The 115,343-nt window shown below is 58.4% G+C and carries 109 protein-coding genes and 4 pseudogenes (1 of these 113 running past the window's edge); 51 read left to right on the plus strand and 62 right to left on the minus strand.

Translation table 11 applies throughout. From position 1 onward, the window contains the following. On the minus strand, positions 1-383 hold a 383-nt coding region (locus M1L36_RS14015; protein WP_250874369.1), incomplete at its 3' end, for a DUF7979 domain-containing protein. A 428-nt stretch (positions 384-811) separates the two neighbouring features. Here M1L36_RS14015 and M1L36_RS14020 point away from each other — a divergent pair. Together M1L36_RS14020 and M1L36_RS14025 are read left to right on the plus strand one after the other, a co-directional pair. Beyond that, on the plus strand, positions 812-976 hold the full coding sequence (locus M1L36_RS14020) for a hypothetical protein (protein ID WP_158203466.1): 165 nt from the start codon (positions 812-814) through the stop codon (positions 974-976). A 6-nt stretch (positions 977-982) separates the two neighbouring features. Further along, complete coding sequence (locus M1L36_RS14025; protein WP_158203465.1) at positions 983-1,501, plus strand: hypothetical protein; 519 nt, start codon at positions 983-985, stop codon at positions 1,499-1,501. A gap of 118 nt (positions 1,502-1,619) precedes the next feature. Here M1L36_RS14025 and M1L36_RS14030 read toward each other — a convergent pair whose 3' ends face one another. Further along, positions 1,620-2,684 (minus strand): hypothetical protein, encoded by a 1,065-nt coding sequence (locus tag M1L36_RS14030; RefSeq protein WP_250874370.1) that lies wholly within the window; start codon positions 2,682-2,684, stop codon positions 1,620-1,622. 301 nt (positions 2,685-2,985) lie between these two features. On the opposite strand from M1L36_RS14030, the gene M1L36_RS14035 reads away from it, so the two are divergent. From M1L36_RS14035 to M1L36_RS14045, 3 genes are all read left to right on the plus strand, one after another. Further along, the gene (locus M1L36_RS14035; protein ID WP_250874371.1) at positions 2,986-3,801 is read left to right on the plus strand and encodes a hypothetical protein; all 816 of its coding nucleotides are present in this window, start codon (positions 2,986-2,988) and stop codon (positions 3,799-3,801) included. Continuing rightward, a complete protein-coding gene (locus M1L36_RS14040; protein WP_250874372.1) occupies positions 3,801-5,660 on the plus strand; it encodes an MBL fold metallo-hydrolase in 1,860 nt (619 codons plus the stop codon). Before M1L36_RS14035 ends, M1L36_RS14040 begins: the two co-directional genes overlap by 1 nt. Positions 5,661-5,881: 221 nt before the next feature. Next, positions 5,882-6,445 (plus strand): DUF3267 domain-containing protein, encoded by a 564-nt coding sequence (locus tag M1L36_RS14045; protein ID WP_250874373.1) that lies wholly within the window; start codon positions 5,882-5,884, stop codon positions 6,443-6,445. Positions 6,446-6,532: 87 nt separating this feature from the next. Here the strand turns inward: M1L36_RS14045 and M1L36_RS14050 are convergent, their stop codons facing one another. From M1L36_RS14050 to M1L36_RS21805, 4 genes and pseudogenes are all read right to left on the minus strand, one after another. After that, entirely contained in the window at positions 6,533-7,618 is a 1,086-nt protein-coding gene (locus M1L36_RS14050; RefSeq protein ID WP_250874374.1) for a hypothetical protein, read from the minus strand. Positions 7,619-7,909: 291 nt separating this feature from the next. Next, entirely contained in the window at positions 7,910-8,260 is a 351-nt protein-coding gene (locus M1L36_RS14055) for a type II toxin-antitoxin system PemK/MazF family toxin (protein WP_250874375.1), read from the minus strand. A 2-nt stretch (positions 8,261-8,262) separates the two neighbouring features. Continuing rightward, a complete protein-coding gene (locus tag M1L36_RS14060; RefSeq protein ID WP_250874376.1) occupies positions 8,263-8,535 on the minus strand; it encodes an AbrB/MazE/SpoVT family DNA-binding domain-containing protein in 273 nt (90 codons plus the stop codon). Positions 8,536-9,078: 543 nt separating this feature from the next. After that, positions 9,079-10,026, minus strand: a pseudogene (locus M1L36_RS21805) (DUF8172 family protein). Positions 10,027-10,229: 203 nt separating this feature from the next. Between M1L36_RS21805 and M1L36_RS14070 the strand changes: the two are divergent. Together M1L36_RS14070 and M1L36_RS14075 are read left to right on the plus strand one after the other, a co-directional pair. Then, positions 10,230-10,537 (plus strand): annotated as a pseudogene (locus M1L36_RS14070) (hypothetical protein); the annotation flags it as partial. A 147-nt stretch (positions 10,538-10,684) separates the two neighbouring features. Continuing rightward, the gene (locus tag M1L36_RS14075) at positions 10,685-12,538 is read left to right on the plus strand and encodes an AAA domain-containing protein (protein WP_250874379.1); all 1,854 of its coding nucleotides are present in this window, start codon (positions 10,685-10,687) and stop codon (positions 12,536-12,538) included. Between the two features lie 470 nt (positions 12,539-13,008). On the opposite strand, the pseudogene M1L36_RS21650 reads toward M1L36_RS14075, so the two are convergent. Next, positions 13,009-13,649: pseudogene (locus M1L36_RS21650) on the minus strand (putative glycolipid-binding domain-containing protein). A 317-nt stretch (positions 13,650-13,966) separates the two neighbouring features. Next, positions 13,967-16,267 (minus strand): heavy metal translocating P-type ATPase, encoded by a 2,301-nt coding sequence (locus M1L36_RS14090; RefSeq protein WP_250874381.1) that lies wholly within the window; start codon positions 16,265-16,267, stop codon positions 13,967-13,969. Positions 16,268-16,397: 130 nt separating this feature from the next. Between M1L36_RS14090 and M1L36_RS14095 the strand changes: the two genes are divergently transcribed. Continuing rightward, positions 16,398-16,952: an ArsR/SmtB family transcription factor gene (locus M1L36_RS14095; protein WP_305794548.1), complete on the plus strand. Its 555-nt coding sequence runs from the start codon at positions 16,398-16,400 to the stop codon at positions 16,950-16,952. A gap of 50 nt (positions 16,953-17,002) precedes the next feature. On the opposite strand, the gene M1L36_RS14100 is transcribed toward M1L36_RS14095, so the two are convergent. After that, entirely contained in the window at positions 17,003-17,380 is a 378-nt protein-coding gene (locus tag M1L36_RS14100) for an ArsR/SmtB family transcription factor (RefSeq protein ID WP_250874383.1), read from the minus strand. 87 nt (positions 17,381-17,467) lie between these two features. On the opposite strand from M1L36_RS14100, the gene merA reads away from it, so the two are divergent. Beyond that, positions 17,468-18,952: a mercury(II) reductase gene (gene merA, locus M1L36_RS14105; RefSeq protein ID WP_250874384.1), complete on the plus strand. Its 1,485-nt coding sequence runs from the start codon at positions 17,468-17,470 to the stop codon at positions 18,950-18,952. A gap of 322 nt (positions 18,953-19,274) precedes the next feature. Then, the gene (locus M1L36_RS14110; RefSeq protein ID WP_250874385.1) at positions 19,275-20,267 is read left to right on the plus strand and encodes an arsenic resistance protein; all 993 of its coding nucleotides are present in this window, start codon (positions 19,275-19,277) and stop codon (positions 20,265-20,267) included. Between the two features lie 370 nt (positions 20,268-20,637). Here M1L36_RS14110 and M1L36_RS14115 read toward each other — a convergent pair whose 3' ends face one another. After that, the gene (locus M1L36_RS14115; protein ID WP_250874386.1) at positions 20,638-21,753 is read right to left on the minus strand and encodes a hypothetical protein; all 1,116 of its coding nucleotides are present in this window, start codon (positions 21,751-21,753) and stop codon (positions 20,638-20,640) included. 677 nt (positions 21,754-22,430) lie between these two features. Here M1L36_RS14115 and M1L36_RS14120 point away from each other — a divergent pair. From M1L36_RS14120 to M1L36_RS14170, 10 genes are all read left to right on the plus strand, one after another. After that, positions 22,431-22,715: a DUF7967 family protein gene (locus M1L36_RS14120; RefSeq protein ID WP_250874387.1), complete on the plus strand. Its 285-nt coding sequence runs from the start codon at positions 22,431-22,433 to the stop codon at positions 22,713-22,715. 47 nt (positions 22,716-22,762) lie between these two features. Continuing rightward, positions 22,763-23,512: a helix-turn-helix domain-containing protein gene (locus M1L36_RS14125; RefSeq protein ID WP_250874388.1), complete on the plus strand. Its 750-nt coding sequence runs from the start codon at positions 22,763-22,765 to the stop codon at positions 23,510-23,512. Between the two features lie 68 nt (positions 23,513-23,580). Beyond that, entirely contained in the window at positions 23,581-25,920 is a 2,340-nt protein-coding gene (locus M1L36_RS14130; RefSeq protein ID WP_250874389.1) for a heavy metal translocating P-type ATPase, read from the plus strand. 128 nt (positions 25,921-26,048) lie between these two features. Next, a complete protein-coding gene (locus M1L36_RS14135; RefSeq protein ID WP_250874390.1) occupies positions 26,049-26,504 on the plus strand; it encodes a hypothetical protein in 456 nt (151 codons plus the stop codon). Positions 26,505-26,804: 300 nt separating this feature from the next. After that, positions 26,805-27,506: a metal-dependent transcriptional regulator gene (locus M1L36_RS14140; RefSeq protein WP_250874391.1), complete on the plus strand. Its 702-nt coding sequence runs from the start codon at positions 26,805-26,807 to the stop codon at positions 27,504-27,506. A 3-nt stretch (positions 27,507-27,509) separates the two neighbouring features. Then, positions 27,510-28,772 (plus strand): multicopper oxidase domain-containing protein, encoded by a 1,263-nt coding sequence (locus M1L36_RS14150; RefSeq protein ID WP_305794523.1) that lies wholly within the window; start codon positions 27,510-27,512, stop codon positions 28,770-28,772. Then, entirely contained in the window at positions 28,773-30,008 is a 1,236-nt protein-coding gene (locus tag M1L36_RS14155; protein ID WP_250874392.1) for a ZIP family metal transporter, read from the plus strand. It begins immediately after the preceding gene. Positions 30,009-30,141: 133 nt separating this feature from the next. After that, the gene (locus M1L36_RS14160) at positions 30,142-30,447 is read left to right on the plus strand and encodes a plastocyanin/azurin family copper-binding protein (RefSeq protein ID WP_250874393.1); all 306 of its coding nucleotides are present in this window, start codon (positions 30,142-30,144) and stop codon (positions 30,445-30,447) included. A 161-nt stretch (positions 30,448-30,608) separates the two neighbouring features. Continuing rightward, the gene (locus M1L36_RS14165) at positions 30,609-31,040 is read left to right on the plus strand and encodes a hypothetical protein (RefSeq protein WP_250874394.1); all 432 of its coding nucleotides are present in this window, start codon (positions 30,609-30,611) and stop codon (positions 31,038-31,040) included. 263 nt (positions 31,041-31,303) lie between these two features. Further along, the gene (locus M1L36_RS14170) at positions 31,304-31,696 is read left to right on the plus strand and encodes a hypothetical protein (RefSeq protein WP_158203463.1); all 393 of its coding nucleotides are present in this window, start codon (positions 31,304-31,306) and stop codon (positions 31,694-31,696) included. Positions 31,697-31,898: 202 nt separating this feature from the next. Here the strand turns inward: M1L36_RS14170 and M1L36_RS14175 are convergent, their stop codons facing one another. Then, a complete protein-coding gene (locus M1L36_RS14175; protein ID WP_158203462.1) occupies positions 31,899-32,438 on the minus strand; it encodes a transposase in 540 nt (179 codons plus the stop codon). A gap of 65 nt (positions 32,439-32,503) precedes the next feature. Here M1L36_RS14175 and M1L36_RS14180 point away from each other — a divergent pair, with 65 nt between their 5' ends. Together M1L36_RS14180 and M1L36_RS14185 are read left to right on the plus strand one after the other, a co-directional pair. Continuing rightward, positions 32,504-32,896: a hypothetical protein gene (locus M1L36_RS14180; protein WP_158203461.1), complete on the plus strand. Its 393-nt coding sequence runs from the start codon at positions 32,504-32,506 to the stop codon at positions 32,894-32,896. A gap of 905 nt (positions 32,897-33,801) precedes the next feature. Further along, the gene (locus M1L36_RS14185) at positions 33,802-34,551 is read left to right on the plus strand and encodes a DnaJ-like cysteine-rich domain-containing protein (RefSeq protein ID WP_158203460.1); all 750 of its coding nucleotides are present in this window, start codon (positions 33,802-33,804) and stop codon (positions 34,549-34,551) included. Between the two features lie 224 nt (positions 34,552-34,775). On the opposite strand, the gene M1L36_RS14190 is transcribed toward M1L36_RS14185, so the two are convergent. The 4 genes from M1L36_RS14190 to M1L36_RS14205 all read right to left on the minus strand — a co-directional run bounded on the left by M1L36_RS14190 (position 34,776) and on the right by M1L36_RS14205 (position 38,593). Next, positions 34,776-35,273 carry a hypothetical protein gene (locus M1L36_RS14190; protein ID WP_158203459.1) on the minus strand — a complete coding sequence of 166 codons (498 nt, stop codon included), beginning with the start codon at positions 35,271-35,273 and terminating at the stop codon, positions 34,776-34,778. A 6-nt stretch (positions 35,274-35,279) separates the two neighbouring features. After that, positions 35,280-35,951, minus strand: coding sequence for a hypothetical protein (locus M1L36_RS14195; RefSeq protein WP_158203458.1), 672 nt, complete (start codon positions 35,949-35,951; stop codon positions 35,280-35,282). Between the two features lie 233 nt (positions 35,952-36,184). Continuing rightward, positions 36,185-36,661, minus strand: a complete 477-nt coding sequence (locus M1L36_RS14200) for a hypothetical protein (RefSeq protein ID WP_158203457.1) — start codon at positions 36,659-36,661, stop codon at positions 36,185-36,187. Between the two features lie 1,422 nt (positions 36,662-38,083). Beyond that, the gene (locus M1L36_RS14205) at positions 38,084-38,593 is read right to left on the minus strand and encodes a hypothetical protein (RefSeq protein WP_158203456.1); all 510 of its coding nucleotides are present in this window, start codon (positions 38,591-38,593) and stop codon (positions 38,084-38,086) included. A 279-nt stretch (positions 38,594-38,872) separates the two neighbouring features. On the opposite strand from M1L36_RS14205, the gene M1L36_RS14210 reads away from it, so the two are divergent. After that, positions 38,873-39,298: a hypothetical protein gene (locus M1L36_RS14210; RefSeq protein ID WP_158203455.1), complete on the plus strand. Its 426-nt coding sequence runs from the start codon at positions 38,873-38,875 to the stop codon at positions 39,296-39,298. Between the two features lie 12 nt (positions 39,299-39,310). Here the strand turns inward: M1L36_RS14210 and M1L36_RS14215 are convergent, their stop codons facing one another. Further along, positions 39,311-39,814, minus strand: a complete 504-nt coding sequence (locus M1L36_RS14215) for a hypothetical protein (protein WP_158203454.1) — start codon at positions 39,812-39,814, stop codon at positions 39,311-39,313. Positions 39,815-39,916: 102 nt separating this feature from the next. On the opposite strand from M1L36_RS14215, the gene M1L36_RS14220 reads away from it, so the two are divergent. Next, positions 39,917-40,441 carry a hypothetical protein gene (locus M1L36_RS14220; RefSeq protein ID WP_158203453.1) on the plus strand — a complete coding sequence of 175 codons (525 nt, stop codon included), beginning with the start codon at positions 39,917-39,919 and terminating at the stop codon, positions 40,439-40,441. A gap of 33 nt (positions 40,442-40,474) precedes the next feature. On the opposite strand, the gene M1L36_RS14225 is transcribed toward M1L36_RS14220, so the two are convergent. The 3 genes from M1L36_RS14225 to M1L36_RS14235 form a co-directional block, all read right to left on the minus strand. Then, a complete protein-coding gene (locus tag M1L36_RS14225) occupies positions 40,475-40,921 on the minus strand; it encodes a hypothetical protein (RefSeq protein ID WP_158203452.1) in 447 nt (148 codons plus the stop codon). Positions 40,922-41,152: 231 nt separating this feature from the next. Continuing rightward, positions 41,153-41,632, minus strand: coding sequence for a hypothetical protein (locus M1L36_RS14230; protein ID WP_158203451.1), 480 nt, complete (start codon positions 41,630-41,632; stop codon positions 41,153-41,155). A 198-nt stretch (positions 41,633-41,830) separates the two neighbouring features. Continuing rightward, positions 41,831-42,262, minus strand: coding sequence for a hypothetical protein (locus M1L36_RS14235; RefSeq protein WP_158203450.1), 432 nt, complete (start codon positions 42,260-42,262; stop codon positions 41,831-41,833). A 908-nt stretch (positions 42,263-43,170) separates the two neighbouring features. Here M1L36_RS14235 and M1L36_RS14240 point away from each other — a divergent pair. Both M1L36_RS14240 and M1L36_RS14245 read left to right on the plus strand, forming a co-directional pair. Further along, positions 43,171-43,473 (plus strand): hypothetical protein, encoded by a 303-nt coding sequence (locus M1L36_RS14240; protein WP_250874395.1) that lies wholly within the window; start codon positions 43,171-43,173, stop codon positions 43,471-43,473. An 87-nt stretch (positions 43,474-43,560) separates the two neighbouring features. Then, positions 43,561-43,983, plus strand: coding sequence for a site-specific integrase (locus tag M1L36_RS14245; protein ID WP_250874396.1), 423 nt, complete (start codon positions 43,561-43,563; stop codon positions 43,981-43,983). Positions 43,984-44,055: 72 nt separating this feature from the next. Here M1L36_RS14245 and M1L36_RS14250 read toward each other — a convergent pair whose 3' ends face one another. From M1L36_RS14250 to M1L36_RS21425, 5 genes are all read right to left on the minus strand, one after another. Beyond that, the gene (locus M1L36_RS14250) at positions 44,056-44,205 is read right to left on the minus strand and encodes a hypothetical protein (RefSeq protein ID WP_158203497.1); all 150 of its coding nucleotides are present in this window, start codon (positions 44,203-44,205) and stop codon (positions 44,056-44,058) included. Positions 44,206-44,603: 398 nt separating this feature from the next. Next, positions 44,604-44,957: a DUF7970 domain-containing protein gene (locus M1L36_RS14255; protein WP_158205874.1), complete on the minus strand. Its 354-nt coding sequence runs from the start codon at positions 44,955-44,957 to the stop codon at positions 44,604-44,606. Next, on the minus strand, positions 44,954-45,964 hold the full coding sequence (locus tag M1L36_RS14260) for a ParA family protein (RefSeq protein ID WP_250874397.1): 1,011 nt from the start codon (positions 45,962-45,964) through the stop codon (positions 44,954-44,956). The genes M1L36_RS14255 and M1L36_RS14260 overlap by 4 nt, the downstream gene beginning before the upstream one ends. Before the next feature lie 432 nt (positions 45,965-46,396). Then, on the minus strand, positions 46,397-46,651 hold the full coding sequence (locus M1L36_RS14265; protein WP_158206254.1) for a HalOD1 output domain-containing protein: 255 nt from the start codon (positions 46,649-46,651) through the stop codon (positions 46,397-46,399). A gap of 66 nt (positions 46,652-46,717) precedes the next feature. Then, on the minus strand, positions 46,718-46,840 hold the full coding sequence (locus M1L36_RS21425; protein ID WP_267902945.1) for a hypothetical protein: 123 nt from the start codon (positions 46,838-46,840) through the stop codon (positions 46,718-46,720). Between the two features lie 93 nt (positions 46,841-46,933). On the opposite strand from M1L36_RS21425, the gene M1L36_RS14270 reads away from it, so the two are divergent. Beyond that, positions 46,934-47,311, plus strand: coding sequence for a hypothetical protein (locus tag M1L36_RS14270; protein WP_250874398.1), 378 nt, complete (start codon positions 46,934-46,936; stop codon positions 47,309-47,311). 119 nt (positions 47,312-47,430) lie between these two features. Here M1L36_RS14270 and M1L36_RS14275 read toward each other — a convergent pair whose 3' ends face one another. From M1L36_RS14275 to M1L36_RS21655, 4 genes are all read right to left on the minus strand, one after another. Continuing rightward, positions 47,431-48,663 (minus strand): orc1/cdc6 family replication initiation protein, encoded by a 1,233-nt coding sequence (locus M1L36_RS14275; RefSeq protein WP_158206275.1) that lies wholly within the window; start codon positions 48,661-48,663, stop codon positions 47,431-47,433. A 717-nt stretch (positions 48,664-49,380) separates the two neighbouring features. Further along, positions 49,381-50,085, minus strand: coding sequence for a DUF8081 domain-containing protein (locus M1L36_RS14280; RefSeq protein WP_250874399.1), 705 nt, complete (start codon positions 50,083-50,085; stop codon positions 49,381-49,383). 302 nt (positions 50,086-50,387) lie between these two features. Beyond that, the gene (locus M1L36_RS14285; RefSeq protein WP_250874400.1) at positions 50,388-50,774 is read right to left on the minus strand and encodes a hypothetical protein; all 387 of its coding nucleotides are present in this window, start codon (positions 50,772-50,774) and stop codon (positions 50,388-50,390) included. A gap of 118 nt (positions 50,775-50,892) precedes the next feature. Beyond that, the gene (locus M1L36_RS21655) at positions 50,893-51,996 is read right to left on the minus strand and encodes a helix-turn-helix transcriptional regulator (protein WP_250874401.1); all 1,104 of its coding nucleotides are present in this window, start codon (positions 51,994-51,996) and stop codon (positions 50,893-50,895) included. 164 nt (positions 51,997-52,160) lie between these two features. On the opposite strand from M1L36_RS21655, the gene M1L36_RS14295 reads away from it, so the two are divergent. Next, positions 52,161-53,501, plus strand: a complete 1,341-nt coding sequence (locus tag M1L36_RS14295; RefSeq protein WP_250874402.1) for a cytochrome P450 — start codon at positions 52,161-52,163, stop codon at positions 53,499-53,501. Positions 53,502-53,943: 442 nt separating this feature from the next. On the opposite strand, the gene M1L36_RS14300 is transcribed toward M1L36_RS14295, so the two are convergent. Beyond that, positions 53,944-54,306, minus strand: coding sequence for a hypothetical protein (locus M1L36_RS14300; RefSeq protein WP_250874403.1), 363 nt, complete (start codon positions 54,304-54,306; stop codon positions 53,944-53,946). 201 nt (positions 54,307-54,507) lie between these two features. On the opposite strand from M1L36_RS14300, the gene M1L36_RS14305 reads away from it, so the two are divergent. Next, complete coding sequence (locus M1L36_RS14305; RefSeq protein WP_250874404.1) at positions 54,508-54,783, plus strand: hypothetical protein; 276 nt, start codon at positions 54,508-54,510, stop codon at positions 54,781-54,783. Positions 54,784-54,884: 101 nt separating this feature from the next. Here the strand turns inward: M1L36_RS14305 and M1L36_RS14310 are convergent, their stop codons facing one another. From M1L36_RS14310 to M1L36_RS14320, 3 genes are all read right to left on the minus strand, one after another. After that, the gene (locus M1L36_RS14310) at positions 54,885-55,085 is read right to left on the minus strand and encodes a hypothetical protein (RefSeq protein WP_250874405.1); all 201 of its coding nucleotides are present in this window, start codon (positions 55,083-55,085) and stop codon (positions 54,885-54,887) included. Positions 55,086-56,092: 1,007 nt separating this feature from the next. Next, positions 56,093-56,764: a helix-turn-helix domain-containing protein gene (locus M1L36_RS14315; RefSeq protein ID WP_250874406.1), complete on the minus strand. Its 672-nt coding sequence runs from the start codon at positions 56,762-56,764 to the stop codon at positions 56,093-56,095. 1,018 nt (positions 56,765-57,782) lie between these two features. Next, complete coding sequence (locus M1L36_RS14320; protein WP_250874407.1) at positions 57,783-58,169, minus strand: hypothetical protein; 387 nt, start codon at positions 58,167-58,169, stop codon at positions 57,783-57,785. Positions 58,170-59,102: 933 nt separating this feature from the next. Here M1L36_RS14320 and M1L36_RS14325 point away from each other — a divergent pair. After that, entirely contained in the window at positions 59,103-59,288 is a 186-nt protein-coding gene (locus M1L36_RS14325; protein ID WP_250874408.1) for a hypothetical protein, read from the plus strand. Between the two features lie 173 nt (positions 59,289-59,461). Here M1L36_RS14325 and M1L36_RS14330 read toward each other — a convergent pair whose 3' ends face one another. The 5 genes from M1L36_RS14330 to M1L36_RS14350 all read right to left on the minus strand — a co-directional run bounded on the left by M1L36_RS14330 (position 59,462) and on the right by M1L36_RS14350 (position 64,907). Further along, entirely contained in the window at positions 59,462-59,977 is a 516-nt protein-coding gene (locus M1L36_RS14330) for a hypothetical protein (RefSeq protein ID WP_250874409.1), read from the minus strand. A 1,496-nt stretch (positions 59,978-61,473) separates the two neighbouring features. Then, on the minus strand, positions 61,474-62,193 hold the full coding sequence (locus tag M1L36_RS14335) for a DUF2270 domain-containing protein (RefSeq protein WP_250874410.1): 720 nt from the start codon (positions 62,191-62,193) through the stop codon (positions 61,474-61,476). A 194-nt stretch (positions 62,194-62,387) separates the two neighbouring features. After that, positions 62,388-62,852, minus strand: a complete 465-nt coding sequence (locus tag M1L36_RS14340) for a DUF7344 domain-containing protein (RefSeq protein ID WP_250874411.1) — start codon at positions 62,850-62,852, stop codon at positions 62,388-62,390. A gap of 440 nt (positions 62,853-63,292) precedes the next feature. Beyond that, positions 63,293-64,078, minus strand: coding sequence for a helix-turn-helix domain-containing protein (locus M1L36_RS14345; RefSeq protein ID WP_250874412.1), 786 nt, complete (start codon positions 64,076-64,078; stop codon positions 63,293-63,295). 472 nt (positions 64,079-64,550) lie between these two features. Next, complete coding sequence (locus M1L36_RS14350; RefSeq protein ID WP_250874413.1) at positions 64,551-64,907, minus strand: hypothetical protein; 357 nt, start codon at positions 64,905-64,907, stop codon at positions 64,551-64,553. Between the two features lie 384 nt (positions 64,908-65,291). Between M1L36_RS14350 and M1L36_RS14355 the strand changes: the two genes are divergently transcribed. Beyond that, positions 65,292-66,152: a YihY/virulence factor BrkB family protein gene (locus tag M1L36_RS14355; RefSeq protein ID WP_250874414.1), complete on the plus strand. Its 861-nt coding sequence runs from the start codon at positions 65,292-65,294 to the stop codon at positions 66,150-66,152. A 679-nt stretch (positions 66,153-66,831) separates the two neighbouring features. Here M1L36_RS14355 and M1L36_RS14360 read toward each other — a convergent pair. Next, positions 66,832-67,017: a hypothetical protein gene (locus M1L36_RS14360; protein ID WP_369694247.1), complete on the minus strand. Its 186-nt coding sequence runs from the start codon at positions 67,015-67,017 to the stop codon at positions 66,832-66,834. Positions 67,018-67,432: 415 nt separating this feature from the next. Then, positions 67,433-68,473, minus strand: a complete 1,041-nt coding sequence (locus M1L36_RS14365) for a mechanosensitive ion channel family protein (protein WP_250874416.1) — start codon at positions 68,471-68,473, stop codon at positions 67,433-67,435. 565 nt (positions 68,474-69,038) lie between these two features. Here M1L36_RS14365 and M1L36_RS14370 point away from each other — a divergent pair. Beyond that, on the plus strand, positions 69,039-70,706 hold the full coding sequence (locus tag M1L36_RS14370; RefSeq protein WP_250874417.1) for a right-handed parallel beta-helix repeat-containing protein: 1,668 nt from the start codon (positions 69,039-69,041) through the stop codon (positions 70,704-70,706). Positions 70,707-71,832: 1,126 nt separating this feature from the next. Here M1L36_RS14370 and M1L36_RS14375 read toward each other — a convergent pair. After that, entirely contained in the window at positions 71,833-72,918 is a 1,086-nt protein-coding gene (locus M1L36_RS14375) for a DUF7972 family membrane protein (RefSeq protein WP_250874418.1), read from the minus strand. Between the two features lie 1,019 nt (positions 72,919-73,937). Here M1L36_RS14375 and M1L36_RS14380 point away from each other — a divergent pair. After that, positions 73,938-74,771: a bile acid:sodium symporter family protein gene (locus M1L36_RS14380; protein WP_250874419.1), complete on the plus strand. Its 834-nt coding sequence runs from the start codon at positions 73,938-73,940 to the stop codon at positions 74,769-74,771. Positions 74,772-74,842: 71 nt separating this feature from the next. Here the strand turns inward: M1L36_RS14380 and M1L36_RS14385 are convergent, their stop codons facing one another. Next, positions 74,843-75,691 carry a VOC family protein gene (locus M1L36_RS14385; RefSeq protein ID WP_250874497.1) on the minus strand — a complete coding sequence of 283 codons (849 nt, stop codon included), beginning with the start codon at positions 75,689-75,691 and terminating at the stop codon, positions 74,843-74,845. Positions 75,692-75,701: 10 nt separating this feature from the next. Next, a complete protein-coding gene (locus tag M1L36_RS14390) occupies positions 75,702-75,854 on the minus strand; it encodes a hypothetical protein (protein ID WP_250874420.1) in 153 nt (50 codons plus the stop codon). A 122-nt stretch (positions 75,855-75,976) separates the two neighbouring features. Between M1L36_RS14390 and M1L36_RS14395 the strand changes: the two genes are divergently transcribed. Then, on the plus strand, positions 75,977-76,330 hold the full coding sequence (locus M1L36_RS14395; RefSeq protein WP_250874421.1) for a winged helix-turn-helix transcriptional regulator: 354 nt from the start codon (positions 75,977-75,979) through the stop codon (positions 76,328-76,330). 111 nt (positions 76,331-76,441) lie between these two features. On the opposite strand, the gene M1L36_RS14400 is transcribed toward M1L36_RS14395, so the two are convergent. The 7 genes and pseudogenes from M1L36_RS14400 to M1L36_RS14420 all read right to left on the minus strand — a co-directional run bounded on the left by M1L36_RS14400 (position 76,442) and on the right by M1L36_RS14420 (position 80,520). Continuing rightward, a complete protein-coding gene (locus tag M1L36_RS14400) occupies positions 76,442-77,098 on the minus strand; it encodes a trimeric intracellular cation channel family protein (RefSeq protein WP_369694248.1) in 657 nt (218 codons plus the stop codon). Positions 77,099-77,270: 172 nt separating this feature from the next. Then, a pseudogene (locus M1L36_RS21660) lies at positions 77,271-77,435 on the minus strand (transcription initiation factor IIB family protein); the annotation flags it as partial. Then, the gene (locus M1L36_RS14405) at positions 77,428-77,904 is read right to left on the minus strand and encodes a hypothetical protein (RefSeq protein ID WP_250874422.1); all 477 of its coding nucleotides are present in this window, start codon (positions 77,902-77,904) and stop codon (positions 77,428-77,430) included. The pseudogene M1L36_RS21660 and the gene M1L36_RS14405, both read right to left, overlap by 8 nt. 5 nt (positions 77,905-77,909) lie before the next feature. Then, entirely contained in the window at positions 77,910-78,677 is a 768-nt protein-coding gene (locus M1L36_RS14410) for a methyltransferase domain-containing protein (protein ID WP_250874423.1), read from the minus strand. Between the two features lie 14 nt (positions 78,678-78,691). Then, positions 78,692-79,117, minus strand: a complete 426-nt coding sequence (locus M1L36_RS21665; protein WP_369694260.1) for an OsmC family protein — start codon at positions 79,115-79,117, stop codon at positions 78,692-78,694. 182 nt (positions 79,118-79,299) lie between these two features. Then, positions 79,300-79,473: a DUF1059 domain-containing protein gene (locus M1L36_RS21670; RefSeq protein WP_369694249.1), complete on the minus strand. Its 174-nt coding sequence runs from the start codon at positions 79,471-79,473 to the stop codon at positions 79,300-79,302. 240 nt (positions 79,474-79,713) lie between these two features. Beyond that, a complete protein-coding gene (locus M1L36_RS14420) occupies positions 79,714-80,520 on the minus strand; it encodes a helix-turn-helix transcriptional regulator (RefSeq protein WP_250874425.1) in 807 nt (268 codons plus the stop codon). A gap of 319 nt (positions 80,521-80,839) precedes the next feature. On the opposite strand from M1L36_RS14420, the gene M1L36_RS14425 reads away from it, so the two are divergent. Both M1L36_RS14425 and M1L36_RS14430 read left to right on the plus strand, forming a co-directional pair. Next, complete coding sequence (locus M1L36_RS14425) at positions 80,840-81,268, plus strand: universal stress protein (RefSeq protein ID WP_250874426.1); 429 nt, start codon at positions 80,840-80,842, stop codon at positions 81,266-81,268. A gap of 104 nt (positions 81,269-81,372) precedes the next feature. Further along, on the plus strand, positions 81,373-81,888 hold the full coding sequence (locus M1L36_RS14430) for an HPP family protein (RefSeq protein ID WP_250874427.1): 516 nt from the start codon (positions 81,373-81,375) through the stop codon (positions 81,886-81,888). A 90-nt stretch (positions 81,889-81,978) separates the two neighbouring features. Here the strand turns inward: M1L36_RS14430 and M1L36_RS14435 are convergent, their stop codons facing one another. The 6 genes from M1L36_RS14435 to M1L36_RS14460 all read right to left on the minus strand — a co-directional run bounded on the left by M1L36_RS14435 (position 81,979) and on the right by M1L36_RS14460 (position 89,062). Further along, the gene (locus tag M1L36_RS14435; protein ID WP_250874428.1) at positions 81,979-83,274 is read right to left on the minus strand and encodes a TIGR00341 family protein; all 1,296 of its coding nucleotides are present in this window, start codon (positions 83,272-83,274) and stop codon (positions 81,979-81,981) included. 45 nt (positions 83,275-83,319) lie between these two features. After that, on the minus strand, positions 83,320-84,189 hold the full coding sequence (locus M1L36_RS14440) for a formate/nitrite transporter family protein (RefSeq protein WP_369694250.1): 870 nt from the start codon (positions 84,187-84,189) through the stop codon (positions 83,320-83,322). 113 nt (positions 84,190-84,302) lie between these two features. After that, positions 84,303-85,394, minus strand: a complete 1,092-nt coding sequence (locus M1L36_RS14445) for a DUF7972 family membrane protein (RefSeq protein WP_465262092.1) — start codon at positions 85,392-85,394, stop codon at positions 84,303-84,305. 1,205 nt (positions 85,395-86,599) lie between these two features. Then, entirely contained in the window at positions 86,600-88,150 is a 1,551-nt protein-coding gene (locus M1L36_RS14450; RefSeq protein ID WP_250874431.1) for a hypothetical protein, read from the minus strand. A gap of 53 nt (positions 88,151-88,203) precedes the next feature. Then, on the minus strand, positions 88,204-88,779 hold the full coding sequence (locus M1L36_RS14455; protein ID WP_250874432.1) for a DUF7282 domain-containing protein: 576 nt from the start codon (positions 88,777-88,779) through the stop codon (positions 88,204-88,206). A gap of 61 nt (positions 88,780-88,840) precedes the next feature. Beyond that, on the minus strand, positions 88,841-89,062 hold the full coding sequence (locus M1L36_RS14460; RefSeq protein WP_250874433.1) for a helix-turn-helix domain-containing protein: 222 nt from the start codon (positions 89,060-89,062) through the stop codon (positions 88,841-88,843). Positions 89,063-89,248: 186 nt separating this feature from the next. Here M1L36_RS14460 and M1L36_RS14465 point away from each other — a divergent pair, with 186 nt between their 5' ends. The 4 genes from M1L36_RS14465 (at position 89,249) to M1L36_RS14480 (ending at position 98,535) form a co-directional block, all read left to right on the plus strand. Beyond that, positions 89,249-89,767 (plus strand): hypothetical protein, encoded by a 519-nt coding sequence (locus M1L36_RS14465; RefSeq protein WP_250874434.1) that lies wholly within the window; start codon positions 89,249-89,251, stop codon positions 89,765-89,767. 115 nt (positions 89,768-89,882) lie between these two features. Continuing rightward, entirely contained in the window at positions 89,883-91,160 is a 1,278-nt protein-coding gene (locus M1L36_RS14470; RefSeq protein WP_250874435.1) for a TrbL/VirB6 family protein, read from the plus strand. Next, entirely contained in the window at positions 91,160-94,594 is a 3,435-nt protein-coding gene (locus M1L36_RS14475; RefSeq protein ID WP_250874436.1) for a VirB4 family type IV secretion system protein, read from the plus strand. Before M1L36_RS14470 ends, M1L36_RS14475 begins: the two co-directional genes overlap by 1 nt. Further along, entirely contained in the window at positions 94,591-98,535 is a 3,945-nt protein-coding gene (locus tag M1L36_RS14480; protein ID WP_250874437.1) for a DUF8128 domain-containing protein, read from the plus strand. Before M1L36_RS14475 ends, M1L36_RS14480 begins: the two co-directional genes overlap by 4 nt. Here the strand turns inward: M1L36_RS14480 and M1L36_RS14485 are convergent. After that, positions 98,532-98,993, minus strand: a complete 462-nt coding sequence (locus M1L36_RS14485) for a MarR family transcriptional regulator (RefSeq protein WP_250874438.1) — start codon at positions 98,991-98,993, stop codon at positions 98,532-98,534. The two genes, M1L36_RS14480 and M1L36_RS14485, sit on opposite strands and share 4 nt — an antisense overlap. A 323-nt stretch (positions 98,994-99,316) precedes the next feature. On the opposite strand from M1L36_RS14485, the gene M1L36_RS14490 reads away from it, so the two are divergent. From M1L36_RS14490 to M1L36_RS14515, 6 genes are all read left to right on the plus strand, one after another. After that, positions 99,317-100,672 (plus strand): phage NrS-1 polymerase family protein, encoded by a 1,356-nt coding sequence (locus tag M1L36_RS14490; RefSeq protein WP_250874439.1) that lies wholly within the window; start codon positions 99,317-99,319, stop codon positions 100,670-100,672. Positions 100,673-101,132: 460 nt separating this feature from the next. Beyond that, positions 101,133-101,831 (plus strand): DUF3800 domain-containing protein, encoded by a 699-nt coding sequence (locus tag M1L36_RS14495; RefSeq protein ID WP_250874440.1) that lies wholly within the window; start codon positions 101,133-101,135, stop codon positions 101,829-101,831. Positions 101,832-102,418: 587 nt separating this feature from the next. Continuing rightward, the gene (locus tag M1L36_RS14500; protein ID WP_250874441.1) at positions 102,419-102,670 is read left to right on the plus strand and encodes a hypothetical protein; all 252 of its coding nucleotides are present in this window, start codon (positions 102,419-102,421) and stop codon (positions 102,668-102,670) included. A 330-nt stretch (positions 102,671-103,000) separates the two neighbouring features. Further along, positions 103,001-103,891 carry an ArdC-like ssDNA-binding domain-containing protein gene (locus M1L36_RS14505; RefSeq protein WP_250874442.1) on the plus strand — a complete coding sequence of 297 codons (891 nt, stop codon included), beginning with the start codon at positions 103,001-103,003 and terminating at the stop codon, positions 103,889-103,891. A 414-nt stretch (positions 103,892-104,305) separates the two neighbouring features. Next, positions 104,306-105,160 (plus strand): DNA-binding protein, encoded by an 855-nt coding sequence (locus M1L36_RS14510; protein WP_250874443.1) that lies wholly within the window; start codon positions 104,306-104,308, stop codon positions 105,158-105,160. Between the two features lie 304 nt (positions 105,161-105,464). After that, complete coding sequence (locus M1L36_RS14515) at positions 105,465-105,638, plus strand: hypothetical protein (protein ID WP_250874444.1); 174 nt, start codon at positions 105,465-105,467, stop codon at positions 105,636-105,638. A gap of 103 nt (positions 105,639-105,741) precedes the next feature. Here M1L36_RS14515 and M1L36_RS21675 read toward each other — a convergent pair whose 3' ends face one another. Both M1L36_RS21675 and M1L36_RS21680 read right to left on the minus strand, forming a co-directional pair. Continuing rightward, the gene (locus M1L36_RS21675; RefSeq protein WP_369694251.1) at positions 105,742-106,335 is read right to left on the minus strand and encodes a DUF389 domain-containing protein; all 594 of its coding nucleotides are present in this window, start codon (positions 106,333-106,335) and stop codon (positions 105,742-105,744) included. 38 nt (positions 106,336-106,373) lie between these two features. Beyond that, on the minus strand, positions 106,374-107,087 hold the full coding sequence (locus tag M1L36_RS21680) for a DUF389 domain-containing protein (protein WP_369694252.1): 714 nt from the start codon (positions 107,085-107,087) through the stop codon (positions 106,374-106,376). A gap of 234 nt (positions 107,088-107,321) precedes the next feature. On the opposite strand from M1L36_RS21680, the gene M1L36_RS14525 reads away from it, so the two are divergent. After that, a complete protein-coding gene (locus M1L36_RS14525; protein ID WP_250874445.1) occupies positions 107,322-108,365 on the plus strand; it encodes a DUF7350 domain-containing protein in 1,044 nt (347 codons plus the stop codon). A 28-nt stretch (positions 108,366-108,393) separates the two neighbouring features. Here the strand turns inward: M1L36_RS14525 and M1L36_RS21750 are convergent, their stop codons facing one another. The 4 genes from M1L36_RS21750 to M1L36_RS14550 form a co-directional block, all read right to left on the minus strand. After that, positions 108,394-109,809: a hypothetical protein gene (locus tag M1L36_RS21750; protein ID WP_379820147.1), complete on the minus strand. Its 1,416-nt coding sequence runs from the start codon at positions 109,807-109,809 to the stop codon at positions 108,394-108,396. Positions 109,810-109,961: 152 nt separating this feature from the next. Then, complete coding sequence (locus tag M1L36_RS21435; RefSeq protein ID WP_305794551.1) at positions 109,962-110,951, minus strand: transcription initiation factor IIB; 990 nt, start codon at positions 110,949-110,951, stop codon at positions 109,962-109,964. Positions 110,952-111,238: 287 nt separating this feature from the next. Continuing rightward, positions 111,239-111,511 carry a DUF7410 domain-containing protein gene (locus M1L36_RS14545; protein WP_250874447.1) on the minus strand — a complete coding sequence of 91 codons (273 nt, stop codon included), beginning with the start codon at positions 111,509-111,511 and terminating at the stop codon, positions 111,239-111,241. A gap of 138 nt (positions 111,512-111,649) precedes the next feature. Further along, the gene (locus M1L36_RS14550; protein ID WP_250874448.1) at positions 111,650-112,744 is read right to left on the minus strand and encodes a DoxX family protein; all 1,095 of its coding nucleotides are present in this window, start codon (positions 112,742-112,744) and stop codon (positions 111,650-111,652) included. A 118-nt stretch (positions 112,745-112,862) separates the two neighbouring features. On the opposite strand from M1L36_RS14550, the gene M1L36_RS14555 reads away from it, so the two are divergent. The 4 genes from M1L36_RS14555 to M1L36_RS14570 all read left to right on the plus strand — a co-directional run. Beyond that, complete coding sequence (locus M1L36_RS14555) at positions 112,863-113,450, plus strand: cyclodeaminase/cyclohydrolase family protein (RefSeq protein WP_250874449.1); 588 nt, start codon at positions 112,863-112,865, stop codon at positions 113,448-113,450. Positions 113,451-113,568: 118 nt separating this feature from the next. Further along, on the plus strand, positions 113,569-114,090 hold the full coding sequence (locus tag M1L36_RS14560) for an HPP family protein (protein WP_250874450.1): 522 nt from the start codon (positions 113,569-113,571) through the stop codon (positions 114,088-114,090). Positions 114,091-114,310: 220 nt separating this feature from the next. Continuing rightward, positions 114,311-114,940 (plus strand): helix-turn-helix domain-containing protein, encoded by a 630-nt coding sequence (locus tag M1L36_RS14565; protein WP_250874451.1) that lies wholly within the window; start codon positions 114,311-114,313, stop codon positions 114,938-114,940. 102 nt (positions 114,941-115,042) lie between these two features. Further along, positions 115,043-115,343 carry the 5' portion of a group I truncated hemoglobin gene (locus M1L36_RS14570; RefSeq protein ID WP_250874452.1) on the plus strand. 59 nt of this gene lie beyond the right edge of the window, so 301 of the gene's 360 nt are visible here — the first part of the coding sequence; its start codon is at positions 115,043-115,045; its stop codon lies beyond the right edge, outside the window.

Raw genomic sequence — 115,343 nt, forward strand, 5'->3', positions numbered from 1 at the left:
GCCCCACCTCCAATGACGAGATACGATCGGTTGTCTGGTGAGCAGTCCGAGTGCTCGATGCGGCCAATGTAGTATCGCTCATCTTGGTACGTCACTACGGTATTGATGATGCCATCGTACGACCCAGTCTCTTCAACGCGGACAGAGTCGTTGACCGGAAGTTCGTCACGAAGGGCGGTTTGCTGGTCCGCTGAGAGGTTCTCAAAGTCCTGCTGATGCGTGTCTTCGACTGTTTCGTTCGGCTGGAGATGGGTGATGTGGAGGCTACTTCCAGGCGTGCACGTGTTGGTTGCCTGCTCGTACAGTCCGAACCCTGCGGTGAGAGCGCCAACCACGACGAGGACACCTGCAAGTGCGACAACCGTATTCAAGACGGAAGGCATACGTCAGCGAGCGTACATCGGGGTAAATACCTTGTGACGCGTTCATACGGTGCTTCTCGATATTAGCTGAATATAGGCGCAAAGCCTCCCACCTCAACGAGCGAGTACGGGGAGCGAGTAGGTAGTATGCATTTGAAAAACTGCGCTTGGTTCTGACGCTAAACCCCCTGGGCGAGCTAAAGTTCACTTCCTGCTCTGGAAGTGCAAGTCGGGAAAGTGGTTGTCGCGGCGAGAGTACCCCAGAGGTGGAAATAGAGCCCAGATACGGCACACCTACAGCGGAAACGTGGGGTGTTGACCGCCCCACAACCGGTGGGCAATACTCCGTTAGCCAGTCCCCCAACAGCTCGGGGCGAGTACGGAGCTGTCCTCCTGACCAGTACTCTTATACGGACAACTACCCTCCACTGTACTAACAGAGACCGACTATGAGCGACAAAGCAGCCACCCTCTGGGAACGTGCCCTCAGCGACGAAGACGCAGTCGCTGCTCAGGCTCGTCTCGAAGAACGCAATTCGGACCTCGACTGGGACCGGGCGGCGCTTCGAGAGGACGACACCTCTACAGAATCTCCCCTTCTTGCCGACGACTGACGGCGGATGTTTCTTGTCCTAGATAGCAACGTCTGGATATACATAGCAACAGCATCCGAGTACCCTGTCGAGATCTATTCTGAGGCGCTCGGTGAACGGCTTATATTCAATGAGGGGATTCTCACTGGTGATTACCAGACTGAGGTCACCCCATATGTTGTCGAAGAAATCACGCAGGGACTCCACCGGTCAAAACGAGTAGACAATCGTGATGTCGATGGCGTGCTTGAAGAACTCTATGCGGTGATGGCTCACTGCAAATCGATTCGAGCAGAGTTTTCGCCTAGCGATGTCCGTGAACTGTCGCTCCACGAGACTCGGACGGAGCCTTCGACAGTACTACTCGGAAAGCTGCTTGGGATCCAGCCGAAGGACGTCCCGATCTTCCTGCAGGCATACAACAACCGATTCGAAAAACCACACATTCTCACCGATGATTCCGATTTCGCACAGGTGAGTCCTGCAGAGTATGGGCTGTCAACGATTTCCATCGAAGACGTAAACCTCTCTTGGGGTTCACCATAGGCGCGATTGTTATACCAAATCTGAGCCGCTACACAACCACCTGAAGGACCTCTTCAGCGAATTCCAGCACACACGTTGCTCTGTATTGGCGTATCCCTCTTTCACCGAGTTGAGGCCCTCAGAGATACCGGGCACTGATACTGACGTTAGCAGAGCTCTGCCAGCCGAACACTCGTTCGAGTGCAGAAATCGATGCCGCCTGCATCTCATAGTCGTGGTCTTCGCTTGCGGGATGGTGCGATTTGAACTCGCAGTACAACTCGTCGTATGATTCCAACATCTCAAAATCAAACAGGTGGTGGTCACCGATGTCATCAAGCACTGCCTCGGGAGTGCCGTCCAAGAGTTCTTGCTTCACTGCATCGTCACGGAACGGGTTCTCGACAAACGCGCCAGCAACCCACGGTTCATCGCCTGAGCCGAGCTGATCCGATTTCATAACCCGCTCGGTGACGTTCAATGGGATTGACTCAGAGAAGCCTGCTCGCAGCGAAGGGAGCGCACGGTCAGTGCCTGGAGTCAGTTCGTCGAACCCGAACTGAGCGGCGATTTGTGTGTAGCGCCGAGACTGCACCGGATGCCCGTCTGTTACAAAGCCAATTTCAAGTTCAGAGACGCCTTCATCACGGTCGTCGGCTTCTGTCCGCACGAATACGAGTTCGCTGTCAGATAACTCTGCGACGTACAATCCGAATTCTGTTTTATAGATGCTGAAGTCTGCACCCTGCCAACGGTCGGGCAGAGATGTGAGAGTCCGAGCATAATTTTCGAGACCTCGTCCGACCCACGCTCCTCCCAACTGGTGAATCGTAAACCAGTCGTCGATACTCTGATCAATGTGTTTGGCGAACCGCGTCAGGATAGTTCGTATCTCCTCGTTCGTTGCTCGCCGTTTCCCGACTGAGCGGAAGACAACCGGTTGACTGGGGATGTGGAGGCGAGGAAGACACGTGAGGTACTCGTTGATATCGCCGTCAGTTGTCTGAATCGACCGTGGACCGTACGGAAGATGGCTCGAGGAATGCGTACCAAGGCCGTCAGTTGCTTCGAGTGGCATTGGAAGGGCGTCAATGCCGTGCTGAAGTGTTTCAATATACGATTCTTCGACGGTCAAATTGTTCGCTTGAGCGTACTCTTTGACTCGCCCGTGGATGCTCCAGGGGATGTCCGCATTTGGTCTCATATACTTACATTCTCCAATCAGATAATAAAACTTTGGCACTGACCATACCCAGTGTCTATTCAGACGCAATTCGATGCAGCCTCTACAGATACGTCTCGCTTGTGGTCGACTGTACCTTGTACGAGGTTCCACTTTCACCGAGCTATTCCTAGCTTTATGCCAGTCGCGTAGCATGAGTGTGCCAAGGCAGAGTGGGTCACGGGGATGAGACTCACTCGGTCTTGAATATCGACCCATGTCACACGCGACCCAGACTGCACGAACAGAGACCGTTCTGTTAGAGAGTCCAGACCCGTTCGACGTGCTCGAGCAACTGCCGAATGCCGTGTTTCCGGTCCGAGCAAAAATCCAGTTACATCGCTCGCGCGAACACGATACGACGCACGAAACGTTCGAGCGGCCGTCGTATCCGGTGGCGGTTCAGGTTCCGACGACCGCGTACATCCCGGAGACGACGATCTACTTCGACAATCCCGCAGAGCGTCCTCGTGGAGATACGAAGGCGTGGACCGTCGACGAGGCGCTCGACGGACTCTCCGACGCGGTGGATGCGATTGTCGCAGAGTACCCTGTCGAACGAGAGGCGCTCGCCCTGTTGAGCGTGGACATCGTAGAGGTGCCAACCCACTTCGTCACCACCAACGCTGACTCTGGTACGCCACACGTCAAGCCGAGTCTCTACGACCGCCAAGGGGAGATGAGAATCGCTCACTTCCAGCGCGATGGGGCACTCTCGGCGACAGCGGTGCGCGAGGAGTTGAGCGAAACACTTCCCGGCCAGTCACGGTCTCCGATTCAGCTCACGGCTGTCGAACACGTGACTGCGAAGCCCTTCAGACAGGGTCAGCAATCACAGGGGTCTGCGGGGATTGCTCGCTACTACACTGAGCGAGACGCCGAGAACGTCGACGACCTGTCGCTCACGCCGGCGATCTACCGACTCCAGCACCTCGCTCGCGACGGGGATCGGAGTCGCCCACTCCGCCCGTCGCTTTCCAATCTGGAGGATCTCCTGCCGGTCATGTCTCGACAGGCCGACGACCTGTTGCGGCCAGTCACCTTTGCTGGCGAGGAACTCGAACGCTCGGTGTTCCACGCCGAAGAGGTGCTCCGATAATGACGGATAACGACTCTGAAGACGGGACAGGAGACAGCCCTCCCGACAACCACGGTGGCGGCCCGTGGCTGCCACCCGAAGCGAACGAACAGTTCGACCCGCTCGCGCACGCTGGGCTCGAAGCGACTACCGAGACGCCATTCGTCGTCGTTCCCCGGGGCGGCGCACGAGAGGTGGGTCGGAGTTGCTACCACGTCGAGACGCCTTATTCGACGTTTCTCATCGACTGTGGGCTCAACCAGGGCAGTGGCGGGCAGTTTCCTGACTTTCGCGGCCTCGACCGAGAACAAATCGATGCGGTGTTCCTGACCCACGCACACATCGACCACGCTGGTGGGCTACCAGTGCTGGAGAACCAGGGCCTGCTCGACGATGAAGCTCCAATTCTCACGACCGCGCCGACCGCACAGATCGCACATACAATGCTGGAGGACTCGCTGAAGATTCACCGGCGAGAGGCCCGACGACCGGGTCGGTCCCAGCAGTTCTGGTCGCAGGATGTCACCGACGTCTGTGCACGCTTCGAACCAGTCGACTACGGAACGGACCGCGTCGAAGCGTATGCACCTGTTTCGGAGAACGACCCCACCACGTTCGAACTCGGTGCAGCGGGCCACCTGCTTGGAAGTGCGTGGGTAGCGCTCCAGACGGCAGGCCACAGCATCGTGTTCTCTGGCGATCTTGGGGGACGAGCGGGCTATCTTCCGGATATTGCCAAGCCCCCGAGCGCTGATGCGCTCATCACCGAGTCGACGTACGGGAACAAACACTCCCACACCTCAACGAGTACGGCCCAGTCCAATCTCTTTGAGGCGATTGCAGAGGCTGTCGAACGAGGGGCACCAGTGCTTATCCCCACGTTCGCGGTCGGCCGCGCACAGATGATTCTGCTGTTACTCCAACAGCGTCTTCACACGCTTCCTGGGTCGCTCACAGACGACGTCCACATCGTGTTGGACGGTCTCGCCCAGGAGGTCACTGACCTCTACCATCTCCATGCGAGCGATGACTCGCTGTTCGACGAGAGTCTGGTCAACATGATCCACGAGAGTGGGGTCTCTCAGCCGTTTTTCCCTGACAACATCACCGTCCCTGACGATGACGCAGACCGACAACGCGTCTTCGACGCATACGACCCTGTAGAGGGGACGAACATCCCAATCATCATCGCCCCGTCGGGGATGCTCACCGGCGGGAACTCTCCCCGATACCTCGCTGAGCTAGCGGCACGCTACGACGATGCTGCAGTTGTCCTCACGGGGTACCAAGCCGTCGGGACCGCGGGCCGTGCCCTCCAATCCGCGACACGGGCGGATGGTGAAGCCCCGACGGTGACACCCGATATCGACCCCATCACCCCACCGGGCGATTGGCCGTCCGCAACCGGCTCGGTCGGGTGGGTCCAAGAACAAGAGACAGGCGACGCACGCCTCACGATTACCGTCCCGACTGAATGGATTACGACGGTCGATGGGCTGAGTGCGCACGCGTCACAGGCGGGCCTCCTCGAGTTCGCACGCCACGTTAGTCCAGACACCATCGGGTTGGTGCACGGCCCTCACTACGCTCAGGAGGCGCTCCAGTCCCACTTGGTTGAGAACGTCGAGACAGTCGATCAGGTGACGCGTCTCGCACCCCTCTCTCCATTGGCGATCAACGCCGAGACAGCCAACGAGATGACGACGAAGGCCCTCGAACCACAACCTTCTGAGCAGGCGACTCTCGATGACCAACTCGACTCGCTGCGAGAGACGATGACCGCACTCTCCAGCGCCGTCGCTGAGGACCGCAACAGCGGACTCACCGAAGCCGAGGTTCGCGCAATCGTCCGCGAAGAGCTAGAACGCACACAGCAGTAGCCACCGCTCGAAGCCGTCCACTTCCGGATGGCGACGTTCCGTGGGGGTACACGCTCAACCAGTCACGTTCAGACACGGTGCTCTTAGTCCCCACCGACTCCGCGAGTGGACCGGACAGAAGTATCGGCATCGAGGGTTCGACACGATACAGGGGATATTCAACATTGTCGACCAGTATTTGACACCACGGTTAAGTCAGGTAGACACTCAGCGAAGCGTGTATGACATCGACACCGACCTCACCACGCGGCTACCAGCGCTATCGGAAGTATCCAATCGGCCCCATCCCGATTTCACTCCTGTCGATTGGGCTCGCACTCGTTCCATTCGTGATGCTGCCCGTCGTCTCCGTCTGGGAGGCAGCTGCTGAGGCATCACCACTACTGACACTTGGGACGCTCCTGTTGATCGTTCCACTCGTCATTGTCCACGAACTAATCCATGCAGTCGTTGAGCGAGCGCTTGGCTACGAACCGACGATTCGATGGCGCTTGTGGAATCCGTACGTGGTGGCGAATCAGCAGGCGGTGACTCGCTGGGACAATATCGCGATACTGCTCGCACCGTTGGTTGTGATCAACGTGGTCATGGTAGCACTGCTGAGCAGCACCACGTCACCCATCCTCATCGCAGCCTATGTGTTCGTCCTACTGTGCAACACCACAATAGCAGCAGGCGACGTGGCCGGTGCTGTGTGGTTGCTCATCCAGCCTACGGGCACAATCGTCTACGTCGACGACACAGGCTACGAGCGGTTGCAGTTGTTCGCTCACCCGACCGACTAAACCGTTCGTACAGCCATCTGGAGAGTTGAACGACGAAACGACGACAAAGGAGATTGTTCGAACCTGCTTGCTCGGCCCTTCATGACGTCAGGCTCTCGTTGCGATTGCCCGCTTCCACGTCTTCGCACTCTCGTTGATTTCGCGTGCTAGACTCTCTGCTCGTTCAATCCCGACTGCTTCGAGTCCCGTTACGAGATGTGGTATATTCTCATCATCCGCCAGAGCGCTGAGTCCAGAGCCCTCAACGAACTCCATGATGCCCTCCTGCAGCTCCGGGTCACTGAACGTCTCCAGCGTTTCTTGATCCACCTCCAGTGGGAGGAAGTAGACCAGCTCCCCGGATTTCACAACCTCAAGCAGATTCACATCCTGTGCTGCTATCGCGTTTAGATAATCCCGTTCCGTGAATTCCTCCGACCCCGCCATGATTTTGTCTGCTGCAGTCCCGAACTTCCCCTTCTCATCAACACGAGAGGTCGCCCGCCGAAAATCAACGAGGGCAATGAGGGGCATGAACGCTCGATACTCCTCGTCGTACCTGTCGTAGATGTTCTGTTTGACCCACTCGTCGAGGTCCGCCTTCGTGGCATCACTGAGTCCTTCCTCTTCGACGATCCACGGGGGGATTATCCACGTGAATGCCGACACAGCCTGCGCGTCAAAGTCGGTCTCGATTGCTCTTCGGATGAATCTCGAGTCCTCCTCCTCGGGTGTCGGTAGGTCCTCGTGATTGGCTACCGGTGTGCCGTTGCCGACAGGTGCCTCGACAGCTGGTACTGGGAGTGGGGGTCCGCTTTGATTGGTGAAATTCAGCAATAGGAAGTGTGACGAGTCAGTTTGGCTATTCAGCAACGAATACGGGTCTATCTCCCGTGCCTCCAAGATCCGCGTCACCCGGTCGTACCCGATGAGGTCCTCCTCAGCGTCCTCTAGCTCTTGTCGGAGTTCGTTATACTGCTCATTGTCTTCTTCGGCCTTGTCTGGCGATAGGAAGTCGAAGAGTGCGACGCCATGGCGTGCAAGCGTGAAAATGGCGCTCAGTGCTGTTGCTACTCCGAGGACTTCAGTTCCTGAATATCCAGTGTACCTCGGCACGAAGAGAAGCGCACCAACGAGAAAGGCAACGACGATGATGGCGGTCGCAACGATGCCGTTGCGTCGAGTCCACCACATACTCATCTACGAACAGGTCTGGATATGGCCACTTGAATTGCTCTATTTCCGCTGGTACAGTAGTCTGACTCCAACTGCGCTCTCGGTAGAATCAGCCAATCCATAGACGGTATGAATCGATACCTGCTCGTCGGTGGCTGGTGCCGTTCGCGATGCCCACGGACGTCGGCGTTCCCGCGGCACTCGTCCTCTGGATCGGCAACCGATTCCCGCATGCTGGACCGTCCCACCTAGGCCTCTGAGAAGTGGGACGGTTGGTTCTCGCGGAGACCGGGGTCCTCGGAGCTGACTTCAGAGACCCAGACTGACACGAATCGCCCGGTCGACCTCTTGCATCGTTTCCTCTGGGACGCTTCCGAAGTTGTTGAGAATCCGGTGCTCGATAGAGACCGTTCGGAGCTGGTTGAGCAGGGCGACAGAGTCCTCTTTGATGTCACTCGTGGACGCTTTCACCTCCGCCTCGTACGGGGCGATGTTTCCGGGTTCGTAGCTCGTCGTGAGCGGAGCGATGATGGTGGTGTTCGAATTCCGATTCCCGACGTCGTTCTGGACGACAAGTGCCGGCCGAGTACCGCGCTGCTCTGAGCCCTTCGTAGGGTCCAATCGAACGAGAACGATGTCGCCTCTTGTTAAACTGGCCACGGCTACTCCCACTCCGGCGCGTCCCCGAGGTAGGCGTCAGCCTCAGTACTCGTGTCCGCGAACGCGTCGGCCACTTCTTCGTCCCGCGCTGCAGTGCGTTGATACGCAGCGGCGAGATCATCTTCGGAGGGCCGGACTCGGAGTACGATGTCGTCGCCCCGGGTGACGAATTCGATTTCGTCACCCCCCTTGATATTGCGTTCTCGGCGGAGTCGCTTCGGGATGACGACTTGTCCACGGTCACCCACCTTTCGCGTCTCTGAGTCGGTGCTCATACCAGATTCATACTCGATTCATACCTAAATCGGTTTCGACGCCGAGGCGTCGGGTAAAAATCCCAGAGAACTCCGGCAGATGTGGGATTACCGGGCTACACGTTATCCAGCAGTACCGCCTGGTGCTGTAGCTATCTACGCCGTAAGATATGAAGCTCGACCGTTGAAATTCGCTGCCAGACCGGTTCGCCGTACTCGTCGGGGAAGAAGAAGTACGAAATGCATTGCCGAATTCGTCTACGACAGCGTGGAGAGCGTTCGTCGTCCATGGGATGCTTCAGCACCTCTGGGTACCCTCCTCGAACTAGGTACCGAGTCACGAGGCATGACAGGAATCATCTCGACGATGTAGCCAGTACACTACGTATATCAGTCGCCGGACTGTGTATACACACGAGACTCAATGGACTTCCATCAGACCGTCCGGAATCTCGAACGCCGGTATAACCTCCCTGAGGGAGAGTACTACCGATAGGTCGGTCGCTCGAACGCGCGCTTGCAGGATTAGTCACCTGCGGTTTTCGTACTGGTTGCTGATTTTGGTCACTCTCTGAGAAGAGACGCGAACTCCTGTTTGGTGAGCCCCGGCTGTTCACCCAACGCTGGAGCGCCCCCTCGACGAGTGACTTCCTCGGCAAACTCCATGCAGAGGTGCTCGTGTAACTGCGCGTACTCGGTCCACGCCTCTCGGTAGTGCGCATCGAGATCCCACTCCGCTAGGTGGATTCCAATGTCTCCCTTCCGGACGACGACCTCGCAGCCAGCGTCGCGAAGCGCATCGAACCGGACGTTGTTCCGGCGAATCGTGAGTATCCGTTTTGACTCTCAAATATACTCGTTCACCCACTCGTGGCACTCGAACGCTGGCGTGTGAGTGTGCGGCATCGAGAACTCCAGTGCGTCTTCACGCGAGCAGAACTCCAAGTACGTTTCTAGCAGCGAGATACTGCACCGATGGTTCGCATTTGGGAGTGCGTACTTCAAGATGAGATTCGACATCAGACGGCCTGCAATCTCGGCCGCCGTCCCGCTCCAGTCGACCTGAGCGAGGGCGCGGGGGAGATTGTCCATCTCAAGCTCTTTGTAAATCTCCAAGCCGTCTCCCGCTTCGTCTTCCTCGTCAAGCACCCCCTCGTAGATGTTGAGGAGGCGAATAGCAATTGTGCGGTCGGCAGGGTGCATCTCGTCGAGTGCAGCGGCGATTTCAGCCTCTGTGGTTTCGAGATCAGCTGTCGTTCCCGACGCCCCTGTGTGCGTGTACAGACAGTAGACAGTGGTCTCTGAGAGCGAGTACCCTATTGCCTTCACTGGCAAGTCACTAGTATCGTATCGGGCCGCAAGTTCACCGGCGTCCTGGGCAACGAACGCTAACGAGTAGCGCTTGTCCATCGGATGGTGGTAATAGACGATTCGATGACGCATGGGGGACGGGTTTGAGTGAACAGACGGTCGTCCCTCTCTTGAGGGACGTGGTTGGTGGCTCCCGAACATTGAGTGGATTCTCAATGGGGGCACAATCGTCTACGTCGACGACACAGGTGACGAGTGGTTGGGGTAGTACGCTCATCTCGAGTGCCATTTGAGTACTGGCGGATCCCTATCTTCGTACAAGAATATCCCCTCGTTACAACCCTTTCGTAATTGGTTCTGGGTTAATGGCTGAATTTATAATCAAGGCCCTCAGTGACATTTCAATGTCTGGCTATCTCAGCGATCTTGTTTCTGAGGTGGAGACCCGTGATGACACTACGTTAGTTCAAATGGATGATGCTGATGCTCAGGAGGATGTTGAATGGGCTGACGACGAACCTCCGATTGCAGTCGATGAAATCGTGTCGTTCTTCCGCCGAAAAGGGCTGGGGAACCGCGACTACGTCGTAATCCCGGCTCACGAACCCGACGAACCAACGTTCAATGGGGATATTATTACATACCGAACAACCGACTACGGCGCTGTTTTTATTACGACAATGGTATATCAGCCTCAGGGTACGTTGAATTCGATGATTTCAGTCGTTCCACCCTCGCGCGCAGGATTCGGTTCTGGGATCGAAGATACGAACTTCCCGCTGGAGAATTCGGAGATTCGACAGATGATCGGCCACCCTACAGAGACAAGCCAGTAGAGGCGGAACAGCCACTTTCGGATGTGGAATACGAGGAGTTTGTTGACGACACAATCGGGTTCATTCGTACAGAATTGAGGACTGAACACGACGAGGTCCTTGACGACGTCATTGATCAAGGGCCTGACTTGGCAGCAGGTACATCCGGCGCAGTCCGTTCTGATAGAATCATAGAACGGACCCGTGGATCTCTTCTCTTCACAGTAAGCAGACCATCTCCTGAACGAACGCACCGCCGACCAACCGTTGAAGAACTCTACAGCGTCTATGAAGGGAACACTGTGGCACTTCTGTGGGAAAAAGAAGATGGCACTCACGAGTGGATTGATGGACTGGTTGAGCGGATTTCAGATAGCAGCATCTCTGTCGACACTTCCTATGGAAAACGGTCTCAGGCTGATGTCTCGACGGACGGAATTGATGCTGTCACATTACGAGTCGTCGTCAAAGGAGTCGCTGAGCGTCGTGAACTGGAGGCTTTTGAGTCGTCTACCGAAGCGTATCGAAGCGTACTCCGTGGGGAGCGACCGCTAGAATTCGAATCCGCGCAGGACTTTGATTTGGATGTTGATATTGAACTCAACCCATATCAAGAAAGTGCCGCGGTAGATGCGCTACTCGCCAATGACGTGTTCTGCATTCATGGACCTCCAGGGACTGGTAAGACCCGAACGTTGGTCGCGATAATCGAACAGGCTGTAAAAAACGAAGAGCGAGTTCTAGTCACTGCTCACTCAAACCAAGCAGTAGATAACATAGTCATCGGAGATGGCGAGGCGGACAGAGCATCGCTCAACGGGGTTGTTCGTTCGATGGGCAACGATAACAGCGAGAGAGATATCTCGCTTATTCGTCCCAGCAGCTCTACAAGGGAACTTCACCCCACCGTCAGAGAGCGGTACTTTGTTGACACTCAAAACCTGCCAGATACTCCTGCTGTGGATATCGTGGCAACAACCACCAATACCGCGGCTGCAGTTGGTGGCCACTTTGACCTTGTCGTGGTCGATGAGGCTTCACAGGCATCATGCCCTGCCACTTCGATTCCGTTTGGACGAGGTGGCCGAACGATTGAGAACGAATACGGGTATGAGCGACACTTCGGTTTAAGAACTATCCTGGCAGGAGATCACAAACAGCTTCCGCCATACGTTGCAGACCGCGAGATGCAACGACAAGGGCTTCACAAGTCATTGTTTGAGCACTTAGTCTCTATGTACGGTTCTGGACTCTCCCAAACCCTCTATCGCCAATACCGGATGCATGAGGACATCGCTCAATTTCCAAACGAGGAGTTCTATGACGACGAGTTGGAACATGGTGATGCAAACAGACAAGCAACTCTGGAAAACCTCAGACCTATCAGAGCGATTCATCATACCAGCCCAGACCAGCAGGACGAAGGAGATTATTCGTACTACAATTCGACTGAAGCAGCGTTTGTCGCTGCCCAAGTTCAAAAAGCCCTGAACACAGGGGTCGAACCGGCAGAGGTTGGAGTCATAACGGCATATGGGAGGCAGCAGGAGAAAATCAACGACAAGTTGGGTTCAACGTTGGGCGGTGCAGTCGCCCAAGAAGTAAACGTTGCCACAATTGACCGGTTTCAAGGTGGACAGCGAGAGGTGATAATCGTCTCTTTCGTTCGCTCGAACACCGATGCTGACTCTGGATTCCTAGAGGACCCACCGGTAACCGCAAAGAAGCGATTGAATGTTGCCCTCACGCGTGCCAAAAAGAGGTTAGTACTGATTGGTGACTGGGATACTCTATCAACGACAGCATCCTTCCGCGACGAATCTGATAGCTGCGCGGACACGTACCATCGCCTTAGAGAGTATCTTCTCGAGAAGGATGCAATGGTCTCGCAGCAATAGATCGGCTTAGAAAGTCAGCCACCACAACGATTGGACGGGGGCAGTGCAACCGCTGAGTTCCTCCCGGATGGTGCTGGCAGTATTTGGTAATCACAGTTAGGCACGGTGAATCAGCCACTCTTCACCCGCCCCGTAACTCTCGAAGAGTTCGCTGTCAGCGTCCCAGAACTGTATCTCGTCATTGTACGCCCCCGAGGCGATTTCGGACTCACCAGCCCGCGGTCGATACGAAGCACTCCGTCGTAGCACCACTTCGAGCAGACATCGTCGAGAACGTTCCCAGAAAGTGTTTAGACACTATTGTATTCGAATCACTTGGTCGCCCCTTGATAGACATCATATCTCATACGCTGGTGTTGTATGGGTGCTCTGAAAAGTGTACTCTTAAGGACGTTTCAGTCGGTCACACGATAACTCGAGCGCACGTGTCCTACTCGAGATGTCTGCTCATTGCCTTCAGTTGTTGTGTCTCATTCGGAACGTGAGATCCGGTCAAACAGTGCTGGGTAATCGATGACGAGGCCATCTGAGTCGACCGGCAGTTCAGCCTCGAAGCCACTGGAGATGCTTTCGTAGCGGAACCGGCCGCCGTCCTCGTTGAGTGCGTCAAGACAGGTGTATCGCTGGGTGGCCGTTTCGAGCTGAAATTCGGGAACAGAGATGTAGACCGTCTCGATTTGAGCCGATTCGTCATGGTCGAGGCCCAGACGACGGATCGGAAGGGTGTTCGTGAACGGTGTCACCGAGATGTCGACATCGGTGCAGCCATCCAGCCTCGCTATTGGCGCTCCACGGCCATCGGTCCAAGACCCTCCTTGTCGGCCCGGAGTGAGATTGACATTGAGTTCCGGCCGAGAGTGGACACCTCCACTCGTCGAACACGATAGTGCTGGTCGCACTTAATGTCGTACCGAATACGGAACGACTCGTCGTCGACAGACCCGACTACCACGCTCTCCACATCGATACCCGCCGAATCTTCGACCAAGTGTAGCGATTCGATTCCAACTCTGGCAGCAGGTGTCCAGTAGACGTCTCGGTTCATGTCGCGACCATCAGCGCGGTACGCGATAATGGCCCTGTATCCTAACCACCGACTGGATGAGTGCATTAAACACGGCTCCGCAAACCATCACAGAGTTCTATTCCACACTACACTGTGTAACCCAATCGGTGAACTTGTGCCGTGAGTCTATCACATTGAGAGTGGGACCACTCTCCTCAAACATGGCCGCAATCAGAATCACTACCCCAATATGTCCGCTTGAGAAATTTACGGAATGGAAGCAGATTTAGGTCCGCTCGCACGGCAACTCTCGTTGCCGTACTACGATGATAGGCCGGGACGGTCGAAGTCGTCGTTGAGGACGATGTGAGCGACGACGACCTCGGAACCGCCATCCACGATGCTGGCTACGAGGTCGTCGCTTAGGCCGTCTTCATTTCAGCACCAGCAGACGCGTCCGTATCGACCGCAGAGGTGTCGGATTCGGCGGTGAAGTCCGTATTGAGACGCTCGCCCCGAAGCAACTGCCCCGCGAAGCTGTTTACGAGGACGACCGAGACGGAGAGGACCATCGCAATCATCGCGAACACCGGGTGGACAAGGCCCGTCGTCGCGGCGGCCACGCCGATACCGTTGAACGAGAACGCGGCCAGCAGGTTCTGCTTCGTCTTCCGATAACTGCTCTTACCAATCTCGTAGGAATCCATCACACCACCGAGCCGGTCGCCCATCAACACGATGTCCGCCGACTCGATGGCGATGTCAGTGCCCGCGCCGATGGCGATGCCGATGTCGGCTTGCGTTAGCCCGGGCGCGTCGTTGATGCCGTCCCCGACCATCGCGACGCGTTCACTGCCCTCCTGTAATCGTCGTATCTCGTCGCGCTTGTCGTCGGGAAGCACGTCGGCCATCACTCGGTCGATACCGACCGTCTCTGCGACGGCAGTAGCAGTTCGTTCGTTATCCCCGGTAATCATCACGGGTGTGATTCCGGCGTCCTTCATTCGTTCGACGGTCTCTGCGGCGTCGTTCTTCACGGGGTCACCGATTGCAACGAGGCCGACGACCGTCTCATCCACGGCGACGCAGACGACGGTATAGCCTCGTGCTTGGAGGCGGTCGATGTCGTCCCGGGCAGTAGCCATATCGATGCCCTCCTCGGTGAGCCATCCGGGTTTTCCAACGAGAATCCGCATTTCATCTACCTCTGCCCGAATCCCCTTCCCGGTCACACTGTCGAACTCGTCTGGGTCGGGGAACTCGACGCCACGTTCGTCTGCGCAATCGAGAATGGCATCCGCGAGGGGGTGTTCGCTAAATGCCTCCGCACTGGCCGCTCGTGTTAACACGTCGGATTCGTTGCCGCCGAAAGCGACGACCTCCTCGACGGCAGGCTCACCCTTGGTGATGGTTCCGGTCTTGTCGAGGACGATGGTATCCACGTCTTGGAATATCTGGAAGGCATCACCGCTCCGCATCAGAATCCCCCTGTTCGCGGCGAGCCCACCACCCCGAATGAGGGCAAGCGGCGTCGCCATTCCGAGCGCACACGGGTACCCGAGGACGAGGACGGCCAGCGCCGCGAACGCACCACGCTGGACGTTCGCTTCCGTCCCGAACGGGCCGCCTGACCAGACGACAGGGACGAGTATCCAGAACAGGAAAGACGCGACTGCGATGGTGAGGACACCCGGGACGAAGTACTTCAGCACGCGGTCTGCTAACTGGACGACGCCGGGTTTCATCGTCCTCGCTTCCTCGACTTGCCTCGCAACTTGATTCAAGAACGCGTCGTCGCCGGTCGCAGTTACTTCCACGAGTAGTGTCCCAGTTTCGTTGACGCTTCCACCAATCACCTCGTCGCCCGGTCCCTTGTCCACGGGGACAGACTCGCCCGTCGCGACGCTCTCATCTACGGCGCTTTCGCCTTCGAGTACTGTGCCATCAACGGGTATGCTCTCTCCGGGCTTGACACGCACGTGGTCGCCCGATTCCAGTTCGTCCACCTCGACTTCTTCGACCTCACCGTCGCGAACGCGACGGGCGGTGTCGGGCTGAAGGTCGAGCAGGCCCTGCACGGCTCGCGACGCCCGGGTGCGGACGATGAGGCTGGTGTACTCCGAGAGGATGTGGTAGGTAGTAATGAACACTGAGACGGCGAAGAAATGGACTGTCGGGAACGTCGGAAAGACGAATAGGCCGAGGAAGCCGCCGAGCAGTCCAGCGAACGCTCCGGCTTCGAGGAGGACGTGCTGGTTGAAGATGCGGCGTCGGATGCTGTTGTACGCCTTCTCGGTGATGTAGCGCCCGGGTCCGAACATCGTCCCGAGCGCGAGCCCCAGCGTCACGAGGTCCATCCAGAGGGCCTGCGATTCGAAGGTCCCCCGGACGAATATCATGAACAGCATCAGCCCGGCGGTCGCGATGGCCGCCGCGCCCGAGAGCGTCAATCGGCGGGTGGCCTGCTCGACTTCTCGCTGTTGCTCCTCGAATCGTTTCTGCTTGTCCGGGTCGCGGATGGTGTACCCGAGTTCGCGGAGCGTGTCCTTGAGTTCGACCTCGGCCAGCACGCCGCTATCGTACCGGATTCGGACCTCTTCGTGGGCGAGACTGACGTTCACCTCCTCGACGCCCTCCGTTCGCTCGTACGCCTTGCGGATGCTCTCGGCGCAGAACGAACACGACATCCCCCCGATGTCGTACTGGACGTGTGTGGTACTCATCGTGGGATAGACTTGGAGTGGAACAGTGAAAGGCGTTATGATGAGTATTGTAATAGTAGCATCCAAATTCTATAGGTTGAAGGAGGTTGCGACAGCCTTAGGGTACTCACTCCCGTACTCGGTGGCAAGGATGTCTCTCCTCGAAACTGACGTTCCAGTGCGGAACGTCATCACAACTGCCCCGGAGAAGGCCAAGGCGTTGGAGAACGACGTACGCGCGAAAATTCTCGATATGCTGGCCGACCAAGAGATGACCATCAGCGAGATTCACGAGGAACTGAAGCGACGCGGTGAGGAGAAGGTAGAGACTACAGTTCGCCACCACGTCAACGTCCTGAAAGACGCAGGACTCGTCGAAATCGCTCGGCTCGAAGACGCCAGCGGAGGGACGCTCAAATACTACAAATCGAACACGCGCGTGTTCGCGTACGACCTCCCCGAAGGTAGCGACGAGGAACTCACCGGGGCACAGGAGACTGCACGGGAGGGGGTCGTTTCGCTGGTCGAACAGTTGTACCGGGAACACGGCGAGGCCATCGAAGGCGTCGCCCGGGAGATGAAGCCGTGCGAGTACTGCGAGACTCAACACTACGAGGAATTCATCGTCCGCGAGCTACTCAACCGAGCGCTGACTGAAATCAGCGAAGACGAGACGTTCGACGAACTGGTCGCAAACGTGGAGTAACGCAATTTGGACGCCGAAGTCCACACCTGCTTATCGTACGGTTTCCAGCGTCAAACATCGTTGGGCGTATCCATATCACTCTCAGCACGGGCGATGTCACAGCCGAGCACACTGTCGATGTCCTGCCGGATACACTCGTCGGCTAATTCGACCATCCGAGGGCCAGCTTGCTGGGCGACGCGGTAGAATCGCTTTCGGCCCTCCTGCTTGGCTTCGACCAGCGTGCAATTGTTCAGACACTGGAGGTGGTGTGAGACGAGGTTGTAGGAGAGGTCCGTCCGTTCGCAGAGTTCGGTCACGTTCAGCGGCTTGTCTGTCTCGATGAGCGTCTGGTAGATACGGAGGCGCGTCGGGTCGCCCAGCGCGCGAAACAGAGTTGCCCGGGCTTCGTTCACCTCGTCGTCGTTCTGGAGCAGGTTCGAACTCATACTGCCGATAGCTAGGGTGTCACGGCTACGTAGTTCCTCTCCTCGACCCAACCTTTCTTGCCTCCGAACGTCCAAACGTTCGTTAGAATGTCCGAACTGAAGTACGACCTCGTGGTCCTCGGCGGCGGTGCTGGTGCCTTCGCCGCCATCACTGAGGCAAGCGAACGCGGCCTCTCGACGGCGATAGTGAACACCGGCCTACCACTCGGCGGGACCTGTGTCAACGTCGGCTGTGTCCCGAGCAAGCACCTGCTCGCAGTTGCAGAGTCCGCAGACGTACCACGGTCGAATCCGTTTGAGGCAGTCGAGTACGACGCTGACCAACCTCACGTGGATTGGGAAACCGCCATCGAGGAAAAAGACCGTCTCGTCGCGTCACTCCGCGAGCAAAATTACGTAAGCGTGGCAGACCACTACGAAGCGGACGTGTACGAGGGATTCGGACAGTTCGTGGACGAGACGACAATTGAAGTCGTTCAGGGGAGGGACGAAGGGGCGCAGTTGCACGGTCAGAAGGTTCTTGTCGCCACCGGCAGTTCGCCTGACATCGCACCAATCGATGGTATCGAGGAGATAGATTACGAGACGAGCGAAACCATCTTAGAGCGGCACGAACTCCCCGAGAGTATCGTCGTCATCGGTGGCGGCTATGTCGGCTGTGAGTGGAGCCAGATTCTCTCCCGGATGGGCGTAGAGGTGACACTTCTTCAGCGGTCGAGCTACGTTCTCTCGGGGATGTGGGAAGGCCTCGGACGTGACCTCCAATCGCATCTCCGTGACGAGGGAATCAACGTCATCACGGAAGCCACTCCTGACGAAGTGACGACGAACGAGGATGGCGAAGTCGTCGTCCGGGCGTCGGTCGCCAGTGCGAATCGACGCTTCACCGCGAGCGACCTGTTCGTCGCGACCGGCGTCAAGCCGAACACGGAGGGAATCGGCCTCGATGTCGCTGGAGTTGAAACAGATGAACGAGGGGCGGTCGTCGTGAACGATTACTTTCAGACCTCGAACCCGGACGTGTACGCCGCCGGGGACTGCATCGGTGAGCCGATGCTGGAGACGGTCGCCGCGAAGGAGGGGAACCACGCGGTCAAGAACGCGTTCGGTAGCGGGGAGCTTCGCTCCCCGGACCGTTCGAGCGGGCAGAGCCCGCGAGAAGACAGTGAAGGCAAGACCATCGATTACGACGCCGTTCCGATGGTCGTCTACACGAGTCCCGAAGTCGCGTCAGTCGGGATAACGGAACCGGAGTATATCGACCAACACGGGACGTGTACCTGCCGGACGGTGGAGATGAAAGACGTTCCGAAGGCGAAAGCGGTTGAGGACATACGGGGACTCGTACAGGTCGTGAAGCACCACGAGACGGACGAAATTGTCGGCGTCCATATGGTCGGGCCGCGTGCGGCGGACATGATTTCCGAGGCGACGCTCGCGGTGAAATTCGGTCTGACCGTAGACGACATCATCGACACGATTCACCCCTTCCCGGCGTTTTCGGAGGCGTTCAAGCACGCCTGTCAAGCGTTCCGCCGCGACACGTCGAAGATGAGCTGCTGCGTCGAATAGAGGTTGGATTCGCTGCCAAATTGAAAATCAGTAGGCGTCGCTGACCGAGCTGAGTAGGTATCGAACGCGTCTTTTCCGACTCACACTGGTGCTGTAATCGCGCCTTCTATGTAGCACGACAAAACTGGCGGAACGGCGAGTGGTTGGCTCGCTATTTGCTGCACTCACACTCTCTGTCTACCAAATCCGGCAAGCAACAAGTGGGGTTCTTTCGCGTCATTCCAAGCTGGATCAGCTGATAGACATGTGCTGCGAGTGTATCGGTCTGGGTGGAGAGACACGTTCGCAGATGGTTTTCGGTACTCACTCGTAGCTGGAGTCAATGGAAACCAAAGCGGGGTTACAACGCCATCAGGTCGTCATCTACGCCCTCGCTGTGGGACTCGCGGTCGCCATCGGACTCGTCCTGCCGGGAACTGCCTCGGTGTTTGAACGGCTCATCAACCCGGTGTTAGCAGTACTCCTGTACGCGACGTTCCTCGAAGTGCCGTTCACCGAACTCCGCCGGTCGTTCACCAACCGTCGGTTCATCGCCGGCGCGCTCGGGATGAACTTCCTCGTCGTGCCAGTCGTCGTCTTCGGGCTCACCCGCGTGCTCCCAGACGACCCCGTCATCCTCGTCGGCGTGTTCATGGTGCTGTTGACGCCCTGCATCGACTACGTCATCGCCTTCACCGACATCGCCGGTGGCGACGTCGGGCAACTCACCGCCGTGACACCCCTGTTGATGCTCGTCCAGTTGGCGCTGTTGCCGGTGTATCTCTGGGCGTTCATGGGGCGACAAATCGCCGAGGCCGTCGACCCAGCACCGTTCGTCAAGGCGTTCCTCCTCCTCATCGCCCTGCCGCTGACACTCGCGTGGCTCACCCAATTGTGGGCCGACCGCTCCGAGACGGGTGAGCAGTGGCAGGGCCTGATGGGTTGGCTGCCGGTTCCGATGATGGGCGCGACACTACTCGTCGTCATCGCCTCACAACTCCCGCGCGTCCAGGGGTCCTTCGGGCAGATCGTGGTCATCGTCCCTGTCTACGTCGCATTCCTCGTCATCATGCCCGTCATCGCGCGAATCGTCGCCGCGCGACTCCGACTTCCCGACGAGGAGAGTCGGGCACTCGTGTTCACGGCGGTGACGCGCAACTCGCTGGTGGTGCTGCCGTTGGCGCTCGCACTGCCAGCGGAGTACGCACTCGTCCCGGCAGTCGTCGTCACACAGACGCTCGTCGAACTCGCCGGCATGGTCGTACTCACTCGACTCGTCGCATCGTGGGTCTGGGAGCGGTCGGGAACGATGATACGGAACGTCGGTCATCAGTGAGAGACTCACGCTCACTATCTGGCAATACCGGCAGGCAATGCGATATCTTTCATCCACACCGACCCGGAATGACTCAGCTATTAGACCCGTGTCGAGAGTGTATCGATTGGTTAATAGAAAATCAGTACTATCCTAACACTTCTGGCCGCGTATGCTCTCCCACCGCCGGTTCATGTTCGGTCTCGGTAGCGTGCCGATGTTCAGTCTCGCTGGTTGCGCTGCGCCCGCGACGTTCGAGGTGATGAGCATCAATATTCAGCCCGGGCAGCGTTCGCAGGTATCTCGGTGACCGCTACGAGTGATACGGTCTTCTCAATTCAAGAGGTGGTCTTCCGTGTCACCTTCACACCTGATCGCCTGGCCATTTCGTTCAATTCGCAAGTATGGAACTACTCGAAGTGGTCGGTTGATGTGCTGTGTGGACCGAGTAGAGGAGACTGGCGGTGAATAACGCAATACTGGCGACCACGAATATCGCACTGAGCGGCGACGCGGTATCGACGAAGATCCAGTACACTGGGGCTGCAATCGACGGTCCTGCTGCCAGCACGACGAGCTTCGCTGCGAGTGGACCACAGCACCCACAAGTACACGTCCCAACGATCGCTGCACTTCCGGCTGTTCCTTGTGCGAGCCCCGCCTGTTCTTCGAGTCGCCACTGGCGAGCAATCAGTGCCGCGTTCAGCCCAATGAGCGTACTCATCGTTCCGACGACAATGATGACGCCCGGTGAGAGGGCGATGAACAGCGGGATGTGGGGAAAGTACATCTCGAGGACGGGCCAGCTCACGAGCTGGTAGATCGCCGGCAGAACGACGACGAACTGTTCGTGAGGGACCCCTTCTTCAGGGAGAAATGAGAGGTAGCCAGTGATGGTGAGGAAGAACAGCCCGAGGATAAGACCGATCCCAAGACCAAACCGTCGAGCGACGGGGTCGCCCAACACTGTTCGAAGCTCCATCTGGACATCTTGCCACAGGATGTATCCGACCAGCACTGGGGTGGCAAGCACGATTGCGTACCCCAGCGGGTGTGTGTCACTGGCTGGCCCAGGGATGAGGTAGGGGTAGGCGATCCAGAGTCCCAACAGAATCCCCAAGAAAGTGTATCGCGGGCGCGTTGGCCAGCGGAGCCATCCGATGGTAAAACTCGCGATGGTTACCGAGAGCCCGACGAGAAGTGCCAGCGGTGTGTACCACGCTCGAGGAAAGGGCAGCGAACTCGCCGAGTAGGTGAGTTCGGGTGAGAGTCCCTCGAAGAAGATTGCGCCGATGGCTATGACAGCGATACCGCCGAACACACCATAGATGGCTGTTGTTGGTGAAACACGCCCCATTCGCTTGGCAAGCAATGTCCCGACGAGGACGACAAGCCCGATGAGACCCACGAACAACGCATGTACTTGGGTGATTCCACCCGTTGCCGTTGATCCGTGGGCGGAGACGACTGGCATCTGTGTGAGGAAGACCAGTCCGCCAAGAATCATCAACACCACCCGCAGTGGTCGGGGGTCGCTGTTGTCTCCTCGTGACCTGCTCATACACCGTGTTTCGACTGCTGGAGGATATGCTCGTTGGACGCGCCCGGTAGGGTCCAAAGGAATCCATGGCCAGTCGGCTTCTTCGTAGCAGGCGTATGCCCGCTAGAGCTGAAGGACGAATCGGAGTTGGCGCAGGAACCACACCGGTGCAAGCCCTCCGACGAGCAGAGCCGGTGCCCAACCGCCTACTGACCAGACGAGACTACCGAGAACGACGCCGACCGAACAGACCCCAGAGTAGGCGACGACGGACGTCGCTTGGTCAACAGGGGCTGTCGGTCGAGGCCAGTCGAGCACCCAGTCGTATCGGCTGACGCGACTGATACTCAGTGCGAGTGTGAGACCACTACACTCACTGAGAAACACGGCCAGCGGCTGGACAGTGAGGAACGCTGTTGGATGGCGGGGATGGTAATCGCAGGCCAAACACATCGATTTCTAGACACGGGTGAGTCTGTTTGGCCCAAGGGTTTCACATGCTCTACCAGATGAGTGTCTACAGAATCGTGTTCAAGCAATCTCCGGTCAGAAGTCGATTCTCAGGTGATGTCTCTGTCAAGTGAACTAGCCAAACCCGTTGGCTGACCCGTAATTAATACGCCCTCCGGAGCAACCCAGCGACGATGACGAACGAACCAACGAATAGCGTCCGTGTCTGGTTGGTCGAACGGACGTATTCGGACGACGAGCAGAATCTCATCATCCTCACGTACGCAACCCCGGACGGCAAACAGTACTACCGGAAAGAGCGAGCGCTGACGTCCTTCACCGATGTTCGGGACACGACTGCAGCCGTCGATGCCGAGCACGATAACCTTGGAAGTGTCGACGACCCCGAGCAACAAGAACAGTACGCTGCAGAAGCCCAGCGAATGCGTGACCGCCACGACCCCGACGACACTATCTAACGACCACCGACCCGACTCGTTATTCCGTCCGCCCCTCACTAGAGCGTATGCGGAGTCTCGTCTTTGCCCTCAAATACGACCCCGGCTGTAACCGCGTAGCGGACACGCTCGCGGCGCATCCTGACGCGCGGATTCGCTCACTCTCACTCCATGCGACCGCAGAACGTCTCTGGCGTGTCGACCACGCGACCGGGACGCCAGCCGCTCTCGACGATATCGAAGAGGCGTTTTTGACCGCCGATTACTACGCGGACTGTCTAGCGACCGACGACTGCGGTGCGACCCAGTCGACACAGGTCCTCGACCACACCGACGACACGCTCGTGCTCTACTCGTACTGGGAGCGCACGCCAGACTGCTCGTCGGTCCCCCACATCGCGCGAGCACACCTCGGGGACGGGGTCCTATTCGACACACGTCACGAGGGGCGTCACTATACATGGCGCATCATCCACTCGGGACAGGGGAATGTGGGAGCGTTTTTCGACGACCTTGAGGCGGAAGTCGGCACCTGTGCGGAGATGGAGATGCTCCGGACGACAGACACCGAAGTGACGAGGCGATATGGCCACAGCAACCGATACGAACTCCCGCCCGAACAGGCGGCAGCACTCGAAGCAGCCGTCGAACACGGCTACTACGAAACGCCACGGATGGTCGACGTCGGGGAACTGGCCGAGCATCTCGGCGTCCCACGGTCGACACTCACCTACCGACTTCGTCGAGCCGAAGCACAGCTGGCAGCGCGGTATGTCGACACGGAATCGATGCGGGACACCCCGTCGACCACGTCTTGAGGTTGGGTGTGGCCGATTTGGAATATTCCAACAAAGGCCTATCGCCGTGACGGCCCTCCGTTCACGTAATGACAGACGACGTAGCCAGTGTCGACTCCACGCAGGACGGCGGGCATCGCCGGGAGTTGTCCGTCCGGCTCACGGTCCCCGAGATGGACTGTCCCTCCTGCGCCCAGAAAGTCGACAAGAGCCTCCAGCGTGTCGATGGCATCACCAAGGCGATGCTGCAACCGACCACTGGGACAGCCACCGTGACGTACGATTCGGAGCAAGTCACCGAGAGCGACGTCGTCGCGGCTATCGAGGGGGCAGGATACGAGGTCGTCAGTAGTGGGTCCGACGACGAGCCGACCGGTGGCATGGATATCGCACCACCATCGGATATCTGGACGAGTCCGCGGGCGCTCAAGACATGGGTCGGAGCGGTGTTCGTCACGCTCGGCCTGCTCGTCGAGTTCGTCCTCACTGGCGTCGACCCCACGATAGCGACCATCGTCGACTACCCGCTCACGCTCGCCGACGGGCTGTTTCTCGTGGCAATCGTGAGTAGCGGGTATCCGGTCGTCCGGAGTGGCTACTACTCGGCTCGGAATCTGAGCCTCGACATCGACTTGCTGATGGGGACGGCCATTATCGCCGCGACGGGTATCGGGTACTTCGTCGAAGCGGCGACATTGGCAGTCCTGTTCAGCATCGCCGAACTGCTCGAAGACTACTCGATGGACCGTGCACGCGACTCGCTGCGCGAACTGATGGAGCTCTCGCCCGATGAAGCAACGGTCCGACGGGAGGGTGAGGAGATAACTGTCCCCGCAGAGGACGTGGCGATCCGTGAAACCGTCATCGTTCGTCCCGGAGACAAGATACCGCTGGATGGGACAGTCGTCGACGGAGAGAGCGCCGTCGACGAATCGCCGATTACGGGAGAATCGGTTCCTGTCGACAAGTCGACAGGTGACGACGTGTACGCGGGGACAATCAACGAAGGCGGATACCTCGAAGTCGAAGTCACCTCGACGGCAGGCGAGTCGACGCTGTCCCAAATCATCGAACTGGTGCAGGGCGCACAGGAGAAGAAAACGGAGAAAGAACAGTTCGTCGACCGGTTTGCAGGCTACTACACCCCTGCCGTCGTCGTGCTGGCAATACTCACTGCTGCGGTACCGCCGTTGCTCATCGGTGACAGTCTCACCCTCGACGTTGCGGGAGCCTCGGTAGTTCTTCCCGGGGGCTGGCAAGCGTGGTTCATCCGTGGTCTGACGCTCCTCGTCATCGCCTGTCCGTGCGCATTCGTCATCTCAACGCCCGTCTCCGTCGTCTCGGGAATTACGAGCGCCGCGAAAAATGGTGTGCTCATCAAGGGCGGTAACCACCTCGAAGCGATGGGCGAGGTCGACGCGGTCGCCCTCGACAAGACGGGGACGCTCACGAAGGGCGAACTCGCCGTTACCGATGTGGTCTCACTTGGGGAGTTCGAGGAGGCAGACGTGCTTCGATACGCTGCAAGTCTCGAACAGCGAAGTGAGCACCCAATCGCGGAGGCGATTCTTGCTCGGGCAGACGATGTGGGTATCGACGCCCGTCCGACCCCGTCAGGGTTCGAGAGTTTGACCGGGAAGGGGATCCGCGCTGACCTCGACGGTGAGACGTACTACGCGGGCAAACCGGCGCTGTTCGAAGAACTGGGGTTCGACCTCTCGCAGTCACGCCCAGCCACCGACGGTGGGACCGTGACAGAGCCACCAGCCGAGAACGCACGCGACGCGCTCGCCGAGTTCGAACAAGCGGGGAAGACGGTGGTCTTCGTCGGGACCGAGTCGGAGCTGGTCGGTCTCGTCGCGATTGCTGACGAGGTCCGACCAGCCTCTCGTCGGGCCGTCGAGCGGCTCCACGAGCTGGGCGTCGACCACGTCGTGATGCTGACGGGCGACAATACGGGCACAGCGCGTGCTATCGCCGAGGACGTCGGCGTCGACGAGTACCGAGCTGAACTCCTTCCCGAAGACAAAGTCGATGCGATAGAATCGCTCCAGCGCGAGTACGGGTCGGTCGCGATGGTCGGTGACGGTATCAACGATGCTCCCGCGTTGGCGACCGCCGACGTCGGCATCGCGATGGGTGCCGCAGGGACCGATACAGCACTCGAAACCGCCGATATCGCGCTAATGGGCGACGACGTCGGCAAACTCCCGTACCTGTACGCGCTCTCGCACAAAGCGAACGGTGTGATTCGACAGAATATCTGGTCGAGTCTCGGGATAAAAGCCGTGTTAGCCTTCGGCGTTCCGCTGGGGTTCGTCAGTGTCGCACTCGCAGTGGTCGTCGGTGACATGGGGATGAGTCTCGGCGTGACGGGCAACGCGATGCGACTCTCACGGGTGCAGCCCGAGCTATCGGCCGACTCGTGAAGAACCGTTGAACCAGGGAACGGTCAGAGAATCGGCCTCGTGTATAAAACGAGGGTGCCTTTGCAGGTCAACTTGGACTGTGGTTCTCGCCGTTTGTGTCTACAGACAGACCACCTCAACAGTGTTTTATGGATGGTGTCGATCAAGGTCCTGAGTCAGGGAAACACGAGAAAGAGCTCCGAGATTCAGCACACACTGCTCGACGAACGATCTTCCACACTATCGCTGGGACCTCGTATCATAACCGGCCGGCGTATCGGTCGAGTCCACTGTACGACCAGCAGTCACTCCCGGCGCTCGAAGAGGATGTCCGCACCATCCCCAGCGAGTGGTTCACCCACGACGCGCACGAGTGCGTCAAAGCGTTCGTCTGTCATCTGCCGCTCGCGTACATGGAGTTCCAGCCCCACGACACCTATTCCGACCCGACACGGTACGAGATGACGCCGCTGGTCCGGGCGTTCCTGCTCAAATCACTCCACGGGTGGGAGCACGAAACCGCGCTCTTAGAACATCTGGGGAATCACTTGCGTCTCCGCGGGGAACTGGGACTCAATTCGGTTCCCGGCCAGTCGACACTGTGACGCAGCTGGTACGAACGATTCAGAGTCGAGCTCCGAGGGGCCATCGAGACGGCCGCTCGGTCGATTCTCTTCGCTGCTGATCGTGTCAGGTGTCGACGTCCCGCGTCAACGAGAACGGATAACGCTCCGGCATGAGACAGCGAACGAGCGCCTACCCACAGACCGCGTGGTCCTCGATCAGGGTGACGCAGTGATCGACCACGTCAGCGACATCGTCTATCCAGTGTTCTCATATTTGAGCCAGGCGCCCATGTTGGGCATCTAGCAAAGCTTTTGTTTAGACGTATCTAAATCATGTTCATGGTGGCCCCAAAGGTCGAAGACTACCTGAAATCAATCTACCGACTTCAGGACAGAGATACACCGGCCATGACCGCTGAGGTCGCGGCCGCGATGGGGGTCAAACCACCAACCGTGACGGCGATGTTACAGCGAATGGCCGATGACGGTCTCGTTCACTACCAGCGGTATCAGGGTGCTCGTCTCACCGAGCGTGGTGAGAAGGGGGCGCTCAAAGTGCTCCGCAACCATCGGCTACTCGAACTCTTCCTGACCGAGGAGCTCGGATACGACTGGGCAGAGGTACACGACGAAGCAGACGTCCTCGAACACCATCTGAGCGTGACGTTAGTCGAGCGAATCGAAGTGCTCCTTGGGTCGCCTGCGGTAGACCCACATGGAGAACCGATTCCTACTGCTGACCTCGAAATTCGAGAATGCGAGACACAGCAGTCGTTAGCGGAGTGTCAAGAGGGAACGGTTGCGGTCGTTTCTGAGGTGCGAGAAAGCAGCGCAGACGTGCTGTCGTATCTTGCGAACTCTGGTATCTCGCTTGGAACGGAACTCGAAGTGGTCGAAACCGCGCCATTCGGGATGATCACATGTGAAGTGAGGACGACAGAGAAACCGCTCTCGCTCCCGACTGACGTCGCTGCAGAAATCTACGTATCACGGCCTGCTGAACCGGCTGAAAACGAACGCAGACAGTACAACGAGGCGTAATACATGCCTTCACAAGATTATTCAGAAGCAGCAAAGTTGTCAGATGGATTGGAGCAACGACTAGTAGACTCGCTCGAAACGGATTTCAAAACCACTCGACGGGCAGTTCTCGGGGGGCTTGGCCTCGCAGGGAGCGCCGCTCTCACTGGAATCGGACGGGCAGACAACGACGAGCATCATGGTCCAGGTGAGGACTCACACGGGAATTTCGGTGCGGTCGGTGAATATACCGACACGGACTTCGACCCACACGAATTCCTGTATCAGTTCAACACGGGGCGTGGAGAACAGGAAAATGTCCCGCAGGACGTCTACGAGGAGAACGGCCGAACCGTTCGGGAGTTCACCTTCCAGGCGGTCGACACCACGGTCACCATCGCCCCCGGCATCGAGTTCCCGGCGTGGGCTTACAACGGACAGGTTCCGGGACCGACCATTCGAGCCGTCGAAGGCGACCTGATTCGTGTGAAGTTCGAGAACCTCGGACGACACGCCCACACTATCCATCCGCACGTCCGGAATCTCAATCCGGAGATGGACGGTATCCCGCAGAACGGACCGGGCGTCCTCAATACGGGTGAGTCGTTCACGTACGAGTGGATCGCCCAACCAGCAGGGTGCCACTTCTATCACTGCCACTCACTCCCATTAAAAGAGCACATCCACCGGGGCCTGTACGGGGCGATCATCATCGATCCCGACCCCGAACGCGTCGCCGAGAAACCGGAGGAGTACTGCAACTACCACGCCTCGCAGATAACGGACGAACTGCGGGCCGACCTCGTGGCCGAGGCGAAAACGCGGAACCACGAATATCCCGAGAACGACGCCATCAACGAGATGGTCATCGTGATGAACTCCTTCGACACCAACTTCGACGGCGGCAACGAGGTGTACGCCGCCAACACGCGAGCGTTCGCCTACGGCGTCGGCGACACCGACGGCCGAGGGAACTGGAAAGCCGGGGAGACGAAACGTCCGATCCAGATCGACGGCCAGCAACGCCAGCGCGTCTACCTGGCCAACGCGACGGAGTTCGACCTTATCAATTCGTTCCACACCCACTCGCAGTTCTTCGACTACTACGACCACGGGACGACACTGACGCCGACGCTCCAAACGGTGGACACGGTCATGCAGTGTCAGGCACAGCGTGGTATCATCGAGCTGGACTACTCCGATCACGACCCGGGGCTGTACATGTTCCACGCCCATCAGTCTGAGTTCGCCGAACTCGGCTGGATGAGCTTCTTCGAGGTGGTCTAATTGAGCAAACCGAACACCGATGGCGGAACGACTGTGAATCGAACGGAACGCCCGCTGGGGCTTCCCAAGTGGGTCGCAGCTCTACTTCCAATTATCCTGCTCGCCCTCATCGCGGGTGCGTTCTTCGCGACGGCGCCGTTCGCGTCGCTCGACAACGGTGGTGCGCCACTCCCCGACGTGTCGGTGACGCATACGACCCTACCGAGCGAAGAGACCGTTGTCCTACACGTCACGAATAACGGTCCGGACGAAGTGACCATCTCACAGGTGCTGGTCGCAGAAGCCTACTGGGATTTCGATGTGCAGGGCGCAGGCGGTGATAACACACTCGCCCCTCGTGAGAGCGCACAGGTCGTCATCCCGTACCACTGGAACCCAGGCTGGGACCTCGAGGTCGCCCTGCTACTCTCGGATGGCGCAACCGTCCACCACACCATTATCGCCCCCAGCCAGTCACCGGGACTGACGACTGACCTGCTGGTGACCATGGCTGTCATCGGCCTGTTCGTTGGCGTCATCCCGGTCGCACTTGGGATGCTGTGGTTCCCATTCCTGCAGTCGATGAGTGACCGCTGGCTCCACGCGATTCTCGCCTTCTCGGCGGGGATCCTCGCGTTCCTCGCTATTGATGCCGGGGTTGAGGCATTCGAACTCGGTGAACAGGTGCCGGGCGCGTTCGAGGGGCCTGCCCTCGTCGCGCTCGGCATCATTGGCGCACTTCTCGCCGTTCAGGCCGTCAGCGCGTGGCGACAGGGCCGTGCGGAAGCAGGTGATGCGCGTGCCCAGAGCGGTCTGTGGGTTGCCTACCTGGTTGCCATCGGAATCGGCCTCCACAATCTCGCCGAGGGGCTCGCCATCGGGAGTTCGTTCGCACTCGGGCGCGTTTCACTCGGTGCGTTCCTCGTCATCGGCTTCATGCTTCACAACGTGACTGAAGGGCCAGCTGTCGTCGCACCCGTTGCACGTGGTGAGCGTCCGAACGTTCTCCACTTCCTCGGTCTAGGATTCATTGCAGGTGCTCCCGTCATCCTCGGTGGTTGGCTGGGTAGCCTTGCCTTCTCACCGACGCTCGGGGCGTTCTTCCTCGCTGTCGGCGTGGGGGCGATCCTGCAAGTCATCTGGGAACTTCGAGAGATGGTCAGCCGGAATGGACGTGTCGGTTCTGCGCTGAATCTCGTGACGTTCCTCGTCGGACTTGTCGTGATGTACGTCACCGACCTCTTCGTCGCACTCTAAACCCCCTGGACTAACCCTTATACAAGAGATGAATCGACGGCAAATACTCAAACTCAGTGGAAGCGCTCTTGTAGCAACGGCAATCGCAGGTTGTTCGTCCAACAGCAACCCCGACGGGCCGACACGTGTCTCGATGAACGAAGATTTCGCGTTCGATCCAAAGAGGCTGACTGTGAGCGCCGGGACAACAGTGAAATGGGTGAACGATAGCGATGTCGGACATACAGTGACGGCCTACGAGGGCAGGATACCAACAGAGGCAGTGTATTTCGCTAGTGGAGGATTCGAGTCTGAACGAGCCGCACGAAACGACGTGAGTGGAGGGCTGCTCGCAACCGGCGATACGTACGAACACACCTTCGACGTCACTGGGACGTACGAGTATGTGTGCATTCCACACGAAAGCTCGGGGATGACAGGCACTGTAACGGTTGAGTAGAACTCTGAGCGGTCTTCCACTCAAGCAACAGGATCTGTTTTCGAGGGCTGAAGTTTGGCTGAGTCAAGGGGAAGCGTGGACTCTCGCTAACCGCTGTCAAACTTATTATTTGAATACCTTGTTCACGAAAACTAATTACATAGTACGCTATTCCTCAGATAATGCCCTCCCGAAGAGCAATGTTGACTGGAATCTCGCTTGCTGTAACGACCACACTCGCTGGCTGCTCGGACTTTTCGAGCGCTGAAGATTTCCGAATTGGCGATGTAAACAGTACGACCGGTGAGGTTTTTGCAGACCTTGAGATTAAAACGGTGAGTGGGGATCTCTTCAGCAGTACACTGATCATTCTCCAGTTTGGATTAACTTCGAACGGAGTAACTCCGCATGATGTCGACTTGTTCGAGACAACCGGTAGTAGCGAAAACGAACTCAAGGTCTTCTTGGAGTCAGATTTCCCCCCGAATGAGGGAAAAGAAACCTTTGAGTTCGATGTGGAAGCTCCTTCAGAACGGGCCAGATATCTGCTTAGAGCGTACAAGGAGTCCGGTTCGATAGCGGACGAGCTATCGTTTGTAGTAGAGCGAATCTAAGGATAGAGGTAGTTCGCTGCTAGATTTCTAGTCTACCAGTTACTCTTGTTGTCGTAGTCGTAGATGTACTCAATGACACCCATGACGAACATCTCAGTTCGTTCAACACAATTCTCAACAACGTTGTTGATGCCCGAAAGCGGGTTGCTGGGATTCAGAAGAGCGTTGTAGTATACCTGTGAGGCGTAGGTATTCGAGTAAATTGCGATACTCGTCGCATGGCCTGCAGGGACATTACAATCGAAGTATGATACTCACAGTTCATGATTCCAATCACCACCCCCTCTGGAGAGGTTCGACTGGCCGATCTCGTCGACACCACGACCAAAGCGACCATCGCCGGCATCGAGCGCATCTTCTACATCACTGTCGACGACATCCACCTCGGCGTCCACGAGGACGACATCACCTCCTTCGCCAACGCCGAGGACGTCGTCGACTCGACGCGGCGTGCCTCGGCCCAGACCCTGATGACCAGCGGGGACCCCAATCCTCCTGTGAAGGTTCCCTGTCGTACACGGGCTGTATTGTACACCAATTCTGTGAGCTGGATAGCATACCATCTACGGGTATTCAGTGGGCTCTCAGCTGCACACAGAGAAATTATTGACCCGAAACGACCTGTTTACAGAAATCCACCCTCCGAGCTCAGGTGACCCTGACTTCGGAGTGTAAACGCTAACGACCGGACTTCTGCCCCTGATGCTCGACCAGCTGGCGTCGAATCGGTCAATCAGTGCCGCCCGAAATGTGATTCCTCCGGCTAGTACCAAGAGAACACTCCCTGAGTACCGATCTGCCGCAAGAAGGAGAGAGCAGTCGCTATTCCACTCGGGATGTTCGGCGCGTTACTCTCCTTCAGTCCGGTTCGGCGTGCAGATGGAGCGCAACCCAGTCAGCCAACTCACCCGCCGTCAACACGGGCGTGTACGTCGTCAGCTCGCGAGTCACCGAGGCCTTCAATAGGACGTCGGTGAGCCGCCAGACGTTGTACATGAGAATGCCGAACACGAAGTAGAACGTCCGGAGGGCGTGACTCGTCGAGGAGGTCGTCGCGAGGAACTCCTGTTTGATGGCGCGATACTCGTTCTCGATACACCAGCGGTTCGCGTAGCGTTCGACCCACGCCGCGGCGTGCTCCGGGCCGATCGACCGATTGGTAATGAATGCGTGTGTGCTGCCGTCTCGCTCTGGGACGTACAGCACACGGCACTCGTGGCACCCCAGTGTCGTCTCCAGTTGGCCGCAGTTCACTCGCGTATCGACGCCCGCGTCGGCCATCTCTTCGGTGACCTCGAACTCCGGCGACCGCGAAATCTTTGGCAGGAGGTAGTAGACACCGAGGTTGTCGAGCGTCTGGTAGACCTTGTGAGACTCGAATCCTCGGTCCGCCAGCACGAGGTCGACATTGACGAACTGCTGTGCTCGGTCCCGCTCACCTCCGGTGGGAAGTCACTATCAGCGTGGAACTGCCACGTCGTGATGTCGATGGCGACGGTGACCGGCGACTGCAGAATCTGGATGTGGTTGACCCGCTCCAAGAGGTTCACCACCGACTGAGTGAATCCGTCGAGGATGCGCTCTTTGTCGAACTTCGCGACCGTTCGGAGGTGGGTATCGCCGTGCGGGGTGACATCGTCGCCGCGGAACTGCGCCATCCGTCGCGATCCTTGCGGCGTGCCGCAGTTTTTGAGCGACATGAACGCCTGCAGTTCGGCGAATCGGCTATCCGGGTAGACGGCGTTGTCAGCTCGTCCAGAGTCGAACGCACCGAAGACGGTGTCCCGAGCGAGTCGAACGGTCTGACGAATCTGGTCGGTGGAGAACTCGCCGGTCTCTCGCTCCCGCAGGTCTGACTTGCTGTGGTCGTCGTCGACGCGCCGTGGTGGTCGACAGTCGAGTGCGTGGTCGTTCTCGTGTGCGTGCTCCACGAGCCGCTGACTGAGCGAGAGGATAGTTCGCTTGGTGGTGTCGGTGAGTACTTCGTCCCAGACGGTCGTGAGCGTCTGGCGCGTTGGCGCGGTGTTGTACTTCCCAAATCTCGTCGCGTCGAAGCCGAGGCGCTCTGCTCGGTTGTCTAACGAGAGATACTCGTAGAACCCCTTCCCCGACAGTCCAAGCAGGTCACGACAGAGATGTGCCCGAACCATTGGAAGCGGACAGTACGTGCGAGCGGCAAACCGGTGGCGGTCGTCGTAACCAACCAGCTCAGCCAGCGGCAGTCGACGGACCAGTTCGATGTGGTCCGAAGCTGTTTCGAGCAGTCGACAGTGGTCGGCGAGTGATGCATCGCGAAGCCAAGTAGTTCTCACCAGTCACCAACACCCCTAGAAGTTGAACTGGCGTCTTCGACCACACCCATCCTGGTGAATCAGAACGGTACAGCGTCCGAAATGGCATAAATCGGCCGAACCAGGATTTGAATCCCTACATTGGTAGAATGATGGCCGAAACTCGGCAGACCGGCAGTGGTTTCTACACCTTAGGATGTAGGACGGTCGATTAATGCAGGCTACTCTTGATGGAGATATGATTCCTTTGACTTTTGCTCAAGAGACATACGAAATATTGTACGTAGGTGGGATATCCAGCGAGGGTGGCAACCGCTTACTACAGGGAGAGATTGGAGACTAGCAACCAATTGCCAATTGCGGGTACTGCTCGTGAGACGCGACCCCCGCGCTCGTCGGATAACTCCACCACGAGTACGGCGAGGCGCTCTCGACGGCCACCACGGCCTCCAGCGTCGAGTCCGACCTAGATGGACATCATGGTGGAGGTCGGCGTCAACGAGCCCCGTACGATGCACTACGGTGATGAGAAATCGAGGAACGACTTCGGTGACGAGGTGGTCAGGTTCGTCAACGGCTGCACGGACCCCGGCGGCGACTTCGTCGTTGACCTGCTCCCCGAATTCGACCTCGAAGCTACTCCCGAGCGCTCTAAAACGGAGTGCGACCACTGCGAGGGCGATAGCTGTCCCCGCTGCGACGGTAGGGGTCGCAAACGCGCCCATGTCCGGAGGCTCATCGGTGACGATGCCGACATCGCCGCTGCCATCCTCATCCTCGTCCAAGAGAATCATTCGGCTCAAGCAACGGGTCGATGGGTTCGCAACCCTGACGGTCCCTTATCGACGGCGACCGTCTTCGTCCGAATCAACGAGATACCCGTCGGCTTCGCGGACGTCCAGGTGCCGGTGTCGAGGGGGTCTGGACCGAGAAGGAACGCCGCACCGTTGAGGCCGTCCGCAGCACACCGGGCCAGGTGGCTGCCCGGGTGGTTGACGACGACACCGGCATCTCGAAGCGCCCCCACTCTCGATGTCTTCGACCGTCTCGTCGACCATGACGATGTCATCAGCGTTCCCGAGCAGGGGCCGAACGACGCGACGCTCTACGACGGCAGCGACGTTCCACACTCAGGGGTCGTTGGCATCGGTCGTCGCATTACCAGTATGTGGACACTCGTGATTCGCCAACTATTGCCATCGAAGGGGTTGAAAGGGTAATAGTATCAGTTCGGCAATATACACAATCACTTGCAGAGGGTGATAATGTGGGAACAGATCGGGTCAAATTGAGCAATAGACCCTCAGGGCCAGCTTGCCTGAACAACCAATTAACAAGTTCCTTACTATTCAAACGGATGTTATGCGTCAACATCTGTCTGCAATCCCTATCCTCAACTAGAAATGCAAAATTTATAATATACAACGCGTTTTAAACTGGCCAACTATGCCTCTATTCCGGAGTCTTCGTGGTTTTGAGATACACGGAGTTCCCCACCCGGTAGGATGCGGGCCTGAACAACATTCCCGTCCACCAAACCGAATGGGCCCATCTCAAACTCAACCTCTTCAGAATTGCTCCCGTGCAGGATTTCCATCACCCATTTTCCACGAGCCAAACCACCGAAAGAACTCATTTCGGCGGCAATTTCAGGGATTTTGGCTTTGCTGGGCTTCGACCTAAGATCTGGATGGTTTCCACCAGCGGTCTTCAAACTAAATTCTTGGACGTGTTTGCCACTGTCTTTCCGCCTGATTCGGACAGTAGTTTCACCGTCTTCGGTGCTGTTGTTGAGAACTCTAAAGAGTCTTCTGCTAGACTTACCGCGCTCATCAGATGGCTCTGATGCCGACGCTAGTCCTCTTGCGGAAAGGAACACTGTACTTGCGCCACCAACTGCTACCGTACTCAGGATCTTCCGTCGTGTTCGTTTGTCCTTCATATCAAATCACTCCGCGCAGCCGTCAAACTCGAAGTGGACATGTTTCGAGGTTTCTGGCTTCAGGAAGTACTCACCGCATTCATTTTGCGAATTCAACTCGTCGTCATAACTAACGCCCATCGGGGTAATGTACTGCTTCGAATTGTGCGAAACGTTGTCGCACGTATCATGATCCCCGTGACCATCTCCATCAGAGTCACTCACGTTGATTGTGCAGTGGCCCACCTCCTGAAGAACAATCCCAAGGCTGAATGCACCACAACCTTCATTATAGGTTTGACCTTCCGTCAGGTTCTCTATGGCGTATCCATTAGCGACAGCGTGTGTTCCACCTCCTCTACCTCCTCCACAGATGCCTGAGTTTCTGGTGATAAGAAGGTTACAATCAGGCTCTAGGTTATTTAGTTCACAGCTGGTGTAGTCCTTCCACCATTCATACAGATTCTCGTAGCTGATGGTGAACGTCTGGTCACAAGGATACCTTGCGTCAAATGGATCGTCTGGATTTGGAACTTCAGTGGGGGCTGATATAGTCTCTGGTTTTGCAATCGCATTGTAATCATAGCTTACGTTGCGGTCACTATTTTGAATGAAACTTACGGCTTTGTCGCGAACCGTGTAACCTGAGTCATTGTACAGCTCCTGCGATATCCATACGCCTACTCTTAGATGTGACATGGTGTATGGTTGATTCCTGCCCCAACCAATTAGCATAAATGAATTCTATGCATTAAATGTTTCCCCGAAACAATTATTCGATTAGACTTCAGAATGAGAGAGACAATACCTGCAACCGACGGCGCAGTCTACTGGAGTCGAACTACTGATTATCGGATTTTTTGCCAATCCCAGCTATCCTAATGATCGGACCGTCGCTATTGGCTACGAGAGAGTGACGACGTTTCAGTCAATTACGACTTGTTATCAGCAGTCAATCCAGCGTCGTAATGCACATGCATTATTTCGAATTGACCGTCCTCGACAGTGGCTTCCAGAGCTTCATTTCCACCAGTTACTCGATTCCAACCAGTTACAGTAGTAGATGCTTTCTCTGAGCTGGTAGGGCGTTCAAGAGTGACGTCCACTCGATACCCCACATTTGGTGACAAGTCGAAGATGAGTTTAGAATGGCTTTTAGATTTAGCCAAACAAGAAATAACTTCTTTTTCGGTCTCATCTGAAATCTCAATGATTGATATCGAAACGGGAATGCTTTCGAGGTCGACATTTTTAATCGCGACATGCCAAGGTAACCTGTCATCATCACTCGTGTCTTTCGGCTGATAAGCATAGTCACCACACGACACAATCTCTGTTGAGTTGTTGCTCGTTTCTTCCTGTGAGCGATTCTGCTCAGCGTTTCCTGACAGGCTGACGCACCCTGACATACTTGTCGCAGCTGTAATTCCAATCCAACACAACAGTCCCCTACGTTTCATACTCAGGCCTAACATCCGTATAGTAATATTCTATGGGAAGTGTCAAATGGGTCTTTCAAGTAATCAACACCACTACTCAAAGACTTATGCATTGCTTGTCTGGTGGTGTTAAGTTAAGTAGAAATCGGTGGATAGCGGCAGGATTGAGCGCCAAGGGCGAAGCACCGTATTCACCCATTGTCTATTGCTATTGAAACACATCCACGGAATCCAGCCAGAGCCGGCGATTCAGCTGATCAGTCGTACCTTCGGTCTGCGATTAGTTGGAATCGAAAACCGACGGGCTGCGATACGATTAGCGCTTAAGTTAACACAACCCCCCGAGCAGACCGGCAGCCGGTGTCGGTCAAACTCGAGAGACTGCAGATAGATTGACCGATCGGAACGTGATAGATACTCCACATAGTGTTTGCTGTGAGTAGGGTAGCATGCCGTCTACGGGGATATGGAAGCCGCTTATCCCCACAAACTGAATCGAATAGTCCGCAACCATCCATTTGCAGAAATCTACCCTCCGAAGTCAGGGCTGACTTCGTATGACTGAAGATGGCGATGTAGCGAATAATTGCTTGGATTGCTACTGTGAAGACGGCGTCAGAAGTCACTGAATGGACAGCAACACGAACGCTGACACAGGAAAGACTATCTCCGCGCACTCTCACGTCGAGAAAACTGACACGTCGACACAGCTCTTTAGCCTGTGTCGCCTCACCCCGACGTGCGTTCAGACCGATTCGGAGAACGTTCTTATTCGATACACCGTGCTATGCGCCTATGTCTGACTGTCGGGGTACGTACCGCGGAATCAATATCTGGGCGGGCGGGCTGAACGGTCCGAGCGTTGGAGAGACGGGCATTGCAGTTTACTTTGTCCATCACCGAGCCGCCCACCTTGGCAGCAATCCGCTAAATCTGTTACAAAGCAAATCTGATTGGACCGTCGAACACGTCCGGGCTGCGTTGGAGTATGCTGCGGACCACCCCGAAGAGATGCTAGAAATCCAGCGTCAACGACGTGAGAATCACGCGATGCATGAGGCTCGGCCCGTCCAGTGTTCGTGTGGCGATATCGTCCCGTATCCGGTATGGCGAACACGGTGGACTACCCACCAGCACGTCGGCGACGAACACGGGTACGAAGGTCGTGTCGTGTCGTGTCGGGGATGTCCTTCACCTGCTCGTGCGCCACAACGTTCGCCTCTCCAGAGACGTTCTTTGCCCATCAAGTTGCGTCTCGCTGCCCGTCGACGCATCGACTAACCACCATCAACCAACCCGTTGGCCGTCCTCTCTCGGTCGATATCACTGGGCCGGGCGGCGACTACTTCCAGTCGTTTCTCAACTGACGGTCTGGTCGGCGACCACGGCTGGTCAACCAACTCGACACAATTCGACCAGCCGACCATCCGCGAGTCGCTCGGTCGCTTCGCTCTTCGATAGCACGGTGGCCGGGCGCTCGGGCTGCCCATGGACCGAGAACGCGTACGCACTGTCCCGGTCGTCCGATGGCGGTCGCAGTAAGACGCGCGCCGGTTCGTACAGCAGGTCCTGTTCGACGTCCCAGTACCACGCCATCGTGTCGACCACCCGCGACTCCCGCGGGAGGAATACGCCGCCTGCCCCCGTGACGACCTCGACCGTCTCTGCAGTCGTCGGCTCGACGTCACTATCGAGCAGTGCAGCCCACTCTCCACCGGTCAGGGGGACTGGTTGGCCAGCGTGATGGGGGCCGAGCGTGCTGTACGCGAGTCCGGTCGTCGCATACACGGCCCCCTCGAACGGGTGGTCGGTATCGAGCAACGGTGGTCCGACTCCGTGGTCGCGCAGGCGCTCCACAGGATACACGTCGAGAGTGACGGTGTGGCGTTCGTAGCGACTCATGTTACTCGGCGACCTTGCGAGCGAGTCGTCGGAGTTGGGCTCGTGTGTGCGCTGCTCGGGTCACCAACGCGGAGAACGACCGTCCCGGGGACGTGAGCGGTGGAGCGGGGAACCATTCGGTAGCTGCATCGAGGATACTCAGTAGATTAAACGCTCCGCCAATTCGAGTCTGCCTCCACTACTCGAAACGGTGAATTCGGGTGTTTGGCTCCCCCGAGAGACTAAATACGTAACTCAGTATGCCAAGCACAGCACATGAACCGCCCGACACTCAGCTCCGTGCGCACTCCTCTGCTGGTCGTCGCGATACTCGCCTTCGTTCTCAGTCTGCCCCTCGCGGGACAGGTCTACCACACCAGTCAGACAACCAACGACCTCCGCCTCGCCGGAACCGCCCAGCCGAACCTCTCGGCAGCCCCCGCCAACACGGCCATCACGCCGCTTGCCTCCCTGTCTGCGGACACGCACGACCGGTTGCTGGATGCGATGGGTGAGCCCCAGTCGTGGGAGAGTCCCGCTCCGTCGTCGACGTACACGGAACTGGACTTCGTCGAACACGACGGTGCGTACTATCAGGTCATCTACCGAAGCACCGATAGTTCGTTCGTCGAGTTCTTTGTCGGGCCGCTGCTCGGCTTCTCTGGATTCATCTCGCTCGGTCTACTGGCCCTGCTTGCGGCGTATCGGAAGCTCGCGCAGGAGTGAGGCGACCGACCGCTACGCCTCCACCGCACGGTCCTGCCGTTCGGGAACCGTGACCGTTACCTCGACGGTCGACGCCGCACCGTCGATGGTCAGCTCGTCCGTCGCCACGTACTGCCCCGGGGGATACCCATCGACATACGGGCGATAGGTGAGAATCGCGTACTCTCGACAGTGCTCCTCGTCGGGGTCAAGTCGGACGTCCAGTCCGGCCTCCGATTCGTGGAACGCGTTCGCCATCGCCCATGTCGCGTCAGTTGGCTCATCAGGGATGACCTGCTGCTTGGCGTTCAGCACCGTGGGGAAGACGATGATGCGCCGTGGCTGGGAGGCATCGTGTGCGGAGTACTGCGAGAGCGGGAGCATCTGACCGCCGCTGAGCGTCATCGACGCGTCGCTCGTATTGCGCACGCAGAGCGTGACCAGCGGTGGGTGAGCCGCGGTCGCAGGCGTCTGGTCCCTCACCACGAGTTCGACCGTGGAGGGCTCGGGGGCGAGTGTCGCGGCGACGTCGAACATGATGGTCGGGGTATGGGTTGACGGGCGATACCAGTTGGGGCAGGCCGGTCTGGTCACGGGGATGATGGACTTACGTGCTGGCCGCGTAGCGCGAGACAGGAGATGAGCGATGGATTCCCCGCGGTTCGTGCGGTCGTCGACACGTCGGCGCTTCCACCAGCCGTTGCGTTCACGGTCGACGTCGACCAGCAGTTCACACAGACGAGTCCCGCCCGCCTCCACATTCGCTGTACGAACCGGGCTGAGTCCACGCGGCAGTTCCACTTCGGCGGGTCGCCACCGTTCAGCAAGCCACTAGGTCTTCATACCGCGAGCGACGCGTGGCTGTACGCGATACCGGACGACCGCCACAATATCATGGAATCGGGGAAGGCCCCGCCGCTCGTGCCAGCCGAGCCTACCGACGGCTGCTGGCGAGCGTCACATGACCCGGGGTGGCACCTCCCCGAACACATCCGAGAACTCGCGCCCGGTGAGACGGTGAGCGAACACTACACGGTGCTTGCGGCTCCCGACAACGACCCATGCCTCCCCGATGGCGAGTACGTGTTCACGGGTGACCGACTCCTATCGGGTGCTCCAGACTGGACGTTCTCGCTGCTCGTCGAGGCTGCTGAGGGCGAGTGAGGTGACGGGTTGAATAACGCGAGCGTGGGGCTTTCAGTCCGTATTGGCTGTCGCGGTGGCCGCTTCGTTATGGAACGTTCCGTTGTAGGTCTCGTCGTCTTGCAACTCGTCGCGATGCGTGATATGGACGGTCTTCGGATAGTCAGATTCGAAGGTGATGATTGCTTCGTAGATAACGGGGTCAATCTCGGTCGTACAGCCACCAGAGCCTTCCTCGAACGTGTCAAGGATGGTCAATTGAAGAGAGCGTGACTCGGCATCGTACTCCACGGTGTCCAGTATTGTCGTTCGACACGACCGTGACCCGCTGTGCATCCACCCTTCGACCACGATTCGATTCGACGCCGGTTGAAAGCGTACCTTCGCCGCATGGTTGGCCGTATCGACCGACGAGAACGTCGGCCCGGAGTACCCGTCGGCAGAGTCCAAGACCCGGAATTGGTGGGCAGCGATGGCAGGTGCTAGCTCAGAGTCGGTCATGTGTGTATCGCCGCTCGTGCGGCCCGGGGTCGTCCCATTTGACGGCGGACTCGACTCGCCAATGAGACACCCCGTGACTGGTACGAGGAGTCCTACAGTGACCCCGAGAAACTGGCGGCGATTCATATTCCGTTATTGAAGGCGTCCCACCAATATCGTTCTCATTGGTCAACTCGCTCGTTGATACACTCGTGGATGAGTTCGATAATTGCCTGAATCGGGGGCGAGTGGTCAGGAGACGGTAATCGTGACCGTAACAGTTGCCGGGGCATCGTCGACCTCGATACCGTCATCTGTGACGGTGTATCGGCCCGGTGGGTACCCACCATCCGTGGGTTCCTCGACGAGTATCGCATACTCGCGACTGAACGACTCACCGGGACGGAGTCTAGTCTGGAGTCTCGTCTCGTAGTAGAACAGCCGATGGTCTGCGACCCACACCTCATCCGTCGGGGTTGGGGGAATCACGGGGAGTTGGCTGTTCAGCCCGGTCGGGAAGACGATGAGCTGACGGGACTGTTCAGGGTCCTCCGCGACGAACTGGCTCAGTGGTGAAGTGTACCCTCCATAGAAGTAGATGGTGTCCTCGCCCACGTTCCGAACCCAGAGGTCGAACAGCGGTGGGTGCTCTGCGGACGCCGCTTGGAACTCCTCAGCGGTGAGTTCCACGCCCGACGCGTCGGTGGTGAGGATGGCGTCGACGGTGAACATACAGTGGTACTCCGTGGCAGGAGGGAGATATGTTTCGGCAGTGTGCGAACGGTTCGACCGGAAACAGCCGCGGGCTTGCAGCACCGACCGAGTAGCGGGTCAGCCACCCGGTTCCACGCTACCATCGTTGGCCACCGCAGGGGATGTTCCACACGCATCGAGGGAACACAGAGTGTGCCTCTAACCGTCCAGTACCGGTCAGACTGCTCGATGCAACAACCGTCGGCCAAGCCACTCGCCGCCCCCAACGAGCAGGGCGACGGCAAGGATGAATGGCCAGAACGTCACGTAGACTGTCATCGGGGTCCATGCGAACGATGGGGACGCCCCGTTGAGTGATGCGTATGCGTTGGACGTGAGGACGCCGCCTATCGCCAGTAGACTGAGCGTCACCACGCCGGGAAGTAGTAGCCCCGCTCGCACGTACAACCCGGTGAAACACGCTCCGACGACGAACCCCCCGAGGAGCGCCCACAGCATATAGGGGTCCCAGAGTGCAGTCGGGGCACCAGCTACGATACGAACGCCAACCGCGAGGAGGGCATGGAGGACACCCCCGATGACGGTGAGCTGGAATCCCTTGGAGGCGGACTGTGGGCGATGAATTCGGGGAAGGAACTGCGAGGACATGACGTGAGATACTATATTCACCTCAATAACAGTTCGGGAGACTGCCATGGCACGCTTCCTATGGGTAAGTCGCTCTGAATCGACAAGGGTGAACCCGTTGCACTGTTTGCCGGTTTTGTTAGACACAGAGCGTGAGTGTATCAGTCAGCGTTCTCGACAGTAAGCGCAAACCCCCACGTGAATTGCTGGGAGTCATCGGAGTCAACAGGCCACGTTCGATACGGCTGTGAAAACCGGTACCTTCCGGGCGAGAGGCACGTACCACTGTTCGACGGTGCGCCCCACAATGAGAGCGTTATCGAGTCGTCTTCACCCGGCGCGAGCCGCATTCGCGTCAGTCCCGAATCGACGACGAACGGGTCGGTGGCGACTCGCCAACAGCCCGGTGAGACTGGCTTTGGACTATACGAGGGGGGAACGAGCAGCAGTTGTGGGTCAGTGCTCTCGCTGAATGTCTCCGAGAACACGCGACTGTGTCCCGTCTCGAACATACGAGACTGCTTCGTCGTGTTCGTGAGCGTGACACGGAGGCGAGCTGGATGGTCCGTTGTTACCTCCGGTTCGACCATCTCGACTGAGAGGACGTCGTTCGGAGCGCTATCTACTGATGTGAGGGCAACCGTTCGAGGACTGGCCATCGGTGTTGATTCGGGGTCTCCCGGCGAACGGCGGGGGGTGGATGCCTCCGACGAAAGTTGCGTACACCCTGCGACGCCCGCGAGTCCAGCGGTGAGGGTGGTCAGTACCGTTCGGCGGTTCATGTTATACCACAAACTGGTTCGGGGTAAAGGAGTTGTGTAGCCCCAAGTCCTCACTGTATCCATCTCGATTCGCTGTGATACACTCGCGGCACAAGTCTAACAGTTGAATCAGTCGAGTTACGGTGAAAGAAAGGTGGCACTCAGGTGATGCAGCGTCCACCCCCGTCCAGTCGACGCACTAGCCCCGCCCGTAATTGGCGCCCCGACCGCCACCGCGAGTCCCCGCGTACCACCGGCTCCCAACACGGTTTCTGGCGTGACCAGCTCGTCGATGACGGGTCGGTCGCGAACTCCAAGGAGGACGCACTCTCAGACCGGCAGTTCCAGTTACTCCTGGAGGGAGCCCGCCGACTCGACGCTCCGTACGCGAATCAGGCGCGGTTCATCATCTTCGCGACCGGCCGGCTGGGCATGCGGGCCGGTGAGGTCGCCCACATGAGCGAGCAGTGAATCGACTGGCGCGAACGGACGATCCACATCCCGCCGTTCGACCGGTGTACGAAGGGCCAGGAGGACGGCGAGCCGTGTGGCTACTGCATGAAGCGCGCCGAGTCGATTGCCAAGCACAACGTCGGGATCACCGTCGAGCAGGCACTGTCGACGCGCTGGGCTCCCAAGACGGCCGCCGGTGCGCGCGCCATCCCATTCGATTTCGAGACGCGCGTCGAGATGGCCATCGAGCGGTTCTTCCAGACACACGCTGAGTATCCCCACTCGCGGGTGAGCATCAATCGGCGCGTCAACCGGGCGGCCGAGGCCGCCGAGGGGCTCGACAGCACGCGTGTCTATCCACACGGCCTGCGTGCGACCGCCAGTACGTTTCATGCCGCTCGCGGGCTCACTGGGCTACCTCTCCAGGCGTTCATGGGCTGGGAGAAGCTCGCGACTGCCGAGACCTACCTCAATGGGACGACCGAGGCGACCCGTCGAGCACTGCGGTCGGTCCACTCCTCGCGATAGCACGCCGACTTTCTTTCACGCCGGTTCGGTGTGACTCAGCTGTTAGACACGTGCCGCGTGTGTATCGATTGGTCACTTGCTCCGAGCGAAGAGTAGAGTCAGCACGGTGAGTGCGCTGACACTGATAGCGGCGACGAGTGGATTTCCACTACTCTCCGCGAAGACGGCGAAGAGGAAGCTTCCGGAGACGATAGCTCCGAGGAGGGCGAAGCGTTGGTCCATATAAGTCTGAAGAATACTTGAGCAATTAGCTGTTTTGCTGAGGCGTTAGACTCACGCTCTCTGTCTAACAAAACCGGCAATCGAGGAGGCGGATTCACTGATTCCCGAGGAGCGCTGCTGAGAGCCAACTCGTTCTGTCAGAGTAGCGCCGGTCGGTCAGCGACCGCTGACTGGTCGGCGAGTGGTACTGTCTGCTGAGCGTGTGGTTTGTAGAAATCCAAACGCCGAACTTCTGTGGCAAAGAGGCAGGCACCGCCGGAGCGACGTAGAGGCATACGTTTTTGAGCGTGAACCCGGTATCTCAGATAGGGCCGGAGCTAACGCACCACTTGTTGTGCCATAAACGAGGGGTCGTTCTTCCGGCCTTTGCCCACGAACTCCTGAGCAGACGGTGTCGCCTACTCCTCGGTGTCAACTCCTCGCTCTTCGAGCGCCAGCCGCGCGACCTCCTCGGCGTGGTCGGCACTGAACCGGACGAGCGCGTCGTGGATCTCTCGCTTCGACATGTTGCGGACGCCGTGGTCACGGAACACCCGCTCCATGTCGAGCGTCATCGCGTCTTCGAGGTCCTCCCATGACTCAGGGCGAGGATAGAGTTGACGCTGCCACTTGTTCTCGAAGCCGAACGCAGGCGTCTTCTCCGGTGGGTCGGCCGGTTCTTCGGGCTCGGAGTTTGATTCGGATTCAGTCGCCTCCGCTTGTTCTCCATCGTCATCAGCATCGTCGGCCGCATCGCCGAGGTCGAAGCTCACGCCTGGACACCTCCCTGTTCGACGATAACCGCCAGCGTCTCGAAGTGGTCCAGCTGAGGATGTTCGGGGTCGTACGCCGTCAGTGGCTGACGCTCCTCGTAGGCGTCCCCGAAGGCCGCACTGTGTCTGATGGGTACTTTCGGGGCAGCGCGCTCCCCGCTGTCGATGGCCTCCCAGTCCGCGGCGGTCACGCGCGCGAACGGTGGGATGTGCGCGTCGAGAACCTCCTCGACCGTCGTTCCCTCGGGTAGGTCGCCGGAGTCGGGGTCGACGCCGTCGTAGCCGGCCATCAGATAGGAGGCGAAGTGCTCGTCAGTGTTCATCGACTCCAGGAGCCGGCGGTCTTTCGTGTTCTGGTCGACGCGGCGCGAGAGGTCGTTCGGTACCGTGGCGAGGATGTCGAACGCTCCGAGCTGCTGGCGAATCGGTGCGACCAGTTTGGTCGCCGTCTCACGCAGTCCGTTGAGCGCCTCCGGGACGGGCATCAGCGGGAGGATAGCGTTCGGTGCAGCAACGACCGCGTTGTTCGTCAGCTTGTTTCTCGACCCCGGCAGATCGAACAGGATGTAGTCATACGTCTCGCCGAGCAGCGGGTCGACGAACTCGTTTTTCATCTTCAGGTCGCTGGCAAGCACCGAGTCCTTCGAGAGCTCGTCAACGACGCGTTCGAGATTCAGTGACGGGACGAAATCGAAGCCGTGGCCGGGGTGCTTGACGATCTCCTCGATGTCCGCACCGTCCAGGAGGACGTTTGCGAGGTCGGTCGCGTCCTCATTCTCTCTCGTGTAGTACCCAAGGCCGGTCGAGAGGTGACCTGCCGGGTCGAGGTCGACGAGCAGGACGTCGTGGTCGCGCCTTGTGGCGAGGACGCCAGCGAGCGTGTTTGCGAAGATGCTCTTGCCGAAGCCTCCCTTCAGCATCGGAAAGCAGACCGCCCGTGGCTCCGCTCCGCCGTCAGTCAGAATCGATTCTCTCTGTGGGGTCGAACACTCCACTTGTTGTGCCATTCGTTCACCTCATTCGAGGGTGCCGACTTAAACATAAGGTACGGTCTGCACCTGTTGTACAAACTTCACAGCAGGTGGAGTAGGCACCTACTGTAGCTACTTCGCCCATAGCAGCCTCAAACATACGTTATTTGATAGACCTACTGTGCAGTAGCTGCCAAAAGAGTTCTGGTCGACTGTCAAACCTGCAGAGTAGCCACAGTAGGTGCAGTAGTTTCAGTAAGTGCAGTAGGTACAGTAGGTAAAACAGGTGCGAGTTGCACAGACCGAACAACAGGTGCAGGTCTGACAGGAGGTACACATCCTCGAGTAGCTGCAGTCGGGACCTGCTCGGCAGTAGGAACAAAGGCGGAGACGGTTAGAGTCAGTGACGTCGACACTGGCAGTGCGTCGGTCTAACCAAGAGTTTACAATGATACGCGTCTGTCGTGGTTAGGTTCGAGAGGGGCATGTCGATTCCCGACGCGCTGATTCCTGCTCGACGTCGACCCCTGATGCATCGACTCGGACTCGACAGCCAGCGTAAGCCAGCGTGAGCTCCGGTGGCGTCGACGCGGTCGCAAACAACACGTCGAGCGCATCGCCGTCGACATCATCCTGGAGCGGTGGCAGGGTGAGCGGGTCGTGGTCGAGTTCGTCGACGACAGCTTCGACGATGCGTGTCGAGACACGAGGCGCAGGGCTCATAGAGCGGACGCGGGACGCTGCCCGTATATATCAACGGTTCAGCACCACCCCTCACACCGAGTGTATTCAGGAGCGCTGAGTGTCGATGTGTTCGGCGACCCACGCGACCGCGGTCGTCGGGAAGACCCAGCCCAGCTCGCGCTCGGCGTAGCTCATGTCGTAGGGGCTACCGCGAGGAACGCGGTCCATCTTACATAGCAGTGGAACCAGCCAGTTCGGTCGGACGGCGACGAACTCGCGGTCACGCCTATACCAGCCGGCCTTGAACGGGTAGAACGGCCAGTGACCGATGAAGTTCAGGTGCCACCCCTCGGGACTGCTCTCGTCAAGGTCGAAGACGACATCGCAGGTGAAGTGAATCCAGGGGAGGCGGTTCAGATTACTGGTAAACTCGTTCTGGACTTAGAACAGTCGAGAGCAGACGCGACGATTCCGGATACGTACATCCAGGGAATCGCCGTCGAGCACTCTGACTACCTTCCCGTAGAAATCAGCGATGAGGAGAAACGGCGCATTGTCGGGCTCTCCGACGGGGCCGATATCTATGAAAAGATGGTTGGGTCGCTCGCTCCAGTCATCCAAGGGTACGAGATCGAGAAACTCCGTCGGCAGGGCGACGCCTACGAGCCGAGCAAAGACCATCTGAGACTTGCGGAATAGCCAGCCGATTTCTCTTAACCCTCTGCCTCGTCTCAGCATCCGTAGGTCAGAGAGGTGGTTGTGAACTGAGCGGTGGGCGAGTGACTCGAGACCTGCGAATCGTAGAGAGCGATGCGATCTTACTCGTCTTCAGCGCCCGTGTCGACACACTCGAAGACAATCTCAGGCTCTTTCAGCAATTGATGGACAGTGTAACTGCCGCCACCCCGCCCACCACCAGTGTGGTATGACTCGATGATTTCGAGGAACGATTGTTCGCGAAGGAGATCGCGAACACGATAGAGAGTCAGCGTTTCTGAGCCGGCATCAGCACATACAGACCGATACGCGTCGTAGATGACACTCGTTCGGAACTCGTCTTCAGGATTGTTCGCAGTGAGTGTCGCGAGTCCCATCAGAGCGTATTTGGTGTGCGGAGTCAAGCCGGAGAGGAGTTCTTGCAGGCGGTCGACCTCTGCGCGTTTTTGAGCTGCGTCGAGGTGTTCTTCACGAACCGTCGAGTAGCCATTGCGCTCGGCGAACTCGCCGGCGTTGCGCAGAATCCGAATCGCCTTCCGGGCGTCCCCATGTTCACGGGCCGCGAGTGCGGCAGCCTTCGAGATGACTCCTTCCTCGATGACTCCATCGACGAACGCGTCTCGTCGGGCCTCCATGATTTGACGAAGCTGATTGGCATCGTACGGGTTGAACACGAGCTCATCATCCCCGAAACTGGATTTAACCCGCTCGTTGAGCCGGTCTCGATAGTTGATCTTGTTTGAAATCCCGATGATGCCGATGTTCACGGAGGTCTTGCCTGCCTCGCGTGCTCGCGAGAGCTGCATTAGGATGTTGTCCTCACCATCGTCGGCTTTCAGCCGGTCAATCTCGTCGAGGATGATAATGACAGCGTCAAAACGTTGGTCAAGAATGTCCCACAGTCGCGCGTAGTAATGTGAGCGACCAAGGCCGGTGCGGGGGACAGCGATTCCAGTACTCGACTCTTCGTTGAGGCCACGGGCGATTGAGCAGGCAGCCTGTGTCTCAGTGGAGTCCTGAGAGCAGTCGATGTAGACCACCCCGATACGGTTTCCTCGCCGCTCACCAGACGCTCGTGCTCGCATCGCGACGTGACGTGAGACGAGGCTCTTGCCTGTACCTGTCTTCCCGTAGATGATGAACGACGACGGTGCGTCGTCATTGACCACTGGGCGAAGATATTGACCGACACTCTGAATCTCATTTTCTCGACCAACGATTCGTTTCTCGCTGGGGACGTGGCCAATCTCGACCAGCTCGCGGCGTGCAAAGATTTGTGGCTTCTCGTCTTGGGGATCGTCGAACAGTGGGTCGTACTCGTCCTCATAGCTCATCGAAGGCTCCGAATCGAAGTCGTCGAGCGTGGAGTCGTCGGTCACACCCGGACTGTGGGGTCACCCGTCAAAAATCTATCCCACCGCGTTCCGGGTGTATTCTCTCGAATTCCTGGCCGGGAAGGCTAGATGCGTAAGATACGTTTCCTCGTGTAGAGGCGTTCCTCCCCCCTCATTCCAAGTGTATCGGGTGTAAGTGGCTCTCATGGGCCCCCCTCGTTCCGAGTGTATTCCAGTCTGGTCAGTAGAGCACCCCCCTTCGTTCCAAGTGTATCGGTTGACCTGTTCGCCCGGTTGAACGACAAGATCGGAGGAGATTGAACACACCCCCCTCGTTCCGAGTGTAAATCCCACGAATACGGGGGGTAGGGCTGGCAACACTAGGGTAGCGGTGCGTATGCTGGTGTTTTGTCTGACAAGTGGCGCACCTAGCTTTATATGGTACGTATCCGTAGGCAACCGCATACCGTTTCTACCGTACTAGAACGAACACGTAGTGTTTCGTGTACAAGGTTATGAAACACTGGAGAGCGGTTTGTAGCGGGTATCCCATTGAACCGCGCCCCACGTCCGTTCTGACGGGGTTTGATTGGATTTTCCCTCCTATTTCGACTGGAACCCATCCCTGTTTCTGAATACACTCGGAACGAGGGGGGGAGGCTGCTCTACTACAGACCGGCTCACAAATCAGCTCCGGTATCTTTGGCGATGAGCAGTTTACCGGGCCCCGATTCGGTGGAACTCCACTGTATATTCGTCTGGAAGCTTCTCGATCGTCGCGTGTATCTGCAATATACGATCATCAGAGCCGCTGTCAGAGTGTTCAAGCATCGTTTCTGCTTGTGTTCGCTCCAGCTCTCCGCTGCCCGTTTTTACTTCGCATAGATACCGTTGGATGACTGGGCCGCGACGTAACCCCACTGTAGCCGAGAAGTCGGGTAACCACATCCCCGCCGAATTCGAGATCACTGAGGGGTCTGAATCGATTTCGACTTTCAGCCGGTCGTCGATTCCCAAATCTCGTCTTGCATACTGCTTCAGTGGCTTCGTACCGTGCGGGGTTGCAGTGAACAGTGCCTCGCCGAGGGCGCCGTACTGGTTTGCGGTCGGATTGAACGTCCAGCCCTCCTCGGGTGGAGGTCGCTCGAACGCGGACAGCCCATGCTGCCCCCGACTCACCAGATACCAATCAACATTTGCAGGGTCCTGAGGGGCGACTGGCTGGAGCGCCAGTTCGGCGGTCGTGGTGTGGCTCATCAGCTCCTGGCGTGCTTTGTTCTTGTTCGAGAAGGTGAGTTTAGAGCCGTGGTCATCGACGTAGGTCCGAACCGTCCCGCAATCACGCGTTGCCGACGATTTGATTTCAACCGTGATCTCGTCAGTGTCCGGGCCACCCTCTGGCCAACTATCACGCCACGACATGTCCTGACTGACGCTCCTGGCGGCATATGCCTCACGGAGGCTGGTGGGTGACCGCCTTCGATTCTCCCTCCCCCGCAGCGTCAGGCTATCATGATGGAGCTTCGCACCGAGGGTGGGGTGATGATAATCGTGTTCGGTCTCCCGCTGCTACCAGCCGGTGACCACGTGACGACTTTGTGTCGGCGACGCTTGATACTGGTCGGCACGACGCACGCCTGTCGGCTGTGCCGCTGACTGGCTCGAGTGTTGGACGTCGCCGTCTGGTTGAATACGGAAGGCGTTGCATTCCAGCCACGGGTCGATCATTCTGGCGACCCGACCGGCGCGATGTACTCGTTCTTCCATGCGTCGCCCTCTCGCCACTGCCAGTAGTAGTAGCGGTAGGCGCGGTCGCTCGTCCGTTTGGTCGTTTTGATCGTGATGTACGCCCCACTCGGCACGGCCTCGTAGTCCTCGGGATCCGTCGAGATGCCTTGGTCATCGAGTCCGGCGCGTTCGTCGTCGGATATCGCCTCCGCAGCCTGGCGCTGAGCGGTGTCGCGCTCGTCCTGGGCGCGCTTCCAGGCGGCGAGTGTCTCGGCATAGCTCGCGACGCGCTCAAGGCGCTCGGGTGACTGGCGCTCCAGTGGATCGAGCAGGTATGCTGGCAGGTCTGGTGGGTCAGGGCGGTCGGGTGGCTGGTCCGTCATCGTTACCCCACACATCCCGATTGGTATCAAATTGTGGGGTAACAATCGTCCTCACGACTTCCGTCACTGGCCACAGAGTTGCATGCGGAGTAATAATACGTCCACACAACCTGCTCACCTACTTCTCGTCAAGATTCGCTCGTTCTGCCGTCGAGAATGCGGCTGCTCGATAGGTGTCGTAGAGGTCGCTGCCCCACTCGACGAGTGCGTCGTTTGAACTGAGCAGCATCGCGATGTGATCACCGTCACCAGTCTCGTTGTACGCTCCGATGGCGACCTTTCGATCGTCGTACAGGCCAATGCCGAGGGTCAGTGACTCTTCAAGATGGCCGATCTGGAAGTGTTCGTACTCGCTATCATCGAGGAAATGCTCGAGTCCCTCCTCATGCAGATGGGTGTAGACCGAGTGATCGACGATTGCCTCGCCAGCAAGCCCGAGTTTCAGGAGTTTGTCGTAGGCGCGAAAGAGGGTCGGATTGAAGATCGACGTCAGGACACGGAACCGCGAGAGGCGTGGATCACAGAGCCCCAGTGCGGCCCCCAGCACGATGCCAGGAGAATCCGGACTCGAGACGACCACCTTTGCATCGACGAGAGCTTGGACGGGGATGGCTATTGGTAGTGGGTCGAGTCGCTGGAGCCATGGCGCCTTTGCAATCACCTGCTCGATTGTTATCGCCAGCTCATCGTAGGCGTCGATGGCCTGGATTCCCGCCGACGTGACCGAGTGCATTCCCCGGCCGTAACTGGTCCATCCGGCCGAGTCGAACAGCTGCAGCGTCCGTTGGACTGTCGCACGTGACGGCCCCTTGGTGCTTGCGTCCATCAGCTCGCTGGGTCGTGCTGGGCCCGTCCCCAGTGCTCGTAGTACAGGGAGGGCGTGTGTCGACCGGGTCAGAGCGACCAGTTGCTCTCGGTGAATCGCTTCGAAGCACTGCTCGAAAGCGCTGAGCGTGAGTGTTCCGCCTGCTGTGAGTGCGTAGCTGCCCTGATCGGTCCCCGGTTTGGTTAAGCCGTACTCAGAAAGATGCGTGAGATGCTTCGAGACTGTTTGCCGGGAGAACTCTCCGGAGTTACGAATCATCGACGGGGTTCTGGACTGGCCATCCAGCGACTGCAGTATCTCGAGTTGGGTGGTATTCACGAACGAACAGATACACTCAGAGACATCCACCTGCTCGCTCGTGAGTGGGTTCCGTACTACCTGTTCGTCAGTTTCCACCGTCGTTCCTCCCTTGTGATACTGTGTTTTGGTTTGTGTAATGAATGTAGTGCTACGATTCACCTGTTTGTGATTTCTAATTCGCACATTTCGCTATTATTATCTCCATTTCGTCTATAATTGGGCGATACTGCTTACACGGAGGAGTGCGGAGAGCGAGTATCGTGAGCTCTCGACTTCCACCGTCGCCAACTGGCCATCCCGTCCTCCGGCATGCGCTCCGATTTACACAGGACCCATTCGAATTCGTTGAGAGTGCGACGGCAGAGTGTGGAGATATCTATCGAATGGATCTCCCCGCGGTCGACGACGTGTTCGTGCTCGTGCACCCCGACCATCTCAACCAGGTTCTCGTCACTGATGTCGATAAATTCGGCAAGACAGACGATTTCCGGCGTGCGTTCGGCAGTGGACTCCTGTCTGCGGAGGGGCAGACCTGGCGCCACCAACGTGAGATCCTCCAGCCCCTGTTCTTCCGTGACCGAATCACCGGCTACGGTGACGCGATGGTGGCATGCACCGAGCAACGACTCGCGACATGGGAGTCCGGCGACGTCCTCGAGATGGAGTCTGAGATGCGACACCTCACGCTTGAAATCCTCTTTGCCACGCTGTTCGGACGGGAGTTACAGCCAGGGGAAGATGACGAGCTCCGGGAGGCTGCCGATGGCCTCAATGACTGGTTCGCACCGACGTCGTGGATTCTCCCCCCGTGGTTGCCAACCCCCGCTCGTCGCCACTTCAAGCAGTCGACGAAGCGTCTCCGGGGAGAAGTACGAACACTGCTCGCGGAGACTGGTACTCAGACTCAACAAGGCGCTACAGAGGGTCAGACAACCGATTTGTTATCAGAGCTTCAACGGGCCCGTGCCGCCGACGAGGGTGGGGAGCTCTCGACCCGAGATATCGAGGACCAGCTGATTACGATGGTGTTCGCGGGCCACGAGACCACAGCGACTGCTCTCGCCTTCGCGTGGTACCTGCTCGCGACCCATTCGGAGATCCGTCACCAATTCCACGATGAACTCGACGAGGTGCTTGGCGGGGAATCACCATCATTCGATGACCTCTCCGAACTCGATGTCACCGAGCGAATCCTTACCGAAACCCTTCGGCTGTACCCCCCCATTCATACGATTCCCCGGCAGACGATGACCGACGTCGATATCGGTGGCTTTCGGCTTCCGGAAGGGCACGAAGTCCACCTGTCGATCATTGGAGTCCATCGCGATGAGCGATTCTACGACGAACCGCTCGCGTTCCGTCCCGATCGATGGACAGACGGATTCGAGTCAGCCCTTCCAGACTTCGCCTATGCACCCTTTGGTGGTGGCCGACGAAGCTGTATCGGGCGTGAGTTTGCGCTTCTCGAGGCAAAACTCGTCCTCGCGACGATTGGCCAACGGTTCCAGTTCGAGTGGGAAGGCAAGGATGAAATCGAGCTCGAACCTCGAGTGACGATTCAAACGGCTGACGGTCTCCCACTGCGAGTTCAGAGTCGGTGAGGAGTATCGGTGGATTGGTGGGTTCAATTCTTGTCTTCGCGATTCCCAGGGATTGTCGGACCGCCGTAGCTTGTCCAACCCCCGTCTTCCTCTCTAAGTTCGTAGCATCGCCTCTCTGGAGGGTGTGAGACGACAACCCACCACCTCGATTGACAATTCTACATAGGGTTTCACGGTGTAAACAGGGGTGAGTAATTGTGGCTATAGCGAGTGACCGAAGATATGAGCTGGCATACCTTGTCGCCGAGGTTCACGCCTCCCGATGGAGCGATAGGGTGCGTTATCCCTAGAGAGGTGAGAAGCACTAGTGGCTTACTGAGACAGTATCTCTGCCTGGTCGTATCGATCACTGAGAGCGCATCTGACGAACCCGCACGGATTACAGAACCGCGACTCTCTGAACGCAATCGGGAAGGGCGTCTGGTCGCAGTGGAGCGGCCAATCAGGGGATCTTCCGATGGCTGATGCCAAGCACCCCAGCTGCGAGATCTGTCAAAGTAGGTTTCCAGAAGGCGCACTTCAGGAGGCTGTTCTTGAGACACTTATCGAGCAGACGGCACCGCTCTCCGTCTGCCCCGCTTGCCGGGTCGTCTACAACTTCGCCCCAGACGATACTGGCTGCCTTGACTGCGGTAGAGAAATCGGATCGTCTGAGAACAGCTTCGAGTTTGGGCTCGAATTCCCTGTCACCGACGACGTCGATGGAGCCGTCGCGAGTCTCACCGGAACGTTGTGTGGTGACTGTGCGGCGCATCTGGGACTCGATATCCTCTTCAATGGGATCAACTGCCGAGAAGAACCTCACGAGCGCCTGCTCGCAGCACTCGACTGCTCAGAGCCGACAGCGAACCACTCGGCTGAGCGGCCGAGAAGGGATTCTCGGACAGAAGGGGCGGCACGATGAGCGACGATAGGAGCGTACCCTCCGGATTTCGGTTCGAACGCCTTCACAGTACCCACGCATTCAATACAGAGGACAGAACATGACTCCGGTGTGCCAGCACCGATGAAGCTCCTCGAACCGAGTCCCGAACGTCGCCGTCAACTCCGTGAGGAGGGCACTACACCGCGAGGACTCCTCCGTCGATGGGTGTATCTAGTGTATGCCGTGCTCAAGTTCCTGGTTGTTGCCGCAGTCGCGAGTCTCAGCTACATCTTCCTGTTCGGTTTGATCATCGAGATCGGTCTTCTCACCGGCGATGCGGCCGCAATCGTGTTCATTATCGGATTCATCCCGCTCGGGAAGCTGTTCTACGCCTGGTGTTTCCCAATCCAATATTGATGGCGAGGCCGATTAGATGTGGATTGTTCTTTCGCTATTCGCCTGACTTTCTTTACGGATGATTGACTCGAATCAAACGTTAGACACGTGCTGCGAGTGTATCACTCGGTCCAGTCGGTCATTTCCAATTCTTCGAGTTCGTCTTCACTGATTTCCTCGAACTCGTCTCCACCACACTCGTGACACTCCCCGTGGGGAGTGGCAATGGTACCTGACTCGTCAACCAACGCGGCAGATTCGGTGCTACAGTCCTTACACCGTACGAACAACCGCTCGCCACCTCCGGATAACTCGTCTGACATACGATGGTACAGAAGTCAGTTGGACTTCACCACCAAAGGTGTAACTACGTTATCCCATGTTCGGAACTGCCGAAACCAACCGTACCGTCAGACCCACGCTCTACGTCTATCAAGCGAGTGAATGAGTGACCGTGCCGCGAATCTACATCGGTCCTTCATTTTATCAGAAAGTACTTACTTAACCAATAGTGATTTCCCGCATAAACCGGCGGTCCCTGCTCGCGTCTCTCATGGGGTGGCGACGGGGAGTGACGTGTGGATGGACTATCCCTGTCTTCCGGAGGAACCGCCGCCGATTTGATGGAAGGGGGGCAACATATTCATAGTATCACTTGCAGACTCAGGAGTTCTCCGAATCTACCGAACGAGGGGCAGAATGTACTGGTATACCCACATTCTGGGGTTCTCGGTTGGACGCGTCGCATGCAGCCACCACGCCCTTTCAGAGAGTATCGTTGGGGTACAGGTGGCAGAAAGGGTTACAACCAGACGAGGGGAACGCTCAGATTCCCAAGTCGTGCTGAGACGGTGCAGGTCGGTTGCTTGGGAGAGGTGACAACCGCATGCTCGACAAACTCATCGTCGTCTGTGAGGCGTGTCGACAGGTGTACACTGCTCGGCGACGGGCCGATGGCAGTTTCATCCTCCCCACGAGGGATGGGAACTGTCGGTGCGGAGGGACTGCGTTCAGCAAATACGCTGGTGGTATGGGGAACAGTCCCACTCCCTCCTAACGCGGCAGGCTTTTTTCGCCGCGGTGGAGGCGAATCGAGTAAATACCAAGAGAGATGGCGAACGAATCACGCTCGATAGACCTACGCTCTCTGTCTACCAACACAGGAACTGAACTTCTCTAGCAGATAATGCTATGCAACCAGTATATTGAGTTCGTTTCAACCCTTTGTCCTAATTGCAGTGCAAGGGCTGTCAGAGGCACGTTCCACCCATCTCTTCCAACTACCAACATTCCTCGGTGTGTAGTTGGCGTAAGTAACAGGAGTCCCCAGTTACTGCTCAAGTGTCTGTAGTGCTCTCTCGTCGTCGAGGACCGTATGTTGGACCAGAAGGTCGATACCACGCCGAAGTCGTTCGGATGCCGCTTGATGACTGATATTTAGCTCGGCTGCGAGCACGTTGAGATCCGTTCCTCGCGGCACATCGAAGTATCCTTCCTGTGTCGCACGGACGAGGAGTGTCCGCTGCTTTTCAGTTAACCCGTACGTCGTTGCGTTCCCGTCACTGCCGGTCTGTTCGTACTTTCGCTTGAGCGTGAACTCGAGGTCGTGGCACGAACACCACTCGTGAATGTGTCGCAACGCGTCTGTATCGGGAAGTTCGACCTGCAATGTCCATCCTTCGTAGGTGCCAGTACCCTGCTGGACGATACCTCCGGCCTCGACAATAGTGGGATAGACACTCTGAGCTCTCCCCTCACCGACGTGTTCGACCTGGTACAATCGTCGGTCGCCTGTCGTCGTTAGCACACGCGGTGCTGTCACGGTCGAATCGTGGTGGAGGGCGGCTTCGAACGACTCGACGTCACTCGTTTCCGCCCAGAACATGAGGAGGTGTTCGCCGTTGGCGGTGGTATCCGATTGTTCCCAGATGACCCGTGCCGACGGCACTGCCCGGAGGGTCGCTAAGAGAGTCGGTTGCTGAATAGTGAATGTGGCAATCATTGGCGTTTTCAGCTGAGTGGGTGTATTCTGTGCCCGTGAGAAGCGCACAATTTATCATAACTGTTGTGAAAGGCGACGAATTTGCCCACAGACTGATGATTGCTAGCGTTGAAATAGTAAGGTCGAGTTCCAACAGCGGTGGTTTTTCGTTCAATACTGACCTTCTGAGTAATGCTTATTACACGTACGTTCATCACGCCGACTACCCTTGGCCACCCGCGGACGTCCATCCCCTGGGCTCAACGGACCTTCGAGTTGCTCACCACTCGGAGGGAGTGTGTGTTGTGACCAAGGGTGATTCGTGCCCAACGCTCTCATGTCCATGCCAACCGGGCAGGGTGCATGAGGGCGGGCCCGAATGGAGCTATGACTCGCCGTCAATATGTGACAACCAGACCCAGTTGATTGGCTGGTAGGTCCAAAAGAACCAACGAAATTGCGTTGACTGGAGGGATTCGGTCTCCTCTCTCCTACCAGTACCACCACACGCTCGAGTTGGACAAGAAATCGCGTTACCCGCCACTATTGGTAGGCCGAGGGCGTGTGTCTATCGCGCGGCTTCCGATGGTGTACCAGTTCGTCGGAACGTTCACTACAACTAACACACAAGCAATTGCATGGCTACCCGTCAGTCCTCCGCCCTCCGACCCCGCAGCTTTGTCGTTGCTGGAATCGTCTTCTTGCTCAGCACCATTCTCACGTATAGTGCGGTGTGCGGGCCGATTGGAGGGTATGACGGGCCCTCTGGAATTCGACACATTATCGTGAACCCTCTCGCGCTCGGCGTCGCATACGGGAATGGATGCGTCGCTCAGGTCGCAACACTGCCGATAGCAGTTGGACTGGTTTGTCTCGGAATTGGGGTCTCTCGGTGGAGAAGCGGGCGATAGACTCGCGGCACGGATCTACCAGCTGGGTCACGCTGAATCGGTGCGAAAGAAAGCCACCTCGTCCCTTACAGTGATAATAGGCAGAGAGCGTGGTCCACCCCGTGGTCCGTTCGCTCGTCGTCCTATGATTACTCGGTCGTAGTGATCGCTCTGTCTCGCTGAGCAGGGGACGGAACCCTCGTGAAGCGGTAGGTCGTCTCATCCAGCTCGGCGAACACCTCCAAGACCTGATCTTGGCGCATCTCAGTGACCTCAATCTCGTCTCCGACTTCGGAGAGGACGTACTCTTTCGGAGGCCCAGATGTGTTGGTGAGCGTCGCTACGAATCGATTGGCGTTGCCCATCTGCCCGATCCGTACCGTAGCCGTACAGGACAGGTCTTCGGACTCGTAGCAGTAGTACTCTGAGTGGGTTTTGATGGTTCCGTCCGTGTCAGCATCGAGAGGGTCAATGACCCCCGAGCAGCCAGCAGTGACTGTCGTTCCGAGCAGTGAAAGGAGGGCACGGCGTTTCATACGGAACCATACCTATTGGTGAACAAGTACCTTCTGCTCACTCAAACTCGTACCGTTCGACTCGCGGCACACTTCTACCAGCTTCGTCACCGCGAGTCGGTCTGAAATCAACCCTGCTCACCGATTGCCGGTGATGATAGACAGAGAGCGTGGGTCTATCAACCAAGCTCTCGGATTGACCGAAAGCTTATTCCTGTTATTGCGTAACTGAAATCATGAACGGTCCCCTCCACAGACGTAGCCTACTCGCAGGTCTTAGTACAGGTGTCGTATCTACTCTCGCAGGGTGTTCCGTATTTGGTGATTCTATTGCTACGGAATCAGAACGCTACCGAATTGGCGATATACGCTTAACGAGCCGCGACCCAGAGCCACATCAACTGGACCTTCTGATTCGTCGTGATGGGGACATCATTCACTGGCAGAGTTACGATGTCCGGGCATACGACCCAGAGAAGCGTGGTGGCACGATGTACACGACAGTCGTTCCCGCAACAGAGTTCGGTGGTTGTACGCCGGGAGTGTATAATCTCTCTGCGCGACTCGAAAATGGAACTCAGCAGACCTTCCAAGGGAACGCTGACGATGCGTTTGACGGCACAACTCGGGAAATCCGCATCAGGGAACACGCTCAGAGATTCAGTGTCGCGGCAGGTGTGACCGAAAACACGTGTGAATCGACCACATCTCCTGAGCAGTCTCTGTGATACACACGCGGTACGTGTCCAACAGCCGAATCTCGCCCAACAGCGTGAAAGGAACTGTTCGCGTCGATTGCCGGTAATGATAGACAAAGAGCGTGAGCCTAACACGAAGTCTCCCTGACAGAAGACGAGAGTAGGATGAGGGCAGAAACAGGCGGTTGTGAGTCGGACCATTCGAAGTCTCGAATTACGTCGGTAGATTTGTAACCGGGTAGACGAACGGAAATCTATGGCAGGTCCCCGCCTCTCGTACATGCTGCTTCTGCTCGCAATCGTTCTGGTGAACGTCGGCCCACAGGTCTATACTGGCGAGTCAATCACGGGATTGGGCGTGCTCTGCGCAATCCTTGGAGTCATCGCGGGCTTCGCTGAATTGGTAATAGAGCGTAGGAGACCAGAGGGCAGCACTCACTGAACACGACCTCTCTTCTCCACCCCAAGACTCGGCTCACTAGGACGACCCACAAACAAACGATAGCTCACCGTTAGACTCGCGGCACCTGTCTAACAGCTGAGTCACTCCGACCCAGCGTCAAAGAAACCCTGCTCGCCGATTGCCGGTATTGTTAGACGTAGAGCGTGGGTCTATCAGTGCGTTTCATCGCCGGATGGCTCGCGGATGGTGTTCGAGTTATACGCTGGGCATCCACCAACGGCGCGGTCGACTTGGTCACACCCGCCTCGTACCCTGACGTTCAGTGGGTCAGCTTCGTCGATGCCCCAGTACGTTCCATACTGCACGGTCGTCATGACGCATGCTGGTGAGCCGTCAGTGGCTTCCTGTAGATTGAACTCTCGCCACTCGTCGCTGTCGACGCGGGCAGCGACCACGTACTCGCCAGCAACGTCATCCCACGTACAGTCAGCGACGGCACCCGGAATCGTGTTGCCCTCCATCTGCTTGACGACGTGCGTCGATTCATGGACCAGCGTTCCGTCGCGGGTGACGCGCAACTCGAACGTGTGGCTCGCGGTTTCATCCCAGTTGCTCACCGAAAGCCAGCCGAGTTTGGTCCGTTCGAGAAACGGCACTGAAACGGAGCAGCCCGCGAGCATTGAAGTACCGACTACACCGAGCGAAGCAAGGAGGGCACGGCGTTCCATACCGGAAATCCATGCGCTGGTGAATAAGTACCTTCTGTCGAAGACCAGCGACGACTGATACACACGCGGCACAGGTCTAACAGCTGAGTCACCGCAAACCGGCGTGAAATGAAGTCGCGCGTCGATTACCGGTATTGGTAGACAGAGAGCGTCAGTCGACTAGCGGCCACATATCCTGGAGGCCACCCTATGATATCGGCGGTTCACGTAGGCGTGGGATTTTCCGATTAGTCAGAGGCGGTTGCTTCCGAACCGCCTGTGTCGAACGCACCGACGGAGTCCTCTCCACATCTGCATTTCCCATCAGTCGTCGGCAAGATGAACGATCCGTCATCGCGTTCTCGAGCAGTATACGCTTGCCCGCACTCGCTACAGAGAACGATCGTCCGCCCGTTCACTGGTGAGCCCCTGCCTGTTGGCCTCTTCCACGTCCCATGGTCCCGAAGGAGATCTTGTTCATTGTCTAGTCAATGGTCATCCACGACAGGTTGTAATGCCACTTCCCAACTGTTTGGGGTCGCCACGATTCACACCCCGCACAGTTGGGTGGTGGTCACTTGTTGTAGACGCGTGTACGTGGTGTTGGTCACATCTTTGACTCACCATGAGGATGCCGACGACGACAACTGTCGAACCTGCGAAGCCGTCACACTGGTAACAGACGACGGAGCCGACCCATGCCAAGAGACGATTGTGGATGACGACCAGTTCGTTCGCTGTGAATCCATCGCTACTGGCAGGTACCGGCTCTCTCCAGAGGCTGGTGGGGTAGTCACAAACTGGCTTTGTCGACGCCACAGAGACCAACTCTCGGATGTCATCACGGAGACTCTCGATTCGTGCTGAGCCCCCCGTGCGACGTACCGTCGTCAACGACTGACTTCGATACATTCGCGCGGCACATAACAAACAGCTGCGTCACCACAAATCGGTGTGAAAACAAGTCGCGCGTCGCCTCTCGAAATTGGTTGGTAAGGAGCACGAATCGATTGTCGACTCAGAATCTATCTCGTTGAGGTGCTCGTTCAGTGAAAGAAATACCCCTGACGGGGCACGACACGGTCAACCAATCGTGGCGCTCTCCCTCGCCACGTCTTGCTAACCGTGGTATCTCGTCAATGGACACCGGGAGTATGAAGTCACCCTATATGATAATATTGGTCAGAAAATCTACGACAATCGTCCTTGTCAACGACTATTCAATGGCGGCATCCAGTGATGATCGAGCGGACCTTACACGGCAGCGTTCGCTATCACGGTTACTTCCGTCGTTGCAATCTCCTCGTTTTCAGTTGTGGCGGCTCTGGTAAACCGCTAGGCAGTGCCCGTATCGAGGACAGAGTGTTGAAGAGTTCGTGGGGACGATTCGTGGCATCTCGGCCTCGGCAGTCACTCCCCTCGTCTCGACGCGCTCGACCACGTCGAGGCCGCTTTCGACACCCACGTGAAGGCTTACTCCCGATGTCGGGTAATCCATTAGAGCCAAACGAGCGTACTTACTCCTCGTCCTCTTTCCACATCTCCGGGTCACCTTCTTGGAATTCACCCTTTGCATATCGCTTTCGTGGCCAGACCACAACTCCAAGAGCAACTGCATAGAGGAGTGCCACAGTTCCGATTATGATAGTTCCAGGTAACACCGCGATACCGGCGGCGCTGACCCAATCTTGACGCGGCGAAAAAGCCGTGATTCGGAACACCCAGGCGGCGAGCAACACACCGAGCAAGGCGAAGTACACCCGTCGGAGACGATTTGCGAGCGCTTCGAGAAACGAGACCTTCAACGTCGGTGTGCGGTAGTCGTTGCTGAGTTCGACTCGCCAATTGCGGTGTGTAACACCCTGTGACGGGTCGAGAGCGTTTGCAAACAAGTTCTGCTGTAACAGACGAATCCGTGAGCGATAGACGTCGTAATCGCGGTACCGCCGTGCCTCGATTCCAACGAAAATAGCAACAATCACCATTCCGATCAAGAGGATGTAATGAGGATTATCTTCGCTCGAAAACGCCCACGTCAGGAGGGCAGCGATGATCGTGACTGCCCACGTGGTCGTCTGGTCAAGCCGTTGTCGCCATGTGGTCGCTTGGTCTAGTTCGCCTCGATACGCATGTGCCATGACGGACCCGAGCCCTGTACTTTCATCCACCATCTCTCGTCCGATTTCGCGCTGATCGGGGGCTTCGGGGTCGATATCGTGTTCATCGTTATCTCCCATCAATAATTCACCACCCAGAAGATGTCCGATAGAGACTAAAATTTGAGCGCTGCACCGATCAGTTCCCGGACGGTAGTGGTGGGATATCTGGGAGATTGGTTCTGATGAATCACCATACAACGCTTGGGTCCACTAGAGCCGTTGTGTTGTACTGGACCAGTTCGGCCAATCACCCCTCGTTGTTCGTTGTCGAGCTATTTCGGGCCGGTTCCACTGGCGTGGGCCTTCTGTCGTGCATCACATTCGTCGCCGATGGTGCCGAGGGCTGAACAGATAGCGTCAGTATTCTGCCCCTTCGTCACAATAGCCTCGTCTTCAAGGTGATAGTCGAGGGCACCGAGAGCAGCGAGTTTCGGCAAATGGTGAAAATACAGTTCGATCTGGGCCGGATTCCGCTCAGTGTCGGTGACGTCAGAGCGTGGTTTGTTGGTCTCCCATGCGACGAGATCGGTCGTGATATCTTGTAGTGACCGGTCCTCTTCTGAGCCTCCGATCGCATACATCAGATACCGGCGGCGCGAGTCACCAAGTACCTCGAACACGTCGACGATGGCAAGGTCGTTCTGTGTGGGTGTCGGGCTGTCACCGGCGACAGAGGTAGATGGTCCGCTTCGCGCGTCATCCACATTGTTGCCCCTACTCCATGCGTCGTCCGTCATATCTGAGCCAACAGAACCCATCGATTAAAAGGTAATGAAGACGACAATCGTCGTTGAGTACATACAACGTGTCTGATCAGCCTCTTCGCCGCAATCCTGGCCCGTTCAGGCTCACAAATCGAGATCCATGTCTCATCGGGTGTGAAAATTATACACAATACGACATGAGTATGCAGGCCGCGCAGATACCCGCGGCGACGACCTACTGGTAATGCCGACGGTGGGAACGCTCTTCACCCTACGTTGAAGGGTAGTCGAGTGACCCACACTACGTGATACAATGTCCCAGAGATCACCACCAATGACCTCAGAAGAACAGTTCAAGGGCCAACTTGACGATATTGTCGCATTGGCACGAGACAACGGTGTCAACGTCGAAGGTGCGTGGTCGTGCAAACTCGAGAGCGATCGGTACGACTACGAAGTCCTTATCTCGGCGGTCAATCCGGCGTAAGTGACTGTTGAACCCCATCAGGTTCAGAATCGTCACCGTCTCGGCCCTGGGCAATCGTATGTTCGATGAGAAGGTCCATCGCCCGACGGATTCGTTCGGACGCCGCTTGATGAGAGATGTCCATCTCTTCACTGATAGTTTCTAAGTCGACGGCTTGAGGGACCTCAAAATACCCATATTCGGCAGCGTGTAAGAGCGCATCACGCTGTTTGGTTGTCAGTCCGAAGTGATTCAGCGCGTCACCATCGGGGGTGGGTTCATACTTCTTGATGAGGTCGAACTGGAGATCGTGTTCCTCACAGGTCGCATAGAAATGCTGAAGAGCATCGTTGTCGGGGAACTCGGCTTCCATCGTCCACCCACGGTGGGTGGCGAAGCACTCACGGATGATTCCCCCGACAGCGACGATGGTGTCGTAGATGGACTTCGCACGGCCTTCTTCGACTTGTTCTAACTGATATAAGCGACGATCGGCGACCTCCGTCAGGCAGTTCGGTGCAGTCACTGTCGGATCGTCGTGCAGGGCCGCGTCGAATGCCTCGAAATCGTCTGTTTCAACCCAGACGAGTAGCAACATCTCGTCGTTCGGTGTTGTACTCGAGACTTCCCACTCGACACGTGCATCGGGGAATTGCTGTAACGCTTCCAGCAGTGTCGGTTGTTGGTACGTGAATCTGACAATCATAATGATATCAGTGCCCTGTCCGGCGACATCGGTACGACGATTTGCTGTGTTCTGTATAAGGATATTGTTCGGTTGGACCTCGGCCAAATCAGGTGCAAGTGACCCTCTGTTGGCGACCCCGTTCTCGCCTGTACACCAGTACGGTAGAGAGACGAAAACTTCCGCAAGAATCAGACGTGTAAAGCCATCATTTTCATTTTATTTGATGGATTCGACCCATGCCAAGGACCAGTCGTGGAGGACGACCAGTACGTTCGCTGCGGCTCAAACGCGACTGGCAGGTACCGGCTTTCCCGGAGGCTGGCGAGACAGTCGTAAATTGGCTCTGTCGACCCCACAGTGATTTGCCTTTCAGAACTCGTCACAGCGGGGCTTGAGACGCGTTGAAACTTCCCAGATGTGCATCGCCACCATCCACAGCCTTCTACTCCTCTCAAGATGACCCGCTTTCAGCGACATGACTCCGAATCAAGGTGGAGTCAACCGACAATTCGGTCGCCAGTGTTGCTAGAGCCGTTGCCACTGGATTATTGAGAACCGTCCAGAGACGAGGGGGTTGCTAGAGAACCTCAGCCCCCTTTACGGACCCCAGTTCAGCGTACGACTCCGTTTCATTGTTCCAGACCTGAAGCACGGGGGTTTCCCACGTTCCATTGTCGAGTTTACACGCTGAGATCTCCAGAGTCCCATCCCACTCATCGGGGATCTCGAAGTCGTTTCTCAGATACGGGGGAAGGGGTGTACTGGTGCTGACCTCCACAATCAACAACCCAGCATCGATGCTCCCAGGGGGATCTAACGGTGTGTACTCCATTCCGGTAACCTCGACGGCCCCCATTGCATCTTCCCAATCAGCAACCTCGAGCCGCAAACGCTCGCTGAGAGCACACGATTGTAGCTTCTCTGCAACTCTCATCACCCATCACTACTATTGTAGGCTAATTAAGCTTGCATCCAAATTTCATGTGGTTCAATCGACTAGACAATGTCGTGCCTGTGGAACCCTTTCAGTGGCTATTTGGTCAACATTACACAAAGGGCCCTAGGTAGAAACGTGACTGTCATCGAGGTACAATCCCTCAAACGAACTATTGGACTTGTCCGATGGCTCCAATAGAAGCGCCCTTCAATTTTCACTGAGTTACAGGTACCAAACTCCACCCTCAACACGTGTCCCGTAGTGAGTGAGTAGGGTGTCGGAGTTTGCGTGTACGCCCGGCTGCAAATACAGAGACACGTACCACCGCTGAACGTAGCGAGATTGCAATCTATTGCCGACTGCCTCAACCCTGTCCGTTAGGTGGCTGGGTGCAGACAGGCCGCTATGACTCTCGACACGGCAATATCGCGGGCGAAGACGACCAAGGCCGTCTTCAGCGAGAAGAACGTCACCTTTCTCGCCGGCAGCATCGCCTACAGCGCGTTCGTCTCGTTGGTGCCACTGGTGATGTTCTTCTTCCTCGCGGTCGCTCTCGCGGGCGCGCCCGAACTTCAAGACCGTATTGTCACGGTCGCCACCGAGAACGTCTCGCCGTCCGTCGGTGAGGTTATCCAGGTGATGATCGATTCCCAGAGTGACTCCGGGACCGGTTCAGCTGTCGGGGCATCTATTATCGGGGTACTCACGCTGGTCTGGGGGGCGATCAAAGTGTTCAGAGGACTGGATACCGCGTTTTCGGCGATTTACGAGACGACCGCTCAGGAGTCGTTCGTCGGCCAGCTCAAGAAGAGCCTGCTGATACTCGTCGTCATCACCGTCGGTGTCGTGGCGATGGTCGGGGCAACCACCGCGGTCGCGTACATTTCGTTCGTCCCGTTCATCGGGCTCATCGTTCCACTGATGCTCGTCGTCGGCCTCGCAGTCGCGTTTTTCCCCATGTACTATCTCTTCCCGGACGTCGACCACGAGCCACGGGACGTACTCCCGGGAACTATCTTCGCAGCGGTGGGCTGGACGGTGTTGCAGGTGCTGTTTCAGGTGTACGTCTCGCTCAGTGGTGGCGATGGAAACCTCATCGCCAGCATCCTTCTGTTCGTCACGTGGCTCTACTTCACCGGCGTCGTCCTCTTATTGGGGGCGACAGTCAATGCAGTCGTGCTGGGGCGTGCCGATGCCATCGTCGAACAACCGTCTCCGAACACAGGAGACGTTCAAACTTGATTACTGGTCAGGGCTCATCGACCAGTGGGCCCACTCAGATAACCGACGTGACAGCATCCCGCTACGCACTGGCTGACATTGGTCCAGAGCGATAATCGGGTGATCTATGTTCTCGAGAGAACGAGAGCGTAACTCTCTGCTCACCATGTTCGGACTCGATCAAGATGCAGGGGGTCCAATGCGGTCTATTTTGGATACTACCCCCTCGTGATTCGCCTTGTCAATCCCCATGCAGTAAATAGCAACGAAAAGACATATGCGTTTGATGAGTGTCAGTGGATTTGCGGGTCAGGGTATGTCAGAGGCCGTTCTACCACCCCACTGCCTTTCGCGCTCCGGTTTTGATGGTTCCTGTTTTGTGCGAACAGACGGGTGAACCAGTCCTTGAAACGCTGGGGAGCGAGTACCGAATCGGATTGATGAACCATCAGTAGTCGCTATGGCTCAAGAGTCACCGGTGAACAGTTGGGTAGAGTGTTGCTATCCAGGTAGGGATCTCCAGCGTCTCGTTTCAGTGGCCGGTCGCGCGTTCGCGGTCCCCATTGGTCGGGAACTCGATACCGCCGGACAGTTTGGCGTTGGGAGAGGGCATATCGATACCCTCGGCATCAAAGCGTTCCTTGGCCACCTCGAGGAACTGTGCACGGACGATACCATAGCCACTCTCGGTCGGGTCGATTTAGAGACGGCCTTGGAGGAGGATCGCTGAATCCCTCAGTCCCGTGTCGGGGGCTGTCGGCTCGGGGTGGTCGAAAGTACCGTCGACACGCGAAGCCTCGTCGATGATGGCTGCCCGTGCCTGTTCGATATCGTCGTCGTAGCTGATACCGAACCCGACCGCGACCCGGCGGGTCTCGTTTGCCACGTTGTTGATCACCGCTGCACTCACTAAGTAACTGTTCGATACCGTGACCAATGCCGTGTGCCACCCACACACAATATTGTCCGTATTGAACATCTTTATTTTGCGTTCGTTCAATTCTGCGTACACCCTTGGCCATCCGTTTGCGCCCAGTCCCCTGGACTCAGGCGAGCTGCCGAACCGAACGACGGTCGGTGGTCGGTATGGGTGAGGGTATATCCGTGCTAGACACCCAGATGCGCGTTGTCACACTGGCAACGCGCATGAGGGTGTAGAAGAACCAGAGACGATTGGACAGCGGTCTCTCCCCAAGCAGTGCTGACAGTGCAGCAGTGTGCGAAACTCACTATGACTGACCACCAGCTGTCACTCCGTGCTTCTCACTGTGTCCCAACAAAAAGTCGACAGCCAGCGAGCGTCAGTCGTCGCTGGAACCGATGGTGTCGTCGTTGTCGTAGCGTCCCGAGTTGCCTTCGTCCATTCGTTCGGCGCGCCGCTGAGCGCGATTGGCCCAGTCATCGATATTCTCGGCGACATAGTCCTTACTGCCCAGACCGACGCCGAGACCGATTCCGATAGCGAGCGCAAGGGCGAATGCACCGAGGAACGCCGCGACGACCCCGGTGAACAGGGTCGTCAGCACCGTCGTGTCGAACCCGATGGTGTCGAGTGCGATGGTGATAGTGATGTAGTAGACGAATAGCTTGACAGCAACACCAGCCATCGACGTGAGTCGACTCGTATCGACGCCAGCGACGATGTCTTCAGCGAACTCGGCGACCAGAATTCCGATGACGAGGATGATCAACCCACCAACGAGTGCTGGGATGTACCCCGCGAACGTCGCCAGTAACGCTGACAGGGCGGGAATCTGGAGTGCTTCAGCGGCAGCGAGAAGCGTTAGCAGGTAAACGTAGTACTCGACGACCTTTCCAACGATACGCCCGAAGCCACCGGCGTTGGCCGCCGGTTCGGCTAGCGGTGTACCACGAACGTAACCACCGAGGCCAAATCCACCGACGATATCGGCGATGATTCGACCGGCCACGCGTCCGATGATGAACCCGATGACCAAGATGACAACAGCGCCGAGCACCACGGGAAGATAGATCCCGATATCGGACAGGAGCTGAGAGAGCACCTGGATACCGAGGATATTGGCTGCGGCGAGGAACGCGAGGAAGTAGACGTAGAACTTGACTAGCTTTCCGACTGCTTGCGCGGTATCACCACCACTCTCGAGTGGTGTCCCACGAGTGTGCTTCGAGAGGCCGATATCCCTGACGATGCGGGTGACAACACCGCCGAGGACGCGCCCGATAATCCACCCCACGAGCAACACGAGAATCGCGCCGACGATCGCAGGGAGATACGCGACGATTCCAGCGACGGTCTCTTCGAGATACGGTGGGACGGTTTGCAACACGGTACGCCCGCCTGCAATGGATGTCAGGTACATAGTTCAGTGATAGTGGCAGTCAGTGGGAGTGCCATACTATCGGATTATCTTATTTCGCGTGAGTGTAATGAAACGTTTGTGCAATACCAAACAATATCATAAACTATGATATAAGACTGGTTCACATTTCAACCAGATAGTAGGTGGTGACGAGGCGAGTCCCGATATAAGGGGCAATTAGAAGATGGTATGATTGCAGTCCGGTCAGTGGTCCAGCGTGGCAGTGGCACGGTCTGCTCTGATATGCGCTGAGACTCCCATAGCAATCACCAGAAGTCCACAAAATGAGCCAATCTGATACTATCGGTCACTCGTCCTCTAACGTGGGTTGTCCTTCCTGCTGTTCCAGAACACCAGTACACATTACGGCAGGCCCTTCGATGACTCCATAACCACAGTCGGGGGTTTCAAGTTCTTACACCGGACTCAGTTCGGTCAGCCACTTGGAGGTACTGAGTACCGGTCATTCTGTGTGCTCTCCCGAGGACAATCTCTGGAAAGAGATGATTTTCACACATCCTCCTGTTCGTAACTATATCTCGGGCCAGGGATTGCGAGGGCGGACATGTCTATCCGTACCCCACTTGTTGCGTGCGTGTTCGTCCTTGTCGTTGCGACTGGGAGCGTCGTCGGCACGATTTCGACACCAATCGGCTACAGTTCGTCATCTACTCAGACCGAGGCGACGTTACTTACTGAGTGCACCACAATCACTACCTCGGGAACGTACACTCTGACACAGGACATCGGCCCGGTGACTGGGAACGGCCCATGTCTTCGGGTCGACGCCAACGAGGTGACCCTTGATGGGAATGGGTACACCATCGATGGCGATATCCGTGTCGGAGATACCGATAGAACCGAGTTCTATCGAGGGCTCGCGCTCCGGAACGTGAGTGCTGGTATCGTTGCTGGGGAGGCACTGTACGATCTTACCGTTAGCTCAAGTGACCTCAACGGCGGCATCGGAGCACTGTTCTTCGAGAACGTCACTGTGACCGATAGCCGTCTCGGTGGGAGTGGTATCATCTTCGACGAACAAGGGACTGATATCGTCGTGGAGAACTCCACGTTCGACGGTGAGGAGGGCATCGCCCTGTTCGAACGTGTCCAGAACGCACGGCTCGTGAACAACGTGTTCGAACTCACCGGCCACACCGAGCGAGCGGAGAGCTACGCCGTCTTCCTGAGTTCGACCAGCGGCACTACCCGTGATGTCCTCGTCACCGACAATCGAATTGATGGGGCAGGTGGAGCGGGAATCGTCGTGTCTGAAGGTGGGGTCGATATCGACGTTCTGAGGAACAACATCACGAACGCCTCGGTGGGCATCGAATACCTAGCCGCAGGTGGGACGGTCGCGGAGAACGATATCAGCTATAACGACGTCGGTATCGGGCTCTACGCCGTCGAACCCGTCGATAGTGTAATCGACGTCCTCGTTCGGAACAACCGCATCATCGACAACCGGGTTGGGGTTTTCTCGGAGTCGATCGTCGAGACCGATGGTCTCCAAGTGCACGATAACCTCATCGCTGGAAATAGCGAATTCGGTGTGAACAACATCGGTCAGAGTCTCATTGATGCACGGAACAACGACTGGGGTAACGCCTCCGGACCGTCGAGCGCACCCGCAAACGATTCTGAAGCTCCCTTCGCTGATCCGGTGACAGGCACGCTCGCTAACGGCTCTGGGGACGCTGTATCGGAAGGTGACACACCCGGCGTCTCGAACGTCCGCTTCGACCCCGTCACTGGTGCCGACACACCGATAGTACCCGAACCAGAACCGAAGCCAGAACCGGAACCCGAGTCGACATTCTATCAGGTCGACTTCGTCACTGGGCCAGTCATCGAGACGTTCGGGGCCGCCGACAGTGACGAGTTCTACAGCGACCAGTCACGACTCGTCGGGTTCCTCCACGGGAGCGACGGAGACATCGATCGGACCGGGCGCCCCTCGACACTTGACGAGAAGGTAGCCGCTTGTGTTGCCATAAACGGGTACGACCTGTCGAATGACACAGTGACCGTTCGGTTCACCGTCACAGAGGACTGTAATCTCAATTTGACGCTAGTGAGCTACGAGAAGCCCGGAGCCGGGTGGAGTCGAGCCAGCGCGAGTGACCAGCAACTTGTCGATGCCTCAGGCGGGTCGTTCGGAACTGGAACCCACGAGCTGGCCGTCTCTCTTCCGACCGCGAACGGAACAAAGGTGACAGTGGAGCGGTAGTCTTTCGCCTTAGTCGTACTGTCGAAGGGCCCTTCCGTGAAAATTCCAGAGTAGTCGTATGGGGCCACTGCCACCGGAGACCGATTCGCACTGAATGGGGTCACCTCGCACTTAGACAATGGTTGACAATGAATTCCGCCAGTACCTAATCCCGTACCTACTGAAGTTGCAGTAACATGCTTGGATGAGCGTGCTAATCGGCGCTTCTTACCTTTGAGTCTGATCGTTCGACGCGACCACTCAGCAGGTAAAGCCCAATGGCTATCATATCTAATTGATGACTGACAGACCGGGCGAACAGTCGGCGATACAAATAAGTGTCCTACATTCCATCACGAACCGGGAACATGGTCGGTAGAACGGACGAAAGGTGGGTTCGTGGGGGAGTCCCCTGTTCTCCGACGGCCTGTTCCTGACGATGACCACCCCTCGAGAGGGCCTCTGACATTCCTTCACCGATGGGGTGTCACATCGTATTCCACAGACTGTACCAATGAGGTCTTGGTTTACGTAGCGGGGACTCGAAGTAGCCGGTATCGGCGGTATCGTTCCTCGTAGTGCAGCGATTCAGTACTTTCCGGCCCTCTCGAATCACCCTTATGGGATGAAGGAGTGCTCACAGTACTGGCTCACAATGTAGAAACTGGCCAGATGCTCAAGGACGTGTCGGGCCCCCTGACAGCGCACGAATGCAGTCGGTTGAGGCCAAGGCGACCAGTGTCACCACCTGTGCCGACCACCCTGTGGCGTCAGGGGACAGGGGGGTGGTCAGGAGTGCAGTGTCTTTACTATAGTGGTAGAGTATCAAATGGGGGTTGACCGGTAGCCTAATTTTGAACCGTCGAAACAGTATACATCATCACAATTGAAAAACCAAGATATAAATGAAACCCGGTTAGTTAAACCCTGAATTGAACACAACAACGAGAGATGTTGGATATAGTAATTTATTCATTCGCGAGGTGGATGCGGTTCAATATCACACCTATCTCGTCAGATAATCCGCACCAGTTGATTGAAAGCCTACTCAAAAAGTCCCTAACCCCGGGCTTCTGTACCTTCTACTAGCTGTTCGAATCCGATGGAGTCGGAAATTCCATCCACTGCTAATCAAAGATGCATCAAATTATCGTTGGGAATCGCGCAAAATGAACGGGCCAATTGCCAAGGTCCGCTTGGCGATAGTCGCGATACGTGCAATATACGAGATGAGCAGCAAAAATGGGAGCGACGTTATCGCGAACGCTGCTGCGGTCACCCAGATCAGTACGGGCACTCCGAGGACGACACCAGAAAGTGAACTTCCTCCCAAGTACGTCGTGACGAATCCTGCAGTGACCAGTGCTGGAACCGAGAGATAGAGGATGTTCTGTGAGAGACTAATCAACTCCCACTCGAAATAGAGTGTCTTGATGTGCTCTCTGGCGGGGCCGTACATCGAGAGAGCGGTTTTTAATTCTTCGAGTATGTCCTTCGTTTCTCGACTAATCACTTCTTGGTGGTCATTCGCGATTCGTTCGACTTGAAAAATCTTCCACCCATAGTTGAAGTCCAGTGCCGCTGAAAGTACGGTATATGAGCCAAACTTCCGCCCCTCAAGCTTGTCTCCAGCAGCGTTTGCATTCCCGATGAGACTGTTAGTGAATTCATCAACCTCACCACGGAGTTCGTCACTGTCACTATCTTCAACGGACTTGCGCAGGTCCTCGGCGTAGGCTTTTGTCTCCAGAATAAGAGCTCGCAAAAACGCAGAGGGATCTGCAGGTGTTGGCGAGCCGATAATCTCACGTGTGTACTCGCGAAAGTCCATCGTGTTGCTCATCCGAGTTCGTTGGTCACCGAGTGGACCGTTTTCCTGAGAGATGATGATTTGGGAGATCGTCAGTGTCAGCGTGACGCCCGTGATGATAGCACTGATCATCGTCGAAAAGACGGTTTCGACCGTGTCTGCGGTCTGGGCATCGGTGAGATAGTACTGATAGTAGAACATACCACCGAATACGAAGACGCCGAAGATCAACATCCCAAGCATCGCCGTGATGAGAAGCCGGCTTCCGTCGAGGACGAGCCACGTTTTGATCCGCGTCTCGCCGCTCCGCTCACGCATCGTGTTCGCGGTGCCGATGTCCTCGACGTCCGACTGGTCGAGGTTCGGGTCCTCTTCACGGGTGTCGATTGTCGATGAGTCGCTAGTCGATGAATCGCTACTCATTGCACCCCTGTTCCACCACTTGCCCTACTCGGTGAATTAGCCAGTGGCCACTACTGCAATCAATCGAAGGTTCGTTCAAGTACAGAGTGATTGCTTTCACAATTGGTCTGTTCATCTGGTCGCTTGTCTCGTACTTCGGTGTTTGCCCGGCACCCCTGTCTGCTAATAGAGAAGAAATCCAACCCCAGAGAAGTATAGCTGGCTGGCAGAGGAGTGATAAGGTCGTCAGGAGAACCGCTAGTGGATGAAGAAAAAGCGGCGACTTGGTGGTGTCGTTCTCACGACGCTACTGGTCATCTCAGCTGGCTGTGTCACTGTCAACCCAGCTATTGAATCATCATCTAATGGTTCTAATGTTTTCAAGAACGTGACGACCAGTAACGAGTGGGGGACCTCATCAATTCACGCATCCATCACGCTAAGCCCAAACGCGACGACAGAAATGGGCGTCTCACGGCTCAATGTCATCACGAGTAGTGGAAGCTCGTTCTACTCAACTACCGTTGATAGTGGTCAAACCAGCGTTTCGATGCCACTTCCATCTGGGGGTTCTGCTCAAATCATCGCAGTCAACACAATCAACGGATCCGTTGTCGACACCTACAACATCACTGTCACTGGCTCATCCTATCCGTAGCTCGATTTTTGTCATTAGAACTATTATCGGCGGCCGTTGTCCAAGCATATCGTCGACACTGCCCTGATCTGTGGCGAATGCCTTCAGGGTCGCCTTGATCTCCTGATCGTAGTTAAAGCGGCGGCCTTTCAGCACGTAGAAAATCCGAATCGACATAAGCACTGTCCGCTTGTTGCCATCGACGAATGAATGACCGACCGCAATGAGTCACAGTAGCTGATATGCTTCCCCGTGAGGCTACTCGGAAATCTGATGAAAATGGCCCTCTTTATATGTTCGATATCACCTGGTGAAGGGATGCCTACCGCTGGTGGCAGCAGCCTCATCCTTCCGATACGACAGCAACCAAATGCGCTGCGTCCGAATACAGGGTATCTCCAAGATGGAGGCAATATCTGGTGACGCAATCGTCGGGTCCGTTACGATAGTCTTCGTCCTTTCGACGATGTTCTCGATGGGGCTGAAGCTCTCCGTTACGCAGCTCCTCAACGCGCTTCGAGACCGGCACCTGCTGACTAAATCCCTCGGAGTGAATCTCGTGGCCGTACCGTTGATCGCGTACCTCCTCGTTCGAACGGTCTCAGTCGGGCCGGCGTATGCGACCGGGTTCCTGTTGCTTGCTGTCTCTCCCGGTGCGCCGTTCGGCCCGAAGTTTGCCGAAGTCTCGGATAGCGATATCGCGTTCGCAAGCGGCCTAATGGCGATTCTCTGTCTCCTGTCGGTTGTAACCATCCCCGTTTCGCTGGTAGTGCTCGCCCCTGGCGATGTCGCCGTTGACCCCGTCGCAATTGGACGGATGGTGCTGCGGATTCAGCTCGTTCCGCTCCTGGCGGGGCTGGTGCTCTCGGCCGTGTACACGTCGCTCGGTGACCGTCTGCATACGCCGATTCAGCGACTATCGGATGTCTCATTCATTGGTTTGATCGTTCTGCTGCTGGTCGTGTATCACGGTGAGCTGTGGTCACTCGTCGGAACGGGATTGCTTGGACTCTCGGCAGCCGCTGTCGTGATATCGTTAGCGCTGGGGTATGTCTTCGGGGGCCCAATCCGGACCCAACGGGAAGTGTTGGCGACGACGACGGCCGCTCGAAACGCTGCGATCGCGCTGTTCATCGCTACCGCCGGGTTTTCGAACCCCAACGTGCTCGCGGTCGTACTCGGGTTTTCGTTCGTCAGTGTTGTCGGTGCCGGAATCCTCGCGGGCCTGTGGCGCTAATCCGCCCTGCTGACTGCGACTACCAGCAGGATACCGATGTAGTGTGGTGTCTATCCGGACTACAGAGCGGATTATTCGACCCGAATTCGGACCTCGATCTCGTCGGGGTCGTGGATGGTGAGACCGCTTTCCGTCTCGGTCACTGGAATCGCACTGCTTTCCAGTCGCGATTGCACAGCGGTGAGCGCATTTTGGTCAGGGACAACTACCTCGAACCACGACAGCCCACGCCCGCTCACTGGGTTTGTCCGATGATGCCACGTGTTCGCCCCGATGTGATGGTGATAGCCACCGGCGGACACGAAGGACGCGGCGGGCACGGTCGTTTGCATCTCGAACCCGAGGGTGTCAATGTAGACGTCCCTGAACGTGTTCAGCGACGAGACCTCGAGATGGATGTGTCCGATATCCGTTCTAGGAGGTGCCTGGGCGTCACCTGTGGCCGCGGCTTCGATAGCCTCGAGATCGAGTGGCTCCGTGCTGATCCGAACGCGACCGTCGTCACTGTGGGGCCAGTCGTCACGTGGGAAGTCGCGATAGATCTCGATTCCATTCCCTTCCGGGTCAGTGAGGTACAGCGCCTCGCTCACCCAGTGGTCGGATGCGCCGCTAAGCTGCCAGTGGTCCCGTATCCGAGCCAGCGCGTCCCCGAGCGCCGCTCGCGAAGGCACTCTGAAGGCCGTGTGGTAGAGTCCGGCGCCTGAGCGATGCCTCAAGGGTGCGTCTGTATCGCCCTCCAAGACGAGCAGTGGGGTGTCAGCAACACCGAGCACCGACCGGGTCTCGGATTCGTTGAGCACACTGAGGCCAACAACGTCCCGATAGAACTCGGTTAGTTCGTCGAGGTCGTTGATGCGGAGTGCAGTTCGACCGATACGTGTCCCCTGCGGGAGCGTGTCTGTATTCGATGGTGTGGGCATGGTGGTCATCTTAGAGACCGATGTTGAGCGCGTAGGGCCAGGCGGTTCCACAGAACGCGACGAGTACGAGCGCTGCGCCAAAGAGTGTCGCGTTCTTCAGGAAGTCCGTCATCTCGGATTGGCGCTGTTCGGGGTCCTCGACCGTCCATAAGTCGTCCGTCATGTACGGGCCCATATTGCCGGACGAACCGGTTACGAGTACTGTCGAGTTCTGTACTTCCATTACATTACTTAGTTTGATGCCAAACCAATATATAACTCAGGCAATAATAGTGTGACCAAGTAATGGCGACCCAACCACCATCGGCTGATACTAACGACGACACCGAGGTCGAACAACGGAATGCGGACGTCTGCAACGTCGTTGGGGCTGTCGAGGAGATGGGGGCGAAGTGGAAGCTCATCGTCCTCAACGACCTGCGTGACGGCGAAAAGCGATTCAACGAACTCAAGCGCTCGACGGGAGCGAGTTCCTACACACTCTCGCGTGTGCTCAATGACCTGGAGGAGCAGGGATTCATCAACAACCGCAAGGAGTTCGAATCACCGGTTGCGAGTTACTACACATTGACCGAGAAGGGGGATGCCCTCTGTCCCGTGTTCGAGTCGCTCGACGCCTGGGGCGAGGACTGGCTGTGAGACATGAGCACTCCACGATAGCCCGTCGATGATAATCGACCCACTCGGGTTGACTCAACCGCCGTAAGACTCAGGTGCTACCTGTCTTCCCCTCCGTGGCCATCGCCTCTCTTATTCGCGTGTCAATCCCAGTACCTGTGCTGTTGGGAGCGACCAGCCGTAGATCAGTGCCGCAATTCGTGATCCAACGACTATTATCGCACACACCGCTGCAGCGGTTCCGTTCGATCCCCCGACAGTGACGACTACCCAGTAGGTACTGCCACCTAGGACCGCACAGCTAGCGTAGAAGTCGTTGAGCAGGATAAACGGAGAGCGATCTAGTAGGATGTCCGCGACGGCACCCCCGCCGACGGCATTGATCGTCGCGACCGCGACGACGCCGAAGGCAGGGATATCGGCCTGTGTCGCAACGATGGCACCAGTCGTAGTGAACGCAGCGAGCCCGATTGCATCAAAGAATAGTGTCAGTGGATGCGTGTCGGCCGACTCGAGGATAACACTCACCCCAACCGCTAGTCCGACACCGAACAAGCCAAGGCCAATCTCGATGGGTGAGCTGAGTGCGAGCGGAACTCGATTGACGAGGAGGTCACGAGTCATCCCGCCCGCGAATGCCGTGGCGAGGCCGACCACGGTGACACCGAACATGTCGAACTCCTCGCGGATTGCCTTGGTGGCGCCGACGAGCGCAAACGCGACGAGTCCAATCGTGTTCATTACGGCGAATGGATCTACGAACAGTGCGTCGACGAACTCCTGAGTCACTAGTTTAAAACAGGATAACGTGTCTGATGAGCGCTTCGCCTCCGGTATCTCCCGCCTCGATACCACGTTACACATTACAGGAGGGCTTTGCGACGACAGGACTACTCTATTGTCGACTGATCACGTCAGGCCCGCGCCCCAAAACTGACAAAATTCTTTGAGTACGATGATATCAAGTGGCCAACTCGCGCAGTACGTCTTGCTGAGATCGGATGGTAGGTGTGGCGACGGTGGCTACTTCCGCGACTTCCGTCTGCGTCAACCACCGACCCTCTTCGCGACCCACCGTGTAGAGACACGCGGTCGCGAACCCTGATGGCTTGACGAGACTACTTGCGGCGTATTCGAGGCACTTGACGCCGCTTCTGGCCGGAGCGTTCGTTACCGTTCGCATCGGTTTTGCGACTCGTCCAGGTTGGCATATCCTGGTCGTGGAGTACCACGGTGAGTGGTGCACCCGTTCGTTCGACTGCGGTCGCCCACGCCCACCGGAGTCGCTGGCGCACGCCATACCACGACAGGGCCGTAACCGCGATTCCCGTCGAGATGATGAACACGGCGGTCGCGACGTGCAGGTGACTGATGTAGTACGCCACCGTCGGATTCAGGTCGGCCTTCGTCATTCCGTCGAGCGTGCTGACCCCGAGTTCGAACCCGCTCCCCACGAAATTCAACACGAGGAAGACGACTCCGTAGCCGATGAACGCGACACCTGCGAGCGCCATTAGCAGGGACCCGTTCCGGAGCGATGCCTCGAGGTCGGCCTGTTCTTGCCGTTCGTCTGTGATGGTTTGTTCGGGTGCCATATTGATCACATGTGGGCGCCGAGCGAGATGCTCTTCACGCCGTACTTCTGGCAGGCGTTCGCCGCTTGCTCCGAGACGAACTCGTACTGGGTGTTGTCCCGGACATCACCCACCTCGAATCCGGTCGCTTCGATGAGCGTCGTGTAGCGGTCGACCTGTTCGGCACCGCCGATACAGGCCGCCCAGAGGTCCTCGTTGGTCTTGATGCTCTCGGGCATCAGTTTCTCGCTGATGATATCCGAGATGGCGAGTCGTCCCCCAGTGGTGAGGACGCGAGTTGCCTCCGTGAACACCTGTTCCTTGTCAGGCGAGAGATTGATGACCCCATTCGAGAGGACGACATCGAACGTCCCGTCCTCGAACGGAAGATTCTCGATGTATCCTCGTTCGAAGGAGACATTCTCCATCCCCGCCTCGTCGCGTAACTGCCTGGCCTTCGCGAGCTGTTCGTCGGTCATGTCCAACCCGGTCACGCTCCCGGTTTCGCCGACGTGTATCGCCGCGACGAACACGTCCGTGCCCGACCCGCTGCCGAGGTCGAGGACATCGTCCCCCTCGTCGAGAGCGGCGAGGTCGAAGTGGTATCCGACGCCGGCGAAGGACTCTAGTGCTTCCTGGGGAATCGTGTCTAGATCTTGGTCCCGGTAGCCAAGCCGTTTAGCCAAGTCTCGCCCCATCTCGAAGTGATATTCCTGGGTCGGCTCCTCTGCGACGTCTCGATAGACGCTCTTGACGGCCCGTTCGAGGCGGTCGACGTCGAGTGATTCTTGCATATCCCTCACCTCGATTAATCGTCGGCCGCCACCTCGGCCGGGGTGTTCACCGTGAGCTGGACGTCCTGGTCGAGCGAGACGAGCGTATACACTGGTGCTCGCCGCGCCCACTCGTCGACCTGGTCCTTATCGAGGTCCGGGCTCTCGACTTCGACTTCGACGGTCAGGTTCTCGAAGACGGCATCTGCTTCTCCGAGGTCCTTGAGGCTGAAGAGGACTCTTGGGTCGAACTCGGTTCGGACGCGAGTCTGGAGGTACTCGATGTCGACGCCGCTCGCGACAGCGTTGATGGTGATGCCGACGTTGATACACGAGGCGAGCGCGGAGAGCGCTGCTTCGATCGGTTCCAGTCGGTCGGTTCCGCCGACCCAACCACCCGCGTCCAGGACTTCCTTCCACGCGCCGTACGGAATCGTGTACTCTCGGGTCTCGCGTGCGATTGTCTCGCCGCCGAGCGTGTAGCTGTCTACCGTTGCGAGGCTGTGCGCGCACGTCCCTTCGTAAGTCTACCGGGCACCGAGCCCGAGCTGTACCTCGTCGGGATTGTCGGCTACGTACTCGGCAAACCCTTCGAGCGTGTCGATGTTTACCCCGTGGAATTCCTGCTGGTTAGCCGCCATCGTTACACGACCTGCAGGTGTTCGGATCGGAGTTCGTCGTCCGTGTAGTCTGTCCCGTGCACCTCTTTCATGTGGTTCCTGGCCAGTTCGACCGCTTCGTCTTCGTTTTCGGACTGGATGATGAACCGGCAATCGGCTGCTGCCGATTCGCAATCGAGTTTATGTGCTTGTCCCATGGTAGTTCAGTTGCCTTCCGGCGAGAAACAGTACGATGTCGAAGGTTAGGTAGCTAACTTGTGGCACACCCACGCTCGCTGCCGATGTGCCCACGTTGTGACGATCCTGCACCGAGTGACGCCTGTGCAGACGGTGCTCGCCGTCATCGGCCGGAAAAGGAGTCTCATAGGTGGGCAGTGATGTAGCGATAGTGTGGCACCGACTGGGTATGGTCGATCGCCTTCGATACGGCTGTCTCGTCACTCCACGACGGTTTCGAGTGGGACGGTGGGCGTCTTGCGGCGGTAGAACTCGTACTGTGACTCAGCCCACTCACGAGCGTCCTCCGAGTCGGTGTCGAGCAACACGCGGACCGTGACGCTATCGGGGTCGTGGCCGCAGATTGCGACCCGGTGATCGAAGATTCCGATTCCATACGACGGGAGATCGTCGTGCAACCAGACGGTGAGATTACCGCTCGCCAGGGTCTCCGCAGACAAGTCCGGGTACGTCGAGCGGATATACGTGGCGACGTTTGGTGGGTCAATGATCTCCGTCTCCATGCCGTCGATAACGCGCTGACAGAACTCGTCTCGACACGGCTCAAGGAGCGCGATATCGGACCCAACGAACCGGAATCGGTCGGTGTCCTCGATAAGTGTGAGAAACCGGTTGACGGGGCCGTACGGGCTTTCCGCTTCGGCGACCGTGACGACCGCATCGGCGCACATCTTGATCGTGAACCCGCTTTCCTCGTCCGGGAGCCACTGCCAGACGTCGCGGACCGTCGGCTCGATTTCGACCCGCTCGATCAACTCCGCAATGGCGGACGCGATATACGCACCCAGCGGTGTCGCCTCGTACTGGTACTCGGTCCGGCGAATCCAGTTACGGTCTTCGAACTCGCTTAGCGTCCGTCGAATCGTCGACGATGAAACGCCGGTCATCTCCCAGAGCTCGGATCGGCTACGGGGACGAACCGTTAGCGCGACAAGCGTCGGGGCACGGTGTTCTGACCGTGCGAGGAACCCGATGTCGTCGATTGGTGATCCCGTGGTCGATACCATGTGACACGTACACACGAATCGCTAATAACCATTCACCATCTCCACCCAACTTACTCTCCGGGATTCGACAACTACTGGCCGTTCCATCCTTGAAATGGGTTATATCGAAGGCTCGTCCCGGTCTTCGAACGCAATTGTGGATGAAATCCTCGATATCGACAAGACCGTCGTCGGCGGGATGTTCGGGATTGCGATTGAACACGCGAATCTGGGGCGTGCGGAAGGAATCACCGGGTGTGGCGTTGGAACCCTTCATCTGTTGGCTTCTCCTTGACCGTGACCTGCATGCTTAACCGGACCGAATCAGAGAGTCCACCGTATGAATCGACGGTTCGTCGTACCGACTGATGGCTCCGATCGAGCGCGACACGCATTCAGTTACGTAGTCGAGATGTTCCCGAACCCCGACGTCACGGCACTTCACGTGGTCGACCCCGTTGAGGCAGGCTACGGTGGACAGACCGACGACCCCGGTCACGCTTCCGACTGGCGTGATACGGAGGGAACCAATGCCGACGGTACGTTTGAAGTCATCCGCGATTTGGCCGCGGAGGCTGAGGTGACTCTTTCGACGAGGGTTGTCGAGGGACAACCCGCGGAGGCAATCGTTGCGTTCGCCGAAGAGGGCGAGTTCGACGGAATCGTGATGGGGAGTCAGGGTCGCTCCGGTGTTTCACGGGTGCTGCTCGGGAGTGTGGCCGAATCCGTGGTGGGTAACTCGTCGATTCCCGTTACGGTCGTCAGGTAATAGCAGAGCGCCCGTCGCCGACCACGAAACGACTGGGGTTCCGGTACACGGCCGCCGGTAGACAGTATCGTCGGGGTTATGGCCACGCGTTGGCGAAGAGAAGTATGGACGACCGACTCGGGACGAGTCTTCACACGGGGCTTCTCGTTACCGTAGTCGGGGCGTTCGCGTGGGCAAGTGGCCTTCCAGCACTGTTTCCTAGCCTCGGTCCCTCGGCGTTCGTCCTCGCGATGTTCCCCGAGAGCGAAGCGAGCAACCCCCGGCGTGTACTCGGTAGCCACATCATTGGGGTGGTTGCAGGACTGGCCGCCTACCACATGTTCGGAGCAGGTCTCGTAGCAACCCAAGAGACGGTTCCGTTTTCGCTCGCCAGCGCACGCCTCGTCGTCAGCAGTGTGGTCGCTATCGTACTGACTGTCGTCGGAATGCTCTCGTTACAGGTCCGTCACCCTCCAGCGTGTGCGACGACGTTAATCGTCTCACTGGGGCTGCTCTCTGGATTAATCGAGGGAATCGTAATCATTGTCGCAGTAGCGCTACTGGTGGGGGTGCAGACGGCAATCGTCCTTGGCCCCGAGTTGACAGCGCGACTCAAGACGATTGTCACCAACAACTTCTGACCCTCTTTGACAGTCGTCGAACAGACCGCGTTCGTTCTCGACTGATTATGATTCGTCTTTGATGTTGTGTCTATCCGTATCGCATCTTGCTTATTCTGGTGTTGCCCGCCGATTCTCGACGACCCGCACGTGGACCGTGACTGACCGGTCGGTTCCTGCGGCGATTCGTTGGCGGAGCGCTTCGGGGAGTTGTGGGTACTCTGCCGACGCTGGTCGACTCACGACCACAGTAACAGATCCCTCTTGACCGAACAGGGCCGCGCCACTATAGTCGGTTTGGACTCCTACGAGTTCGAGATCAGAGTACTGTGGTTCCGTGAGAACGTCGTTGACGTTCCGGTTGACCGTCTGACCGAACAGGAAGAACTGGTAGGTGCTGAAAAGCACCGCAACGACGAGTGCGACGAGCGCGACAGTCGCAAGGGCAGAGATGATTGTCTGCGGCGAGAGTGAGAGAGTCTCCGAAAATCCACCGAGGTTCGAGGGACGGTAGCCGAAGCCGAAAAGCGAGACGAGGGCGCTGATATTGATGAACACGACGTTGACGAGGAGTAACGCGAGTCCACCAAGGGCCGACAGTGGTTCAACCCAGACGAGTCCGATTCCTACTGCGGCGGCGGCCGGAACGACCGCCGCAGCGACGGCGACACCGGCAATCGCTACTGGAAGGTCGGTTGAGAGAGCGAGTGCCCCCGCGGCTCCAGCGACGACCGCGATAGTGAGCGTAGGAATCGTCGGCGTCGTGAAGGCGGCGACCTGTCCGATTTCACTGATTGCGAGCGACGGTGGAACAAGAAACCCCCACCGAAAAACGGCAGCCGCAAAGGTAGCACTGATCATAGCGACTGCGAGTCCGAGGAGCTGTGAGCGAACACTCGTGGCCACCGACTGCACGTTGCCACTTACGATACCGACACTTGCCGACAACGAGGACCCGGCGAACGGTGCGACCACCATCGCACCGACGATTACGATGGCAGAGTCGAGCAGGAGACCCGCTGTCGCGAGAATTGCACTCAGTGCGGCGAACACCACGAACATCGGCGTCTCAGGGGTAAGCTCTTGAGCTTTCGTTCGGAGTTCGGCATGCGAGAGGCCGATTTCATCTTCGGGCCCTTGCGTGTAGCGGCCTTCCAGCTCGTCGAAATGGGGCGTAGTCGCGGTTTCAATCTCGGTGACAATAGTGAATGCATCGTCGGCGAGGCCCGCATCGGAGAGGTCGTCAAGCATCTCTTTGACCGCACCAGCAGGCGTTGGAAAGTACACGATTGAAGCGTCATTGCCCGCCGCCTCGTCGGCAATGACGTAGTCCGCGTTTGCGTTATCGAGGACGTCAAGCACACTCTCTCGGGACTCGTCGGTAACGCGAACCTGTATCAGGCGCATCCAAGTGGTCGACGGTGGAGGGCCAGATAAGTCTGCAGATACGGCTCAGGAGTCACCGAGGGTTTCGGGGTCGACGTCGACCTCCCCGGGATCGCCAGCCTCGATTGCCTGTCCGTAATTGATCAACGCTACGAAGACCGTCCCGCCTACGGCGTTGCCGATTGTCGTCCAGAGCAGGAAGCGGCCGAACCCTCCGACGGTGACGCCCGTACCGAGGAACAACGCCGAGAGTACTTCGGTGGTACCGAGCAAAGCGTGATGAAACGGACCAAACCCGATTACGCCGGTAATCATCCAGATCAGTAGTACCTGGCCGACTGTGTCACGGCCGGCCGCCACGAGCCACGTTGTAAGGCCCATCAGCCAGCCCGCGATGGTAGCGCTCATGAGGATCTCCCACCACGAGAGAGGAATCAACGCGCTGGCGAGGGTATCGACGGCCTCTGGCGTTGCGATGTCGAGGGGTGGTCCGGCGACGGCGATCAATCCGGCGAACACTGCACAGCCGAGCAGGTTACCGATGTACACGATTCCCCAGAGTCGACCGAGATCCCGAAGGGATGCCCGCCGGTCGATGACCGGGAGTACTCCGAGGGTCGTGTGGGCAGTGAACAGTTCCGTCTGTCCGATGATGACGATGACGAATCCTATGGTAGAAACGTTCGCCAACACGAACCGCTGAACGAGCGACGATTCGAATCCCCCGGAGAAAGTGAGCACCATTGCCATGAGCAGCGCGCCGAAGCTCACGTTGAGACCAGCTGCGAGTGCTGAGAGAAACAGTCCATCCGCAGGTCGTCTAATCTGTTTGAGTGCGTTTTCGAGTTCTCGGCCAAGTATCTGCCGGGCGGCGAGCGTCGGTTCAGGGGTACTCTCACCCTCAGAGGTATCCGATTCCTCGGTCACGTCAGACATCCTCCCTGGTCTGTCGACCAGTTGTTGTTCGAACAGCCGGAACGGTCATTTCAGCCCTAATTCGGCCTCTCGACCATTGGTTTGGGGTTGGAAATTGGCCTCGAGCCATGGACTTACTCTGACTCACCCTGGAGATCGGCCAACTCTTCGTAGCGTGCCGATTCGAAGTACTCTGTCTCCCGGAGGACGAACGGGCCGATTGCGAGCGTGCGCTTCATCATTGTGAGCACTCGAAGGATGTAGGCGAGTACCACTGCGAATGGGGCGAGGGTGAGCACGTACAGCCCACTGATGACGAGAAATGCGACATCGATACCGAATAGCTGTGTCCCGAACAGTTGTGAGGCATCGAATGTGAGCATCACGTAGGCGGCTATCGCCAACGACGGCATCGCGCCGTAGAGTACCCCCCGCGAAATGTTGATAATCTCCCACTGGACGTAGAGCGTCTTGAAGTGCTCGCGCGCTGGCCCGAAAAATCGGAGTGCCTCGATCAACTCGTCGAACGACTGCTTTGCATCCGAAGAGAGCGACTCGGCATACTTCGCCTTGAGGTTGCGCGCTGCGTATATCTTCCACGAGTAGTTGTAGTTGAGGACAGGGAGCAACACACCGAACGACCCGAAGTCCGTGTCGGTCAGGTCGTCGCTCACGACCTGGCTGTGTTCGATGAGGCCGTCGGTGAAGCTCTCGATTTCCTTCAGTTCGTCAGCGTTCGGTCCCTCGGTGACGGTGTCCCTAAGCGCCCTCGTGCGCTCGTCGGCCGCTTCGATGAGCGTTCGGAGAAATCGGGAGGGTTCGGCCGGTGCGACGTCTATCCCTGCAGTGTCCTCGACTTGCTCACGGAACTCGGTTTCATTCGACATTCGCTCTCGCTGTTCGCCAAGCGGACCGATCTCCTGTGAGAGGACGAACTGAGCAATCGACAGAACGAGTGTGATACTCGTGACGAGCGCGATTACGACCGAGCCAAAAAGCGACGTTGTTGCGGCCGTCGTGACGAGCCTCCGTATCGAACTGGGACCGAACACCTGTAACAATAAGAGCGGGATGTACGCCAAAAGGAGGAACACCGTGGTGACGAACAGACGGTTCGCGGTGATCAGGAACCAGATCTTCAGCCGACTCTCTCCAACCCGCTCGCGCATCGTGTCGGCCGGTCGTGTGACACTCTTAGAATCAGTCGATGTTTCTGTGTTACTCATCGCCGAGCACTCCGTTCACGTAGTCTAGATCTGTGAAAGATTGGGGTTCGTCGTTAGCCATTATTCAGGGTATCCTGTCGCCATCGGTAGTAACGTTGAGTGTTTCAATCGTGGTCCCGTTAGCGGTATCGCTGGCAACGATTGTTGCGTCCGCGTTCGCTGGCAGCGTCAAGGTGACGCTCGTCTGTCCGGGTGAGACGTTCACGGTTGAGAAGACACTTCCATCGACACTGATTACGGTGAGTTGAGTGGTGTTCGCTGCCTCCGGACTGGACGCGAGCGTGGCGCTCGCTCGGACCCGTTGACTGGACCACGGCTCGTCCACCGAAATATCTTCAAACACGCTTGAATCCGCCGTGTTCACTGTAATGGAAGGGTTCAGTGTAAGACACCCTCCGAATACCATACTGACAACCACCAATACGGCGAGAAACACCTGCTGCCGAGAAGTCTTACTCATGTGTTCAGACCTCAACCGCGACAAGTGATTCGACGGTGACCGTCGGGGGAGTTCCCAGTTCAAATATCGGCTCTAGCGGCAGGTCAACCGCTATTCGTGGTTTCTCCATTTTTAGCTATATCTTAGTCCAGCGGGTGGGATAAGTTCGTTTCCCGCGAGGTAGCCCTCCGACGTAGTGAGGATGCTTTCCTGTGCCGGTGAGATCGTTTGGTAACTCCCTGAGTAAGTCGCACCTAGATGATGTGGTGATCGGTTGCGGTTGTGTTATGCGAAAGATCCTTCTCTGAAGGTAGGTGAATATGGAGAACTATTTCTCGTTCGACCAAATGAGCACAATAGTTGATATACGTCGCTATTCCACGGCCTCCATATCACATCCACCCCTCTCTGTCTAACAAAACCGGTAAACGATGCACGACTTGTCTCAAACCGATTCGGCGCGACTCAGCTGGTAGATGCGTGCCGAGAGTCTAACAGGGGTGGTCCCATTGGTCGTACTTGTTGCAGCGGCTACGTAGAGCGATTTTAACGAGGGACAGGTGGGACGATGCAGGTACCTCTGACAAACCCTGCAACAATCAAACCTCCCGCAAATATTGTAAATTTGCTGTTATAGTAAAAACATTGACTAGTTGATATCCCTGAGTGATTGGAGCAAATTTGAGGAAAGCTGGGGTGAACCCACTTATTGTGTTCACCACTACCGGGACTCGATAGAACACCAGATAGGAGTGCTTGGTCCGACTCAATCGAGAAAGTAATCGAACACCACCAGCGGCGCGACGGCGACGAGAGCGACTAGAAGTAGGACGGCCATTGCGATGACAGAGAGGACTGCAACTCCGGCCCCGAACGCGGGGGTCCCGACTCCACTCACCGTCCCAGTGGCCCCAATGACCTGCGCTGGTGCAGGGACGCCATTTTGCTTCGCGAGCAACGCAGTTGCGAAGGGAGGGGGTTGGTTACCACTGACCTCCACGGAGCCGCTGCCCTTGGCATTGGGCATCGACACCGTGAGATTCGATCCTACCACTTGCCGATTGGCGACGATTGCTTCGCCACTCCCCTCACCGGTGAGCGTGACGTTTTGGAGGTAGGCTGGGTGTGGGCGATTCGGGGTCTCGAAGTCGTTCATGAAGCTACTCCCCGGGGCGTCGACGGTGATGCTCGTGTATCGGGTGTCATTCCTGATCGTCGTGTTCCGAACGACGATGCCACCGTGTGAGCCATCGACGGTGATTCCGCCCCGACAGCCGTTTTCGATATCGAGCATCTCGATTCGACAGCCGTCAACGAGTCCGCCGGCTTCGTTCCGACCTCCGGGTACTACCGCGCTCGCTGACTCCCACACAATTGGGTTCATCCCTGGTGCTTTCCCACCTCCGAGCAGGTCGTTGACGCGTCGGCTGCGCTCGTAGTTACACTGGATCGTACAGCGACGGGCCCACGACCGCCCCCCACCGAGTCGGAGTGCAGTCGCGTGGTTATCGACGAACACGCAGTTCGTGAACCGCCAGCCACCGGGTGTGCGCGAGACGTAAGTCGCACCGTCGCCCCCCGCGTTGTGCACTCGCGAGTTCCGAACGTACACCAGCCCGCGATGCTGTGCCCAGGAGGCGAACGCCGAGTCGTTCTCGGCGTGACCGGACACCTCTGTGGGAGATGTCTTGACAAAGCCGTCGACGACGCCGACGCCCTGTGGGTCGCGCACCTGCAGTGTCAACGAGCACTCCTGATGGTTGAACTCCTCCATGTCACCGGAGACTCCCTCCCGTGGCGAGAGGCCGACGTGATGGACGTTTCGGACGGTGAGTCCCCGATCGACGGTAAGGCTCATGCCGACGCCACGGCCGTCGCCGTTGACCATCGTGAAGTTCTCGAAGCGGACGTCCTGCCCGCCGTTCTGGTCGACAAGGAGCATCCTGCCAGTACCGTGAAGTCGGACAGCTCGGGGGGAATCACCGAGGCCACGAATCCCCCATCCGTCGCTTTCGGTCGTGACGGGCGCACCGAGGCGGTAGTCTCCCGGCGGAAGTTCGACGACTTCGCCACGGTCGGCAGCGGCCTGCAGTTGTGCGTCCACTGCCTGCTGCCCAGTCGTATCAAGTTCGAGGTCAGAGACCCCGTTTACAACCTGCGTGTCGGAGCGGGCGCTCCAGCGCTGGTCAATCGCTCGAACATCGCGTGCCTCGAGGTGGTCGAGTTCGGTCGGACCTGGAACCTCCGGGGGGTCCACCGAGTACTGAGACTGCGGACTAGCAGCTACTGACTGAGCGCCAAGGGTGGCGGTTCCCATTGCGACCCCACCTGCTGTGAGAAACCGTCTCCGGGTGAGTGTGGAAGGCTCGGTCATCGGGTGCCTCCACGACGGCCAGTGACGAGCACGAGAACAGCTGCAACAGCGAACGCTCCGCCAAGAAACAGCCCGACGAGTTGAAGCGGTCTGAGAGATGTCCAATTCTCTGTTTCGGGTGGTGCAGGCGACGACCACTCTGTCGTCGTCGCTGTCGCGCTCGGCGTTCGGGGTTCGGTCGACTCCGGAACCCGTTCAATGGTGGCTGTCTCTTCGACCGGTTCGTCGCCGACCGTGTACGGTCGATCGACGGCTCCTCCCTCGTCGAATCGTGTGAACTGTTCGTCGCCGCCATCATGGTAGAGCACCGCCGCAATGCGCCCTGTCGCTCCTGGCGAGAAACGGCCTGGAGAAAGTTGGACCGTGACGTTCCGATGCGTACCGGCGTCGAGATACCCCGAAACACCGAGTGGGTCCGGACGACCGTCGAACACGTATCGTCCGCCATGGACAACGATATACCCACCATCGGGCAGGGTGACGCTGTCCACCGTGACCGTGCGGTTGGTGAGCGTCTGATCATCGAGTTCGACATCCGCTCGCGCTTGGGAGACGCTCGGCGCGCCGACCACCGTTGGTATCGACCCGCCGAGGAGTGAGAGACAGAGAACCGCTCTAAGAACTGTTCGACGCTTATTCTTCTTCGCCGTCGACCTCGTCGGGGTCGGTTCGGAGTTCCCACAGCGCCGATTGACGATGCAGGTTCTCGACCCACCCTCTCGCCTCCATGAGCTGGAGCCGGTTTCGAACGTGCGTGCGCGAGAAGCCCGTCTCGTCGACGAGATACGCCTGCGTTCGCGCACCTTCTCTGAGAAGGTCGAGGATTTGCTCGTCGGCGTCCGTCCGGTCTGCCATCTTGCCGACATTCATCTGCCTCGATAATAGGTCTGTTCGTCTTCCGGCCACACGCTCTCGCTTCGCAATGCGTCTACATCCGCACCGTTCGCACACCTGTTGTGGATATCTATGTCGCACACTGTGTGTGCATACTCGGTTGCCGCACCGAAAACTTTTCGTCTACGAGGTGCATTCGTCGAGCGTATGGTGAAGAAACCCACCTCGGTGGCGGCGACCACCCCTGGGCTGAACACAGTGACAGCGCTCAAGAGCAGAATCCGACGGTTCGACCACCGACTCGAGGTGTGGATTACGGACCTCTCACGATGCGGACTCGTCGCGTACGCGGGGGCGATGTGTGCGCTGATGGTCGGCGTCGGGAGCCATCTCATCGCCCTCGTCGTCCCTGCAGTAATCGGACGGGTGTCCGCACAAGGGGCCAGTCAGGCCGAGGAGATCATGTGCCAGACGGGAGCTGGAGACGCGGTGACGCTGCTGTTCGGTGGGCTTGCACTGCTCCTCCTGTTGGTCGCTGGGATACGACTCACCTCGGGGTTGAATAAGAAGGGAAGCCAGCGCTCGGATAAGAAACGCGAAGGCGACGAGCAGCTCAAAGGAGCCGCCTACTCGGTCGGTGGGGTCTTCGCACTGACGGCCTTCCCGCTCATTCTGGAGCAGATTGGACTCTCGACCATCTCCTGCGTGCAGTTCGCACCATTTTGAGTCCATGACTGCACGGGTGGGAGGCGTCCGTCCGGCACTCGTCATCGCTGTCTTCGTTCTTCTCTCGTGTCTCGTCGGACCTGCTGCAGCGACCGTGAATGAAGAACGAGTTGGTGTGGCCAACCAGTTCGACCAGCAGGCACCCCCGAACGGAACGAACACGACGCAGAACGGGTCCAGCCCGGTTGGCGTGTCACCGACGGCTACGAACACGACCAACACGTCTGGCAGCAGTGCTGGCGGTGGGTTCGGTATCGGCATCCCAGATCCGGTCGACCTGCTCTCGGAGATGGTGGGGGCACTCGCCGACGGCCTCATCGGCCTCGGTGAGGGTCTCATCAACACGTTCAACGGCTTCGTGTTCAATCTCCCAGCGCCCGGCGAACCAGACGACCCCAGTACGTGGGCGACCCCCACCGACGGGACGTGGTCGGGGGTACAGGGGGCGATGGGATTCACCACCGCACTCGGCATCTCGGTGTGGGCGCTCGCTGGTGGCCGGGCATTTCTCGAGAGTGATGAGCGCTCGCGTCGGGCCGCGTTTCTCCGGTGTGGCTACTCGGGGGTGATGATTCTTCTTGGGATTGCGATCACGGCGCTGACGCTGCACCTCGCCAACGGCATCATCCAGGGCCTCGCCCCCGACGCGGAGGCGTTCTTCCAGACCCCCGAGGACGCCTCTAAACTCGTTGTCGGGGGTATCGTTGCCTTCATTCTGGGGATCGTCCAGACGGCGACGGTGATCGGCGCGCTGGTCGTCCTCGCACTCGAACGGATGCTGGTCTACCTGACGGTGTACCTGTGGCCGCTCGCGTGGGCCTGCCGGGCACACGACGGCTTCGTCAAATCGCTCGGCGAGACTGTGACGTACCTGTTCGGCGCGGTGGTCGCGCTGAAACTCGTCCAGGCGCTCATCGTTCGCTTGCTGTTCGAACTCCCACTGTGGGGGGAGGGCGCCGGCACCACGCTCGTTTCGATGTTGATGACCGTCGCCGGACTGGCGTTCGCGTTCATCATCTTCCCGAAGAACATGATCGACCACGCCAACAACGCTGCGTCGGTCTCGCTCGGGATGGGTGCGGCGACGTCCCGTGCCGGGGAATACGGAGAGCGGTCGGTCGAGCGTGTGTACGACCGCGTCCACGGCGCCTACCAATCGTATGACCGGGGTGGGGGTGAGAGTGCGGCGAGCAAGCCGTCGGTTGGCTCGGTCGGCAGCGACGGACCGTCAGATCAGAGACGACCAGCGACGGGAGCAGCCCCGTCCCCTGGTACACAGCGCGTCTACGTCCGAGACTCGCCGAGTGACGACGCTGACGACGGGCTCGACGCCAACGAGTGGGAGCGCCATCGCGAACGCATCGACTACGACCGAGACAGAGGGTTCCAGTAATGACACGACAGCAGACGACGATCGACCGCGCACAGGCCGAGACGACGAACCGCGACCCGACCCAACTCGTCCCCCAATGGGTCGACACCGGGATGCGGGTGCGCATCCCATTCGGCGACGAGGTTCCAGTCCGGAACTTCCTGTACGCCAGTCCCGGTGGGGCGTGTCTCATCGCGGGCATCTACATCCTCCTATTCGGCGGCAGCATCGCTCTTGCTGCTCCCCTCCTCGGGTTTGGGGCACTCCTCGCCGCTATCGGGTACCGGATTGCCCGTAGCACGGACTACGCTGTGACAACAGCCGCAGACCGTGTTCTCGGCCCGCTTCGGTTTCGTCGGTTGCAACGTCGACTCCCGTTCACCCAGGAGGAAGCCGCCGAACCAGCGCCTACGGTGAGCTGGTGGCGTCGCATCCTGCCGTTCACGCCAGACCACCAGACGCGGGCACACGACGTCGCTCGGATCCTTGAGGGCGGTCTCGCCGAGATGAACGACGGCCGACTCGTCGGGATGGTCCGGCTTGAGGGACGAAACACCGACCTGCAGACTGACGAGGAGGCCCGACCGATGATCGGCCGCCTTCGGACGGCGCTTGACGAGGACGTGACCGACATCCCGTTCCGGCTCTACTCGACGAGCCTCGATACGAATCCTGAGGACGTGACTGCGGCCTATCGCCGCGCGTGGCACGCGACGTACACTGGCGATGCGTGGCGGTGGATGCGGGAGTACCTCCGGTCACTCGTCGGCTGGGAGAGTGCTGCGACGACCGACCTCTGGGAGAGTCGGGAGTGGCGCCACTACATCGTGATCTCGGTCGCTCCGGACGATGTTGACCTCCCGACGTTCGATGAATCACAGGCGGTCGACGAGGAGCGCCTCGCGGCTCGCCGACGCCGACAGCAGCGTGCCGAGGTGCGCGACCGTCTCGACACTGTTGGGGGAGCCTTTCGACAGACGCCGGGTGTCAAGACGACCACCGTTGGCCCGGCCGAACTCGCGACCATCGTTGCGCGACGGTGGACAGGGACGACCCACGAGTTCGACGACACGGCAGTAACGAGTGCAGTGGACGCCGCAGTGTGGCCACACGCTAGCGAGCCTGCCTCGAAAGACGATGTGGCGACAGACGCCCCCCACAGACCGGGAGCAGTGACTGTCCACGATGGCAACCAGGGGGCGACCGTGGCTGTGACGACCGTTGCACCAGGGTCGGTGCCTCCCGGCGGAGACACGTCCCTCGGGCGTCGGGCGACCCCTGACGGTGGGACCAAGACGTCGGCCACGAGTCGTGACCGCCCAGTCGCCTCCAGTACGCAGGCGTATGATAACCCCGATGACGACCCCGAACTCGACAGCGACGAGTCGGCTGACGCGTCGCTCTTCGCTCGCGTGCGCGATGGGCTGTTCGAGACCACTGACCTCGACAACGAATCCCCAAACCGGATAGCTGACCTTCTGGCGGGGGTGTACGATGTCGGTGACGGCTACGTCCGCGCTGGCGAGCAGTACGCCCGGACCTACTGGATCGCTGGCTGGCCGACCGAACCGCGCGAGAAATTCCTCCGAGAACTCTACACGCTTCGAGGGGTCGACGTCGAGGTCAACCTTCGGTGTGAGCCCTGCTCGAAAGACGCGGCGATGGCGCGGGTTAAAGACCGTATCGGTGAGGTAGATGCTGACATCGCCGAGCGAAAGGAGGCCAGCGACGTCACGGCGATGCTTGAAGAGCGGGACATGGACCCCTACACCAAGATGTTCATCCTCCTGCACGAGACACCCGCGCAAGCGTGGCACCTCACGGGCTATGTCACGGTTCGAGCCGGGACGCGACAGGCGCTCGACCGGGCAGAGGAGTACCTGGAGGATGGCCTCGTCAACCAGAGTGACCTCTCGCTCGACGTCACGAAACGGCAGGCGCTTGAGGACGCGAGCAGTCGGGTACAAAAGATTCTCGAGCGCTCCCCTGCACAGTTGACGCCCGTCTCATCGCCCCACCGGCAGGACGAGTTGTTCACTGCGGCTGGCCCGCTTGGGCGCGACGCCTACGCCGAGGGCTCTCACCGTGAGCGGTCGGCGTTCACGCTCTCGGGGACCATCGCAGCGGCGTTTCCGCCGGTCGCCCCGACAGTCCAGCAAGACGACGGCGTGCTTGTCGGTCGACTCTCGAGTAACGGGTCGGCCGTCACGCCGGACCCATTCGCCCCAGGGCCTGCTCACCAGTTGGTGGCTGGTGACTCGGGGAGCGGCAAGACGACGTTCGTTGAGAAGAAGGCGCTCCGCTGGTGGGCGCAGGGTGAAGATCGAACGCTGATTCTCTGCGATACGATGGGTGAGTTCGCTGGAATCACACAGCTGTGTAACGGCGAGCGCATCACCCTGGACGGCACCCAGACGATCAATCCGCTCCACATCGAGGCGACGCCGGACGAGGTGCTCCAGCAACTCGACGTGGCACCGTTCGAGATGAAGTTCCAGGAGGCGGTCAACTTCATCCTCGACGTCATCGCGAACGACCCCGCTACCGCCGACCGATTCGCACCGCTGGTGAAAGACGCCGTTCGGGAGACCTACCGTGACGCAGGCGTCCGCCCACGAGACCCCTCGACCCATCGTGGTGAGAACAGCCCGACGATGGCCGACCTGCGAGCAACCGTCGACGACATGGGCGAACACCCGAGCGAGTACGTCACCTCGACACTGGAGGAAGAAGAGATTCGGAATAATGCCGGTCCACTGCTTCGACGGCTCTCCGGGTTCAAGCAGGACGGCGACCTGAGTGCACTGACTGGCGAGACCGAGACGCGCATCAAACCCGGTGGCGTGTCCTATCTGGACCTCCAGCAGATCGAGGGCCTCGGTGCGGCGGCCGACAAGAGCACGATGCTCATGCTGATGCTCGGGCAGGTGTACCAGGCCGTCAAACGCTCGAAAGGCCCTGCCGTGTTCGTCATCGACGAGGCGCACTACCTGCTACAGAGCCCGGAGATGCTGGCGTGGCTCCAGCAGGCTGCCCGGCACTGGCGGCACTACGATGCTGGGCTGTGGTTCGTCTCGCAGCACCCCGACGACTTTGCCGTCGGCAAAACCGACGAGATTCAGGAGTATCTCGACGCGATTCGCGGTCAAACGACGGCGACGACGTTCTTCGCGACCGAAGACCTCACTGATGCGACCGCCGCGAAGTACGGACTCAACGCACCACAGGCTGAGTTCATTCGTGGGCGAGCGACACGCGGTGAGGCTGATGTTGGCTACACCGACTGCTTGATGGCGTTCGAAGAACGCGAGGGGTGGCATCACGTCGAAGTGCGCCTCCCGCCACTGGAGTTGCTTCTTGTCGAATATGACCCCGAAACGCACGGCGAATTTGAGGAGTACTTGGAAGCACGTTGGTCCGCTCGTCAACGAACGAACGGAGGTGACCACCCATGAGTGTGTTCGACCGCGTCCGTGACCAGCACACCGAGGAGTCGACCGGCTATGAGGCCACGTCGATTGGTGGTGACCTCGCTGACGTGCTCGCTGGTTCAGTGCAGCGACCAGCTGTGACGGTGCGGCCGAACAAGGACAATAGTGGTATCGAGGCGATGGACGATGTCCTCGAAGCATTGCATACGGTCGAGACCGACTCCCCACGGTTCCGGGGCAAATCCAAGAACGTGAGTCCGGCCCACGCCTTCGAGATGCGCTATGCCGCGCCGACACCGCAGAGCGAACGGGTGGTCACACTCCAGTACATCGCTGGCTCCGATGGCCTCGCGGGGACACTTCGCCGGCAGCTGCAGACGCAGTACCCGGACTCGCATGTCGACGAGACTGAGGCGACGTTCCTACCGGGGGCAGGGGCCAATGGAACTGACCAATACGTCGCCGGTGCGCGGCTCGCCCTTCGCCGATACTGCCTCTATCCATTGAAGAACGTCGACCTGCCAGGCTTTCGGACCGACCCCACCGGGAGTATTCTCGAGGAGATGGTGGGCACCCAAGAAGAGGGCGCGGCGGACGCGGACGTCGCCGTCCAGATTATGTTCAAACCAGCCGCCCGCGACTGGACGCAAGGCATCACCGGTGGCTACGGTGTGGCAAACGACGGCGCCGCCGCCGCCGCCCCGAGCATCGGAACGCTCTCGCACAATCTCAAGCAACCAGGATACGAGAAACACCGGCTCCCCATCGGCAATCTCCCGATCCTCGGGGCCGTCACCCGGTTCATTCCCGGTGTCGGCCACGAGGTGATCGAGCGTGACCCATCCACGGTCGATCGACAGGTTGCGAAACTACTCGAAGAACAGCAGGGTGAGAAGGGCTGGCGACTCTGCCTTCGGGTTGTCGCCGTCTCAGACGACCCTGAGGAGGCTGTCACCCGCGCGTCGAAGACGGCCGGCATGTTCCGGAACTTCTACGAGTCGAGTTCGGAGCAGACGTTCGTCCCACAGCCGCTTGCTGGTGAGGCACTCACGGAGATGCTTCGCCGGGCAGGCCACCGGGAGTTCAGCGATTCGGGCATGGTGAAGGCCCAGCGAGAAGTCGCCGGACTGGTCAACGTTCCGGAGGCCGACCACGTCAGCACGAACAAGATGCGGTGGTCGCTCTCACGGCCGGGGGAGGGAGTTCCTCCGAACACGCCACGATTCGACTTCGACGCCCACGATGTCGCGGGAGCCACGAGGGCCGAAAAACAACTCGCGATGCTCGATACCGATGACCCCAACGCTCCGTTCTGGTTCGGGTTCGGTCGCAAACACGGCATCGAGGCCGGTCTCGCGGCCGCGATACTGAACACGCACATCTTCGTCGGCGGTGGCACGGGCAAGGGCAAGACGACGTTCCTCACGAATCTCGTCTCCCAGATCCTGCGGCGTGGGCACGGCGCGCTCGTGTTCGACCCGAAGGGCGTCGATGCCGACGAATTCATTCGGGAGTGGCCCGCCGACCGTGACCCCGAGGAGTTCATCTTCGTGGACTTGAGCGACGACTTCGACAAGCAGGTGCGATTCAACTTCCTCGAGGTGCCGACCGACGCACCGCCGGACTCGCGGGCATTTTCGTCGGCTGTCGAGGCACTGTGTGACGATTTGGTCGCGATGATGGCGCAGGCCGGTGGCGACGACCAGTACTGGGGGGCGCTGATGAACCGCGTCGCTCGCACGCTCATCCGTGGGATGGCCAAGTCCGAGCGGACCTGTACGCTACTCGACCTCGCGTGTTGTTGTGCGGCCCCGGAGAACCGCGCACAGTTTCACGAGTGGATGAGTGAGGAGCGAATCCACTTCATCGAGGAGGCAGCCCGGCGGATTCGGATGAAAGAAGAAGACGACCTCGAACCGCTCGCGGGGCGTCTGGACCAGTGGATTCAGAACGACGCCATTCGGAATCTCATCAGCGCCACCGAGTCGACAGTCTCGCTCCAGGAGGTCGTGGAAGAGGGTAAGGTGGTCGTCGTCCGGAACGCACCAACGTCTGGCGAGACCGAGAAGCGCCTGTTCGCCACGGCGTTGATTCGGCGAGCGTGGGTGGCGGCCCGCGAATCGACCGACGCGCCGCCATTCTATGTCGTCTGTGATGAGTTCGACTCCATCGTCACGAAGCAGTCGAACATCCACTCGATTCTCTCGGAGGCACGGGCGTTCGATTTCTGTCTCACGCTGGCCTGTCAGAACCCGTCGAATCAACTCCCGGACCGGGTCGCCCAAGCCATCGCCAACCAGTGTGAGACGTTCATCACCTACAATCCCGGCGGACGACGCGACGCGAAGCTGATTCAGGCCCAGCACTCTCCGGATGTCGACTGGGAGGACCTCACCAATCTCTCGAAGTACCGCTTCTACATGCGGACGCACGACAGCAACGACGAACTCACCCACTCGTACACGGTCGATGCGTTCCCGCCGACGGCCGACGTCCGCCGGGAGGTCACCGGTGAGTCTGGAATGTCTGACGAGGATCTCCAGTGGTTCAAACGCCGCAGCATCGCTCGCAACGGGACGGAGCGACCGACCGCACTGCAGCAGAAAGGCGAGTCGCACTTCTACGATATCGACTATGAGCAAGGTCCCTCGACTGGTCTCGCTGCAGAGTCTGCCGATGAGGCAGCCGATAGGCCACGCATTCCTGCCACAGCAGAGCGCCGTCAGCAGGTCTGCAAGGCCCTCTACGATGAAGCGTTACAGACTGGAAGTGCGGACGGATACGTGTCGGCCAACGACTCAGCTGACCGCATCAGCGAGTATCTCGACACCACTGTGGAGCACCGAAGTCAGCTCTGGTCACTCATCGACGACATTCCCGAAGAATATGTCGAGATAGAGCCCCGCGATGATGGGGTGTCCCTCCGGTGTACGAGGGCTGGTGCGACAGCGATCTTCCAGACCGGTTCTGGCACCACTAGTGGTGGTCTCGGTCACAGAGCGTTGCTGAAAGACGCGTACGACCCACTTTCGACACTCGGGCTCCGTCTCGAGTTGCCTGAGCAAACCGGTGCCGATCAACCGGATGGGACCGGGACGGCGGCCCACATAGTCCCGTCAGTGGAGACGGATTCCACGATGTCCCTCCGTGAGCGCCAGCGGTTGACCACCCGCGCTGCCGAGGAGTTCGCAGCGAGCCATCCACGCCTTGCTTACCTCACCGACGGTGGAGCAGTCACCATCGAGGCGGAAGCATCGACTGGTGAGACGAAGCCCGCGCAGACGCTGTTCAATCTCGCACAGGCTGTGAACAGCGGTCGGCGATGTCTCTTCGTCTGTCGCGAGGACGCAGCGTCGTCGATCTGGAAGACGCTCACCGACCCACCGTACCGCACGACACATGGCGTGGCCGATGGGACACGGTTCTACAACCACCTCCCGCTTCGCATCGACGGGAACGAGCTACTCCGTCCAGGGAACGGTGAGCGAGCTGTGTGGACGCGTGACGATGACGGTGCGTATCGGCTCGCCGACCGAACAGGAACAGAGCACGCTCGATTCCCAACCGCGAGTGCGGTGTTCGACGACCCGAGTCGATACCCGGCAACCAGCGCGACCGTCGATGCCGATGACGACGCATGGATGTCTGTTCCGAGGCCGTTCATCCCCGAACACGCGTTCGAAGGTAACCTCCCCGCTCGCGATGACTGGCACATTCTCGTCGTTCCGCCGGATGCGACTGCTCCGGACGACCTGCGTCTGTTCGTCGATGGCGAGATGGTATCGTTCGGTGAGACGCAGTGGTTCCGTAACGAGTCGCTGACTGGTGACCTCGAATGGAGTGAATCGCTCGATAGTGACGATGATAACAGCGGAGAGACTGACCGCTCCCAGGACAGACCTGATGGAGACGACGAAGATGACCCGGACGAGACAAGCGACGGGACGCGCTTCCGGAGGTTCTAATCGTGGAGTTGGTTTTCGACGGCCGAGGCGAGCGTATTATAGGCGCTTTTCAGGTCCGTGATATCGGTTTCCATCGCCTTGATGCGCTCCTCACGCCGATCGAGGTCCCGTTCGAGGTCCTCGATATGGTTCACGAGGTCCTGAAACGTTGTTGGGGCAGTTGGCCCTGGGCGTTCGAGATATCTGCCACCGCGGTCGGTGGTGTCCCAGCATTTCGAGGGCGACCCGCCACCCTCCGCCTGACGACCGACTACGTCGACGAGTTCCCATTCTTCGAGGCGGCCGAGGTGGTAGTGCATACTCCCGGAGGGAACCGAGACCGCCTCCCGCAATCGGCCAGTCAGGATACCCTCGTCTGCGGCGTGAATGGTCGCGAGCAGTTTCGCCTGATCCTCGGAGATCTCCTCGTCGATTCGGTCGAAATCGAGCGCGTTTGTATCGGAGTCATCGGGGGTCATCGGGACATCTCGACGAGTTATAATCGAATTACGGCCTTAGAAATTACGGCTCTAGTACAGCCTGTCTCAGATTTTCCGAATACTATACTCCTCATGGAAGCCCTAATCGTCGAGAGCGCTGGTGACAGTCAGACTCCGGTCGACTCCTGGTTGAGCAGGGTCGGCCTGGCGAGGGTCCAACGAGTCTATCGAGCGGCCCGATGGAGCGGGCCGCTTCCAGTTGCCCCGCGAACTATGAGTGAAACACAGACTGAACGATCGACTCACCAAGGCATGGACAGTCTGGTCGATAGCGCGATTACTCTAGCTGAGGTGGGTGCATAGTGAGCCGAGACGTCCCGGACCGTAGTACCCTGCCGGACGTACTTGTTGATAAACAGCAATGGGTCGGATGGCGCTCGGAAGAACGCGATGGGAAGCAGACGAAGATTCCAATCGATCCTGCAACGGGGCAGTACGCCTCGTCGACGGACTCGACGACATGGGGAACGTTCGAAGATGCGGTCGACGTTGTGGTGAGTGGCGACGGTGCCGGTGTCGGGTTCGTTTTCACAGAGGAGGACCCGTTCGTGGGGGTCGACCTCGATGACTGTCGCGACCCTGAGTCGGGCGAACCGGAGCAGTGGGCCGCTGAGATTATCGAGACGCTCAACTCCTACACGGAGGTGAGTCCATCCGGAACGGGCTACCACGTCCTGGTCCGTGGGACGCTACCAGAAGGTCGGAATCGCCACGGCGACGTCGAACTGTACGAGACGGCGCGGTACTTCACCGTCACGGGGGCGTATCTGGGCCGCCAGCGAACAATCCACGAGCGGACGGCTGAACTGGCGACAGTCCACGCCGAGTACGTTGCCCAGCAGACGATGCCAGCCAACGAGGCACCTACTCTGGGCGACGGAGCGGACCTTAGTGATTCGGTCTCATCTGAGCACCGCGATGGTGCGGCTGAGCCGACGAGGCTCTCGGACGAGGAACTACTGGACCGAGCCCGGAATGCGACGAACGGTGAGAAGTTCGAGCGCCTGTGGTCAGGGACTATTGCTGGCTATGACAGCCAGTCGGAGGCGGACATGGCGCTGTGTTGCCTGCTCGCGTTCTGGACCGGTGGTGACTGTCGACAGATGGACCGCCTGTTTCGGGAGTCGGGGTTGCTTCGCGAGAAGTGGGATGAGATTCACTTCGCCGATGGATCGACGTACGGTGAGAAAACGATCGAACGAGCCATTGGAGCAACGAGTGAGTTCTACAATCCCGAGGGCAGAGAGCAGGCATCAGTCGACAAGCAAGGGAAGAGTTCGCTGTCAGATTCGGCGCAGTCGGCATCGACTCGGAAACTACGAGAGCTCGTCGAGGAGCACCACCAGCTCACGGGCCGCGTCGAGAGGCTGGCCAAGACCGTCGACCAGCAGGCTGACCGGATCGACACCCTCGAGCGGCAACTCGCTATCCTTGAAGGAGAGTTCGACTCAGCGCCGATGGAACCACACAGCCAGAGTGTGGCGGACGAAGACGCTGACGACGAACGCGACTCTCCTACAGAACGGACAGAAGCATCTCACAACAGTAACCACACGGTGGAAGCAGAGCGCGGTGACGACGCTGCGAGTACCGACTCGGACGACTCGTTTGTCTCGCGGACACGTCGTTTCCTCGGGCATCAGTCGGACGATGCCTAGTCCAGATCGTGAACGCCGACGACTCGCGCACCTATTGCAGACGATTGGAATTCGATCTTGCCATGTCTCTTCTGCTGGTAGAGCCGATTGCTGGCGATTTTCGGACGGTCGCTTCACATGGCGACGTGCCTATTTGACTATGCCCGGATGTTACCCCACAGCGTTAGAGCGTGGTACCAACGTGGGGTAACACGTCGTAAATCAACGGGTGCAGTCGAGTGCCGAGGTGTTTCTGTTGGGCGAGTGGAATGCACGTCTCGATGAGAGGCACCACACGGCGACGTACGCTTCTCCACGGGTTTCGCTGCTCAACGCCCGCTACGGTCCTACTGTGACCTGGACGGTCTTCCCAGAGACGTAACGCCTGTCGACCCGAGAGTTCAGCCCCCTCCGGACATCCCTATGATTCGTTTTCAGCCTGCTTATTGCCGATGCGTTAGTACCGACATGCACCATCTGAATGGCTCGTATCCTCTATCTCTTCGTCGACGAAAGTGGGAACCCTGACGACGGGAACGTGTTCTCGCTTGTCGGGTGCTGGTGCGTCTCAGAGCGAGATACCGAGAACGATGTACTGAGTTCGACTCGGGCGAAGCTGATGAACCACGTCCGTGAGAATCACAACCCCGATGTCTCCGAACTCAAGGGGTCGAAATTGCCACCCTCGCTCATCGATACACTCATGGCCGTCCTGCAGCAGACCATCTACTCCGATTCCACAATCGAAGCCACCGCCGTCTGGGACCACGAGTCCCCGATTCGCTATTCTGTGTACAGTACGACCCCGGCAATCGTCAGCGAGTTCCTTTCTGGCAGAATCTCTGCAGCGCTCTCGACGGGTCAGATGCTTCGGGTGATGAGCCTCATCTCGATTATCGACCCGGTGTTCCGTCGGGGCCTCATCGACCTCACCGATATCGACGCGTTCAGAGTGGTGCTTGACGACACCGTGTGGTCAGGCCCAGCGGACATCGTCGAGGAGTGCTTTCGAGCCTACTCGCAGGACGCGCCCCTCGATGCCACCGAGTTCGTTATCGGCAACAGCCGAGCAGTGCCCGGGCTTCAGATCGCTGATCTCGCGGTCTACTCGTGGACGCGAAATCGACACCAAGGGGACTGTGAACACGCAAGTCAGGTTGTCCGTGACTATCGGGTATGAAACGTAGACCATCGCCGCCAGAGAGCTCAGCCCCTGCAGAGAGGGATCATCGTCTCTCCGCGGCGATGGAAGGGCCGTCAGGGACTCAGCCCCTGCAGAGAGGGATCATCGATCCCCGACGGCCCTTCTCACCTGCACATTACCCTTCGACCAACTAAAGCATTGCTCCCGGCTACGCGTGTATCGCGTTGCAGGCAGCCGAGATGATGCTGTCACACGACGGTGGCAACACTTCGCCATGCTTTGCTCCACATTCTGGAAGTGGACGGGTACGCATTCTCCATCCCTGAAGTGCCCTGAGTCCGGTGAGACCGGTTCGGGACAACCAACGCGAACAGTAGTGGTTTCGAGCGGGACACCGCAGTGAGCACGGGCAGTGGACCGACGGCCGAGACTTTGTGAGCAATGGGGTAATGCCGATAGCTACTGAGCTGAACGGGAAGGTGGGTGTGTCTGCTGGGGGGTCCAGCGTGGTTCGTCAATAGAGCCGACATCGGGGGCGTCGCGGAGCAGGTATGTCGTTTTCACGTAGCCACGAGATGAACAGCTGCAGAAACTGGTTTGGCCGTCTCCCTGCTCGGTGCTGTATGGACGAAGATGTCGTTCAGGTCACGCTCGACAGGATGAGCGAGGACGGTGAGCCTGTCGGCGTTGACGATGCCGGACGAGCGATTCGTGTTCGCGATGGCGAGGTGGGAGGCACCTACCGAGTGGTCGTCATCAAGACGGTCAATGGCCAGTATCGAGGGCGTATACGGGCCATGAAGGACCCAGAGACTGGCTGGGGGCCAGTGCACAGTCGTCGAGGCCTCTCCGACAACTCGCCCACCACCTATTGAACGATAGTTTCTAGACGCGCGTCACCGGGTCTCTCGACGAGTCTGTTGTTTCACAGCCGTGAGCGCGCGTTCTCTCTATTCGGATAGCGCATCACCTCCTCGTCCGAATTTCTGTTACCCCACGAATACCAATAGAGTAGGCGACGTGGGGTAACGACTCGCTGAACGACTGGTGCGTCCGCCGGTGGTGTTTCTCGGCCCCCGAGGGGTGCAGGGCGCACGGCAGCGCGTTCGATCGTGAGCCTGATTTCAGTGATGACCCGACAGCATTCGACAGCCGACAGCACCGCCCGTGTTTCGTTTACCGACACTGAGGACCGCGCCGACCGGATGAGTGGCGCCATCGACGACTGGCTCGACCAGTTGTGCGAGGGCGTTGCAGATGCAGCTACGAACGAGCAGTTCCAGCAGTGGCTGGACGTGATGAGTCGGTTTCACGAATACTCGACGCAGAACCAGTTGCTCATCGCGCTCCAGAACCCCGATGCAACCCGCGTGGCGGGGTTCAACACGTGGCGTGAGGAGTTCGACCGCACCGTCCAAAAGGGCGAGCAGGCCATCTGGATCTGGGCGCCGATCATGGCGAAGCAGTGTCCCGCGTGTGGGAACAGCCCCTCGTACTGCGAACGCTCGGCGTGTGAAGGGACAGACGTTCCAACTGACGAGTGGGAACGCGGTGTGGTCGCGTTCAAACCCGTCCCCGTGTTCGACGTCTCTCAGACCGAGGGCGAGCCACTTCCCGAGGTGGACATGGCCGCGTCTGGAGACGCCTCGACATTCGCTCCCGCGTTAGAAGCCGTCGCGCAGGGGCGGGGGTACGACTACTCGCTCGTTCCCGAGGCCGAGTGGATGCATGGGTCGGCCAAGGGCGTCTGTGCCCCGATGTCTAATCCGCCGGTCATCGAAATCCTCGAATGCGGAAACACTGCCGACCAGACCCGGACGGCCATCCACGAATTCGCGCATGCCGAACTCCACGCTGAGCGCTCGGACGACGAGCTCTCGACGACGGAGGTCGAAGCCGAGGCTGTCGCGTACGTCGTCGCCCAGCACTTCGGGCTCGACGCGAGCAACTCAGCGTTGTACGTCGCCGCGTGGAGTGGCGAGGCCGTCGACACTATCGACGAGCGACTCGGGCGGATTCGACGGACCGCTCGTGAGCTCATCGAGGCGGTCCGATCGCACGTGACTCTCGAGGAGGAGCCGGCCAGCAGTCGGTAACTGGTGGTGTCGGTGTGTCGTTCTGGCCCGCCCCGCTCGGCGCGTGCCGCCCTCCGCTGCGGCCCTCGTTACACTCGGCCCGCGATTCGCTCGCGACCGACCAGTCCGGGCATGTGGCTCACTCCTGTCGTCACTCACCATTCCGGGCGTGTGCCCTCGACGCCAGCGGGTATCCGTCGGGGGGTCACTGCGCTCCCCCCACGACGCATACTCCGCTGGCCGCTCGCTCCCGGCGGACGCCGCGCGGGGCTCTGTGGTGCCGGTCGCCTCGGGGCGCGCTCGCTCGCGCCCAGGGGCGCTCGCGAAGGCGCGAGCGAGCGCGCAGTCGTGACTGGTCGGGTCGTCGTGTGTGGAAAACTGCGGTGTTAGAGCACCGCAGTGTCGGACGCTCGGTGTACGTCTTCAGAGTACGCAATGGCAACTAGGAACGTATTCGGTAATGAGGTTTCGGTCGATGAACAGCGCGTCGAACAGGCGGATGAAGCAGCGGTTGACGAGGACGGCTTCGAAGTGGTCGATGAGACCCCGGAGTTCCGGGCGAGCGTGCAGCAGGAGATCCAGGCGAAGGTGGACGCGAACCACCCGGACGGGATGGTCGTGGCTGGCGAGGAACGAATCTACGGCGTGACCCTCGAACAAGAGGAGTGCATTCGCGCGCGAGAGGAGGAGTTGGCGCACATCAGTGCCCAGGCGACGTTCGGTAGCCAGGAGGGACGGGCGGAGCGGACGCGAGCGGTGGCCGAGGAAACGTGTGGACGCCAAGAAGAGCAGCGCGTTGACCCCAGAGAAAATCTGACGAGCGCGGAGCTCGGCGCGGTCAACCGGCAGGCGAGTCGAGTCCATCAACGAGTGCGTGGCGGTGAGAGTCGAGCGGTCGTAGCGCGGCGGATTGCAGAGCGAGTCGTCAGTGGCGAGGACGTGGGCAGTGCGGTGCTGAAGACGGTCGAGGACGAGAAGCGCATCTCGGGGGTCATCGTGCCCATCGCGGAGGTCCCGGACGTGCCGGTGGGCGAGGTGACGGTGGAAGGCGAGATCATCGAACTGTGGAAGCCCTCGACCCCGAACATCCAGCAGGTCGGACTGATCGCCGATGAGAGTGCGGTGACTAAGTTCACGGTGTGGGAGCGCTCGAATCAGCCCGTCGTGGCAGAGGGTGAGGTGGTGCGATTCTGTAACGTGAAAAAGAGCTGGCACCGTGGTCGGTGTTCGCTCGTCGCGACGGGGTGGAGTCGAGTCGTCTTCCCCGAGCGCGGGCGCTGGTGGGCGTAGGCCGGTCGCGGTCTTTTTTCGCGAGCCACCGCCCCACCCACCTCCACGGTCCGGGCTGCGCCCGGCGAAGCCGGTGCGCGGCCGGGCTTTCGCACTGGCCAGTACCGGTGTGCATCGGTTGCCGGTATTGTTAGACAGAGAGCGTGGGTCTATCACCACCGATTTCAGAATGGAAGGCCCCGTCTGTAGATCAGCCAATATGAGACAGGGAGTGCCACAAGCAAAATGATTGGAGTGGTTCGTACCTGCGTGTAGGGGTCTGGGGCCGAGTAAAGTCTTCACCATGGGAAGTACCGATTTCATCGTGCCCGCCGGGCTCCCAGACAGCAACAGTGTCGAACGTTTAGTGTCTGATTTCGAGGCGCTGGAAGAGGTCGCCCAAACAGACTCGACGTTCGTCATCGGCAGAACACTTGATACTTACCACCCATTTCAACAGTATGACATCGAGTCGTTGCTTGAAGGATTGACTGACTGAAAAAGAGTGCGACGTCACAGCACACGCACCATCCAGCAGAGGTAGGCCCCGTCGCGATGAAGACCAGCAGTCGGTATTGTCTCGACATCCGCCTGAGCGCGCACTATCCGGTAGCCACGACGTTGGCAGTTCGATCAGCATCGACGTATCGAACTTCGACGCTCACGTCACGACCGGTCTGCTGGGTGAGCCGTTGGTCGAGTTCGGTTGCGAATTCAGGAAACTCGGTTCCAGCAGGTCGGTCGATGGTCACGACCACCTGAATCGGCCCGCCAGCAGCAAACCCTGCCTCGTCGAAGGCGATTGTGGTCTCACTCGTTCCCACGGCAGTGTCCAGAAGCGATAACTCCCGGTATGGTTCCTCGTCGAGTAGCTCGGTGAGTTCGGACTCGGCTTGATCTTCGAACTGCGTCGCCTGATACGAAAGATACGTAACTCCACCCAGGAATATCGAAAGAACGAGCAGTGCAAGTACGAGTAGGCGGACTCGTTGACGGATTCGTGTTCGGACGGCCTCCAAGCGAATGTTGTCCTGTGGCCGGTAGCCGAGCGCCCAGATGATCACGAGCGCGACGAGGTTGATCGAGAGGACGTTGACGAGCACGAGTACTCCTGCCCCGAGGCTCACCAGCGGCTGGGCCCACGCGAGGCCGAGGCCGACGGTCGCCGCCGGCGGAATGAGCACGACAGCGATCATGACGCCGACGAGTGCCGCCCCTGCTCCGGTGGTGAGGCTTATCGCACCGGCGACACCCCCGCCCCGATAGCAACGGCGAGCGAGAGAAAATCCGGGGCAAGTCGACTCTGAATCTCCGGTATGCTCGTGATAGACGTTGCAGGTGGGACGATACCGATAGCTCGGAGTGCAGCAGCGAATACGGCCGCGCTGAGGACGGCGAGAAGGAGACCGCCGACCTGAAGCGCCACCCCGCGAGCGGCGAGTTTGCGGTCGTCGACGACCGTTCCGACGGCGGTCGCCATCGCCGGGCCGATGAGCGGTGCGATGACCATAGACCCGACGACGACGGCTGCGGAGTTCTGGAGTAGACCGACCGTGGCGACGACTGCGCTGACGACCGTCATTGCAACGTACGACCAGCGTTCCGAACGCTGCGGTGCGAGATCGATCGCTGCGGTCCGCAACTCCTCGCGAGCGATTCGACCCGGAAGGCCGCAATCGGTCCCGTCAGTGGTCTCTCGTTCGATGCGGTCGGACAACACCGTCTGTGCGCTGAGGACGACCGTCCATGCCTCACGGGTAATACCGACCGCTCGCAGTCGCTCGAGGGTCGGCTCAACGTCCTCCGGAGCGAGCGGAAACGAGACAACGGCTGAAATCGACTCGGACCTCGATTCTTCCGAGACGACGTAGTCGATGGCCTCGTCGTCGAGGATCTCGAAGATTGCCGATTGCTTCCCAGTCGGAACTGAAATGTGAACGAACCGCATGAGTGGTCGCTGGACCGCCACCTATACAGTAGTTGTCACGATGTGACAGGCGACCGTGTCGACTCTACGGCCCCCCGAGTAGTCTTTACACATGACCGGTGAACCAGGCGCAGATGAGCAGCCTCTGGTCTGTCGCTGGGACTTCTCGCGGATGGTCGGCGGGTACCGAGACGAACGATAGAGAGTTGGAATGGAACCGGGGAGGGTATTCCTTCGGGTTGGTAAGCTTCGGTGATGAATCGCCGTGATGTGCTTCGGAGTGGCTGTCTCGGGCTTGGAGTGGCACTCGCTGGGTGTCTCGGCGGGTTCGAGCAAACCTCTGCGTGGCGGGACCCACCGCTCGTCGAGAACCGACCGCAAGCAGTGTACGTTCCGGCGATCACCGAGGGGATGCGACTCGTCGACGAGACGACTATCGGCCCCTATGGTGTGTCCCTCAGCTACTCGTACCCGCATCGGTTCTGGAACGTCGCGTCGACAGCCCGTGAGAAGGTCGTCGTGACGGCGGAAGACGCGATTCACCTCATGGTAACCGTCTGGGACCGAGAGACGAACCACGTCATTCCGTCGAGTGGTGTCTCGCTTGAGATTCGCCAGGATGAGGCGCTCGTCTCACAGGAGGTAATCTATCCGATGCTCTCCCAACAGATGGGCTTTCACTACGGTGCGAACTTCGAACTCGAGGGAGAGGGGATGTACGAAGCGCGGGTTAGCGTCGGGGGGCTCTCGACGACACAGACTGGCGAGTTCGAGGGGCGATTCGATGAGCCTCTGTCTGTCGAAGTACCGTTTGGATTCGATACGGATCGATTGTACGAACTCTCGAACCGCAGACTCGGTGAGCGGAAGGGTCGTCGCGATGCCATCGCCCCAATGGACATGGGTATTCCGACCGGGAAGATACCGGACGCCACGACCGGAACACTCCTCGGGACAGGGACCAGTGGTGATGCTCAGTTCGCCGCTCGGCTGATTTCCGATGAACCGCGATTCGGAGACGACCCCTACCTCGCAGTAATCGCGTGTACGCCGTACAATCGGACAGTTCTCCCAATGATGCACCTAGAGGCGTCGATCACCACACCAGACGGTCAGCAGACGGTCCCGCTTCAGGAGACCTTGGATCCCGACATCGGGTATCACTACGGAACTGGTCTATCAGGAGACGCTTCCATCGACCGCGTGGAACTCACGACGGTGCTTCCCCCGCAAGTTGCTCGCCACGACGGGTACGAGACGGCATTCTTCGAGATGCCGCCGGTCGTCATCGACGAATAACTAATCGACGATTGTGGGACGAACAGGTCTACAAGAATGCTGGTGACGTCGTCGGGAGCGAGATGAGCCAGAGACTGATGACGGTGTACCCAATCATGACGACGATGAACGGATACTGACTGCGAATCGCGACGAGTCGTGAGGCGAACGTTTCGTAGGCGATTGCGTGGGCCAGCCAAATCGCCAGTAGATGGCCGACGAGGACGAACACGATGTTGAGCCCCTCGAACCACCCAGGGAGAGTCAAGACGACGGGATTCGCAGGTGGCGTGAACGGACTGGTAACGACCTCCAAGAGAGAAGGAAACAGTGAGACGAGGAACCCGAAGTAATGAGCAAGGTGATAGCCCGCTGCAATCGCGAGCAACGGCGGGGCGAACCGACGGGCCAGCGACCGACTCGTGAGATACGTCTCGACGAGCGCACGGGACTGCCTCGCCGCGACCAGGTACGCACCAACGAAAGCTACGTAGCCACCGACGAAAATCGTCAGATACACCGCGAGCGGTGGGAGGCCGACACCGACGATCGTCTCGACTAGACGGGCCCCCTGTGTCGTCGTGACGAACCCAGTAAACGTCAACTCCCAGACCAGAGCAATCAGAAACGCGATGTCGTCAAGTCCGTCGACCAGCCGACTCGTCGGCAACCCGAATCCGGGGGGCCGGAGTGCGAGTCCACGTTCGGTTCGCTGGAGCGGGGCGACTGAACCGTAGTACCGGAACGTGACCGACACAGGGTCGGCCTTCGAGAACCAGTCGTCGGAGCCGAAGACCACACCACCGGCCACAGTCACCACAGAGTACGCGAGTATACCACCTGCGAGCAGTGCCGGACGGTCGTTGATCGCCGTCGTCGTTTCGAACCAGACCAGTCCCAAGAAACCAACAACGGCAGGCCACTTACCGATTCGTGCCGGATAGTGACGACCGTGTGATGGAAGCATCTCGCAGATGGTTCGCCACGGGTTGAGTATTGGCCACGGGTTACCAACCGTGTAGGCGACGATCGTCAGGCCAGCTCTCGCTCCGGCGAACACGAGGATGACGGCTCCGCTGACAGTTGGGATTTGAGGTCCCATCAATCCACTGACGACGATATAACAGAGCGTACCGACGCCGAGGAGGCGAGCACCGAGAACCGTTCCAGTCCGAACGACCGACCGGAGGGTAATGTCGTAGGTTCGTTCGTGAAGATAGGTGATGTACTGACGGTCCGTCACGAAGCTAGCCAGCATCGCTGACGCACCGATGGCAGCACCCCCCGTCCCGAGATACAACCATCGAGGGACACTCAAGTTGTCACGGTTCGCCGCGTTGTTGAGACTCACCGCGGCATTGCTCGCGGCGACCGTGTCGAACGAGAGGAGCACGGCGATACCAACAACCCAGAGAACCGCAAACCGCCGACAGAGCTTCACTGTCGGCCATTCGTGATCAGTCATGTATTTGACTCGCCTTGAGGATGGTTTGCCTCATGCGTGGCTCCACGTTGTGTGCATACTGAGTATCGAGAAGTGTTCTGACGGGACGATGCTCACGCTCATCACTCTGCTGCACGCCGACGGATGGGCGAATTCGCTCACTGCTCACTCCCCTACCGATGGACCTCCAGTATCTCCTGATATCGGTCGCGGATGGTGACCTCACTCACGGTACTCGCTTCGCTCACTGCCGCCTGAGTCGTGTCCGTATTCGTCAGCCGAGCTGCAGCGTACAGCGCACCCGCCGCAATGGAGAGTGGACTTCGGCCGCTGTGGACGTTGTGCTCGACAGCACTCTCAATGAGCTCACGTGCCACGTACTCGACCTCCTCGTCGAACTCGAGTTTCGAGCGGAACCGTGTGACGTAGGTTTCAGGGTCGGCAAGTTGTACACCGAGTCCGAGTTCGCGAGCCACGTAGCGATAGGCACGTTGAATCCGAAGTCGCTCCACACGGCTGACCGTGGCGATCTCGTCGAGGCTTCGCGGGGCGTCTGTATTCCGGGCAGCTGCATACAGACAGCCGGATGCGACACTTTCGATACATCGGCCTGGGAGAAGACCTTCCGTAATCGCGCTTCGATAGAGCCGGGCAGCGAGTTCGCGAGTCATCTGGGGAAGCCCGAGTGCACTCGCCATACGGTCGATTTCACCGAATGCTTGTTTGAGATTTCGGTCTTGGGAGTCGCGTGAACGGAATCGTTCGTCCCAGGTACGGAGCCGTTTCATCTTCGCCCGCTGGTTCGGTTCTAGCGCCTGGCCGTACGCGTCTTTGTTCTGCCACCCGATTTTCGTCGAAAGCCCTCTGTCGTGTTGGAGTTCGGTGATTGGAGCGCCGGTTCGCTCTCGATTGGTTTCAGGGTCTCCCTCGTGGTTGCGCCATTCTGGCCCGTGGTCGAGTTGTCCGGCCTCGATTACAAGCCCACACTCTCGACACGCCCGGTCGGCGTGCTGGTTGTCATCAACGATTCGACCGCCACACTCCGGGCACGTAGCTTGCTGTGTCCGGGATACATCACCCCGCGAACGACCAGTGTCCGTACTGACGTCTGCTGTGGAAGCTACTCGACGACTTCGGCGTGAGAGGGTGTTGTTCGATGTCATGGCCAGCACTGACGTTGTATACTCTGCGTCCACCCCGTTCATGGCTCTGTACCCGATTCCCAGAGGGCGGGAATCGTCCCCACGCTCTGTATCAATGAGCCGGGTATCTACACGGATAGCCCAAGATGCGCTACAGGGCGGTGATTACGACGGGCCATCGGTTCGAGCAGTAGCTGCTGGTCCATCAGACCAGCGAACGAGCGTTGTCTGAGTCAGTCCCCTGTGAAGACTACTCCGCTACAGAGATGCATGGAAAATATCTGCGGCGTCCGTCGGGCACGGGAAACTCACGTGACGACACCGTACACCATCAGAAACGTGAAGTAGAGAATCACCAGCGCAAACAGTGCCTTCAGTCTGAACAGACTCAGTGTCTCATCTTCGGCAGCACGGGCTTGCTCGTACGCTGCTTGTTCATCCGCATCGAGTCGGTCCTCGTGAGCCACCCCGCGATGTAACACCAGCTGTTGTTCGGTCGGGAACGGATAGTCACAGTACTGACAGCGAGCGAAAGGCGTCTCTCCCGCTCGTATTTCGAACTCAGTCTCGAGCGGAGCCATCGACCCTCGGCCACCAGTACGGTGTTCGCTCATCAAACGCGCTTCGCGAGGCAGTCATCAATACTTTTCGAGAGCGAGACCGCCCTGTGTGGACCAGCGCCGAACACCTCTAGCGCGTAATGGGGATTGTCGACCGTGCTACGTCGATGTTTCCTCCGCCGCTCGCTGCTGTCGCTTCATCTCCATCGTTTGGAGCCGAGTATCGAGAGCGAACGGGCCAGCTCCGGTGACCAGTAGAACGGAGACGAGTCCGAACAGCGAGATATGAGCCAAGACCGGATCGTTGGGCAATCCGAACAGCGTCAGCGTGAACATGATGAACGCAACCCCAGCAGACGCTCGGGTGAAGACACCGACGAAGAGTGCTGCCCCAACTGCCATTTCGACGAGTCCAGCACCCACTACCCACAGTTCTGGAGAGACAGGGACGACCGCTGTCAAATCGTACTGTGCAACGACCGCGAGTGCATCGCCGGGGTTCATCAGCTTTTGCGTGAACCCGAGGTAGAAGAACGTGAACCCCAGTCCGACCCGGAGTATCGTCGGAACGAACTGCGTGTACGACTCGATTCTCGTGGCAAAGGGTACCGAAACCTGTCTGTATATCGGATCGAATCGGCCATAGAGCGTTCCGTCGCTGGCTGCGATGCGGGCGAGGACGTGGTCAGCACTCGGTCGGCCCCCACCAAGGAGGATTATCGCGATGAACCCAGGGACGTACTCTGCGGCGAGGAGGAGTTCGGGACGGAATGCGAGGCCAACGAGGTACCCTGCCAGTCCAACACCAGCGGTAAACCGGGTCGCCAGTCCGAAGAGGAGCAGAAAGCCGACAGCGACCTCGAACAGTCGAGTCGGGGCAGGCACGAGTGGGCTAAAGTAGTACCCAGCGAACCCCGCTCCGACGAGTGGAAGACCGATACTCAATCGAAGCAACCACGGGAGGAGATCTTCGTACTCCGAGAGCGTCGCTCTCAGGAGGGCGATATCAGAAGCGATAGGCCGATACCGAAGGTAGAGACCAATCCCGACGATTACGACGAGAGTGCCAACGCCGAGGACAGCGACGTTAGTGGGATTCGAGGCAGTTTCTGAGAGGAACCGAATCGCATCGACCGGATCTCCTCCGTCGCTCACGTACTTGACGTGGGCGGCGACGGGCGACGTGGTGGCCACCAACCCACATAGCGTCAGTACGAACGCGGCGACGAGTCTACTCAGGGGCAGTTCGTCCATACTCGAAGGTACGTCCCTCGAAGGGAGATATCGTCGCTTGATTCTCAGTTGGCGGGAATCGGGATTCCTGATTACCCATGGAGAACACACACGTAGACTCAGAGTTAACCCCACAGGGATGGAATACAACCACCAAACCCTCGACGAATTTCTCTCCGGGATTGCCTCACCGCGTGTCACTCCTGCCGGTGGTTCCGCGGCCGCGGTCGTCGGTGCAGTCGGAACGTCACTGTGCGAGATGGCGTGCATCCATACCATTGGGAAAGAGGGGTACGAGGACGTCGAGCCCCAACTCTCCGAGATCCAGACGAATCTACAGCACCAGCGACGGGCGCTGATGGGTCTGGCAGGGGCAGACGCTGAGGCGGTTTCTGAACTACTCAGTGCCTCAGAAGAAACATCGAGAGAGATAGCCGCGATGAAGGCAGTTGGCGTCCCGATAACGATCGCCAAGGCCTGTTCGACCGTACTCGATGATGCAGTCGTCGTTACCGCGACAGCGAACGAGAATGCGGTTCCGGACGCTGGTACCGGTTCGTACTTCGTTCATTCGACGCTCGAATCCTCGTTGTTCACCGCTCGAACGAATCTCCAGTCGATAGAAGAAACACCGACCGTCCGCAAGATGCAGAACCAGACAGCAGCTATCGAACGTGCTGCAGAGGCGGCCTTTGGGGAAATTATCGAGAACATCCAACCGAGGTAGCTGAAGATAGGTGTGAAGCCCCGACTCTCAAAGAACGACCATCGAGGGCAAGCAGGGTGGGGACATTCAGCTCATACCAAGTCGTGATGCATATCCTGCGGAGGACCGTTGGCCAGGTATGGGGGTGCTAGAATCGGCGAATGACCGTCCAACGACCGTCGAGGTCATCTTCTCGACTGGACGAACGCTCAGCCTCCTCGCTGTCCTTGTGGGTTTGGCGTGGGGGACAGGACAACCGTTCGTGTTTCCGAGTCTGGGACCGTCTGCGTACGCACTCGCCATAACGCCTTCAGCAGCGACGAGCCAGTGGCAGCGGACGATCGGTGGCCACTTCTTCGGTGTTCTCTCTGGGATGGTCGCCTACCACGCACTTGCGCCAGGACTGACTATCGTCAGTACGCCATCCGCATTTTCTCCGGGGGGATTCCGCCTCGTCCTTTCTGGGTTCGTGGCCGTCGGGCTCACGACAATCGCGATGCTCAGAACCGATTATCGCCACGCTCCAGCGTGTGCAACGACGCTGATAATCAGTCTTGGATTACTGACGACGGTCGTAGATGCAGCGATCATCATGGTCTCGGTCTGTCTACTCGTACTGGTCGACTCCCTGTTGCCAGCTGGTGGGGTAGCTGGACGATAGTGACTCTCTTAGGGGTCAAACACGGAGAATCCCGTCTGAGTTCTCGGTAACTATCTTGTTCCACGATTATTCATTGACACAACATCGATAGAAACGGCTCGTGACCGGTAGTGTGTTTTTTTGCACCCAGAAGCATCTGACTCGGTTCCTGTCGGCTGTGGTTGAGCCCACCTCGTGTCGTATCAGTCAGGACTTACATGGGTGGCCCGAACCTCCAGTGATGGCCACAGGGGTTCACGTAGAGATGGTCGTCGAAGGCACCGACGTGTGTCCAGTCACCTCCATCAGCGAGGACTGTGAGGTCGAATCGATCCGTACAGCAGGTGGCGACGATGGTGTCATCGGCGAACTGACCGTCGATCGCACCGTTCAGAACGAACTCGAGTCGCCCGATACCGATGTCGTGTTCGCTGACGGCACTCAGGAGGTGCACCGATTTACCACCGACTCTGCCGACTGTCCGTGCGGACGGATTCCCGACCACGGCTGTCTCGTGCGAAACCTTCGTGCGGAATCAGGTGCACTTCACCTCTCGTTCATCGCGGCAGATACTCCAACGGTTCGTGACATCGTCACCGACGTCAAATCGCGCGCTGAGTCGGTACGAATCCGTCGGCTCACTCGCTCCGAACCGGATGAGGAAGAGAGGCTGCTGTTCGTCAATCGGGACACCTTCACCGACCGCCAGTACGAAACACTCGAAACGGCCCACGAGATGGGATACTTCGAGACCCCCAGGCGTTCGAGCAGAAACGACGTCGCAGACGAACTCGACAACACTGGTGCGACGTTCACCGAACACCTGGCTCGTGCTCAGCGCAAACTGCTGGATCAGATCCTTTCGGTGTAGACCGACTGCGCAGAACGGCCGGAATATCTCGATTGGTACATAAAGCCCCTACGACGGTAGCAAGAGGCGTTTTCGGATGAGAGACCGGACGTTCAGATGTCGATGCCCGAAACCCTCTACCGTCAAATCGGTGGTCGAGAAGCGATCGAACACGTCGTCGACGACTTCTACGATCGAGTACTGGCCGACGACGACCTCGTCGAATACTTCGAAGGGATGGACATGGCCGAACTCCGTGCCCATCAGGTTCAGTTCGTGAGTGCAGTTGCAGGTGGTCCAGTCGATTACTCAGGGGCAAATATGCGTGAAGCCCACAGTCACCTCGATATCAGTGAGGCCGACTTCGATGCCGTTGGGCGATATCTCGAAGCGGCGCTGGTCGACGCTGGCGTGAACGAGGAGA

Origin of the sequence: Halomarina rubra, assembly GCF_023699475.1 — an archaeon.
Lineage (GTDB): Archaea > Halobacteriota > Halobacteria > Halobacteriales > Haloarculaceae > Halomarina > Halomarina rubra.

Bases quoted from the DNA above. Each gene is read 5' to 3' on its own strand.
- M1L36_RS14020 (WP_158203466.1), top strand. From the start codon at position 812: ATGAGCGACAAAGCAGCCACCCTCTGGGAACGTGCCCTCAGCGACGAA.
- M1L36_RS14025 (WP_158203465.1), top strand. From the start codon at position 983: ATGTTTCTTGTCCTAGATAGCAACGTCTGGATATACATAGCAACAGCA.
- M1L36_RS14030 (WP_250874370.1), bottom strand. From the start codon at position 2,684: ATGAGACCAAATGCGGACATCCCCTGGAGCATCCACGGGCGAGTCAAA.
- M1L36_RS14040 (WP_250874372.1), top strand. From the start codon at position 3,801: ATGACGGATAACGACTCTGAAGACGGGACAGGAGACAGCCCTCCCGAC.
- M1L36_RS14045 (WP_250874373.1), top strand. From the start codon at position 5,882: ATGACATCGACACCGACCTCACCACGCGGCTACCAGCGCTATCGGAAG.
- M1L36_RS14050 (WP_250874374.1), bottom strand. From the start codon at position 7,618: ATGTGGTGGACTCGACGCAACGGCATCGTTGCGACCGCCATCATCGTC.
- M1L36_RS14060 (WP_250874376.1), bottom strand. From the start codon at position 8,535: ATGAGCACCGACTCAGAGACGCGAAAGGTGGGTGACCGTGGACAAGTC.
- M1L36_RS14090 (WP_250874381.1), bottom strand. From the start codon at position 16,267: ATGAGTACCACACACGTCCAGTACGACATCGGGGGGATGTCGTGTTCG.
- M1L36_RS14095 (WP_305794548.1), top strand. From the start codon at position 16,398: ATGTCTCTCCTCGAAACTGACGTTCCAGTGCGGAACGTCATCACAACT.
- M1L36_RS14100 (WP_250874383.1), bottom strand. From the start codon at position 17,380: ATGAGTTCGAACCTGCTCCAGAACGACGACGAGGTGAACGAAGCCCGG.
- merA (WP_250874384.1), top strand. From the start codon at position 17,468: ATGTCCGAACTGAAGTACGACCTCGTGGTCCTCGGCGGCGGTGCTGGT.
- M1L36_RS14110 (WP_250874385.1), top strand. From the start codon at position 19,275: ATGGAAACCAAAGCGGGGTTACAACGCCATCAGGTCGTCATCTACGCC.
- M1L36_RS14115 (WP_250874386.1), bottom strand. From the start codon at position 21,753: ATGATTCTTGGCGGACTGGTCTTCCTCACACAGATGCCAGTCGTCTCC.
- M1L36_RS14120 (WP_250874387.1), top strand. From the start codon at position 22,431: ATGACGAACGAACCAACGAATAGCGTCCGTGTCTGGTTGGTCGAACGG.
- M1L36_RS14125 (WP_250874388.1), top strand. From the start codon at position 22,763: ATGCGGAGTCTCGTCTTTGCCCTCAAATACGACCCCGGCTGTAACCGC.
- M1L36_RS14130 (WP_250874389.1), top strand. From the start codon at position 23,581: ATGACAGACGACGTAGCCAGTGTCGACTCCACGCAGGACGGCGGGCAT.
- M1L36_RS14135 (WP_250874390.1), top strand. From the start codon at position 26,049: ATGGATGGTGTCGATCAAGGTCCTGAGTCAGGGAAACACGAGAAAGAG.
- M1L36_RS14140 (WP_250874391.1), top strand. From the start codon at position 26,805: ATGGTGGCCCCAAAGGTCGAAGACTACCTGAAATCAATCTACCGACTT.
- M1L36_RS14150 (WP_305794523.1), top strand. From the start codon at position 27,510: ATGCCTTCACAAGATTATTCAGAAGCAGCAAAGTTGTCAGATGGATTG.
- M1L36_RS14160 (WP_250874393.1), top strand. From the start codon at position 30,142: ATGAACGAAGATTTCGCGTTCGATCCAAAGAGGCTGACTGTGAGCGCC.
- M1L36_RS14165 (WP_250874394.1), top strand. From the start codon at position 30,609: ATGCCCTCCCGAAGAGCAATGTTGACTGGAATCTCGCTTGCTGTAACG.
- M1L36_RS14170 (WP_158203463.1), top strand. From the start codon at position 31,304: ATGATTCCAATCACCACCCCCTCTGGAGAGGTTCGACTGGCCGATCTC.
- M1L36_RS14185 (WP_158203460.1), top strand. From the start codon at position 33,802: ATGGACATCATGGTGGAGGTCGGCGTCAACGAGCCCCGTACGATGCAC.
- M1L36_RS14190 (WP_158203459.1), bottom strand. From the start codon at position 35,273: ATGAAGGACAAACGAACACGACGGAAGATCCTGAGTACGGTAGCAGTT.
- M1L36_RS14195 (WP_158203458.1), bottom strand. From the start codon at position 35,951: ATGTCACATCTAAGAGTAGGCGTATGGATATCGCAGGAGCTGTACAAT.
- M1L36_RS14200 (WP_158203457.1), bottom strand. From the start codon at position 36,661: ATGTCAGGGTGCGTCAGCCTGTCAGGAAACGCTGAGCAGAATCGCTCA.
- M1L36_RS14205 (WP_158203456.1), bottom strand. From the start codon at position 38,593: ATGAGTCGCTACGAACGCCACACCGTCACTCTCGACGTGTATCCTGTG.
- M1L36_RS14215 (WP_158203454.1), bottom strand. From the start codon at position 39,814: ATGTTCGACGTCGCCGCGACACTCGCCCCCGAGCCCTCCACGGTCGAA.
- M1L36_RS14220 (WP_158203453.1), top strand. From the start codon at position 39,917: ATGAGCGATGGATTCCCCGCGGTTCGTGCGGTCGTCGACACGTCGGCG.
- M1L36_RS14225 (WP_158203452.1), bottom strand. From the start codon at position 40,921: ATGACCGACTCTGAGCTAGCACCTGCCATCGCTGCCCACCAATTCCGG.
- M1L36_RS14230 (WP_158203451.1), bottom strand. From the start codon at position 41,632: ATGTTCACCGTCGACGCCATCCTCACCACCGACGCGTCGGGCGTGGAA.
- M1L36_RS14235 (WP_158203450.1), bottom strand. From the start codon at position 42,262: ATGTCCTCGCAGTTCCTTCCCCGAATTCATCGCCCACAGTCCGCCTCC.
- M1L36_RS14240 (WP_250874395.1), top strand. From the start codon at position 43,171: ATGCAGCGTCCACCCCCGTCCAGTCGACGCACTAGCCCCGCCCGTAAT.
- M1L36_RS14245 (WP_250874396.1), top strand. From the start codon at position 43,561: ATGAAGCGCGCCGAGTCGATTGCCAAGCACAACGTCGGGATCACCGTC.
- M1L36_RS14250 (WP_158203497.1), bottom strand. From the start codon at position 44,205: ATGGACCAACGCTTCGCCCTCCTCGGAGCTATCGTCTCCGGAAGCTTC.
- M1L36_RS14260 (WP_250874397.1), bottom strand. From the start codon at position 45,964: ATGGCACAACAAGTGGAGTGTTCGACCCCACAGAGAGAATCGATTCTG.
- M1L36_RS14265 (WP_158206254.1), bottom strand. From the start codon at position 46,651: ATGAGCCCTGCGCCTCGTGTCTCGACACGCATCGTCGAAGCTGTCGTC.
- M1L36_RS21425 (WP_267902945.1), bottom strand. From the start codon at position 46,840: ATGGACCGCGTTCCTCGCGGTAGCCCCTACGACATGAGCTACGCCGAG.
- M1L36_RS14275 (WP_158206275.1), bottom strand. From the start codon at position 48,663: ATGAGCTATGAGGACGAGTACGACCCACTGTTCGACGATCCCCAAGAC.
- M1L36_RS14280 (WP_250874399.1), bottom strand. From the start codon at position 50,085: ATGTCGTGGCGTGATAGTTGGCCAGAGGGTGGCCCGGACACTGACGAG.
- M1L36_RS14285 (WP_250874400.1), bottom strand. From the start codon at position 50,774: ATGACGGACCAGCCACCCGACCGCCCTGACCCACCAGACCTGCCAGCA.
- M1L36_RS14305 (WP_250874404.1), top strand. From the start codon at position 54,508: ATGAAGCTCCTCGAACCGAGTCCCGAACGTCGCCGTCAACTCCGTGAG.
- M1L36_RS14310 (WP_250874405.1), bottom strand. From the start codon at position 55,085: ATGTCAGACGAGTTATCCGGAGGTGGCGAGCGGTTGTTCGTACGGTGT.
- M1L36_RS14315 (WP_250874406.1), bottom strand. From the start codon at position 56,764: ATGATTGCCACATTCACTATTCAGCAACCGACTCTCTTAGCGACCCTC.
- M1L36_RS14320 (WP_250874407.1), bottom strand. From the start codon at position 58,169: ATGAAACGCCGTGCCCTCCTTTCACTGCTCGGAACGACAGTCACTGCT.
- M1L36_RS14325 (WP_250874408.1), top strand. From the start codon at position 59,103: ATGGCAGGTCCCCGCCTCTCGTACATGCTGCTTCTGCTCGCAATCGTT.
- M1L36_RS14330 (WP_250874409.1), bottom strand. From the start codon at position 59,977: ATGGAACGCCGTGCCCTCCTTGCTTCGCTCGGTGTAGTCGGTACTTCA.
- M1L36_RS14335 (WP_250874410.1), bottom strand. From the start codon at position 62,193: ATGGGAGATAACGATGAACACGATATCGACCCCGAAGCCCCCGATCAG.
- M1L36_RS14340 (WP_250874411.1), bottom strand. From the start codon at position 62,852: ATGACGGACGACGCATGGAGTAGGGGCAACAATGTGGATGACGCGCGA.
- M1L36_RS14350 (WP_250874413.1), bottom strand. From the start codon at position 64,907: ATGAGAGTTGCAGAGAAGCTACAATCGTGTGCTCTCAGCGAGCGTTTG.
- M1L36_RS14365 (WP_250874416.1), bottom strand. From the start codon at position 68,473: ATGTACCTGACATCCATTGCAGGCGGGCGTACCGTGTTGCAAACCGTC.
- M1L36_RS14370 (WP_250874417.1), top strand. From the start codon at position 69,039: ATGTCTATCCGTACCCCACTTGTTGCGTGCGTGTTCGTCCTTGTCGTT.
- M1L36_RS14375 (WP_250874418.1), bottom strand. From the start codon at position 72,918: ATGAGTAGCGATTCATCGACTAGCGACTCATCGACAATCGACACCCGT.
- M1L36_RS14380 (WP_250874419.1), top strand. From the start codon at position 73,938: ATGGAGGCAATATCTGGTGACGCAATCGTCGGGTCCGTTACGATAGTC.
- M1L36_RS14385 (WP_250874497.1), bottom strand. From the start codon at position 75,691: ATGCCCACACCATCGAATACAGACACGCTCCCGCAGGGGACACGTATC.
- M1L36_RS14390 (WP_250874420.1), bottom strand. From the start codon at position 75,854: ATGACGGACGACTTATGGACGGTCGAGGACCCCGAACAGCGCCAATCC.
- M1L36_RS14395 (WP_250874421.1), top strand. From the start codon at position 75,977: ATGGCGACCCAACCACCATCGGCTGATACTAACGACGACACCGAGGTC.
- M1L36_RS14405 (WP_250874422.1), bottom strand. From the start codon at position 77,904: ATGGCACCCGAACAAACCATCACAGACGAACGGCAAGAACAGGCCGAC.
- M1L36_RS14410 (WP_250874423.1), bottom strand. From the start codon at position 78,677: ATGCAAGAATCACTCGACGTCGACCGCCTCGAACGGGCCGTCAAGAGC.
- M1L36_RS21670 (WP_369694249.1), bottom strand. From the start codon at position 79,473: ATGGGACAAGCACATAAACTCGATTGCGAATCGGCAGCAGCCGATTGC.
- M1L36_RS14420 (WP_250874425.1), bottom strand. From the start codon at position 80,520: ATGGTATCGACCACGGGATCACCAATCGACGACATCGGGTTCCTCGCA.
- M1L36_RS14425 (WP_250874426.1), top strand. From the start codon at position 80,840: ATGAATCGACGGTTCGTCGTACCGACTGATGGCTCCGATCGAGCGCGA.
- M1L36_RS14430 (WP_250874427.1), top strand. From the start codon at position 81,373: ATGGACGACCGACTCGGGACGAGTCTTCACACGGGGCTTCTCGTTACC.
- M1L36_RS14435 (WP_250874428.1), bottom strand. From the start codon at position 83,274: ATGCGCCTGATACAGGTTCGCGTTACCGACGAGTCCCGAGAGAGTGTG.
- M1L36_RS14440 (WP_369694250.1), bottom strand. From the start codon at position 84,189: ATGTCTGACGTGACCGAGGAATCGGATACCTCTGAGGGTGAGAGTACC.
- M1L36_RS14445 (WP_465262092.1), bottom strand. From the start codon at position 85,394: ATGAGTAACACAGAAACATCGACTGATTCTAAGAGTGTCACACGACCG.
- M1L36_RS14450 (WP_250874431.1), bottom strand. From the start codon at position 88,150: ATGGGAACCGCCACCCTTGGCGCTCAGTCAGTAGCTGCTAGTCCGCAG.
- M1L36_RS14460 (WP_250874433.1), bottom strand. From the start codon at position 89,062: ATGGCAGACCGGACGGACGCCGACGAGCAAATCCTCGACCTTCTCAGA.
- M1L36_RS14465 (WP_250874434.1), top strand. From the start codon at position 89,249: ATGGTGAAGAAACCCACCTCGGTGGCGGCGACCACCCCTGGGCTGAAC.
- M1L36_RS14475 (WP_250874436.1), top strand. From the start codon at position 91,160: ATGACACGACAGCAGACGACGATCGACCGCGCACAGGCCGAGACGACG.
- M1L36_RS14480 (WP_250874437.1), top strand. From the start codon at position 94,591: ATGAGTGTGTTCGACCGCGTCCGTGACCAGCACACCGAGGAGTCGACC.
- M1L36_RS14485 (WP_250874438.1), bottom strand. From the start codon at position 98,993: ATGACCCCCGATGACTCCGATACAAACGCGCTCGATTTCGACCGAATC.
- M1L36_RS14495 (WP_250874440.1), top strand. From the start codon at position 101,133: ATGGCTCGTATCCTCTATCTCTTCGTCGACGAAAGTGGGAACCCTGAC.
- M1L36_RS14500 (WP_250874441.1), top strand. From the start codon at position 102,419: ATGGACGAAGATGTCGTTCAGGTCACGCTCGACAGGATGAGCGAGGAC.
- M1L36_RS14505 (WP_250874442.1), top strand. From the start codon at position 103,001: ATGAGTGGCGCCATCGACGACTGGCTCGACCAGTTGTGCGAGGGCGTT.
- M1L36_RS14510 (WP_250874443.1), top strand. From the start codon at position 104,306: ATGGCAACTAGGAACGTATTCGGTAATGAGGTTTCGGTCGATGAACAG.
- M1L36_RS21675 (WP_369694251.1), bottom strand. From the start codon at position 106,335: ATGATCGCTGTCGTGCTCATTCCGCCGGCGGCGACCGTCGGCCTCGGC.
- M1L36_RS21680 (WP_369694252.1), bottom strand. From the start codon at position 107,087: ATGCGGTTCGTTCACATTTCAGTTCCGACTGGGAAGCAATCGGCAATC.
- M1L36_RS14525 (WP_250874445.1), top strand. From the start codon at position 107,322: ATGAATCGCCGTGATGTGCTTCGGAGTGGCTGTCTCGGGCTTGGAGTG.
- M1L36_RS21750 (WP_379820147.1), bottom strand. From the start codon at position 109,809: ATGACTGATCACGAATGGCCGACAGTGAAGCTCTGTCGGCGGTTTGCG.
- M1L36_RS21435 (WP_305794551.1), bottom strand. From the start codon at position 110,951: ATGACATCGAACAACACCCTCTCACGCCGAAGTCGTCGAGTAGCTTCC.
- M1L36_RS14545 (WP_250874447.1), bottom strand. From the start codon at position 111,511: ATGGCTCCGCTCGAGACTGAGTTCGAAATACGAGCGGGAGAGACGCCT.
- M1L36_RS14550 (WP_250874448.1), bottom strand. From the start codon at position 112,744: ATGGACGAACTGCCCCTGAGTAGACTCGTCGCCGCGTTCGTACTGACG.
- M1L36_RS14555 (WP_250874449.1), top strand. From the start codon at position 112,863: ATGGAATACAACCACCAAACCCTCGACGAATTTCTCTCCGGGATTGCC.
- M1L36_RS14560 (WP_250874450.1), top strand. From the start codon at position 113,569: ATGGGGGTGCTAGAATCGGCGAATGACCGTCCAACGACCGTCGAGGTC.
- M1L36_RS14565 (WP_250874451.1), top strand. From the start codon at position 114,311: ATGGCCACAGGGGTTCACGTAGAGATGGTCGTCGAAGGCACCGACGTG.